The organism is Paludibaculum fermentans (assembly GCF_015277775.1).
In the GTDB taxonomy this organism is placed as follows: domain Bacteria; phylum Acidobacteriota; class Terriglobia; order Bryobacterales; family Bryobacteraceae; genus Paludibaculum; species Paludibaculum fermentans.
The window spans coordinates 7,688,388-7,803,730 of record NZ_CP063849.1; the positions used below are offsets into that span (position 1 = coordinate 7,688,388).

Consider the following 115,343-nt stretch of genomic DNA (forward strand, 5'->3'; position numbering starts at 1 on the left):
GTGGCCCGTTGGGGGCTGGGTGTCAAATACCCCACGCGCATAACCGCCGCCGGCGGGCACTTTATGTTCGACGACGATCAGGAGACTCCGAACACCTTAAACGCCACCTTCGAATTCAATGAGGGCGGCCACAAGAAACTGCTCGTCTTCGAAGTCCGCCACTGGATCAGCAACCACGAAGCCGGAATCGGGGAAGACGAGCCTGGCTCAACCAACACCGTGGGCGCCGTCTTCTATGGCAGTAAGGGCTATCTCTCCGTATGGGATGAGGACCACGGCCGCTACGAATCGCACCTGGGGAAAGAACGCACGCCCGGCCCCTCCGGTCGCGACCAGGGCGATAACTGGAGTAATTTCATCGACGCCGTGCGAAGCCGCAAGCAGTCCGACCTGAACGCACCCATCGAAGAAGGGGCCATCTCTACCACTCTCGTCCATCTGGCCAACATTTCTTATCGCGTCAACCGTTCCGTCACCTTCGACCCGCAGACCTGGACCTGCCCGGGCGATAAAGAAGCCACCGCCCTGTTCCGCCGCCAGTACCGGGCGCCTTTCATCGTGCCTGAACTGGTCTGAGTCCCTTCGAGCCGGAGCGTCGGTCGGGCCGCCGCTTAATTTGCCCCTTCCCACCCGTCTCTTAAGGTCCTAGACTCGGGGCAGGGAGGTACAGAATGTCATCAACTCTCCCGCTCGCCGCTCTCTTGCTCCTCTCGGCGGTCCGCCCGGCGGACGCCTCCTGCGTCGTCACCCTCGACGTGGATTCGGTGGTCCATCCGGTCACGGTCGATCTCATCGACCGTTCGCTGATCGAGGCCCGGAATCGGCATTGCTCCCTGCTGCTCCTCCGCCTGAACACACCCGGCGGCTATCTCGAGGCGACCCGTTCCATCACCGAACTCATCATCTCCTCGACTATTCCGGTGGCCGTCTATGTTTCGCCTGGTGGGGGCCGCGCCGCCTCCGCGGGCTTCCTCATTCTGCAGGCTGCCGACATCGCAGTGATGGCGCCAGGTACACACACCGGAGCCGCCCATCCCATCTCTCTGGTAGGGACACCCGATGAGGTCATGAAAAAGAAGCTTGAGAACGACACGGCGGCCGCCCTGCGCACGCTCACTGATCGGCGCGGCCGGAACTCCGCTCTGGCTCAGAAAGCAGTGCTCGAGTCCGTCTCGTTTACAGACCAGGAGGCACTGAGCGGCCACCTCATCGACTTCATTGCCCGCAATGACCGGGACCTTCTCACGCAACTCGCGACGCGCCCCATCCGGCGGTTCGATATGTCGACCCTCACGCTTGACCTGCACGATGCCGAATTGATCCCCTACCAGAGTTCCGTGCGCCAACGAATCCAACTGGCCCTCTCCGACCCGAACATCGCCCTGGCCCTCACCCTGCTGGGTGCTCTCTGCCTGTATATCGAGTTCAGTACCCCAGGGTTGTTCCTGCCCGGCGTGGCCGGCGCCCTCATGCTCCTCACGGGACTCTTCTCCCTTTCCGTGCTGCCGTTAAGTTGGTCCGGTGCGGCACTCCTGCTCCTCGCCGTTGCCTTCTTCGGTCTCGAATTGAAGTTCCCGACCCACGGAGTTCTCGGTGCTGGAGGAGCCGTGGCCATGGTCTTCGGCGCTCTGCTGCTGGTCGACAGCCCCCTGCCCGAACTGCGCGTTCACCTCTCCACCGCGCTTGCCCTGGTTCTTCCCTTTACCGCCATCACCGCGTTCCTCGTAGCCATTGCTGTGCGCGCCAGGTTGTCGGCGCCCGCCACGGGTCGCGAAACCTACCTCGGTGCTCGTGCGGTCACGCTCAGCCCCCTTCAGCCCGAGGGGCAGATTCTCTTCCATGGCGAAATCTGGCGAGCCCGTTCAACGGAACCGCTGCCCGCCGGCGCCTCCGTTCGCATCACTTCCATCGACGGCCTCACCCTGGACGTCGAAGCTCAACCACCTGGAGACTGACCGGTTCGATACATTTCCATCTCATTCACCTCGCTCCTCTTCCTCGTCTTCGCGCCAATTCACCGCACGTTCGACATCTCCCAGCGCAGCGATCTTGAAGAGACGCATCTCCACGAATTGCTGTCGGCGCGGGACAAACTCGGCGCCCCCCTTCAGGCCATCCTCGGCGGGAACACCACCTCCTGGGGCATCAAGGTTTCCATGGTAGAAGTGGAACACTAAGCACAAACTGCCGGCGCCCCGGCCCGCGCAGTCCGCTAGTCAAACAGCCGCTTCGTCTCTTTGGTCGTTGCGGATTCGGATCGCCTCCACAACCTCCGACACGAAGATCATTCCGTCGCCTGATCGGCCGGTCCACGCCGCCTGCCGGATGGCTGCCAGCACTTCCTGCAGTTCACGGTCGCCAACGACAACTTCGATCTTCAGCTTGGCTGTGGGCCAGGCCTCGCTTTCGGCGCCGCGGTACAGCAGTGCGGCCTCTTCCCGCGATCCTCGGCCTCGCACTTCGAGAACCGTCATCCCGCCCACGCCGGCGTCCTCGAGACCCTGTTTCACTTCGTCCAGCTTGAATGGTTGGATAACCGCCTCGATCTTCTTCAATCGCCCCTCCGCTGAAATGAAACTGCCCGATAGAACTCAATCCAAGTGTGCAGCCGCCCGGAAAGGCGGCCTGGCCCTTCCACGCAGGCATACCCAACGGCCATGTCCGGTCGTCGAGTGGAGTGAAGAACGGCTCCGGCCCAACCCCAGTACCCGGCCATCGCCCGCGCAATCCACTCGGAATTCCCAGTGTAGCGAACCACCCTGCTCGCTCATTCCTACTGGCTGCCGCGAATCGGAAACACTCGGCAGAGTCGCCGGAAGCCCTTCCTTGCGCTCATCGCCGGCAATTCTTGCTTTCTTCCCCCAGCCGGCCGACTGCGGCCGTGCCACCAGGTTTGGTATTCTGCGGGATCTTGCGACAAAAACTGAAAGAGACCATCCTCCCCCTGCTGCCGGAATCCTTTGCCCGCTGGTACCGGGCACCTCAGTGTCCCCCCGATGCACAGGAGCGTTTCGGCCATCTGACTCTGCTCGAAACGTTTACGACGATTTATCGCGAGCAGGTCTGGGGGCGTGCCCCCGGCCAGGACTTCTACTCCGGCACAGGATCTGAGGATGAATTCGCCATCCCCTACGCCGACGCCCTCCAACGCTTCCTTGAGCGGCACGGGATTCACACTGTGACGGACCTGGGCTGCGGCGACTTCCGCGTAGGGCGTCGCGTGTCCGCCCTCGTGGATCAGTATCACGGCGTCGATTGCGTCCCGGAACTCATTGCGCATCTCAGCGCAACCGAAGCCCGTCCGGGCGTCTCCTTCCATTGTCTGGACCTCACCACCTCTTCACTGCCCCCGGCCGGCGCGGCACTCATCCGGCAGGTCCTGCAACATCTGTCGAATCGGGAGATCGCCATGGTTCTCAGGCAGTGCGCGGACTACCCGTTCATCATCGTGACGGAGCACCTCCCCGTCGGCTATTGCCCTTGCCCCAATCTCGACCAGCTTCACGGCCCAAACCCCCGCCTGGTCGCCGGCTCCGGTGTCTATCTGGATCAGCCGCCCTTTTCCCTGAAATGCTCGGTACTCCTCGAGCTCCCTTGTTGCCACGATTCGGTCATCCGCACCATCGTGGTCGACAACCGGGCCGGAAACTAGCTCAGCACCGCCGGCGGAATCCGCATATCATCCCGCGAGAGGAGAGCCCGTCCCGCTCCCGGATCCGGCGCCCGCGGTCTGCTGTGGTACTACTCAATAATGCGGCACCTTCTCCTCGGGCTCGTAGTGTGTCTCGCTGTTCCGCTGCCTGGTCAAAACAACGGGCTCATCGATAGCCTCAATCGTCTCGATGCCGGCAATTTCGCGGAATCGGCCCGAATTTTGGAACAGGCTGGAGTTCGCGCCGGTTCCGATGCCCGCGCCCTCCTCACCTTGGGCGTGGCCTTGACCCTCTCCGGCCGCTTCGAGGAGGCGATCGAGCCGCTGCAGCGCGCCGTCCAGATCAAGCGCCTCGACGAGGCCACCCTCTGGCTCTACGCCTGCGAACGCATGTCCGGCATCGTCACCGAGGCACACGCCTACGGCATCCGCCGCCCTGGCATGCCGCTACGCCTGGAGGGCATGCTGCCGGCCGATCAGTCCTCCTGACCCTGCCTGGCTGAACGAATTCGGCAAGCTCAATCTCACCATCGGCCGCTACATCTCCGCCCGGCGCTACTCCACTCTTCTGCTCAACGATCAGCCCTCCAGCGCGCCGGCTCTGCTCCGCCGCGCCTGGTGCGCCGCCCGCATGGGCGATGCCGCCCGCACGTCGGCCGATCTCGATGCCGCGGCCCGATCCGACGCCGCCGCCACGGCGCAACTCCGCCCGCGCATTGAAGCCGACCTGGCCGCAAACCGCGTCACCGGCACCGCGGAAAGCCACCTGGCGGCACTGGAGACCGCGGTCCGGTCCGGCCAACCACTCAGCCAGCTCATCCCGCGCGCCAGGAATGTCCTCGCCGCCTTCACCGCGCAACGCCTGGTCTACGAAGAGAAATACACCTCAGATCGCGCCGCCTTCGAGGCCGCCCTGCGCTCGCAATCCGCCTCCGCCGATACCCGCGCTAACTATGCACGTTTCCTCGTCACCGAGGCCGATCTCAACCGCCGCGCCTACTCCGTCGAGCCTCGCCCTGTCATCGAGGCCCTGCGCATCGGCATGAACCCCGGCCGCGAACTGTCACGCGCGCTGGCTGTCGTCGATCAGGCACTGGCCGCCAACCCCAATCACATCCGCGCCCTGCTGATGAAGGCCATCATTCTCGATCGGCTCGGCCGCTTTGAGGAGGGCAAGCCGCTGGTCGAACGGGCCTTCCGCCTCGCCCCCACCAATCCGGAAGCCCTGCGCCTGCGCAGCGAGTATCTCTGGAGCGCCAACATCGACGCGCTCGACAAAGCCACGGCTCTTCGAACCCCCACCATCGAGGGCATCCGCACCTACGACGAAGGCGACACCCGCGTCACCGAGACCACCTATCGCAATCCGTCCGCTTACGACCAGGGCCGGGCTGCCGCTCTGGAGGGTGCTGCTCAGGAGTTGCGGGCTGGCGCCCGCGCCGCGCTGGAGGCCGCGATCCGCGCCTCCGCCGGTACACCAGAGGGCTTCGCCCTCCAGGCCGAGGCGCATTCCGTGAATAAGCGCTTCGACGAGGCCCGCGCCGTGCTTCAGCAGGGGCTGGCCCGCTTTCCTCATTCGCTGGCGCTGTACGAAGCACTCGTTCGCCTCGCCAAACGAACCCGCGATCTGGACCTGGAAGACGACGCGCAGTCCTCCGCCTTCAATCTCTTCGAATCCACAGCCGGCCCCAAGCTGCGCAAAGCTTGGCGCGCCATCCTCCGCTCCGATTGGGCGGCCATGGATGCAGCCCTCAACGACGCTGTCCGCCTCGATCCCACCGACGCCCGCATCCCCGCCTACCGTGCCGTCGCCCTGGAACGGCAGGGCCGCAAAGCGGACGCGTCCGTTGCCTGGTTCACCGCTCTCGCTCTCGAAGAAGCCCGCCTTTCCTACGACGAATCCTCCGTCTCCGCCGGAGTCTCCCGCTCGCCCACCTCTCTCGGACTGGTACTCGCTCTCCGCCACCGTGCCATCGGCGCGGCGAACGATCCGGCCGCCATCCTGGACCTGGCGAAAGGCGCGGCTCTGCACGCCCAGCGAATCAACATCGGGGACCGCTCCATGCTCGTCTGGCGCTACCTCCTCCCCGATCCAGCCATCGAGTCCACGCCCGGCCGCGATCATGCCGGCCTCTATCGCTGGGCGCCCAACGCGGCAACCGTGGCCGCCACCGCGCACGTCGCCTATGGGCGTGCCCTCGCCGCCTCCGGCGACGCAACAACGGCCCGCGCCGAATTCGAACAGGCTGCGCTCTGGGGTCAGCCTGCCGGTGTCGACATCGCTCGCTCCGCTGGCGCCTCTGCCCCTTCCGATCTCGAACGCGACTTCAATAACGGTGTCGCCACCGGAGCCATCGCCGAGGCCTATCTGGAAATGGCCCGGCTGGCCGTCGCGGATAAGGATATGCGCACCGCTCTCGACTACTACAACAAAGCCGTCAACGCCAAGCCCTCACCAGCCGTGAGACGGGAACTCGAACAGGTGCTCGAAAGCATCCGCAACCCTAATCAACCCAATCCGCAGGAGCGGCGCCGCGTCAGCCCGTTCGGCCGGAAAAAGAACCAGAACTGACGTCTCGCCCGCAAGATCAGATTCATTCCCGGCGTGGGCCGCCAGGCGCCCCCGAAACCTGCCGCCGCTGCCCTCATCCGTTTCGGAATATCCACGCCAAAAGACCACGCACGATTTGATACGCAAAACATCGCTATTGGCATTTCCGATAGACTTTCCCCATGTGGTGGAAGCAATTCATACTGATTTTGTGCGTGATCACGCCTTGTGCCGTCGCACAGACTGCCAATCTCCCGGCTATTCCGCTTCGCGAAACGGCCTCTGTCGCCAGGACCCCGCCCGATTGGCAGCGTTTGGCCGCACAAACAAAAAGCTCGCCGGCCCACGTCGTCGTCGAACTCGCATCGGCGGCCACTGCGTTGACGCGTGCGGCGCTGCGCGCCTCCGGCATCGAAATTCAGGATTGGATTGACGGTACCCGCTACTACGCTGCGCTCGACGCGCGCGGCGTCGCTGCAACGGCTGGAACCCGCCCGGCTCTCGACGGCATCGCCATCTACGACCTCACCCCGGCAGACAAGATCTCCAGCTACTTGAGCGGCCCCGCCAGTGCCAAATGGGCGAGCGCTGAATGGCAGGGCCGCCCCGCCGTCGACGTCGCCGTTCTTCTCTTTCCCGACGTATCGGTGGACGACGCGCTCAGCCAGGCGCGCAGCCAGGGTTGGGGCGTCCTCGGAGAGTCCGCCTGGCAGCACCGGATCACATTGCGCATCGCCCGGGACGAACTGAGTCAACTCGCCGCCCTCGATTTTGTCCGCCACATCCAGCCCACACCCCCCGCTCCAGTACAGTTCGACAACTTCTGGTCCGCGCAACTTATGGAAGCCGACAAAGTGAATACCGGCTCAGGCAGCGTGACCGGTAAAGGCGTAAAAGTCGGAATGTGGGACGGCGGCACCGTCGCCTCGCTGCCCGATTTCACCGGCAGGCTGAAATTCCTGGAACAGCCTTTCAGCGACGCACATGCCACGCATGTCGCCGGGACCCTCGCCGGCGACGGCTCAACCGAGCAGGCGCTCAGGGGCATCGCACCCGGCGCTCTCCTGTTCAGCGGCACATTTTATGGGGACGTCTTTGAGAAGATGCGGCTGGCCGTCGCATCCTCCGGCGTCCAGATCTCCCAGAACTCCTGGGGCGAAGCCATCTACGAGAGTCTTGGCAACTGCGAAATGTATGGAGAGTACACGCAGGAAGAACGGCTGGTCGATGCGCTGACGGTGAATCAGAACCTCAGTGTGGTCTTTGCCATGGGCAACCCTCGCGACTCCGGCGAGTGTGCCCTCTCCGCCCGCGCCGGCTACTACTCCGCAGGTATCCCCGCGTCCGCCAAAAACGCCATTGCCGTCGCGGCGGCCAGCCGCCAGTCCGACATCAGCACGTTCAGTGGTTTCGGGCCCACGCGCGACGGCCGCCTCAAGCCGGACGTGACCGCCCTGGGTGTCGATGTACGCAGCCTCGCTGTCGGTGGATCCCTGACGGCGAGCGGCACTTCCATGGCGGCCCCAGCCATCTCCGGCATGCTCGCCCTCCTGGTGGAGCGGCTCCAGGCCCGCCAGGGCGATTCCCAGCCCAAGGCCTCCCTGCTCAAGGCGATCCTCCTTAACAGTGCTCGCGACGTCGGGAACCCGGGTCCCGACTACGTCTTTGGCTACGGCATCCCCAATGCCCCTGCCGCCATCGCCGCCGTCGACGAGAATCGCTACCTCGTCAATAGGATCTCCAGCGGCAGCGCCAATCACACCATCACCGTGCCGGGCGGTGCGGGCACACTCAGGGTCATGCTGGTCTGGTCTGATGCCCCCGGTTCGCCGGAGTCCTCCACCAGTCTCGTGAACGACCTTGACCTCTCCCTCTCGCATGCTGGCGACCCCGTCGCACTGCCCCTGACCCTGAATCCCAGAAATCCAGCCGCCGATGCACAGCCCGCCGTGAACCGCCGGGATAACGTCGAGCAGGTGGTGATTCAGAATCCGCCCGCGGGCGATTTCACTGCCGTGGTGTCCGCCTTCCGCATGGGCGGAGCCGAGCAGGAATACGCGCTCACCTGGACCTTCGAGTCCGTGCCCGTTCCTCCCTGCACCATTACAATCGACAATTCCGTGCTCACTGCCGCGGAAACCGGCGGCACCCTGCCCGTGGTACTCACGCAATCCAATCAATGCCCTCCTGGTGAAATCGAGAACCCGTCAGGCTGGGTCCAGACCTCGGTTCCTGGCCCTCTACGCGGCAGTTCAGTCGTGAAGATGCGCCTCGATCCCAATCAGACCAGCGGGTCCCGCTCCACCATGTTGCGCCTGGCGGGGAAGGAACTGCGCATCAACCAGTCCGGTCCTTGTATCGTTGAGACTCTGCCTTCCTCGCTCGAGGTACGGAAATACCTGGGCATTATGGATTGCATTTACTACGGCAGCCACGCCAAGCTTTTCACCTTCGATGCGAAGGCCGGCCAGACCGTATCCATCCAGATGGAATCGGCTGACTTCGACACCTATCTCGAACTGCTAGGGCCCAATTTGAACGTCGTCGCCTACGATGATGACAGCATCGGCAAAACAGATTCGAGGATTCCCGGTCCCACCGGCAGGCTCACCCTGCCTTACTCCGGAACCTACACCATCGTTGCGACCTCTTACGCCCTGCACGAAGGAACCTTCGTCATGAAGGTCGAATTCGGAGGACCACAGGACCCTCCGCCTGCTGACGTTTTCCCCCGCCAGATCACCGGCTGTCCTTTCACCGCGCCAGGCCAGTTGACCGACTCCTCGTCCGCCGACGGCAGGCGCGGCGCCCTCTATCGTACCCAGGCCTATGCGCTCCAGGCCTTCGCCGGCCAGCGGCTCGACATCTCTGTCTCCGAGGCCGATTTCGACAGCTTCGTCTACCTCATCTCACCCACGGGCGGTATCCTGGCAACCAACGACGACGATGCGGCGGGCACTGGTTCCCGCATCACCGAAACACTTCCGCTGGGCGGTACGTGGCGTATTGAGGTGACCTCCTTTGCGCCGTTCATAACCGGGAACTATCAACTGCAGGTCATGGGCTGTCCGCCCGTCGCCAAGTGACGCCCAAGCGCCGAACGCATGGATATATCCGGTGGGGCAAACTTCAACCTGAATGAGTCCGGCGAGCATCCCGCCGGCCCGGCTCGACTGGGCAATTGTCAGATAGCTGCGCCGGTCATTTAGCGCAAATGGGAGGAGAACAGACATCGACCATATGTGGTCAGGTGACCCGGATTCGTCAGGAATGAAGTCAGGGCCGGCATCGCCGGGGGAGTGAACCAAGGGAATCGCTGCCTGGGTACTTTGATTCCGAAAGTCGTTGAATGGCGGATCGTCCGCTGCTGTTCCGAAACCATCCCGGCGCTCTCGAAACGCGCCTTCGATTCGGCTGCTCCGATCTGCCGTTTCCACCGCTCACCCGGCCATGGCAAGATCGTCGCTCAGAAACTCCACGCCTTCTCTCGCTGCCCGATCAGCCACGTCCTGGCAGTGGACACAGCGCGAGGCCCAGGGTACAACGGCCAGGCGTTTCGGATTGATCTCCTGGTCGCACTCAATGCAGATGCCGATGGTGCCGTCCTGCACCCGCCGGATGGCCGCCTTCACCTCCCGCAGCACCTTCGACTCCCGGTGCGCGTTCAGAATTGCCAGATCGCGCTCCGAGGCGTATTGGATCTCATCCATATGGTCCGCGCTCTTCTCGATGGCAATCCCATCACGCACCTTTAATTCATGAAGGAGTTCGGATTCTTTCTGCTCCAGGATGACCTTTAACTCGCTTGCTACGCTCTTTGTTTTTTTCATCGTCGTCTCCTTGCCGCCTCTCTGCTGTGCCTTCTCCAAGCACGCTCCGGTCCAATCCGGGTGTTCTGTGCCGGATTCTCCGCTTCTTCCTTCTCGGAGTTCCTCCCTCCGGCTCGAAGTTCGGCCCTCGGCATGCTCTATCCAGGCTTCGGCTACTCGCAGCCAGGCCGCCGGTCTCCGGCCGGCCATGAACGGGTTTCGCCCGTCTCAACTGGCGCGGCGTCCAGTGCCCTTAGGAGATAGGTGAAAGCGACTTTCTTTATCCTGCCCGCGGCCCTACTGATGCTGGCGGGCCCGGCTTGCCCACAGCAGGCCCCCCAGGCCGCTCGCCGCCCCCGCGTGGGCCTCGTGCTCGCCGGCGGTTCCGCGAACGGCCTTGTCCACGTGGGCGTCATCCGCTGGCTCGATGAACATCACATCCCGGTCGACTACATCGCCGGAACGAGCATGGGCGCCCTCATGGGCGCTCTCTACGCGACCGGCCGCAGCCCCCAGGAAATGACCGCCTTTGTCGATGCCATCGATTGGCCCGCCACTCTGCGCGTGAACACGCCTTTTCAGAGCCTCTCGTTCCGCCGCAAGGAAGACCGCCGGCAGTTCCCCACGGCCATCGAAGTCGGACTCAAGGGCGGCTTCAAACTGCCCATGGGCCTCTCCCCGGGCCATGGCGTCGGGTTGGTCATCAGCCGCGCCACTGCCCCCTACGAGCATTTGAAAAACTTCGATCAGCTACCCATCCCCTTGCGCTGCGTGGCGACTGACCTGGTCCGCGGCGAGGAGGTCGTCTTCTCCAACGGGTCACTCTTCGACGCTCTCCGCGCCACCATGTCGATCCCTGGCGTCTTCGCTCCGCTTCGCCTCGGCAATCAAGTGTTGGTCGACGGCGGCGTTTTGAATAACCTGCCCGTCGATGTGGTCCGGGCCATGGGCGCCGACGTGGTCATCGCCGTCGGCCTCGATACTTCCGAAACCGACGGCGGCTACGACAATCTCCTCTCCGCCGTGCGGCGGTCTCTCGGCATCATGGTTTCCGCCAACGAGAAGCGGAACATGAAGAACCTCGGCAAGGCTGACCTCATCCTCCTCCCGGACCTGTCAGGCTTCGTCGGCAGCAGCTACAGCGAAAGCACGGGCTTGGCCGATCGTGGCTATGAAGAGGCCGGCCGCAAGGCGCGCTTCCTCCAAACCCTCGCCGTGAACGAATCCGAGTGGGCCGCGCTCAAGGCCGATCGCGCCGGCCGCCGCCGGCCAGAGTGGATTCAACCGCAGTTCCTTGAGGTGCAAGGCATGGTAGGTATCAAAAACGAGCGCCTCCCAACCAGCCTCAGCGGAGAACTCGGCGTCCCGCTCACTCAGCCGAAACTGGAGGATCAGCTCACCGAGATCACCGGCCTCGGCCGCTACAAGTCGGCGGACTACGGCTTCCTGCAGCGGGATGGCCGTGAAGGGATTCAGGTCCGCGTCCACCCCAAAAACTACGGCCCCCCGTTCCTCAACACCGGCGTTTTCGTCTCCGGGTCGAACTCAGAGGGCCTCAAGCTTGGCATCGCGGGGCGCCTGACCATCATGGACCTGCTCATCCCCGATTCGGAATGGCGCACCGACTTCAGCCTGGGCACCGACAACCGGGTAGCCACCGAATACTATGCCCGCCTGAAGCAGACACGTCTCTTCCTGGCTCCGGGCGGGTTCCTGTCCCAGAGATCTCAGGAATTTTACAATCACGGCAGCACGTCGCTGTATTCGTACAAGGTCAGGGAGACCGGTGGGACGTTGGATCTCGGATACTCGCCCGGGCGTTTCTCGGAAATTCGCGTGGGCTACAAAGTCAGTTCCCTGCACACCTATGTCACCAGCGGAACCTCCGGTGCCCAGCCGCTCAGCGGCCAGGTCCGTGCGGCGCATGCCCGCTTTGCTTACGACCATGTGGACCACATCGTACCCACTCGCGGCATCTACTTCACCTTCGACGGGCAGTGGGCCGACCGCTGGCCCGGCGCGCGCAAGCAGTTTCCCATTCTCGAGTCGAGAATCGCCTACGCCCGGCAGTTCGGCGATTCGTATTCCATCGTCGAATCCGCTAGCGGAGGGACGACCGTCAGCAACATGCAGGGCTTCCCGCCCTTTACCTTGGGCGGACCAACCCGCCTCGCCGCCCTGGCTCACTACCAGCTCATCGGCAACCACTACTACTACAACGGCTTCTACGTGATGCGCTCGCTCGCTGACCAGAAAGTGCCGCTTCTGCGGGGTTTTCGCGCCATGCTGGGCTACGAAACAGGCAACGCGTTCAGCGCCGGTGATCCGCTGCGGCCATTCAACGACGGTGTCGTCGGGCTCATCCGCGAAACGCCCGTTGGGGTGGTCTTCCTCGGCGGCAGTGTGGGCGAGCGCGGAGAGAGAAAGATCTTCATCAGCATCGGCCGGTTCTTCTTCTAGCAGCGCTGGGCAGTCAGGGCAAACGCCCAGGTGGCTCAATGGGCCGGGCGAACCGGCAGCGGACGGCAGGAGGTGGGCAGCACGACAACCAATCAATCCAGCAGGATAGACGGGCAGAATTGCCTCCCTCTGCCGTGTCAACGCACGGACTCCTGCCGCCGTTGCCGTACTTTCGCCGCGCACGGGCTCCGAACCCCAGGGACGCCATGAGCCTCCGCGCCTGGGCCAGGATCCTCATCGCCGCATCGTTCTTCATCTCAGGGCTGGCGGAGACGCTCAGCGCCACCGGCTTTGTGATCGAGGTCTCGCCGAAGGCCAACTGGGACTCCGATGCCCATACCCTGGCCCTGGGCGGTGTCGTCCAAATGACTGCCGCCGCCATGCTCGTCCTGGGCCGCAAGACTCACTGGGCCCTGGCCGCCCTCATCGCCTATCTCACTCTCGGCAGCATCTTTTGCATTCTGCCCCGTTTCTTCACGCCCGACGCCGCTGGCAGTCCCATCGCCAGCCTGCTCAGCAATATGGCTGTCATCGGAGGCCTGCTCCACTGGCTCCACCTCGAGCGCGCTCCGCAAGAGAAGGAATGGGCTGGGCGATCCGGTATCTCCTCGCACGGCAAATCCAATTCTTCACCTTGGGATTGACGCGCCGGTCCTCGCCTCCGGCAATCCACTGCCCTGTCCGCGCATGGTCAAATGACCACTCCCGGTCAGTCGAAACGCCTCAACTCCTCCCGACTCGTTTCCAGGCCGCTGCACCTGCCTGCCCGGGCTGCGTGCCGGCAGCGGCAGCTCGGAAAAGCGTGTCAGTCTAAGTGTTTTCAGCAGGATCCCGCATCCCCCAGCCCACCCGGCCCGCCATGCGCTAATAGAAAGTAAAGCAACCGGTCGAACGCTTCGCCCTGCTCAATCGTCTGTAGGGCGGAACGAAATGAGCATGGTCACTTTAGCCATGCCGGTAACGGCAGCCAATCGATTGACAGGACCAACCCAACCCGGCCTTCCTGAGGACGCCCCGCTGGCTCAGCGCTGCCGCCTGCGCGAAGTCCCCGCCTTCGAGGAGCTCTTCCACCTTCACAGCCCGCGCCTGAAATCGGTCGCCTGGAACCTCCTGCGCCGCCGGCAGGATGCCGAGGACGCCGTCCAGGAAACCTTCCTGAAAGCCTACCGTCACATCGGGACCTTTCACGGAAATTGCACACTCGCCACCTGGCTCTGCCGCATTCTCATCAACACGTGCCGCGACATGGCCAGCCGCCATAGCCGCCGCTTCGAGCACTCTTCCGACGAGTTGGACGTGCACTCGTCTCACGGCGTCGATCCGACGCTCGCCCTGGTCCTCGAACAGGCGCTAAGCTGTCTCAGCCCCATCCTGCGCGAGGTCTTTCTCCTCGCCGAGAGCGAGGGCTTTTCTCATCCCGAAATCGCCTCGATTCTCGACATCGATGCGGGCACGTCGCGCAGCCGCCTCTGCGAGGCTCGCCGCCAACTCCGCCAGGCGCTTCTCTCCCGGCGGGAGGATCTATCACCCCATGCATGACATCGATTGCGCTCAATTCCAATCCGCTCTCGACAACGCCTCGCCCGAGGATCTCGTCCTGGCGCGCCGCCACGCCGGGCAATGCGACGCCTGCCGCCGCGAACTCGAAGCCTGGGACCAGGTCGCCCAATGGGCCGCGGGGCGCCACCGCGAGTGGGACGCCCCCCATCTCTGGCCTCGCGTCGAATCGGAACTCAGGCAGGAATCTGTCCGGTCGAAACTCCGCTTCTTCCCGTCGCCCCGCGTCTGGGCCGCCATCGCCGCCCTGCTGCTGGTCGCGCTCCCGGTGCTGTGGTACGTCCGGCGAGGTGCAGCCCAACCCGGGCTCAGCAAAGACTTCATCACGGCCCAGGCACTCCAGGACGTTGAAGCCTCCCGCTCGGCCTATGTCCAATCCATCGACAAGCTCAGCCAGTTGGCCCAGCCCGCCCTCAACAACGACAACCTGCAGGTGATGGCCGCTTATCGCGACAAACTCCAGCTCCTCGATCAGGCGATCGCCGAGACCCGCGCCGCCGCCGCCGGAAACCGTCTGAATGCCCAGGTCCAGAATCAGCTCGCCGCCCTGCTTCACGAGAAGCAGCGCACGCTCAAAGAGGTATTGAACTATGCCGGTCCGAAACAAAACAGCCTTTAGTGCCGCCGCTCTCGCCGCCTGCGCCCTGGTCTTCGGCGCCCAGCAGGAAGCTACGCGCGATATCAACAAGACCCTGGTGCTCAGGGCCGGACAGCGGCTTCGCGTCGAGAACAAATTCGGCCCGGTGAACGTCCGGGGAACCTCCCGCGGAGACGTCTCGGTTCGCGCCACCATCCGCGTCGCCGCCGAGGATCGCACGCAAGCCGAAGCCCTCATGAACGAGATCCGCGTTGAGGCTGAATCCACGGCCGACGGCGCCCGTGTCGCCACCATCTATCCCGACGACTCCGTGCGGGGTGGCCTCTTCCGCCGCATGCGCCGCAACAATATCTCTTACTCGGTGAGCTACGAGATCGAAATTCCGCAGTCGGCTTCCCTGGACGTCGCCAACGCGTTCGGTTCCATTGCGGCCTCCGGGCTAAACGCCGGCGTCCAGATCTCCGGAGCCAACGGCGCCGTGCGCCTCGACGACAGCGGCGGCGTGGCCACCATCGAAAACCGTTTTGGAGCCGTCGACGTCGGCCGCCACAAGGGGGATGTCACCATCCGCAACACAAACGGCGCGGTCACCGTCACCGACGCCGCCGGCCTAGTCAATGTGACGAATGGCTTCGGAGCCGTGCGCCTCACCCGCATCGGCAAGGGCACCACGGTGGTCAATAAGAACGGCGAAGTCATTCTCGACGATAGCGGTCCGGCCAATCTCTCCAACTCGTTCGCCCAGGTCACCGCCCGTCAGGTGAAGGGCGACCTCACGGTCAACTCCACCAACTCCGCCATCGATGCCAGTTCCATTGCGGGCGCCGCCAATCTGCGCACCTCCTTTGGAAAGATCACGCTCACCCATGTGGGCCGGCACGCCTACGTCGTCAACCAGAACGGGGAGATCGTCGTGGAAGATGCCGCCTCGGCTGACCTCACCACGACCTTCGCCCCCGTGGTGGTCCGCCAGGTGAAGGGTTTCCTCAAAGTCAGTTCCGGCAATGGCGCCGTCAACGCCTCGTCCATTGGCGGTTCCGCCGCGGTCCAAACCTCATTCGGCCCGGTCGATCTGCAGTCGGTGAATGGAGAGGTCACCGTCACCGACAACAACGGTTCGGTCACGGTGGACAACGCAGGCGGGAAGATCTCGGTCAAGAACTCCTTCGGCTCCGTCAACCTGAAAGGCGCCAGGGGGCCCGTCTCCGTCCAGTCCCAGAACGGAGCAGTCTCCGCCCAACTCTCCGGCCGCGGCTGCCAGCCCGCCGACATCCAGACCTCCTTCGCCCAGGTGCGCCTCACCCTGCCAGAAACGGCCAATTACGATGTCGTGGCGAGCACCAGCTTCGGTGGCATCCGCTCCGACTTCCCACTCACCATGCAGGGTGAGCTGAACCAGTCGTCGGTCCGCGGGAAACTAGGCCAGGGCGGCTGCAGCTTGCAGGTCACCAACCGCAACGGCGGCATCGAATTCCTGAAAGGCCGGTAAGTCCAGACCGGCACCGGGAGGCTCGCTCGCGGCCAACCCCGCTCGAGCCTCCGCCTGGGATAAAGTGCCGGTTGCGGAGTTCTGGCGTCCGCTCCGCCAGTGCGCTACCCTGCAAGGTGCCCTACCGCATCGATATCGCTGATCCGCCGGATGACGCGCTCGACCTCCTCATCGAGTTGGGGGCCCTGGATATCGAGCAGCTTGCCGGCGGCCTCGCCGCCATCCTCCCCGACTCCGTCCAGCCCGAGGCCGTCGCTCTCGCCTTGCGATCCGCGTCCATCACCGTCTCGCCCGCCCAGGGCCGCGACAACGACTCGGTCTGGCTCCTGCGCACCGCACCCCTCCGCGCGGGTGGAATCCTGGTGGTCCCGCCGGGCGTCGATGCTCCGGAAGGGTCCCTCCGCCTGGCGGACTCCGAGGCTTTCGGTACCGGCCATCACCCCACAACGGCTCTCTGCCTGGAGGTCCTGGCGGAGATCATCGCCGAGGACCACCCCTCGTCCGTTCTCGATGTCGGCACAGGCTCCGGGATCCTGGCACTGGCCGCCCTGCTGCTGGGAGTGGACAAGGCCACAGGCATCGATATCGAACCGGCCGCCCTCGAAGCGGCCGCCGCCAACGCCCGCCTGAATCACCTGGGCCGCCGGCTCCGCTTGATCCTGGGCGGGCCCGAAGCGGTCGAAGGCGCCTGGCCCCTGGTAGTGGCAAACGTCCTCACCGCGCCCCTCATTGAGATGGCTCCGATGCTGGTGCGCCGCCTGGGTCACCGCGGCCGCCTCATCCTGTCCGGCATCTCCACCACGCTGGAAGCCGAGGTCCGCCAGGCCTACCGCCATGTGGGCGTCAATTGCACCGCTTCGCAGACCCGCGACGGCTGGATAGTCCTCCTCGGGCAGGCGTCCTGGTAGCGGAGTCCAACTCCACGGCCGCGCTTCTGCCTCCCTCGTACGGACCCCGTGTCTCCTGTAGCTCTCCGCCGGAGGGCCGATCAGTTGGTGAAAATCGAGAAGCATGACGGAGCGGCTCGATCCCCGAATTCGCCTCGGATTTCGTTTGCATGGGGCACCACTAATTCATTGGATCGAAACCGGAACAGCCATCGCTCATAACTCCCCGCGTGGTACACTATCTTCTGATCTTGCCGGGGTGTTAGGGTAGCTTCCGCGGTAGTTGTAGCGCCTTCACCCACCCGCACTTCACTTTTTCGGAGGGGAAATGACTTCACAAATAAGACCTTACGGTCAGGCTCATCGGCTGCTTTCGCGTGCCCTGATTATGGCTTGCATCCTGGTCGGCGCCTTCGTGGCCACCGCCAATGCGGCAGTTCTGACGATTCAGCCGATCAAAATCTGCGACGATGGCGGACTGAATTGCGCGAACGACACGGAACAAACCTTCCTGGCTGAAACCAACAAGATCTGGGCTCAAGCCGGGCTCACCTTCAGCTATCTGCCCTTCACGACCACGAATTCGTCTACCTTCCTCAGCCTCGACAATCAGGGGGAGGTGGACTCTTTGTTTACCACCGCGCCGGGTGCTGCGGCAAACCCTCTCGTGATTAGCATGTGGTTTGTGGCGAACCATTTCGATGCGTTCGGCGAGGTAAATACGATCGGCGGTAACAAGATCGTCATCGATGAAGTGATCTTCGGCGTGAACCGGCTGGACACTATCGCCCACGAGGTTGGACACCTGCTTGGCCTCATGCACGATGATCCCGGTGTGGACGTGGACTTCCTGATGCGCAGCGGTTCCGATCGCGTCACGCCGAGCGTGATTGGCGACATCACGCCGGATGGCGCGGGACTGGACAAACTAACGGCCGCCCAGATCAAGACGGCTCTCGCCGATCCCAAGGTCAGCGCGGTGCCGGAACCAGCCACTTCTGCCCTGATTCTCTTTGGGCTTGGCGGCTTGGCGCTGGCGCGCCGCCGGAAGATGGCCCGTGTGTAGCAGGCGGAGCTTCCTTCTCGCGGGAGTGCCGGTGTCCAGTTGCTCTTTTGCTATGGATACCTCATCACAACAGGATGTGAAGGCGCTCCCGCCGGACTTCCGCAGCTTCTCGTCGCCGGCCGGCGCGTATGTTCTCGAACTGCGCGGGCCGCGCGGCTGGAGACCACCCCAGGCGCAAGCCGAGCTGTTCTCAGCCCGGCCAGGTGCCCGGCGGAGTGTCTGGACGAAACCACTGCCCCACCGCTATGGACCCGCTCAGGCGGTTGTCTCCGACGAAGGTCTCGTGCTGCTCCTGGATGAAGGTCTGCGGACACCTGGCCCTCTGGCCGTTGCTGTCCTCGCGCGGGACGGCAGCGAGACAGCTCGCTATTCGACTTCCGGGATCGCAAAGGCGGCCGGAGTCACTCTTCCAGCCCTGATCAAGTCGGCGCGAGTGGGCATCTGGATGTCGGCTCCGCCCGCAATGACGCCTGACGGAGCCGCTGTGGTTTTGGAGGCGGCTGGAGTCCAACTGAAAGTTGAGTTGCACTCAGGGCGTCTCAGCCGTTCCCGCAAGTAGTCCCGCCTTCGCGAGGCCCCCAGCCTGTCAGCCTGCCGGAGCGAAATCCACCGCCAGCTCCGGCCCGGCCCCAGCGCTCGCGCTCCGATCCCTTCTTCGCCCGTTCCTCCTTCAGGATCTGCCTCCCAATCTCCAGCCCCGTCATAGCTGGCGCGCTCCAGCCGGCGAGAATTCCGCGCACCCACCGGGTAGCCGTTCACCAGAAGCTCGACCAACGCGACCGGATGCCAGGCAGCCGTCCTACGACCATCCTCGCGCGTATCGGTGTCGAGGATGCGACTCAGTTCCAACGCCCTGTCGACATGGACAAAAGAGCGGCCAAGTCTCCACCGGGCAACCAATCTTGCCCGGAAAGAGGCAGGGCCACTTCGGATCATATTGCCTAAAGCACCTAAGTCGGCTGCAGTTCAGCGATAGACATGGCGAATCAAGTCTCGGCGGATCGGCAGCGCGGCGCGGTCCGGGCGAGAAAACGAAACTGCGCCGACGATCAATTCTAGGAGGACACTCATCTCAGTCGTCTAGCCGGACCGGGTTCAGGGCTGGCGGATCTATCGTGGCCAAGCGTGATCCCCGTCGGCCGTGTCAAGTCTGTTGGCTCCGGCAGGGCTCGAATTCCTGGCCCGAACAGCATCAAAGGCCATTCGGCTCGTGCTGTGGGTCGACCAGGTCCAGAAATACCTCCTATCCAGAACATAAAAGGTGGTTGAATCGAAATGATGAGACATCCTCTGACCCTTCAGGAAATCATCTGCTGGTATCGCTCGAAAAAGCTTGCTCTTGCTGGTTCAGATGTATCAATCGTAGACATCCGCGAGAGGACCGATGATATTCCAGCAGCGGCCGCCGACTTCAGAACTCCCAAGACCATGGGGCGCATAAACGGGTGGGTGACGGGTGAGTTCGATTTCGAGGCAGTACGAGTGCCAGATGGCGAGGATTTGTTTTGGCATCATGCCAGCGTCCAGCGGTTTGAGGCGCTTGAAGAAACTTACGACAAATTCCTTCAATGCATGTCCAATTCCGGCAAGGTCGCTGGCCCCTGACTTCGCCGGGCGTTCATCCGGTCAATGGCGACAGCAACTGGAACCGCGACGAACGCCGCCGATCTCCGAGAGGGCTCGCTATCGGATGTCATGTTCGAGATGCTTCAAAGTGTGCAGCGACCGTGACCTGGACTATGCAGTCCTCAGCGGAACAGTCTCTCACGCACTCTGGCATAAGCCTGCTATGCGCGGATTGATACTCGATGCCGATGGGGGCGCTGTTCCCAATCTGCTCCGGGCGCTTCGGAATTTCGGGATGCCCTACGTCCTGACCCGTCCCACCGCGAATCACCAAAACTAAGCCTCCAATTGAAGCGAAGCACCCGGGAACTCACCGAAAGTCGCCGGTTCCTCTCTCCAGTTCCGCTGTTCCGCCAGACGCCGAGCCTGGAACAGTGGCCCCAGCCCACCCGGAAGTTCCAACTCTGCGCCATATCCCACAAACAGGATACGGAAGTCGGTAATCAGCAGAGGGAAAACCCCATTGGGACGGGTGCACCCGTCCCCGACTTTCTAGTCATCGCACCTGCCGTGCTCAGCGGCGCGCCCAGTCCGAGTATCTTCACACGAAGCGCCCGGACGCGACCCGCGCTGACAAGTCCGGATCTTCCTGAGGCAGCCCTCAGACCCGCCAAGCCACTCACCTCGACCCCACTTCTCTCTCAATTTCCACATTAAGCATTGCTTCATCACCGCATCTGAAACTCTTTTTTATCTTTCTTTGCAACACCAGCCTCTCCAAAACAGCCCCTTTCCCCTTGACACCCCCCTTACCCTGGAATCGCGCCGGCCATTGTGCCGGCATTTTTTATGGAACAAGGAGTTTGACATCATGGCTACCGTTGCTCAGATCACCGCCAACCAGGCGAACGCGAAATATTCCACTGGACCCGTCACCATAGAAGGGAAGGCCCGCTCATCCCAAAACGCCCGCAGCCACGGCTTCACCGCCCAGCACCTCACCATCACGCCCGAAGACCGCGCCTCGTTCACCGCCCTCGAAGCCGCCCTCCGCCTCGACACCCGGCCCGCGAATTGCATCGAGGAGGAGATCTTCCACCGCATCCTCACCCACACCTGGAACCTGCGCCGCATCGAATCCTTCGAATGCCTGATCCTCGCCGAAACGGACCCATTGGCCGAAACCGACCCGCACGGCGCTCAGCTCGACCGCTACGCCCGCTACCGCCGCGACCTCGAACGCGGCCTCTACCGCGCCATCCGGGAGCTCAGCAAACTCCAAACCGAACGTGCCGCCCTCGCCCAGCAACACCCCGATGTCGTCAAGGGCGTCCGCGAGAACGTCCCCCTGGCCGAAGTGACCCGCCTCACCAGCAACACCGACGAACTCTTCTTCTACGAAGGTTATGGCCGGCCCCGCCGGGCGCTCGAACACCTCACCACCGGCGTCGACACCAATCATCCCGACAACCAGGACCCGCTGGCCGACCTCCAGCCCATTCGCGTTCCGCGAAACGAGGCCAACTCGGCCAGCGCAAACGGACTGCCTGCCAACTTCTACAACGTTTCGAAGCGCTGAAGACCACCCCTGCGCCAGGTCGGGCCATGTTGACGAAACGAATCCGCCGATTATCGACGAATCCGCCGAGCATTGACGAAACCACCGGGCATTGACGAATCCGCCGAGCCTCGACGAAACGAAGCCGTCAACAGATTCCGCCGAGGATCGCATCACCAGCCGGAGCCCCTCCGGCCCTGCTCTTTGACAATCTCACCTATAAGCTTCCGTTCAGGGGAGCCACACCGAGCACCATCGTGCCCGCCGTGTGCCAGGACCCAAGCCCCAGCCCCGGAGCAACAGCGACGGGCTCCCGTGCGGCCTCCGCGTCCAGCCCTCCGTGCCCCCGCGCGCCGCGTCCAGCCCCTATCCACCTCCCTAGTCCCGGAGCGGCAGCGACGGGCTCCCCCAAGGTCTCCCCGTGCCTGCCCCCAAGCCCACCCGGAAGCCATCGTCCACCCCGAAGAGTTGCGGCAACCCAACGAAACGAAGCCGCTCGCCCACCCCGAACCGGCGAGCCACCCCGTCGGGAGGGCGGACGCCCTCGTCCGCAGCCGGTCCCCTGACCGGCGCACCTCTCTCCTCGGAAGAAAGGGCCGCCGCGCCAACCCAGTCAGCCGATCGACGAAACGAAGCCGGCCGGCCCGGTTTCTCCGGCTAACGTAAAGCAGCGGCCAGCCGAGAGTCCCGCCCACCCGAACCGGCGAGCCACCCCGCCAGGAGGGCGGACGCCCTCGTCCGCAGCCGGTCCCCTGACCGGCCCACCTCTCCCTTCGCAAGAAGGGCCGCCGCGCCAACCCAGCCATCCGATCGACGAAACGAAGCCGCCGGCCCTGCTTCTCCGGCTAACGTAAAGTAGTGGGCAGTCGAGAGCCCCCGCCCACCCGAAGCATCGCGCCGCAGTCCACAAGCCACCAAGGACTCAGCCCAAACGAAGCCACTCGCCTTTCGGTCAGGGCTTTCCACCCCCGCCGCCCCTCCGGCGGAACAAACCCAGTACCCATACTGGACTGTGACCACTGTAAACAGCGCCTGGCGCCTGCCCCTGGAATCTCCCGCCGCTATTTAGGACTTCATCATCCAGAATAAGCAATGCACGGAGAATCAATAAGATGGCGTGTCACTGCGGCAGACTCGCCAGCCTGCCTCCTCACTGCAACCTCATCTGCAACCCATTTCCCCGGTCTCATCCAGCCCCGAAGGCTCCTAGTACCCCTAAACCTGTCAGGAACTTTTTTCCTCGCCGAGGTGTCTCTATATACAACGGCGCTGATGTGAACGGCGCTACAATGGCTCTGCGGAGGCACCCATGGAACCGGCTCCAAACATGCCAGAGCTCGGTAATGAAGTGGCTCCCCCGGAATGGCCGGGGTGGCCCGACGAGGGGTGTCTTCTCGAGAGTCTCCGGTCTGGCTCTGAATCGGCCTACGAGGCTCTTCTGGAACGCTTCCAGTTGCCGGTCTTTAATCTGGTTCAACGCTTGATCGACGACTCCAGCGAAGCGGGCGACGTCACTCAGGATGTATTCCTGAAAGTCTTTCGTAACGTCACTGCCTTCCGCGGCCAAAGTTCACTGAAGACCTGGATCTACCGCATTGCCGTCAACGAGGCGCACAATCGCCGCCGTTGGTTCGGCCGCCACAAGCGCGCCGAAGTAGGTCTCGAAGCCGAAGGTGATGGCCTGGGCTACCTCGATCACCTGAGCGATGCTGCTCGCTCACCTTACGATCTCGCCCTCAATGAGGAGTGGAGATCGGCGATCGAAAAAGCCTTGGAAGGCTTGAATCCTGTGTTCCGGTCGGCTGTTGTGCTACGGGACCTGGAGGATCTGAGCTACGAAGAGATTGCCGACGTCCTTGATGTCTCGCTCGGCACGGTGAAGTCCCGGATCCTGCGCGGTCGCGAGTCGCTCCGCAAGGCTCTGGTTGAACAGTTGGAACCGTCCAGGGGGTTGCACTTCACCCCTCAGACGGCCGCCGACTAAGAGGTCTGGATCGTTATGGACTGCCAACAAACAAGGTTGATGCTCTCCGCGCTCCAGGACGGCTGTGTGGTCGAATCTGAGCGGAGATTGCTGCTGGCGCACCTGAAACACTGCGCCGCCTGCTCCCTGCTCCAGGCGGAACTGGATATGGTGCGGCAATCGGTGCGCTCGGTGAAATCCCGGCCCATGCCGTCCCACGTCGCCCTGTCCCTGCGCGCCATGGCTTCCCGCGAAGCGTCTCGCCGCCGCCGCTATGTCGATCTCCGCACCTGGCTCCGCCACTTCGGAGAACACGCCGCCCTATCGATCAATAACCTTATGCGGCCCATCGCCCTGCCTGCCTTTGGTGGCCTGGCTTCGGCCGTCTTCCTGTTCTCCATGGTCATGACGAACTTCCAGGGCATCATCGTCAGCCACCCCAACGATGTGCCCATCGCCATCGCCACTGTGCCCTCCGTCCGCGCCACGCTTCTGGATATGTCCGAAGCCGAAATCACCGTCGATGTCTTCGTCGACGAACAGGGCCGCGTCATCGACTACTCGTTCCCTGATGGCTATGGCTCCGCCAACACCGCCTCTCTGCGCCGCAAACTCGAGAACTCGCTCCTGTTCACGGAATTCAATCCGGCCACCACGTTCGGCATGCCCACCTCCGGCTGGGTCCGCGTGAAGTTCAGTGGCCGCAGCCAGATCGACGTCAAGGGTTAGTCTCCACTCTTGGGCCGCCCTCTAGGTCAGCATTTTCTCTTTCAGCACTCGATCCTCGCCCGGATCGCCGAGGCCGCCTGCCCACAGCAGGTCGGCCTCTGCATTGAGATCGGTCCCGGTCCCGGTGGCCTCACCGAGTTCCTGCACCCTCGCGCCAAGCGTCTCATTGCCGTCGAACTCGACTCCGCCTTGGCGGCCAAACTCCGCGAACGCTACACCGAGAACCCGACTGTCGAAATCGTGCAGGGCGACGTCCTCTCCACGAACCTCTCCCAGTGGGGACCCGCCACCGTCTGCGGCAACCTGCCCTACTACATCACCTCCCCCATCATTGAGCAGGTCCTCGCCATGGGACCAGCCCTCGAACGCGCAGTCTTCCTCGTCCAGAAAGAAGTGGCCGACCGCCTGGCCGCCCCATCCGGCAATCGCGACTACGGCTACCTCTCCGTCGCCACCCAGCTTTTCTGTACAGTGGAACGCCTCTTCCTCGTGAAGCCCGCCTCCTTCCGGCCGCCGCCCAAAGTCGATAGCGCCGTCGTCCGCCTCACGCCCCGGACCTCTCTCCCCGTCGCCGACACCAAGGCCTTCCTGCGTTTCGCCTCCGCCTGCTTCCGGCAGAAACGAAAGACCTTACGCAATAATCTCTCGGCCCACTACCCCCCCGAGAAGCTCACCAACCTCCCCGAAGCCGGCCTCCGCGCCGAACAACTCAGCCTCCCCGAACTCATCCGCCTCTTCGGTGTCCTGAACCCCTAGGTGCACACTGGCGCATTTTGCATAGAGCTTGGCGCGTTCTGCATGCGGCAAATCACGCCTCCCCCTTTACCTTGAAATCATGCACGACGTCAGAGCTTATTCGGCAGTCCACTCAACCTCTCCTCTTGCCCCTACCTCCGTGGCTCGGCGCGAGCCCACGCCCACCGATATCGAAATCGAGATTCTCTATTGCGGAGTCTGCCACTCCGACCTCCACCAGGCCCGCAACGAATGGCACAACACCGTCTACCCCTGCGTCCCCGGCCACGAGATCGTCGGGCGCGTGAAGAGCGCCGGACCCGGCGTCACCAGGTTCAAGGCGGGTGACCTCGCCGCCGTCGGCTGCATGGTCGACTCCTGCGGCGTCTGCCCGGAATGCCGCGAGCACCTCGAACAGTTCTGCGAGAAGGGCGCCACCTGGACCTATAACGGCGCAGACAAGCACACGGGCGCCCAGACCTTCGGCGGCTACTCCGAGAGCATCGTCGTCGACGAGAACTTCGCCCTGCGTGTGCCGGCCAACCTGGATCTGGCCGGAGTCGCTCCATTGCTTTGCGCCGGCATCACCACCTACTCGCCGCTACGCCACTGGAAGGCGGGTCCCGGTAAGAAAGTCGGTGTCGTCGGCCTCGGCGGCCTCGGCCACATGGCCGTGAAGTTCGCCAGTGCGTTCGGAGCCCACGTCGTCCTGTTTACGACCTCCCCTAACAAGAAGGACGACGCCCTCCGCCTCGGCGCGCACGAGGTGGTCCTCTCCCGCAATCCCGAAGAAATGGCCGCTCACGCCGGCAGCTTCGACTTCATCCTCGATTGCGTCTCGGCCGACCACGACCTCAACGCCTACCTCCAGTTGCTGAAGCGCGACGGTACGCTGACCCTCGTCGGAGCGCCCGAAAAGCCGCTCCCCATTGCCAGCTTCAACCTCATCCTTGGCCGCCGCCGCCTCTCCGGTTCGCCCATCGGCAGCATCCCGGAGACGCAGGAGATGCTCGACTTCTGTGGCGAACACGGCATCACCTCCGACATCGAGATCATCCCCATCCAGAAGGTGAACGAAGCCTACGACCGCCTGCTCAAGCAGGATGTGAAGTACCGTTTCGTCATCGATATGGCTAGCCTAAAGAAGGAGACCGCAGCCTAAGCCATGGCCAAACGCTTTCGTGTGAGCTCGTTGCTCGCCGGCAAGTTGGAAGAGTTGGGAGTGCAGCCCGCCGCCATTCTGAGGCAGGCGGGCCTGCCCTCCGGGCTGTTCGACCACCCCAAGCCCGCCGTCAGTACGGAGGAGTTCTTTGCCCTTTGGCAGGCCATCGGCGAGGTCAGCCGGGATCCCGCCATCGGCGTCAAGATCGGCACCGAGCAGCGCATCGAGCGCTACGACCCCATCGCCATTGCCGCGCTGTATGCCCCCTCCTTCTCTGAAGCGCTGCACCGCATGGCCCGCTTCAAACAGCTCACCTGTCCGGAGGAGATCCGCATCATCAGCGGAGCCCGTGAGACCAGCGTCCAGTTCCTCTGGCTGCTGGCCACCATCCCCGAACCCTCGATCCTGGTCGACCTCTGCTTCGCCTGGGTCGTCACCATCGCCCGCCGCGGCACGGGAACACCCTTGTCCCCCACTCGCCTCCGGCTCACCCGGGCGCGCGACGATCAGGCGTTCCTGGCAGAGTACTTTGGCTGTCTCATCGAATACGAGGCCGGGGAGAACGCCATCTGCTTCCACAACGCGGACCTGGCCCGCCCCTTCCTCACTCACAACGCCGAGCTGTTCTCGATGATCGCGCCCCAACTGGAACAGGAACTGAATCAGCGCGATGCCGAGCTCAGCTTCCCTGACCGCGTTCGCGCCACCTTGAAGCAACAACTGGCCGGGCAGCGCCCCACCGTCCAGATCCTGGCCAGTGCCCTCAACATGAGCGTCCGCTCCCTGCAGCGCCGCCTCACCACCGACGGTTCGAGCTTCCAGCAGGTGCTCGAAGACGCGCGCCGCGAACTGGCCCGCCACTACCTGGTCCACTCTGCGCTGGAGCTGAATGAAACGGCCTATCTGCTCGGCTACGAGGACGCCAACTCCTTCGTGCGCGCCTTCCGCTGCTGGGAGGGGATTCCGCCCGCCCACTGGCGCGAGCAACAACGCGCCCAAGCGGATTCCATGCTACTGATATCATCGAATTAGTGGCCGCTCCCGAGAACGATCCGACAGCAAGATTTGCCGATATGCTCGCCGCCCTGGGCGCCGAGCCGCGGCTCCGCATCCTGCGCCTGCTGCTCACCGCGCATCCCGGTGGCCTCGTTGTCGGAGACATCCAGGCCGAGCTCGGCATCCCGCCGTCGACCCTCTCCCACCACCTGGAGAAGCTCAAGAACGAGGAACTGGTGAAGGTCCGCCGTGAGAGCACGTTCCTTCGTTACACCGCCAATACCGACGGGCTGAAGGAGATGCTCGACTTCCTGTACGCCGAGTGCTGCACGCGCAACAACGTCATCGACCCCAAAGACATCGCCCCGGCCTGCTGATCCCTCAGCGCGGGATCCAAAGAGGGGGAATAATGGACAGATGCAGAAGTTGGCCCTCTTCCTGATCGCATCCTCCACGGTCTTTGGCCAGACCTATCAACCCAACTGGGAATCCATCGACAAACGGCCCACCCCCGCCTGGTTCCAGGACGCCAAGTTCGGAATCTTCATCCACTGGGGCGTCTACTCCGTGCCCGCCTACGCTCCGGTGATTCCCGGCAAACTCGCCTATGCCGAGTGGTATTGGAACGCCATGACGAATGGCCAGAAGCCCGGCGCCAACGCCATCCAGTCGGGCACCTGGGCATACCACAAGAAGATGTATGGCGCGGATTATCCCTATCAGAACTTCGCTCCGCAGTTTCGCGCCGAGCTCTACGACCCCGACCATTGGGCCGACGTCTTCCAGCGCTCCGGCGCAAAGTATGTCGCGTTGACCTCCAAGCACCACGAAGGCTTCGCGCTCTGGCCCAGCAAGGAAGCCTCCGCCACCTGGGGCCGCCCCTGGAACGCCGTCGAGATCGGGCCCAAACGCGACGTGCTGGGCGACCTCACCGAAGCCGTGCGCCGCAAGGGCCTCAAGATGGGCTTCTACTATTCCCTCTACGAGTGGTACAACCCGCTCTGGCTCACCGACAAGCCGCGCTATATCCGCGAGCACATGTTCCCGCAGTTCAAGGACCTGGTGAACCGCTACCACCCCGCCATCATCTTCAGCGACGGCGAGTGGGACCTGCCTTCCTCTGAATGGCATACGCCGGAACTGATGGCCTGGCTCCTGAACGAATCGCCCGTCAAGGAAGACGTGGTCATCAATGACCGCTGGGGCAAGGACAGCCGCCACAAGCACGGCGGTTATTGGACCACCGAGTACACGCCCGGCATGAGCGGCATGGAGCATCCTTGGGAAGAGAGCCGCGGCATGGGCTTCTCCTATGGCTACAACCGCGCCGAGAACCTGTCGCACTACCACTCCGGCAAAGAGCTGGTCATCATGCTGGTCGACCTCGTCAGCCGCGGGGGCAACCTGCTGCTCGACATCGGCCCCGATGCCGATGGCACCATCCCCGTGGTGATGGAAGAACGCCTCATCCAGATCGGCGACTTCCTGCGCGTCAACGGCGATGCGATCTATGGCACCAAGCCCTGGACCACGTCGCGCCAGTGGAGCGCCGGCGAAGTGCCCAAGGTCGAGTACAACAAGGAGTACGAGACCGCTTACGACCTGTCGAAGCTGGTGGCCAAGCCTGCCGCGGGCAAGGCCTCCATCGATGCCTTCTTCACGGCCAAAGGCAACAACGTCTATGCCATCATGCCCCGCTGGCCCGGCCGCCGCTTCGTCCTGCAGTCGAAGGCCGCACTGAAGCCGAAGTCGGTGGAACTGCTCGGCGGCGGCGCCCTGAAGTGGCAGCCGACCCCTGCCGGCCTGGCCATCACCCTGCCGGATGTTCCGGAAGACCTGATGCAGCAGCCGGCCTGGGTGATCAAGGTCAGCCAGTAACCCAAATGACAAAACGCCTACCCTTGCTGTTGCTGGTGCCCGTCCTGGTCCTGGCTGCCGATGATCCTGTCGCGGCCCGCCTGGATGCCGTCTTCGCGCCGCTTGCCCAAGGCAGCGTGCCCGGTCTGGCGGTGCTGGTCCGCCAGGATGGCCGGACCCTGTTTCAGCGAGGGTATGGCGTCACCGATCTCCGCTCGGCCACGCCCATCGAGGCCGCGACCAACTTCCGCCTGGCGTCCTTCACCAAGCAGTTCACGGCCATGTCCGTGATGCTGCTGGTGAAGGACGGCAAGCTCCGCTACGACGATCCGCTCACCAAGGTCTTCCCGGACTTCCCGGCCTACGGCAAGACGATCACCATCCGCCATCTGCTCACGCACACCTCCGGATTGCCGGATTACGAAGACGTGATGGAAGCTGGCGCCCAGCGGTGGACGCCGCAGGACCAGATCCGGGATGAAGAGGTTCTGAAGCTGCTCAAGGCTCAAACCAAGCCCAGGTTTGCGGCCGGAACCAGTTGGTCGTACAGCAACTCCGGCTACGTTGTCCTTGGGCTGGTAGTCGCCAAGGTGTCAGGCATGCCGTTCGGCGAGTTCCTCCAGCAGCGCATCTTCAAGCCGCTTCACATGGATCAGACCCTCGCCTATGTCGCCGGCCGCAACAATGTGGTCCACCGCGCCTACGGCCACGCGAAGCAGAAGGACGTCTTCGTCGAACGCGACCAGAGCTCCACGTCCGCCACGCTCGGTGATGGCGGCATCTACTCGAACCTGTCGGACCTTGCCAAGTGGGACGACGCACTCTCCCGCAACACCCTGCTGGGCGCGTCGGCCATGAAGGAGGCTTTGACGCCCGCCAAGCTCTCCGATGGCTCGCCCACCCGTTGGCCCGCCCAGAAGAACGAAGACAACCTCAACCCGGGCAAGCCGGTCTCCTACGGCTTCGGCTGGTTCCTGGATCCCTACAAAGACCAGCCGCGCACTTGGCATACCGGCAGCACCACCGGATTCCGGACGGTGATCCAGCGCTTTCACCAGCACAAGCTGACGGTCATCGTGCTCTGCAACCGGACCGACCTCGACGCCGCGCAGCTCTCCCTGCAGGCCGCCGACACGGTGCTGGGCGCGCATTAAGCCCGTCCGTTCCCGAAGCCTCACCCGCGGCTGCCGCATCCAAAAGGACAATGGAATATCGACAGCTAGGCCATTCCGGCCTCAAAGTTCCAGCCCTGAGTTTCGGAGCGGGCACCTTCGGCGGTACCAACGACTTCTTCAAGGCCTGGGGCGACACGGGCGTTCCCGAAGCCAAGCGCATCGTGGATCTCTGCCTCGACGCGGGCGTCAACCTCTTCGATACCGCGGATGTCTATTCCGACGGGCACTCGGAGGAGATCCTGGGCAAGGCTCTCGAGGGCAAGCGGAACCAGGTCCTCATCTCGACCAAGGCGACCTTCGCGATGGGCAAGGGGCCGAACGACCTGGGCTCTTCCCGCCATCATCTGACTGAGTCGCTGGAGGGCAGTCTGCGTCGCCTCGGTACCGACTACGTGGACATCTATCACATGCATGCCTTCGACGCCACGGCGCCGGTGGAAGAGACTCTGGCCACGCTCGACGGCTTCGTCAGGAGCGGCAAGGTGCGCTACATCGCCTGCTCGAACTTCTCGGGCTGGCACCTGATGAAGTCGCTCTCGGTCTCTGAGCGCTATGGCTGGTCGCGCTATGTCGGCCACCAGGTCTACTACTCGCTGATCGGCCGCGACTACGAATGGGAGCTGATGCCGCTGGCACTGGACCAGAAGGTCTCCGCGCTGGTGTGGAGCCCGCTGGGCTGGGGCCGCTTGACCGGCAAGATCCGGCGCGGCCAGCCGCTGCCTGAAGTGAGCCGCCTGCATGCGACCGCCGAGCAGGGGCCGCCGGTCCCCTACGATCACGTCTACAACGTGGTGGATGCGCTGGACGAAGTGGCGAAGGAGACGGGCAAGACCGTCGCGCAAATCGCGCTGAACTGGCTGCTGCAGCGGCCCTCGGTGGCCACCGTCATCATCGGCGCCCGCAACGAGGATCAGCTCAAACAGAACCTGGCCGCCGCCGGCTGGAACCTGACACCGCAGCAGGTAGAGAAGCTGGACAAGGCCAGCCAGACGCAGAAGACCTATCCCTACTGGCACCAGGTCCAATTCGCCTCACGTAACCCGCTGCCCGTGCCGCAGTACTGATCTCGACCCGAGGGCGGGCTGCCCGGCTCGCCCTCTCTGATACACTCAAGGTGCGCTGACCAACTGGCAGCGACCACCGAACGATGACGCCCTCCGGGGCGCATGTAAGTCCGGGGACTTGATCGAATCCGACAGGTACCAAGGCGATGCTGAGACAATCTATTCCTTCCTTCGCGTCGAGCCCGCGTCCACCTGTCCCCTGGGGGCAGTGAACGATGCAGGCTGGACACTTTCTCAACGCAAAACAGGAACAGCGGCGGCTCTCGATGGTGACGTGCTACGACTACACGTTCGCCCGGCTGCTGGCGCGCAGTTCCATTGACGGCATCCTGGTGGGCGATAGCGCCGCCATGGTGATGCACGGCCACCCCTCCACCATCGCGGCCCGGGTGGAGATGATGAAGCTCCATACGGAGGCGGTCGCCCGAGGCGCAGGCGATAAGCTGATCGTGGCGGACATGCCCTTTCTGTCCTACCGCATGGGCTGGACCTCGGCTCTGGACGCGGCTCATGTTCTGATGAGCGCGGGCGCCCAGGCCGTGAAGCTTGAGGGCGTCGATGGGCACGAGGACGTCGTGCAGCGCCTGGTGGAGAGCGGGATCCCGGTGATGGGCCATCTCGGCCTGCAGCCCCAATCCATCCACGCGTTCGGCGGCTATAAGGTGCAGGGACGAGGCGATGAAGCCGCCCAGAAGATCCTGCGGCAGGCCGTGGCGCTGGAGCAACTGGGTGCGTTCTCGATCGTGCTGGAGTGCATCCCGGCTCCGCTTGCGTCCGAGGTGACGGCGGCGCTGAGGATTCCCACCATCGGTATCGGCGCGGGCGCGGGCTGCGATGGGCAGATCCTGGTCCTCCAAGACCTGTTGGGCATGAACACCGACTTCCACCCGCGCTTTGTGCGGCACTTCCTGGAAGGCGCGAACGCCATCGTGGACGCGCTGGATGGCTATGACCAGGCAGTGAAGAGCGGATCTTTTCCCGCCGTCGAGGAGAGTTACACATGAAGACCTGGACGACTGTGCCTGAGTGGCAGGCCCGCCGGACGGAACTGCACGGCACCCTCGGCGTGGTGCCGACCATGGGCGCGCTGCATGCCGGCCATGGCACGCTGGTGCAGCGCTGCCGCTGCGAGAACGACGTCGTGGTGGTGAGCATCTTCGTCAACCCCACACAGTTCAACAACCCGCGCGACCTGGAGCGCTACCCGCGCACCGTCGAGCAGGACCTGCGGCTGCTGGAGTCCCTGGGCGCCGACGAGGTGCTGATGCCGGGTCCGGGCGAACTGTACCCCGACGGGTACCTCCTCAGGATCGAAGGCGGCTCAGCAGGGGAGGGCATGGAAGGCGCGCATCGCCCCGGCCACTTCCAGGGCGTGATGACCATCGTCCTGAAGCTGCTGAACCTGGTGCGGGCCGACCGCGCCTACTTCGGCGAGAAGGACTACCAGCAGCTCCAGGTCATCCGGGAGATGGTGCGGGACTGCTTCGTCCCCACCGAGGTCGTCCCCTGTGAGACCGTGCGCGCCGGGTCCGGCCTGGCACTCAGCTCGCGCAACGCCTTGTTGTCGGAGGAAGGCCGGCACAGGGCGGCGAGCGTCTACCGTTCATTGACCACGGCGGCGACCGCGGAAGAAGCCCGGCGCATCTTGGAAGCCGATGGCTTCGCGGTGGACTACGTGGAAGAACGCTGGGGCCGGCGGTTCGCGGCCGCCATGCTGGAGGGCGTCCGGCTGATCGACAACGTCCCCGTGCGGGAGGAGAAGTAAGATGCTGCTCTGCGTGGACGTGGGCAATACTCAGATCTTCGCGGGCGTGTACGACGGCGACGAACTGAAGGTGACGTTCCGGCGGACCTCCAACATCCGGTCGTCCTCCGATGAGTTCGGCCTGTTCTTCCGCAGCATGCTGCGCGAGAACGGCATCGATCCGGCGCAGGTGGAGATGGCGGCGGTATGCGCCGTGGTGCCGGACATCGTGCACTCGCTGCGCAACTGCTTCCGCAAGTACTTCCATCTGGAGCCGTTCGTGCTGGGCCCGGGCGTCAGGACGGGGCTCAAGATCCGCTACCGCAATCCGCTGGAGGTGGGCGCGGATAAGATCGCTAACTCCATCGGCGCGTTGCTGCGCTTCCCGGGCCGCAATCTTTTGATCGTCGACTTCGGCACGGCCACCACGCTCTGCGCCGTGAGCAAGGAGAAGGAGTACCTGGGCGGCATCATCACTCCGGGCATCTACACGTCGATGGAGATGCTGGAGTCGAAGACGGCGCGGTTGCCGGCGGTGGAGATCGTGCGGCCGGCGGAGGTGCTGGGGCGGTCGACCGTAGAGAGCATCCAGGCCGGGCTCTTTTACGGTACGGCGGCCACCGTGAAGTTCCTGGCCGAGGCCGTGACGGCGAACTACTTCGCACAGGAGCGGCCGCTGGTGATCTCGACCGGCGGCTTCGGAGCACTGTTCAAGGGCGAAGGCTTGTTCGACGCCACCGTGCCGGAACTGTCACTGCTGGGCTTGAAGAGAGCGGTCGAACTGTCGAAAGGACAGGGTTGAGATGCTGCGAAAGCTATTGAAGTCGAAGCTGCACCGGGCCACCTTGACTGGCGCGGAGCTGCACTACGAAGGCAGCCTGGGCGTGGACGAAGATCTTCTGAAAGCGGCCGGGCTGCAGCCGAACGAGGCGGTTCACGTGTGGAATGTGAACAACGGATCCCGGCTTCAGACGTATGTCGTGCCGGCTCCGGCGGGCTCCGGAGCGGTGTGTCTGTACGGCTCGGTGGCCCGGAAAGGGCAGGCCGGGGATGTGGTGATCATCGCGGCCTTTGGCTGGATGGACGAAGAGGAAGCCCGGGTCCACCGGCCTCAGGTTGTGCTGCTGGGCGAAGGGAACCAGGTGAAGGCCGTGCGCTGAGGCCGAACGGAGCGTTGGGAAATGCGGCTATAATTGGCCATTCCCATGAAGATTCGAGCTTGCCTTTCCGTCGTTCTGCTCATCGCTTCGGCAGCCAGTTTGATGTCCTGGCAACCCAAAGCGGACCCGCGGCTGGCCGGTGCGTTCCGGGGACCGGAGAAGGAGGGGTGGATCCCCGTCCGTCTCCAGGGGACTCCGTCCGAGATCGGGTTCCAGCATGGCTACCTGCTCTCCGCCGAGATTGATGACGCGCTGAAGGTAACGAAGCTCTCCCTGACCCACGACTCGGGCCACGACTGGAACTTCTACCGCACGGCGGCGGAGAAGGTTTTCTGGCCGCACATCGAGACCGAGTACCGGCAGGAACTACAGGGCATTGCCGATGGCCTGAAGGCCAAGGGCGTGAAGGCGGACCTCTACGATGTGGTGGTGCTGAACGCCAACATCGAGATGAGTTACTACACGGGCGTGCTGGATAAGAAGAAGGAGTCAAACGCTCCGGACCGCTGCAGCGCGTTTGTGGCGACGGGCTCGATGACTAAAGACGGCAAGATCGTCATCGGCCACAACAACTGGTCGGGCTACCTGGAAGGCGCGCGCTGGAACATCATGTTCGACATCCGGCCATCGCAGGGCCACCGGATCCTGATGGATGGGTTCCCGGGCTTCATCCACAGCGGCGACGACTTCGGCATCAACTCGGCCGGCATCGTGATCACCGAGACCACCATCACCCAGTTCCACGGCTTCGATACCAATGGGATTCCCGAGTTTGTGCGCGGCCGCAAGGCCATGCAGTATTCCACGAGCATCGACGACTTCAACCGCATCATGCGCGAAGGCAACAACGGCGGCTACGCCAACACGTGGCTGGTGGCGGATCTGAATAAGAACGAGATCGGGCGGCTGGAACTTGGGCTCAAGCACGTGACGCTGGACCGCAAGAAGGACGGCTACTTCGTGGGGGCGAACTTCCCCATCGATCCGGCGCTGACGGCCGAGGAGACCGACTTCCCGGCGCAGAACCAGTCTGTCAGCGCGAACGCCCGGCGTACACGCTGGGAAGAGCTGATGGCCGAGTACAAGGGCAAGGTGGACGTGGCGAGCGGGAAGTCGTTCCTGTCGGATCACTATGACGCGTATGCCAAGCAGGCCAACTCGCCGAGCGAGCGGACGCTGTGCGGGCACGTCGACCTGTCGGCACGCGGCCTGAAGCCCTGGCAGGAAGAACACGGTCCGGCCGGCGCGGTGCAGGCCAAGATCACCGACGCCACGCTGGCGCGGCAGATGACGATGGAAGCGGCGATGGGCCACCCCTGCGGCGTCGGCTTCAAGGCGGCTGACCACCTGAAGAAGAACCCCGAGTTCGCCTGGATGAAGCCGCTGTTGAAAGACCTGCCGTCCCATCCCTGGGCGCGCTTCCAGGCCGCCCGCTAAAGCTTCGCGAGTTCCAGCGTGTAGCCGCCCTGCCGTTCGCAGGCGGGGTTGAGCAGGTAGGACGCGACCAGCCAGTAGAGTGCGATGACGGGGATCAGCATGAACGCCCCGTCGACCGCGCAGACCACCATGTAGACCGTCAGGGAGATGAGCGCCGCGCGGCGCAGCGGACCCAGCGCGTTCAGGCCTTCAGCGGTGAGGCACGCGATCACGGGGGCGCAAAGCCAGCCGGCGAACGCCATCAGGCCGGCCAGGCCGAAGTTCTGCAGGAAGCTGGTGTAGGTGAGTTCGCCGATGCCCAGGAAGGGCATGTCGGGACCGAAGAGGGTGAACTCCACGTCGGGCAGCGCCTGCAGGCGTCCGCCCAGGTTCTGGTCGAAGAGGAAGCCTGTGCCGGTGCTGAGGACGAAGATGCCGGCGCCCCCCAGGGTCACAGCGGTCAGAAGGTGGATGGGCGACCGCAGCAGCATCGAAACGGGGCGGCGGCGGAAGATGGGTTCCCACAGGACCAGCCAGATCAGCATGCCGGCCCAGACGGTGCGCGAAAGCGTCAGGAAGAGGGCCGCCAAGTAGATCAGGCGCAGTGCCCGGGCGGGCTTCAGCGCCCAGAACAAGGGGCCCAGAATCAGCATGCAGATGCCGAAGATGTTGCCGTTGTTGTAGGTGGAGACCAGCTTGACCAGGTTGGTTCTTTGGTTGTGCTTCTCCCAGATGCGGCCGACGTCATCGGAGTTGACGGTGATATAGGGCACCTCGATCGCCGAGCCGAAGAAGTTCCGGGAGACGAACTCGACCAATCCGAACAGGGTCACCAGGGCGATGCAGAGCAGGAGCAGGCGCTGGGTTCGGCGGTGCACCAAGGCAGGGCCCAGGGCGCGGAAGCAAACCAGGAAGACGAAGGGCAGGACGCAGACGTTGGTGATGAGGGCGAGCGCAAAGCCCTGCTCGTAATAGCCCCAGCGCGTCACCTTGAGGATGGTCATGACGGAGAGGGGGATCGTCATGAGAATGCAGACCACGGTGGGGCGGTTCCAGGTGGAAGTGCGGACACTGGCCGCTAGGCAGGGAACGGCGGCCAGGCCCAGGGCGAGATAGCTGAAGGTGATGGGGATGCGCTCGAACTTGATGCCGCCCTTGGGCATGGCCACCAGCAGAAACAGGATGATCGCCGTGGTGAGCATCGCCGCCCGTGATGGCGCGGGCCAGCGTGGGATGGCGTAGTAGATGCGGGGCGGCCGGCAACGGCCGGTGGGATGCACGGCAGGCGAAGTGGAAGCATGCATGGGCGCCCGAATCTCTCCATTTCGGTAGTGCCGGAATGGTGTAAATCTTCTCAGCGAAGTGGCGTCCCGTTCCTGAACGGTGCCGTTGCGCTAGCGGACACTCACGAGGCCGCGCGAACCAATGAATTCCACGAGATACGCTGGCCAGAGGCGTGCGCAAAGGCGCGCAGGGAGGCTTCCAAATGGGAAAGTCGGAGCGCGTGCGAGAAGTGCTGACCGGCCCGTTGACGCCCGGTGAGCTGGACCGGAGGGCCGCCGAGGGGTGGCACCCGGTGGCGGTGGAGTGGGAGCGGTTGGTGGATCCGGCCGCGGACTGGAGGCCGCCGGTGCAGGAGGTGCCCTACGGCCTGCGGGTCGCCGCCGATAACAAACATCTGGAAGAACACCCGGAGGAGGTCGAGATCATGCTCGGCATCCTGGAAGGGATCGTGGAGGACCGGCCGATGTCACGCATCGCGGATGAGCTGAACCGGCGCGGGTTCCGCATGCGGACGGACGAGGCGTGGACGCAGTCGGGCGTATTTGAACTTCTGCCGCGGCTGATCGACTTCAGCCCGCGCTTGTTCAAGCGCGAGGAGTGGATCGAGCGGCGGCGCAAGCTGCGGCACGCCGCCGTTTAGTGTGTCTAGGCCGTGCGGCGGCCGTGTTCCAGGTAGGCGAGTACCGAGGTAAGCGCCAGTTGGTATTCCAGGGGCCGCAGTTCGCGCGGCCACAGGCGTTTGATGAGGTCGTCCGCAACGTCCGCGCCATCGCTTTGGAACTGGGCGATGTCGCGGCTGCGGGCGGCGTGGTGTTCGCGCGTGCGGGCCGTCCAATCGCGAAGCTCAGAGAACGGGGCGCCGTGCGCCGGCAGCACCTTTTGCACTTCCAGTTCGTCGAGGCGGTTCAGGCTGGCGAGGTATTGGCCGAGGTGGTCCTGGACCGAGCCGTCGGTCTCCGGCAGCCAGCCGACGTGGGGGGTGATGTCTTCGATCACGTGGTCGCTGGAGAACAGGTAGCCGAACTCCTGCGAGTAGAGGCAGCAGAGGCCGGGCGCGTGTCCGGGCGTCCAGATGACCTGCAGCGGGCCCAGCCAGCTTTCCAGCGCCTCGCCGTCTTCCAGGTAAGCATCGGGGCTGAGGGCGGGGAAGGTCCGCAGCAGGCGGTCGTAGCTGGAAAGGACAGCGGGCCGGAAGGAGTCGGGCGTGCCGGCCTGCTTCATCGCCTCTTCCAGGAGTTCCTGGGGGCGGCGGGTGCCGGTGAGCTGCATCAGAAGCTCGGCGTCTGCGCGGTGCATCCAGACGGTGGCTCCGCTGGCGTCGCGCAGCCGGGCGGCCAGGCCGCAGTGATCCGGGTGGAGGTGGGTGACGACGATCTGGCGAAGCTGATTGGGGGCGACTCCGGCGTCGTTCATGGCCGCGGTGAGGGTGTTCCAGCACTCGGGCGTATCCATGCCGGTGTCGATCAGCATCCAGCCATCGGGGCAGGGCAGCAGATAGACATTCACATGGGGCGGGCCGAAGGGCAGGGGCAGCGGGATGCGCCAGATGCCGCCGTCGAGCAATTCAGATGGAAGTGACAGTTTAGAGCGCCTCCGCTGCGTGATAACTGCTGCGAACCAGTGGTCCGGATTCGATGTGCGAAAAGCCCAGGTCCCGTCCGGCCTGCTTGTATTCGGCGAACTCCGCCGGGGTGACATAGCGTAACACGGGCAGGTGCTGGGGGGTAGGGCGCAAATACTGGCCGATGGTGGCGAAGTCGACGTGATGGGTCCGCAGGTCGCGCAGGGTGCTCACCACCTCCTCGTTGGTTTCGCCCAGGCCGACCATCAGGCCGGATTTCGTAGGGATCTCCGGCCGCAGGGCTTTGGCCCAGGCCAGCATCTCGAGCGAGCGTTCATAGCGGGCGCCGATGCGCACCTGCTGGTAGAGCCGGGGCACGGTCTCGATGTTGTGGTTGAGAACGTCCGGGGCGGCGTCCATGACGATCGCCATGGCGTCCTTGTTGCCCTGGAAGTCGGGCACCAGCACTTCCACCTTGCAGCCTGGGATGCGTTGGCGGATGGCGCGGATGGTGAGGGCGAAGAGATCGGCGCCGCCGTCCTTGCGGTCGTCGCGATTGACGCTGGTGATGACGGCGTATTTCAGGCCGAGGATCTCGCAAGCCTCGGCGACGCGCTCCGGCTCGCCGTAGTCGACGTCAAGCGGTTGGCCCTTCTGGACGGCGCAGAAGCCGCAGCGCCGGGTGCAGAAGTTGCCCAGAATCATGAACGTGGCGGTGCGGTGGTTCCAGCACTCGCCAATGTTGGGGCAGGCCGCGCTATCGCACACGGTGTGGAGCTTGAGGCGATCCACCAAACCCTTCAAATCGCGGTAGTTGTCCCCCACGGGCGCCGGCGCTTTGAGCCATTGCGGCCGCTTGGGTTTAGTCTCGATGGAAACCAGCACAGTTAGTTTGATGATATCGCGGGCCATGCACGATGCAATGAAGGCCTGCCGCAACGCAAACGGCACGGTCATCGTATCCTCAAAGTAGATCAATCAAAAGCAACGGAGCGCGCATGAGCTTAGTGGAGGGGTCCCTCGACCTCGGATTCGGCGTGGTCTTTGAAGAGCTTTACGGGCGGGATGGACTGGGCAAGCTGGACGAACGCTTTACGCAGTATCTGCGGAGTGGCGACGGCGAATTGTGCACCCGGTTTGAGGGGGCGCGGGTCAATCCGGCGTCCCTGACGCCCAAGGAACAATCGGCTCTCATTCTGGCCCTCGCCCCGCATCTGGAAGATTTTCTCGGTGAGTTGTTCGGCATCGGGCCGGAGCTGCAGGCATTGCGGCAGAGGCATCACCGCCTGGCGCCGATGCTGGCGCTGAAGCGGCAGTTTGTCGTCAAAAAAGCGATCTCGGGCGTCACGGCGGAGATGGCGGAAGAGATTGACGGTCCCGCGCTTGTAGCTCAACTGGCGGTGCTGTTTGGCGAGCCGGTGACGGACGATTCGTACACGAGGCACGTGAGCGCATGGCTCGCGGCTGAGGAACAACATCTATCCGAACTGGTGCTGGCCGGACAATACGCAGCGTGGGCGGCCCTGTCGGCGGAGGGCCGGAAGCAGCATTACAAGGGCGTGCTGTTCCGCACTCCGCACAAGCTGGTGATGGAGCACCTCGTCGATGTCGAAATCGAGGAGAAGGACGGCGTTCCGCGATTCCGGTTGCCGGATGACGAACTGCGCCACCGCGAGGGGTTTGCGCTGACCGACGCCGGCATGGACCTGCCGCGCGCGGTGGGCCAGGCGCACTACTGCATCAAGTGCCACAACCAGGGGAAAGACAGCTGTTCGACCGGGCTGCGCGAGAAGTCGGGCGAGTTCAAGAAGACCGTCTTTGGAGTGACCCTGGCGGGCTGCCCGCTGGAAGAGAAGATCTCCGAGATGAATGTGCTGAAGGAGCAGGGCTGCCCCATCGGTGCGCTGGCGACGGTGACGATCGACAATCCGCTGACGGCGGCTACCGGGCACCGCATCTGCAACGACTGCATGAAGTCGTGCATTTACCAGAAGCAGGAGCCGGTGGACATCCCGCAGGTGGAGACCCGGACGTTGAAGGACGTCCTTGAACTGCCGTGGGGCTTCGAGATCTACAGCCTGCTGACGCGCTGGAATCCGTTGAACTTCGACCGGCCGCTGCCGCGGGCGGCGACAGGGTACAAGGTGCTGGTGGTCGGGCTGGGTCCGGCCGGCTTCGGCCTGGCTCACCACCTGATGAACGACGGCCACAGCGTGGTTGCGGTGGACGGGCTGAAGATCGAGCCGTTGCCCGCGCCTGTGAGCGGCGTCGACGCCTTGGGGCAGAGGCATCGGTTCCACCCGATCCGCGACATCCACGAGCTGTATGAAGGCCTGGGCGAGCGCGCGATGGCCGGGTTTGGCGGCGTGGCGGAATATGGCATCACGGTCCGCTGGGACAAGAACTTCCTCAAAATTGTCCGGCTGCTGCTGGAGCGGCGGGCGGAGTTCAGCATGTTCGGCGGGGTGCGCTTCGGCGGGACGCTGACCATCGAGAGCGCGTTCGCGATGGGCTTCGACCACATCGCGCTGTGCATGGGCGCGGGCAAGCCAACGGTGATCCCGATGAAGAACGGGTTGGCGCGCGGCGTGCGCCAGGCGTCGGATTTCCTGATGGCGCTGCAGTTAACCGGAGCGGCCAAGCGGGACTCCGTGGCGAACCTGCAGGTGCAGTTGCCGGTGGTGGTGATCGGCGGCGGGTTGACGGCTGTCGATACCGCGACGGAGTCGTTGGCGTACTACCCGGTGCAGGTGGAGAAGTTCCTGCAGCGGTACGAGACGCTGGTGGTGGAGCGCGGCGAGGCTGCGGTTCGCGCCGGCTGGAACGAGGAAGAGAAGATTACCGGCGAGGAGTTCCTGGAGCATGCGCGAGCGCTGCGCCGGGAGCGGGCGCTGGCCGGGCAGGAGGGCCGCGAGCCGAACTTCATTCCCCTGTTGAATGAGTGGGGCGGTGTGACCATCGCCTACCGGCGGCGTCTGATTGATGCGCCCAGCTACACGCTGAACCACGAAGAGGTCGCGCTGGCCCTGCAGGAAGGCATCCGCTTCGCTGAGTTGCTGACGCCGACTGAGGTGGAGGTGGACCGGTTCGGACACTGCTCCGCGCTGCGCCTCAAGCGCGACGGGCAGACGGTGGTGCTGCCGGCCAAAACGATCCTGGTGGCGGCGGGCACGCAGCCCAATACCGTGCTGGGCCGTGAGGATCCGGAGAATGTGACGATCCAGGGCCGGAACTTCCAGGCTGTGGATGAGGAAGGTCACCCGGTGAAGCCGGAGATCGTTTCCAAACCGGCCGTATCGCGTGTACTGACATCGATCCGGGCCGACGGGCGGGCCATCAGCTTCTTCGGCGACCTGCATCCGTCGTATGCGGGCAACGTGGTGAAGGCCATGGGCGGCGCCAAACAGGGCTATCCCGTGGTGACGAAGATCCTGTCGCGCCGAGTGTCCACCGGGCCCACGCCCGAGGAGCTGTTTGCCAAGCTGAACGACGAACTGCGAGCCACGGTGGACGAAGTGATCCGGCTGACGCCGAACATTGTCGAGGTAGTGGTGCGGGCGCCCCTGGCGGCGCGCGCGTTCCTGCCGGGGCAGTTCTACCGCTTGCAGAACTACGAGTCCCTGGCGGCGCGGGTGGAAGGCACCACGCTGGGGATGGAAGGGCTGGCGTTGACCGGCGCTTCGGTGGACGTCGAGAAGGGGTTGTTGTCGACGATCGTGCTGGAGATGGGCGGGTCGTCGGATCTGTGCGCCCTGTTGAAGCCGGGCGAACCGGTGATCCTGATGGGCCCGACGGGCACTCCGACGGAGACTCCGGAACACGAGACGGCGCTGCTGGTGGGCGGCGGATTGGGCAACGCGGTGCTGTTCTCGATTGGCCAGGCGCTGCGGCACAAGGGCTCGCGGGTGGTCTATTTCGCCGGCTACAAGAAGCTGGCGGATCGCTACAAGGTGGAAGAGATCGAGCAGGCGGCGGACGTGATTGTGTGGTGCTGCGACGAGGCTCCGGGCTTCGCTCCGAACCGGCCGGGTGACCACACCTTCGTGGGCAACATCGTCGAGGCGATGCTGGCCTACGCGCGCGGGTCGCTGGGCGAGGCGCAGATCCCGCTGACCGAAGTGGACCGCGTGGTGGCCATCGGGTCCGATGGCATGATGCGCGCGGTGGCGGAGTCGAGGCATGGCGTACTGGCTCCGTACCTGAAGAAGGAGCACCATGCGATCGGCAGTATCAACTCCCCCATGCAGTGCATGATGAAGGAGATCTGCGCGCAATGCCTGCAGCAGCACAAGAACCCGCTCACGGGTGAAGAGACCGTGGTGTTCTCGTGTTTCAACCAGGACCAGTCGCTGGACCTGGTCGATTTCGGCAACCTGCGGGCGCGGCTGGCACAGAACGGCGTGCAGGAGAAACTGACCCGCCAATGGATCGACCGGAGCCTGGTGGCGGGCGGGTATAGGGAGATATCCCGTTACAAGCCTGTGGTTTAGACAAACAAGAGTAAATCGGTAGACAAACACCACTTTCTCATTGACACGCGCGGGCGGCGCGGCCTATCATGCCAGTGATAGCTTCAGTATTCAGACTCGCTCGTCTCTGTTGACCAGCACCGCCCGCGCGATGGCTCCTCCGCGATAAGCAGCCCTTAAGTCGCCGGAAAACCAAAAAGGGAGCCTATGTCCACACGCAGTTTTCCAGTCAAAGCCCGAAGTGTATTCACTCTTCTGGGACGGGCCGCTCTGGCCATTTCCCTCTCTCTCCTGTTTGCCCACATTGCGCGGGCCCAATCGGCCAGCGGGCTGACCGGCGTTGTGCTGGACCCCAGCGCGCTGCGGCTGGCGAACGTAAAGGTCACCGTCCAAGCACTGGACACGGGCGATACGCGCTCGCTGCTGACGAATGCGGAGGGCGAGTACAACGTGGCGCCGCTGCAGCCGGGCCGCTATGAGGTTTCGGCGGAACTGCCGGGGTTCCAGCGCTACAGCCAGAAGGGCATCACGCTGGAACTGGGCCGCGTGGCGCGCATCGACATCACGCTACAGGTTGGGCACGTCAGCGAGTCGGTCGATGTCGTGGCGGAGAACCAGCTCATCGAGTCCGAGACGGCGACGGTGGGGCAGTTCATCGAGAACAAGACCGTCCGCGACATGCCCATCAACGGGCGGCGGGTGGGCGATCTGCTCAAGCTGATGGGCAATGCGGTGTATATCTCGGGCGATGTGATCAGGCCGCGTGTGACGGTGGCGGGCAGCCGCGGCGATCAGCAGCAGTGGCTGCTGGATGGTGTAAACGCCTCGAACGTGGCTCTGGAGATTCCACAGGCGCTGTTCAATCCGCCGGTGGAGTCGGTGCAGGAGGTGCGGGTCCAGCAGAACAACTACTCAGCCGAGTTTGGGAACACGGCGGGTGGTGTGGTGAGCGTCATCACGCGCTCAGGCACGAACCAGTTCCACGGCAGCGCCTATGAGTTCTTCCGCAACGATGCCATGGACGCCAGGAACTTCTTCTCGGCGCAGAAGGCTCCGCTGCGGTACAACATCTTCGGGTTGACGGCGGGCGGGCCGATCATCAAGAACAAGACCTTCTTCTTCAGTTCGAACGAGTGGCAGATCCAGCGCATTGGCCTGACTCGTGTTTACACGGTGCCGACAGCGGCGCAGAAGGCCGGGGACTTCTCGCAGACGCTGACGGCGGCGGGCGCGCTGGTGCCGATCTACGATCCGGCGACGACCCGCGCGGATCCGGCCAATCCGGCGCGGACGATTCGCGATCCGTTTGTGGGCAACATCATTCCGTCGAACCGGCTGGACCCGGTGGGCGCGAAGATTGCGGGCTACTACCCGGCTGCGACGCGGGCGGCGGCGAATCTGGCGGGGGCGAACAATTTCGCGCGGAACGGGTCGACGAACCTGAATCTGACGACGTGGACGACGAAGGTGGATCACCTTCTCAACGACAATTCGCGGCTGGGGTTCCGGATGGTGCTGCACAACTTCCCGACGGATACGGCGGCGACATTCGACAACCCGGCGGCGGATCCGGACGGGTCGATCACGACGCGCCGGGCGTACAGCTTCCTGGGGACGTACACGCGGAATTTCGGCAGCCGGGCGGTGAACGATCTCCGGTTCAACTACCAGCCGCGGCGGTTCCGGCAGGACACGCTGAGCATTGGCGGCAACTGGCCGGCGCAGTTGGGCCTGAAGGGCGTGACGGGATCGGCGTTCCCGCAGGTAACGGCGTCCGGCTATGTGACTCTGGGGGCGGGCACGCAGCAGCGCATCCAGACTCCGATCCGGGATACGGACATCGTGGATGTATACAGCCTGCTGCTGGGCAAGCACTCGATCAAGATTGGCGGCGAGGCGCGGTTCGGCCAGAACCAGGACGACCTCAACAGCCTGACTTCGGGTTCGATCGGGTTCGGTCCGCAACTGACGGCTCTTTCGGGCACGACCAGCGGCGGCAACGCGATTGCGAGCCTGCTGCTGGGCACGGCTCTTTCGGGCAAGATCCAGGACACCGACATTCTGAACCGGCACGCGGCTTACTACGCGGCTTTCGTCCAGGACGACTGGAAGGTGACGCGCAGTTTCACATTGAACGTGGGCGTGCGCTGGGAGACGCACACGCCGCGAGTGGATGCGAATAACCGCCAGAACTCGTTCGACACGACGAAGATCAATCCGGTCTCGGGGACGCCGGGTGTGGTGACCTTCGCGGGACGGGACGGTCTGGGATCGAAGGTCTACAACTCGGATTACGTGAACTTCGGGCCGCGCATCGGGTTTGCCTGGAAGCCGTCCGAGCGGCGGAGCCTGGTGGTGCGCTCCGGATATGGAGTGTACTTCGGACCTCCCGTGCCCGGGTCGAATACAGCCAGTGCCGGGTTTGAGACCAGCGGTGACTACAGTTCGCCGGACAGCGGCAACACGGCTGCGTTCCTGCTGAGCAACGGTTTCCCGGCGACGGTGCCGCAGGTGCTGAACAGCGGATTCGGGGCGGTGCCGGTGGGCTCGGCCGTACGGCTGGCTCCGGTGTATATCGGGCAGGACCGGCAACTGGGCTACTCGCAGCAGTGGAATTTCTCGGTGCAGCAGGAGCTGCGCGGGAACATCGTGGCGGAGGTGTCGTACCTGGGCAACGTGGGGCACAAGCTGCCGGCTCCGGACACGAGCATCAACCAGGTGCGGCCGGAGTTGCTGCTGGGCGCGGGTTCGGCGCAGACACGGCGGCCGTTCCCGCAGTTCGGCAACGTCACACTGCTGACGCCGATGTGGGGCAACTCCACTTATCACGGGCTGAATGTGAAGGTGGAGAAGCGCTTCTCCAATGGGCTGAACTTCCTGACGAACTACACCTGGTCGAAGTTCATCGACGATGTGGCGTCGAGCTTTGAAGTGGGCGCGGTGCCCTCGGGCTACCAGGACTTGTACAACCGGCGGGCGGATAAGTCGCTGTCGGGGAACGATGTGCGGAACCGGCTGGCGGTGAGTTCGGTGTATGAACTGCCGTGGGGCCGCGGCCGGAAGCTGCTGAACCAGGGCCTGTTGTCGAATCTGGTGGGTGGCTGGAACCTGGGTGCGATCCTGATTGCGCAGGCGGGCAGCCCGTTTGGCCTGGTGACGCAGACGAACACGAGCAACGCGTTCAATCCGGGACCGCAGCGGGTGAACGTCCTGAAGGATCCCTCGTTGCCGGCGGACCAGCGGACGGTGGCGCGTTGGTTCGATACGACGGCGGTGGCGGCTCCGGCGGCTAACACCTTCGGGAACTCGTCACGGGCTTTGCTGACAGGCCCGGGGCTGCTGAACCTGGACGTCTCGCTGCTGAAGAACTTCCGGTTCAAGGAGACCGGCAACGTGCAGTTCCGGGCGGAGTCGCTGAACGTGGCGAATCACACAAACTTCCAGGCGCCCGGGCGGTCGCTGGGGGCGGCGAACTTCGGTGCGATCAGTTCGGCGCTGCCGGCGCGCGTGATGCAGTTGGGATTGAAGGTGGAGTTCTAGATGCCGATGGAACGCCGTCAATTCCTGAGACAACTGGCGGGGGCGGCCGCGGTTCTGCCGACTGCCGCTTTCCAGGCGAGGAAGAAGCCGCTGAACTTCGTGTTCATCCTGGCTGACGACCTGGGCTGGACCGACCTGTCGTCGTTCGGGAGCCAGTTCTACGAGACGCCGAACATCGACCGTCTCGCCCAGCAGGGTACGCGTTTCACCAACGCGTATGCCGCCTGTCCGGTCTGCTCGCCCACCCGGGCGAGCATCATGACCGGGAAATATCCGGCGCGGCTGGGCATCACGAACTACCTGCCGGGCAAGCACCCGACGCCCTATTCAAAGCTGATCGGCGTGGATTGCGTGCAGCAGTTGCCGTTGGAGGAGAAGACGATTGCCGAGGTGCTGAAGCCGGCCGGTTACCGCACCGGGCAGTTTGGCAAGTGGCATCTGGGTGGTGAGGGCTTTGGGCCGGACCGCCAGGGGTTCGACACGACCTTTGCCGCGCAGGGTGGGGTGGGCAGCTACTTCTACCCGGGCTGGCGGGGCAAGAGCCCGGTGATCGAGGGCAAGCAGGGCGAGTACATCACAGACCGGCTGGGAGACGAGGCGGCCGCCTTCATCCAGGCGAACCGGGCGAATCCGTTCTTCGTGTACCTGCCGCATTTTGCTCCGCATGTGCCGCTGGAGTCGAAGAAAGAGTACATCCGGAAGTACAGCGCCAAGATCCGCAGCGGCGCGCGGCATTACGATCCCGTGTACGCGGGCATGATCCAGAGCCTGGACGACAGCGTAGGCCGGGTGGTGAAGGCGGTGGAGGAGAACGGCCTGGCGGACAACACGATTGTCGTCTTCAACTCGGACAACGGCGGGTTGAGTGCCCCGGAGTGGCTGTTGAAGCCGACGACGTCGAACTGGCCCCTGCGGGAAGGGAAGGGCCACGTGTATGAGGGCGGCATTCGCGTACCGCTGATTATCCGGGGTCCGGGTGTGCGGAAGGGCGCGGTGGACGATACGCCGATTTCGAGTGTCGACTACCTGCCGACGTTCGCCGAGTTAGCCGGTGTGCCGGCGCCTGAAGGTGTGGACGGGCGGAGTTTCGCCGCGCTGTTGCCGGCGGCGCGCCGTCTGCCGCCGAGGCCGCTGTACTGGCACTATCCGCACTACAGCAACCAACTGGGACGGCCCGCCAGCGCGGTGCGGCTGGGCGAGTATAAGCTGATCCGGTTCCACGAAGACAATCACGTGGAGCTTTACCGCGTGACCGCGGATATCGGGGAGCAGGCGGATCTCGCCGAGACCCAGAAGGCCAAGGTGCAGGAGCTGACACGGCTGCTGGACGCGTGGCTGAAAGAGGTGGATGCGAAGTTTCCAACGCCGAATCCGAACTACGATCCGGTGCGGGAGGCGGAAGGCTATTGGTGGAAGCAGCCGGGCGCCTACGAACGGTTCGGCAAGTAATGGGAGACGCGGGGCGGTTCCGGTGGGATCCGCCCCGCGGTCGTTTTGGGGTTACTCGTAGCGGAGAGCTTCCACGGGGTTGATGCGGGTGGCGCGGCGGGCCGGCAGGTAGCCGGCGGCCATGGCCGCAATCGCCAGGGCGAGGACGGCCAGCAGGACCACAATGGGGTCGTTCGCCTTCACGCCAAACAACTGGCTTTCCGCGAGCCGGGCCAGGCCGAGGGCGCAGGGCACTCCGAAGACCGTGCCAATGGCGAGAACGATGGTGACTTCGTGCAGGACCAGGGAGCGGATGCGGCTGGAACCGGCGCCGAGCGCCATGCGGATGCCGATTTCCCGTGTACGGCGGGCGACGTTGAACGCCATCACGCCGTAGAGGCCGAGCATGGCCAGCAGCGTGGCCAGGATCGCGAAAGATGAGGCGAGCTGCATGACGAGCTTGTCGGAGCGGATATTGCGCTGCACCTGGTCGTCGAGCGTGCGCAGGCTCTCGATGGGCAGATCGGGATCCAGGCCCGAAATGACGCGGCGGATCTGCGCGGAGACCTGATCCGTGGGCAGGGGCGAGCGGACGTAGAAGGACAAGCTGCCGGGTTCCTTATCCTGCCGGTAGGGGATGTAGTAGAGGCGCGGCACCTTCTGGCGCACACCGGAGTACTTCGAGTCTTTCACCACGCCGACGATTTCGATGTTGAGGGGATCCTTGCCTCCGCTGCCCAGCTTGAAGCGGCGGCCGATGGGGCTGGCGTCCTTGAAGAAGTGGCGCGCCCAGGTCTCATTGACGATGGCCACCTGGGGACCGGCCAGAGTGTCGCTGTCGGTGAATTCCCGGCCGCTTACCAGGGCCACGCCCATCTTGCCGAAAAAGCCGGGGCCGACGGCGTTGAACATCGAGTGGGTGTTGTCGTCCACTTCCTTGCCAAATCCTTCGACGGTGATGTTGTTGCCCCAGTTGCTGCCCGAGATGAGCGGGACCATGGAGGCGGCCACGTTGGCGACGCCGGGGATGGCGGCGACTTCCTGCTCCACGCGCTCAAAGAGCTGGCGGCAGCGGTCGGGCTTGTAGCCGTTGAGGTCGGGCGACAGGCGGAAGGTGACGACATTTTCCGTCTTGATGCCCAGATTCTCGTGCATCAGGTTGACCATGCTCTTCAGGAAGAGGCCCATGGGGATGAGCAGGAGCAGGGAGATGGCGACCTGCGCCGTAACCAGGCCCTTGCGGACACGCACGCCGCCGCGGCTGGCTGAGGTGTTGTTGGAGTCTTCCTTCAGCACGCCGGAGACGGAATTGCGGGCGGCGGACCAGGCGGGGTAGAGGCCGAAGAGGACGCCGGTCAGCAGCGCGACGACGACGGAGAAAAGCAGGACCTTCGGGTCGAGGTGGGCGGTGATGGAATACGAATTCGTCTCCGGATCGTTGATGCCGCTGATGAGGGCGTCGAGAACCCAGCTTCCCAGGATGATGCCGACCACGCCTCCGGCCGCGGAGAGCAGCATGGCTTCGGTGAGGAGCTGGCCCATGATCTGCATCTTTCCCGCACCCAGGGCCGAGCGGATGGACAGCTCGCGATTGCGCTGGGCCGCGCGGGCCAACAGGAGGTTGGCGGCATTGGCGGCGGCGATGAGCAGCACCAGCGCCGTGCAGATGATGAGCACCAGGAGCGGGGTCTTCATGAACTCGCGGGTTTCGCTCTGGCCCAGGGCGCCGGGCTCCAGTTTCATGCGGGCGGCGCGATAGCGCTTCCGGAAGTCCTCGTTCCGGCCCGGATCCGCCTTGAGGTGCTCGTCGATGAGGGCGCTGAAGGTGCCGTTGAGTGCACTTTGAGCCTGTTCGCGGGAGGTGCCTGGGGCGAGGCGGGCGAAGGAGTAGATCCAGAAGTCGGTCCACTTGTCGCGGCCGTCCCAGCCGGGGGTCATGGCGGGCTTGAAGACGAGGGGGACGTAGACATCGGGCTCATCCCCGAGGGTCACACCGGTGAACCCTTTGGGGGCGACGCCGACGATGGTGAAGACCTGACCGTTGACGCGCATCGGCTGGTTGAGGACGTCGGCTCGGGAGCCGAGTCGGTCCTGCCAGTAGCCATAGCTGAGCACGGCGACGGGCTGGCCGGCCCCTTTGTCGTCGTCATACGAGATCATGCGGCCCATCAGCGGCTGGACGTTCAGGGTGGGGAAGAAGCCGCCGGAGACCACTTCGACGCCGCCGTCGAGGGTTTTGCCCTGGAAAGCGATATTCGCGCCCAGCAGGCGGTAGCCGGCGATGTCCTTCAAGCCGTTGTGGTTGCGTTCGAAGCCGCGGAACATCGGGTAGCTGAAGATATAGTCCATGCCGCCCGAGTTGTTGGTGGAGTTGCGGCCGCCCTTGAAGTCGCCGGGCGAGGTGAGGACCACGAGTTCCTGCGGCTTATCCACCGGCAGCGACCGGAGCAGGATCTGGTGCAGCAGCGAGAAGATCGCCGTGTTGGCGCCGATGCCCAGGGCAAGAGAGAGGACGACGACCAGACTGACCACTGGGGTCCTGGCTAATGCACGGAGGGAGTAGCGAATGCCGTTCATGATCGTGTATACGAATGGCACGGTGGATGCCAGACGGTAAGTGATTGAGTTTTAATAACTGTCTCCTGCCGAAGCAGGAAGAGAGTGTCCGGATGGTGCTTAGGGCCGTCCCAGAAACGGACACCCGGCTATTCGATTTTCCGCAGGGTGCGGAGCTCGACGTGAAGATAGCGAATGGAGTCGTCGGGGGCGGGCACGAAGACGAAATCGCTGAGCGGGCCTTCCGTGGTGAAATGGCCGCCGGGGGCAGGCTTGGCGGGGTATTGCTTGCCTTGAAAGATGAGCACGAGCCGGCCGGCGTCGCGGGTGATGGTGATGCGCCAGCCGCCTCCGGCGTATGTGCCGGTGTAGCTCTTCAGGGTTTCTTCCGGGATAGTGGTGGGCGCCGGCGGCTGTGATTCCTCCGGACCAAGGGGCAGGACAAGCTCCATGGCCTTCTGGACAACGGGGGCTAGCGTGGAGCCGCTGCGATTGGTGACCACGATGATGCCGGATCGCTGTTCGGGGGCCATGACGATGAACGACCCGAAGCCGACGCGGGCGCCGCCATGGGAGAGGGTGAAAACGCCGCGATCGTTGGATGCGACGAGGCCGTAGGTGTAGTGGTCGGTGCTGCCCGGGATGGCGGCATGGGGCTGCGACATGGCGGAGACGACTCCGGCGGCCAGGGCCTGTTTCCCGTCCAGTTTCCCTTTCTGCAGGAAGGCCAGGACGAAGCGCGAAAGTTCATGGGCGCTGGAGAAGAGGCTGCCGCCGGGCCACGTGGATGAATCGTCGGCAAAGGGGCGAATGACGCGCGGAGCCTGTTTGGCGCTGCCCTCGTGCTGCTGGGCGAAGGGGTAAGTCATGGCGGCCAGCGGACGGAAGGTGGTGCGCGTCATCCCCAGGGGCCGAAAGACGCGCTCCGCCACGGCGTCGGCGAAGGGCTGGCCGGTGACCGATTCCAGCACGAGTCCGGCGATCCAGTAACCGAGGCTGGAGTAGGAGTAAACGGCGCCGGGATCGAGCTCGACGATCTCGGGCGGCAAGGCGCGGATGGCGTCGCCGAGGGCGGAGTCGTCGTGGCGGCCGTGGCCGGAACCGCGGTCGCCCAGTCCGGCCGTGTGGGAGAGGAGTTGACGCAAGGTGAGCGCGCCTATCTTCGGCGGCAGGGACTGGACGTAGGTCGAGATGCGCTTGTCGAGGTCGACGCGGCCTTCTTCCACCAGGGTGAGGACTGCGGCGGCCGTGAACATCTTGGTGGTGGAGCCGATACGGAAGAGAGTCTCCGGGGTGACCCGGCCCTGGGTTTCGACGTCGGTGACGCCAAACGCCTTCTCGTAAACCACTTGCCCATGATGGATCACGGTGATCACCGCGCCTGGTGTGCCGGATTCCCTGAGGGCGCGCTGGGCGAGTTCATCCAGGACGGTGAAATCAGGATTCTGGGCAAGGCCGGGCAGCGCGCAGGCGAGCGAGAGCAGCGGGAGAAGGCGCATGAGTTCCCTATCACAGACAGAGACGGCATGTCCGGCGGAACGTCACCCGGATTGCCGAAACTGGAAGCATGATGCCCGCACCTATCAAGCCATTGATTGCCATGTCCGTATTGGACCAGGTGGACGTCCGAGTAGGGACGATTCTCGCGATTGGGGAGGTGCCGGGTTCGGATAAGCTCATGCAGTTGCAAGTCTCGTTTGGCGACCACCAGCGTACGATTGTGGCCGGCATCCGCGGCGAACGCGAGACGCCGGAGGAGCTTGTGGGCCGGCAGTGCCTGTTTGTGGTGAATCTGGAGCCGAGGAAGATGCGGGGGATAGTGAGCGAGGGGATGCTGTTCGATATCGGGTTCGGCGACGGGCTGCGGCCGGTGCTGGCCGTGCCGGAAGCCCCCGTGCCGGACGGAACGAGGGCGTCGTAGCGAACCGGCTCCGGCGCACCCCCGCGCGGGGTCACGTTGCGCACGGGGGTTAAGGAGAAGGGCCGCGCCGGACTACGGGGCCGCGGAGGCGTTCGCCAAGCCGGGCGTGGGGGAGGCCAGTATTGCCCACGCCTGCGAGTCGGACAGTACGCGGCCGTAGGAGATGTCGGAGGTCTGCTTGCCGAAGGTGACGGTGTCGATGGCCGTCACCCCATCGGCGGCGAAGAGGCCCAGTTCTTCGCCGTCGGCGCTGAGTTTGAAGGCGGCGTGGAGGGCCCCGAGAGCCGCCTGGTCGTCCGCCCAGAACACCAGGTAGCCGCCCGCCGGAATGATAACGCCCTCGGGGATCTTGAATTTCGTGGGGTTGGCGAGGTTGTCGGTCAGATACAGTCCGCTGAGATTCACTTCGGAATCGCCCGGGTTGAAGAGCTCGAACCAGTCGTCGTAGGCGCCGGCATGATCGGCATTGGCGAGCGTCGCCTTGTTGTCGGCCATGATCTCGTTGATGTAGAGGACGAACGAGCCGGTGGTGGGCTCAGTTGTGCCGGCGGCGGGGTTGTCCGCGCCGGGGGTCGGCTGGTTGGTGGGCTCCCAATTCAGGCCGGTATCGCCGATGCGGATGTAGGAGTGCCCGGCGGCCAGTTCCGGATAGTCGACGCTGTCGATGATGGTGCTGCCCGACGAGCTGTCGGTGGTGTAGTACAGATACAGCGTTCCGCCCGCGGCCTGCAGGGCGAAGGGCGCATGCGTATCGCCTTGCGACGTGTCGCCATCCAGCCAGAGAATCAGGTGCTGGCCATCGGCCAGTTTGCCCGCGGGCAGGGCCCACTTTGTGGGATGCGCCGGGGAGTCGCTCAGGTAAAGACCGCTGAGGTCGACCGTGCCGGGCCCCAAATTGTGGATTTCCACCCAAGGCCTATAGTTGCCGGCGGCGTCCTTGACAGTGGACGTGTTGACGGTCATCACCTCGTTGATCCGCAGGTCGGCGGGACGGGCATAGGTATCAAGCACGGGCCGCAGGTAGGCGACGCGCCGGGTGACGAAATCGGTGAGGCCCACTACGGATGTCTGGCCGGTGCTGACGGATTTGCTCAGGGCGTTCTCGAAATCAGTATTCGTGTAGAACTTGTTTGGGTCGGAGTAGACGTCAGGCCGGATGATATCGGCCAGTTCCCGGATGCGTGCCTGCATGGAGGCGGTGTCGAAGCCATCGCGCAGCATGCGGGCGAGCTGGCGCAGATAGATGCGTTTGTAGGTGGCGTCGGCCCAGAGCCTGGTCATCAGCGGCCGGGCGTTGCTGCCGCCCATGCCGCCCCCTCCTGGCCCGGAGGTAGTAGTCGGCAGCCAGAAGGGGTCGAGCGTGGGCGGATTCGAGATGCGCGGTGAGCCGTCACCGGTGGTGCCGAACGACTCATTCAGGTCCCAATGGACGTGAATGAACTGCCCGGTGTCCTGACGGTGGTAGAGCATGAACTCCGAGGCTGAGCCGGCATAGGAGTCGAGGTTCACAAACAGGATATTGAGCGCGATGCCGTACAGCATGTTGTTGACATCGCAGATGGGTTCGAGTTTGGCGGGTAGTTCCGCCGTGGGGGTGTTGTTGAGAATGTCCAGGAATTCGATGAGATCGGAGTAGTCGTTGGCCTCCTCGTTGGTTTTGAGCTCGTAGAGCGATTGATAGCTGGCGGGGTTGGCGCCGAGATAGGAGAGCGTGGCGTTCGACTCTCCGGCCTCGTAGAGATTGCCGTCTTCGTCGTCGCCGAAGCGGCTCTGCATCATGGTCTTGTCCGGCTCTTCGACGGCGATGTAGAGGCCCCAGTACTCGTCGTTGACGTAGACGCGGGTATGGACGGCGCGCATGGCCGGGATATAGCGGGCCGCGAAATCGAGGAAGAGTTTCTCGCGCAGGAAGTCGGGCTGCAGGTCGCCATTGTTCAGATTGAGTTTCCTGAGGCCCAGGAATCTGGCCTCGGAATCGTACTCGTTGAAGTCGAGTTTGAAGGACTTTTTGACGCTGGACGAGCGGCGGAAGGAGGCGTTGCCCTTGAACCGAGCTCCGATGCTGGGGATGACGGTATCGCCGTACTGAAACCGTGCAGGGAAGTAGGGATCCGCCGCATTGGTGGAATGGCCTTTGTAGAGGGTGTTGTACCAGTCGGGATCGTCGAAATAGAGCCGGATTTCCTTAACCTGGCTGGAGTCGAAGAAGGCCGCCGCCTGGTCTGCCGAGAGGGTCTGTATTCCGGACAGAAGCAGAAACGTTACGAGAATGGTGGAACGCATCGCAAAGTACTTCTGTCGATAGAACGCGGCCATCGGAGGATGGGTTGCCGGGGGGATTGTAAAGGTAGGTAAAGGGCGGGACGCAGTTTGCTAATCCGCCTGCGTGTGGGGCTCTGCGTCTGCAACGACTGCGGACATTCCTGGGCATCCTGGAGCACGCGTCCGCGCGCTCCAGGATGCAAGGGTAGGCTACTTCTTCTTCAGGTCGACTTCGCCCAGCAGTTCGAGCGTCGGATTGAACTCGACCGATTCGGGGACCTCGGGCAACGCCGCCTTCAACTGCGCGCCGGGCGCAACCATGCGGAGCCGGCCGACGCGCGTGCCGGACTTGAGCTTCAGGGCTACCGGCAGATCCAGCCGGAAGCCCGCCGGTACACCGCTGATCTGAGGATCGACAACGAGCACCGCCTTGCCTTCTTCCTGAGTGACGCTGTACTGGCCCTTCACTTTCGGGACGGCCGAGGAGTAGACCCACTGGTTAAAGAAGTAGGACATGTCCTCGCCCGCGTGCTTCGAGACCAGCGCCGCAAAGTCTGCCGTGGAGGCCGGCTTGTCGGAGTAGGCGGTCACGAATTCTCGCATCAGGTTGAGGAACCGTGCGTCGCTGCCGGTGTTGTAGTCGTGCAGGAACATCCGGATCATGTGGAGTACGTATGCCCCTTTGGTGTAGATGAGTTGGCCGGCTCCGGGGCAGTCGGTGCCGCCCAGGCGGTAGCCGAGTGAAAGAGGGCCCGCGTCGTTGGGGGAAATGGCCGTGCCGACAGGCACCAGGATGTGTTCCTGCTGGTGTTTCAGGTACTGCATGAAGGGCTTCATGCCTTTGGTGGCCTGGATGTACAGAGCCGATGAGTAATCGGCAAATCCCTCTGAGAGCCACTGGTCGCGATAGTCGTTCCAGACGACTGCGTGTCCCCACCACTGGTGGGCGATCTCGTGAGGACCGACTTCTTCCAGGAAGGAGCGCATGCCGCCACGGTCGAGCTTTAGCTGATTGCGCGCCGTACCGTCCAGGAAGGAGGTGTACGGCAGGAAGAGCAGGCCTGGCCAGGACTGCCCGAAGAATCCATCGGGCTGCTGGGTGACGCGGAGGAACTTGTCGGGCAACGCTCCGAAGAGGCGCGTGTAGAGGTTCAGCGATTGAAGAGCTTCCGCCGCCGCTTTGGCCGACATGCCTGTCGTGTTCAGGGCGCCCGGGGAGATGCCGATCTGTGCGGCTATCGCGGGACTGCTTTCCAGCAAAATACGTAACTCCGCCAGTTCGTCGCCGAGGCCTGAGTTGGCGTAGACACTCACCTGGAAGCCATTGGCCTCCATCGACTTTGTGGAGAACTTGCCATAGTTGAAACCGGCCACTGTGGCGGGCCGCTGGCTATCCCACTCAGTGACTTCCTCTTTGCCCTCGATGGCGCGGCGTACTTCCTTGCCCGTCCCGACCAGCGAGAAGTTCTTGGGAATGCGGAATTTCGTGTGGAAGATGGCGCGATCGTTGAAGGACTCGCCCGCGGTGGCGGGGCGGGGGAACCAGGAGGAGCGGGCCCCCACGTAGAAATTGCCTTCGCCCGCCTTCTGGATGACGTCCTTGCCAGCGTAGGTGAACGTCCATTGGTAGGTCTTGCCGGCTTCCAGAGGCGCCGGCGCGATCACCCAGAGCGACCCATCGCGCTTCTCACTCTCCTGGATGAAGCCCAGGGCTACGCCTGCCTGATCCTTGACCTCCTTGACGCGCAGGGGGGGCGCCAGATTTATGTGGAGCAATTGGTCTCCGCTGAGCTTGGCTTCAAAAGTGGTGACGGCCGTCGCCGCCAGGCTGGCGTTGCCGGCGATGACCGTATCCACATCGATCTGCTTCGAATCGACGACCGTTTTCGGGAGAGCCGTTATCCCCGCGTTGCTGCCCAGGTCGGTGAGCGGGAATGAGTTCCAGATCTCACTCGAGTCCCCGCTTCTCACGCGAAGCAGCGAAACCTCCTCCATGTCGGCCGGGGCAAATTCATACAGCAGATATCCGAACTGTTTCGTCTTCACCAGTGCGAGGCAGTACGCACTGGCGGGCCGGGTGAGGTAGCGCAGGACATTCGCCTCCGCATTGAAGTGGAGTTGCTCGCGAAAGACTTCCCGGGCCGATTTGAGGGTGGAACCGAAACCGTCCGTGCTGCCGGCCGCGGCCTTCCCCTGTTTGAGTACTTCGGCCTCGGTCGCGTCGGAAAACAACAGCAGTAATTCCGTGAATGTGTCCTCGAGCTCCTCCGACTTATGCGAACGGCGGCGCGTCTCTGCCCGCTCCGAGGGCGTGGCCGCGGCAAACCGGAAGGTGCCCTGACCCTGAAAAATCGCACCATAAGTGCGGCCGGCCATGGGCGGTAAAAAGGCCAGTTTGCCGGAGTTGAGCGTAATTGTGGCCGCCGGCCGGCGCAGTTCGAGCTTCTCGCAGGTGACAACCCGGCTGGGGTCCGGCGCGGCCTCGCGTGCTGCACGGTAATCCGTGAGCAGGGCGGCCGGATCGGAGGCGATGAGCAGGGCGGGGGCTAGAAGAATGTTGAGGACGACTGCCAAAAGACGCATACAGCCAGGGCGGACGAGCGGTGGAATACTGCGCCGAGCGGCCGGGACTGGGACCTTTCTTCGCGGCCACCGTGTGGCAGGCCGCTGATACTATCCTTCATAGCGGGCAAGAATGTGAAGAATTAGTCTATCTCGCTGGCAGTATATCACTACAAATGTTGGCGTTCGGAATAGATAAATAAGAATTCATTTATCGTCTGCAGCAGGTCGGCCGCAGCGAGCCTTGGGTCGGAGGGGTGCTGGTGGAAGCAGCGCCGCCATCGACCGCTTGCCGCGCTTGTGGCCATGACCGCGTGACCCGCGGCCGCCGCCGTCCGTTGGGCCAGTCAGGGATTGGTCTTGTTGCCCAGCCCGTTGAAAAGCTACAATTCGTGGTGTCAGAGTTAGACCATCGGCATTGCCAGGGGCACAAGGAGAAGGATTCATGAAGGGTGACGCAAAGGTTATCGAGTATCTGCAGGAAGTCCTGACGGCCGAATTGACGGCCATCAACCAGTACTTTCTCCACGCTGAGATGATGGAAAACTGGGGGTATGAGCGGTTGGCCAAGATCACCCGCAAGGAATCCATCGAGGAGATGGTGCATGCCGAGAAGCTGCTGCACCGCATGCTCTACCTGGATGCCTCGCCGAATATGAGCGAGCTGTTCCCGCTGCGGATCGGCCAGACCGTGAAAGAGCAGATCGAGAACGATCTGGCGGTGGAGTACGACGCCGTTCCGCGGCTGAACAAGGCCATCAATGCGGCCGTGGCTGCCGGCGACAACGGCTCCCGTGATCTCTTCGAGTCGATCCTGAAGGACGAGGAGCATCACGTCGACTATCTGGAAGCGCAGCTCCATATGATCAAGGAAATGGGCTATGAGAACTACCTCGCCCAGAACATGAAGGAACACGAGTAAGTCTTCCGGAACCGGATCGTGAGACTGGCGGCGGGTGCCCGAATCAGGGTGGCCCGCCGTTTCGCATTGGGAGGGGCTTATGACGAAAAAGATTGTCGTGGCGGGCCTGGATGCGTTCCGCCGGAGTTTGCGCGATGCGATGACCCAGCTCGACCTGGATGCTTTCCGCACGAAACCCTGGTTCCGCGGCCACTCCGACGTCGCTTACAAGCTCCTGCCCGGCCTGTTTCGCAATGACGCCAACCCGCCGGAGGAGTGGAACATGTTTGCCTACTTCCTCAACGACGGGTCGTCCCTGTTGGACCGGGGCATCAACTCGTGGGAAGCACTCGCCTTCATGCAACACCACGGGCTGCCTACGCGGCTGCTCGACTGGTCGGGTTCCCTGCAGACCGCGCTCTTCTTCGCAACCGCGCATCAATTCCGGCGCGATGAGGTGCCGTCCAGCCCCTGCGTCTGGGTCATGAATCCTTACCAGTTGAATCAGATCTCGGCCAGGTCCAAACAGCACTACGTGATCTACGACGAGACCGACCGCATCTCCTTCGACTACCTGGACTCGATCCGCACCGGCCAATGGCCTCGCAAAATGCCGGTGGCGATTGCCGCGCCCTGGCGGAACCGGCGCGTGATGGCCCAGCAGGGCAGCTTTACCGCGCACGGCAGCGATCCCCGGCCCATCGAGAGCATTCCGGCCCTAAAAGGCTGCATCCGGCGCGTGGATATCGATCCGGCCCTGGTGCCCGCCATTCGGGAAGACCTCGCTATCCAGGGGTTCAATCACTTCCAGGCATTCCCTGACCTGGACGGCCTGGCCCAGCGCCTGCGCTACCAGTTGATGCTGCGCTGACGGCGATCAGAGCGCGCGCCGCCGGACAGCTACAATGGAAAGACCCTCAACATGATGAAGACTCGCGTGCAGTGCCACTCTGCCCATCTGACCGCGCTTTTTGTGGCGGTTTCGGTTTTATTCGCCCTACCCGCGCGGGCTGAAGTCCGCAAGCCGACAGGGGCGGCCGCGCTCGAGAAACAGTTGGAAGGACTGCGCGTGGTCGGCAGCGTCCTCATGATCGCCGCCCATCCTGACGACGAGAATACGGCTCTGCTGGCCTATTGCGCCCAGGGCCGGAAGTATCGCACCGCCTACCTCTCGCTGACGCGAGGCGAAGGCGGGCAGAATCTCATCGGCAGCGAGCAGGGCGACCTGCTCGGCGTCATCCGCACCCAGGAACTGCTGGCCGCCCGCCGCGTGGATGGAGCCGAGCAGTTCTTCTCCCGTGCCATCGATTTCGGCTTCTCGAAGACAGCCAAAGAGACCCTGGAGAAGTGGGGCCGCGAGCAGGTCCTCTCCGACGTGGTCTGGGTGATCCGCCGCTACCGCCCTGACGTCATCTTCCTGAGGTTTTCCGGCACGCCGCGCGACGGCCACGGCCATCACCAGTCATCCTCCATCCTGGGCAAGGAAGCCTTCAAACTCGCCGCCGATCCCACGGCCTTTCCGGAGCAGTTGAAATACGTCCAGCCCTGGCAGGCCAAGCGCATCATGTGGAACGGCTTCAGCTTCAACCGCCAACAGGAGCAGGAGATGGACAAGATGCCGGACCGGCTGATGGTCGACACCGGCGAATTTGATCCTGTGCTTGGTCTCTCCTATGGTGAGCTCGCCGGCATCAGCCGCAGCCAGCATCGCAGCCAGGGCATGGGCTCGCCCGAGCGCAAAGGCGCCGCCCCGAACTATCTCTTCCTGTATGGCGGGGACCCGGCCAAGCAGGATTTCATGGACGGGGTAGACACCTCCTGGAACCGGCTGCCCGGCGGGGCCGCGGTGCAGAAAGCCCTCGACGAGGCCTTGGCCGCCTATTCGATGGAGTCGCCCGAGAAGGTTATCGCCCCGCTGTTGAAGGCCCGCAAACTGATCGCCGCCATCGATCAACCGGACGCCCGCCGGAAGCTCTCTGATCTCGACGAGGCGCTCGCCATGGCGGCCGGTCTCTGGCTGGAAGTGAGCGCCGCGAAGGCGGAGGCGACACCCGGCAGTTCCGTGACCCTGAATCTCACAGCGGTCAGCCGCGGCCACGCCAAGGTCGAACTGGAGGGCGTGAAGGCGGGTGACGCAGTTTCCTTCGCCGGCGCCGCGCTGGCGTACAACCAGCCGCACACCGCCAAGGCCGACTGGCAGGTGCCCGAAACCGCGCCGCTGACTCAGCCGCTTCAGCTGCGGAAGCAGCGCACCGGCAACCTCTACACGATCGCCGATCAACGCAAGATCGGCTTGGCGGAAGACGAGCCGGTGCTCACCGCGAAGTTCCGCGTGAAGATTGAAGGCGAGTCGATCGAACTCAGCCGGCCGGTGGAGAACCGCTACGTTGACCGTGTACGCGGCGAGCTGGCGCGCCCGCTCATCATCGTGCCGCCGGTTTCGCTGAAGCTCTCCGAGACCGCACTGCTGTTCGCCGAGCGCAAGGCGCGGCCGGTGACGGTGGAAGTCGTGGCCCGTCATCCCAACCAGTCGGGCTCAGTGTCGCTGCAGGCCCCAGCCGGCTGGCAGGTGGAGCCGGCCGAGAACCCGTTCCAACTGGCCGAGGCGGGCCAGATGGTCACCGTGACGTTCCAGGTGACGCCGCCTGCCGCCACCGCCCGCGCGGAGATTCGCGCCAGCGCCCGCATCGGCAACCTGGCCATTGCGAACGGTATGACGCAGTTGACCTACGATCACATTCCCATCCAGACAATTTTTCCGGCGGCTAAGACCCCGGTGGTGCGTGTGGATGCGAAGGTCAGCGCCAAGCGGGTGGGTTATGTGATGGGTGCAGGCGACGAGGTTCCGGCCGCGCTGAAGGAACTCGGCTGCGAGGTCACGTTTCTGGAGGCCGGCGACCTGGCTCACGGCGATCTCAGCCGTTTCGACGCAATTGTGACCGGCGTACGGGCCTGGAATGTGCGCGAGGATCTCCGCACCAGCCACGAGCGGCTGCGGCAGTACATGGAGGCCGGCGGCACCGTTGTCGTGCAGTACAACATCCTGGATGGCACTTTCCTCAGCACGGAGCAGGGCACTGTGAAGAACATGGGTCCGTTCCCCATCAAGCTGGGCCGCGATCGCACGACGGTGGAAGAGGCGCCCGTGCAGTTCCTCAAGCCCGACGATCGCCTGCTGCAGATCCCGAACACCATTACTCCGGCCGATTTCGACGGCTGGGTGCAGGAACGCGCCCTCTACTTCCCCTCCGAATGGGATCCCAAGTATACTCCGCTGCTGGAGACTCACGATCCCGGCGAGGCCGTGCAAAAGGGCGGCCTGCTGTATGCCCGGGTGGGCAAGGGCGCCTACGTCTTCACCTGCTACTCCTGGTTCCGGCAACTGCCGGCTGGTGTGCCGGGCGCCTATCGAATCTTCGCGAATCTGGTCAGCGCCGGCCGCTGAGCCGCCTGGGGAGCGTGGAAGCATGAATGACGAACGGCCTCCGTTCTTCAAGACCTGGGGGCGGCTCTACACCGCCGTGATCGTCTTTCTAGTCGTCGTCATCGCACTGTTCGATCAGTTCACGCGGAGATTCAACCGGTGAGGCCGCTCGATTGGCTGGTGATGGTCTGCGCGCTGGCGGGTGTCGTTCTTTACGGCCTCTACCGCTCACGCGGCAGCAATACGACGTCCGGTTACCTGTTGGCCAACAAGACGATGCCCTGGTACGCCATGGCTTTGTCGATCATGGCTACGCAGGCCAGTGCGATCACCTTCATCTCGACCACGGGGCAGAGCTACGTGGACGGCATGCGCTTCGTCCAGTTCTACTTCGGCCTGCCCGTGGCGATGATCCTGGTGGCGGCCGTGGCCGTGCCCCGCTTCCTCAACAGCGGCGTCTACACGGCTTACGAGTACCTGGAGCGCCGCTTTGACTCGAAGACCCGGACCCTGGTGAGCGCGGTATTCCTGGCCCAGCGCGGCCTGGGCGTCGGTGTGGCCCTCTCCGCCCCTTCCGTGGTCCTCACCGCGATCCTGGGCTGGCCCGACCAGTGGACCGCCCTCATCGTCGGCGTCGTGGTCATTGCCTATACGGTGACGGGTGGAATCACCGCCATCACCTGGGCCGATTTCATCCAGATGCTGATCATGAGCGTCGGCCTCGTGGTCGCCCTCACGGCCGCCATCGCCCTGCTGCCTTCGAATGTCAGCTTCGGGGATGCCGTGGCCGTAGCCGGCGCGGCCAGCCGCCTGAACCCGGTCGTCTGGAAGTTCGATCCCAGCGACCGCTACAACGTCTGGAGCGGCCTCATCGGCGGCATGTTCCTGATGCTGGCCTACTTCGGCTGCGATCAGAGCCAGGTGCAGCGCTACCTTACGGGCAAGAGCGTCTCGCAGAGCCGCCTCAGCCTGCTGTTCAACGCCGTCGTCAAGATTCCGATGCAGTTCTTCATCCTTTTCATCGGAGCCATGGTCTTCGTCTTCTTTACCTTCGAGAAGCCGCCCATCCTGTTCAACAAGGTGGCGCTCGCCCGGGTGGAACAGAAGGCGGAGTTCCCGCAGATCCAGGGCGCTTACGATCGCGCCTTCGACCACCGCAAGGCGGCCGCCCAGGACATCGTGAATGCCCGCCGGGCCAGCGATCCCGAGGCGGAGACGCGGGGCGTGGAGCGCTTCAAGACGGCGCAGAAGGAGCTGGACGGAACCCGCAAAGAGGCCGCGCACCTCGCCGCGGACGGCAACGGCACGGTCATCGACACCAACTACATCTTCCTGACCTTTGTGACGAAGTATCTGCCCGCGGGACTGGTGGGCTTGCTGCTGGCCGCGATCTTCGGGGCCGCCATGTCGGTGAGTTCGGCCGAGATCAACTCTCTCGCCACGGTCTCAGTGATCGACGTCTACAAGCGCCACTGGAAGTCGAACGGCGACGACCACCACTACCTGCGCGCCTCGCAATGGGCGACCGCCTTCTGGGGTGTGTATGCCGTGATCACGGCTCAGTTCGCGAAGAACCTGGGCTCCCTGGTGGAGGCCGTGAATCTGCTGGGGTCGTTCTTCTATGGCGGGCTGTTGGGTGTCTTCGCCCTGGCGTTCTTCTTCCCGCGAGTGAAGGGCACGGCGGCGTTCCTGGGTGTGCTGGGCGGGGAGGTCGCGATCTTCGCCACCTGGAAGTTCACCAATGTGGCCTTCCTCTGGTACAACGTGGTGGGCTGCGTCGGGGTTGTCGGCCTGGGCTTGCTCTTCTCTCTATTTGTGAAGGAAGACACGAAGGGCCAGGCATAGGCCCGGCCCTTTCGTGAAACGCTCGAACTAGACTTCGATGGAACTGACCTGGACGCGCGAACGGCGTCCTTCCACTACCACGATGCCCGACTCGGTGACGTGATACTTCTGCTTGTCGGCCTCGAGATCGTAGCCGATCACCGTATCCTCCGCCAGATGGACGTTCTTGTCGAGAATCGCCTTGCGCACCTTGCAGCGGCGCCCGATGTCGCAGTTGTCGAAGACGATGGAGTCTTCCACCGTCGACCCGGTGTGAATCCGCACTCCGCGGCCAATGATCGAATTCCGCACCATGCCGCCGGAGAAGATGGAACCGGCCGAGACGATGGAGTCCACCGCGCTGCCGCGGCGTCCCTCTTCGTCGAACGTGAACTTGGGCGGCGGATCGTCGTAGCTGGCCGTACGCAGCGGCCACTGGCGGTTGTAGAGATTCAAGGCCGGGGTCACCATGCGCAGATCCATGGTGGCTTCGTAATAGGCGTCGATGTTGCCGACGTCGCGCCAGTACACCGGAGCGCCGATGGGGTCCCCGGGAATCCGGTTCGTCTGGAAATCGTAGGCGAAGACATCCCCGCGGCTGACCCAGCGGGGCAGGATGTCGCGGCCGAAATCGTGCGAGGTCTTCTCCATCTTGCTGTCTTCGTATAGGAACTTCAGCAGCGGACCGGTGGAGAAGATGTAGTTGCCCATCGAGGCCAGAACCATGTCCGGGTTGCCGGGCATCGTGGGCGCGTCTGGATTCTTCTCGTGGAAGGCGATCACCCGGCCGTCGCCCGCGACCTCGATGACTCCGAACTCGGAGGCGAATTCCTTGGGCACCGGGATCGCTGCGACCGTGGCCTGGGCCCGCTTCTGTTCATGGAATTCGATCATCTCGCGGATGTTCATTCTGTAGATGTGATCCGCGCCGAACACGGCCACGACATGCGGGTCCGATTGTTCGATCAGGTTCACATTCTGGAAGATCGCGTCCGCCGTGCCGCGGTACCAGGTCTCACCCGGCGAGCGCATCTGCGCCGGGACAGGAATAATGTACCGGTCCTTCAGGATTCCGGAGAACTCCCATCCGTCTCGCAGGTGCTGCAGCAGCGACTGGCTCTTGAATTGAATCAAGACGTAGATCGAATGTATGCCGGAGTTAACCAGATTCGAGAGGACGAAATCGATGATGCGGTATTGGCCGCCGAAGGGTACGGCGGGCTTCGCTCGCTCCTTGGTGAGCGGGTAAAGGCGGGTCCCTTTACCGCCGGCGAGTACGAAAGACAATACTCGAAGCTGCATGCGGCATCTCTCCTTGTGCGTGCATGATACCACCGGAATGTTTTCGGACGCTGGCAGCTCCGCAACAATCTTGCAGGCGGTCCCCAGGCGTGCGTTTACTTGGCTTTGTCCTGGATGGACTGGATGTACGCGATCAGGTTTCGAACCCGCCGGGCGGTGCGCGCATCGCTGGTGCCGGCCACGGAGAGTGAGGGGCCCCAGACGGGCATTTGCCGGCCGCCATGCGCGGTGATCGTGTCGGCGCCGCCCAGGATCTTCTCCAGGCGTGCGCCCGGAAATACTCCATTGCCGCGCCGGGCGAGTTGGGTGAGATCCGTGGGTTTCATCCGCATGGCCGCCGCCGCCGGACCATCGCCTTTGCCCTGCAGGCCATGGCAGGAGGCGCAATAAGACTTGAAGAGCCCGTTACCCGATTCCGGGCCGGACTCCGGCGCGACGGGTTTGACCGTGCGCGGCGGGTCGGCGAAAGTACTGCTGGCCGCAACGACCGCTAGGAATGCGAACGCTTTGATGTGACGGAACATATGCCTTCCCCGCCGTCAGAGTAGTACTCCGCCGCCCCGGCAGCAAGGGTCCAGGCTAACCAATGTTCACTTGCCCGATGCGTATGGGTGTGTTATCAATGAAGGCAGATTGATCCGCAATTACTGCCCGTAAATCGGGTGTCAAGCTAGCTTTTGCCAGGAGAACCGCCTTGGAGTCCCCCAATCGCCGACTGATTCGTCCGCCTTTAGCTGAACCGAAAGAGAGGGCATCGAGCAGTGCGCGTTCTTCCGCCCTCCAGAAGAAACAGGCTCCCCCCGACACCACCAACGCCGAGAACTTCTATTACGTCAAACAGATGCAGTCGAAGACCCCCGTGGTCATCGTGCTGCAGGACGGGGAAGAGCTGAATGGCGTGCTCGAGTGGTATGACAAGAACTGCCTCAAGCTGACGCGGGACGAGGGGCCGAATCTGCTCGTCTATAAGTCGTACATCAAGTACATCTATAAGCAGGAAGGGTAATCCCCTTCCTGCCGGTCCGCCGCTGAACGAGCCTACCCCCGCCCGCCTTCGTTCTCCTTCTCCCGCTCCTTCTCCCTCTCCAGGATCCTTGCGCGCAGTTCCAGCCGTTGCTTCCGCCGTTCGCCCGCCTGCTCCCAGCGGTGAATCTCTACCTCTGTCTCAGGAATAGCCTGCGGGATTACCCGTGGCTTACCTTCCGGTGAAAGGCCCACGAACGTCAAATAGGACGAATTTGTATGGCGGATCTCGCCCGTCGTCAGATCTTCCACCAGGACCTTGACGCCTACCTCCATCGAGGTCTTGAAGACGCGGTTCACACTGGCTCGGAGCGTCAGCAACTGCCCGATCTGGATGGGAAACAGAAAAGTCATGTAATCGACCGAGGCGGTCACCACGGGACCCCGGGCGTGGCGCATGGCCGCAGTGGCGGCCGCCAGGTCCACGAGATGCATGATACGCCCGCCCAGCAGGTTGCCCAGCGGATTGGCGTAGATCGGTAAAGCGAACTCGGACAGTTCGCTGGCGGACTCACGAATGGGACGGCCTTCCATGAAAGAAAGGTAGCATGGGAGGTATGTCCAGACTCGAAGCAGTTCGCGCCCTGGTGGCCCAGGACCCTACCAACAGCCGGATCCGGTTCATGCTGTGCATGGAATACCTGGGCGCCTCCGACTGGCAGCAGGCTGTCAGTGAATTGAAGGAACTGCTCGCACGCGATGCCAATTACGTGGCCGCCTACTACCAGGCCGGACGCGCCAGCGAAGAGTTGGGCGAGGAAGACGCTGCCCGCGCGTTCTATCGCGACGGCATCGATGCGGCCCGCCGTACCGGTGACGCCCACGCCCTGAGTGAACTGCAGGCCGCCCTCGACATCCTAGGCTGAGGCGCGCCGCCGCCGGTACTCTTCAGCGAGCATGCTGTAGAGCCGCATATCCACAAACTCGCCGTGCAGTTTGGCCGAATGCCGCAGGATCCCTTCAAACTGGAAGCCCAGGCGTTCCGGCACCGCGGCGGAGCGATGGTTCCCGGTGGCGCAGCGGATCTCGACTCGTTCCATGCCCAGGGTCTCGAAGGCGAGCCGCAGCATCGCCTCGCAGGCCCGCGAGATCAGCCCCTTGCCTTCCATCGCCTTGGCCACCCAGTAGCCGATCTGGAGATTCCCGTTGGCCAGGCTGATGTCGTGCATGCCGATGATGCCCACCAGCCCCGAGGCGCCCGTCCACAAGCTATACGCCACCGTCACCGCCGCCGCCCTCTTGGCCTCCATCTCTTTCAGGAAATGCAGGGAATCGGCGGGTGAGCGGGAGAAGTCCACCCAGGGCAGCCAGACGCGCAGGTGCTCGCGGTTGGCATCGACGGCCGCGTAGAGCGTCTCCGCCAGGCTCGTATCCAGCGCCTGCAGGACAAGGTCCGGGCCGAGCTCGATCCTCGTTTCGGGATGCTTGGGGAAGGTGGCGGCCGCCATCCTCCCAGCCTAGCCGATCGTCGCGCGCGGCCGCAGTTTACAAAAATATCGCAGAACATCCGGGGCCGCCGTTCGTTCCAATGCTAAGGGAGAAATCCGATGAGTGAATTATGGCGTGGCTTGCGGTTGAGCGTGCGGTCGTTGCGGCGCACCCCCGCGTTTTCGGTGATTGCGATCCTGACTTTGGCGCTCGGCATCGGCGGCACCACGGCCATGTTCTCCATCGTGAATGGAGTCCTGCTCCAGCCGCTGTCCTATCGGGATCCCGGCCAGTTGGTGGTGATCCGCGAGAGCATCAAGGAGCTCGCCCACCTCTACCCGGCCCTGCCCGCCAACGCTCTCCATCTCGAAGCCTGGCGCGACCGCTGTGCGGCGATCCAGGGCGCCGCCATCATGCGCGGCACCACCCTGAACCTCACAGGCAACGGGGAACCGCTGCAACTGACCGTCCTGTCCGTCTCTCCCTCCATCCTGCAGGTGCTGGGCGTCCAGCCTGCGTTGGGCCGCGGCTTCCTGCCGGAGGAGGAGAACAAGGGCCGCAATCGCGTGGTGGTCCTGACCGACTCGTTCTGGCGGCGCATCGGCGCGGATCCGGCACTGGTGGGCCGCACGCTGACGCTGGACGGGCTGCCGCATACGGTTGTTGGCGTCCTGCCCGCCTCATTTCGATTCCCGACGGCGGCCAAATGGGGCCCGCTCGAAGGACTTCCGCCCGGCCTCGACCTGCTGCGGCCGGAGTCGCTCAACCGCGCCGACATTTCGCCCATGGCTGAGTTCAACTATGCTGCCTTCGCCCGCCTGAAGCCCGGCGCCTCCATCCATCAGGCCGTTGACCAGATCAACGCGGTGCAGGCCCAGATCGTGCACGACTCCGGAGAGAAACTGACGCTGTCGGCGTTGGTCGACCCGTTGCAGGAGATCGTTGTCGGCGAATCCCGGCGCGGCCTGCTGTTGCTGCTGGGCGCCGTGGGGGCTGTCCTGTTGATCGTCTGCGTAAACCTGGCGAACCTGATGCTCGTGCGCGGAGCCGGACGGGGGCGGGAAGTGGCCATTCGACTGGCGATGGGTGCCGACCGTGCCGGCCTGGTTCGCATGGCATTGCGGGAAAGCCTGCTGCTGGCGATCCCCGGTGGCCTGCTGGGCCTTGGCCTGGCTTGGGGCGCCGTTCGCCTGCTCGTCAGCCGCTCGGCCCTGGAACTGCCGCGCATCGACGAGATCTCGGTGGACTGGCGTACCGCCCTGTTCGCCATCGCCGTCAGCCTGGTCACCGCGGCCGCTTTCGGCATGCTGCCCGCCTGGCGCCTGGGGTCAGTGGATCCGCAGGAGTCGTTGAAGGCCGGCAGCCACACCACCACCGAGAGCCGCGCCAGCGCTCGTGTGCGGAGTCTCCTGGTGGGCACACAGGCTGCCCTCGGTGCGACTCTGCTCGTCTTTGCCGGTTTGCTCAGCACCAGCCTCCTGCACCTCCTGAATGTGGACAAAGGTTTCCGCACGGAACGCGTTCTCGCCTCGGAGGTCGTGCTGCCCACCTCCCGTTATGAGGGACAGCCCGACCGCACCCGTTTCTACGACAAGCTGCTGGCGCAGGTACACGCGCTGCCTGGAGTGGAGTCGGCTGCCCTCGTCAGCCATATGCCGTTGCGCGGCCAGGTTTGGATCAATCCGCTTTCGATCGAGGGCGACACGCGGCCCATGCTGCAGCGGCCCATGGCCAACATCCGCTTCATCAGCCCCGGCTACTTCCAGACCATGCGCATGCAGCTGCTGAACGGCCGCGACTTTGCCGAGGCGGACCGTGAACGCAAGGTCATCATTCTCTCCGAAGCAGCGGCCAAGCTCCTTTGGCCCGGCCTGAATCCTCTCGGCCGCACCCTGCGGTTTGGCGGACCGGATTCGCCCGTCGCCGAAGTGGTGGGCGTCGTCAAGGACAATCGCTCTGTCGAACTGGACCAGGGACCGGTCCTGATGGCCTACCTGCCGCACTGGCAGCAATCCCGTACTCGCGCCGTGCTCATGATTCGCACGGCCGCCGACCCGTTGCAGATGGCGGGTGTCATCCGCCGCGCCGTGCACGAGGCGGATGCGGAGGTGCCCGTGGCTCAGCTCCTGACCATGGATACGGTTGTGGATCAGGCCGTGGCGCGGCGGCGATTCCAGGCTGCGCTGGCCCTGGGCTTTGCGGTGTTCGCGCTACTGCTGGCCGGCCTGGGCGTCTATGGCGTGGTCTCCTACTGGGTGGCCCGCCGGCGTACGGAGCTGGGGATTCGCGCCGCCCTGGGGGCGCAACGAGCTGAGCTGTTCCGCCTTGTGCTGGGACGTGGCCTGGCGCCGGTGTGCGCGGGTCTCGCTGTCGGCCTGGTTATCGCGCTGCTGGGGGGCCGGATCGTGGAGAGCCTGCTCTTTGAAGTGAAGGCGACGGACCCCTGGGTCTATGGGCTGGTCGCCGCGGCGCTGGGTGGCCTGTGCACGTTGGCTTGCGGGATTCCCGCCATGCGGGCCGCGGGTACGCAGGCCGTGCAGGTACTACGCGACGAATAGGCCGTCTACTTCGGCCGGCCCTTCAACTCGACCACCAGAACCTCTGACTCGCGGGCGGCCAGTTTCTTGTCCAGCCGGAAGTGGCCCGGTTCCTGGATCAGAAAGTCACCGTCCTCGAAGCTCGAGTTCCGTTTGTGGCCCTTCTCGTCGCGCACCCGCCATTTCTGCCGTCCAAAGAAGATCAGCACCGCGGGTCTCGTCAGGGTCAGCTTGAGATTGGACTTCTCGACGGCGGCGAACTTGCCGCGCGTCACCCGGAAATCCAGATTGTCCTGCTCGACCGCGAAATGGGAATCCTGCAGCGGCGGCCCGGGTACCACATTCGGATCCGGCTGAAGCTTCGACTCGATGCGCATCGAACGGCTGGGCGCGCTGCTCAACCTCTTGGTGCTGTGGGCCATCTCCGCGCCGCCGGGTGAATACCGTGCCGTTCGTGCGTCGCGATGACTTTCGCGTGTCGTGCCGTTGGCGTTGGTGGTGATGGAATGGACTTCTGTGAAGGCCACCTGCATCATGGGGAGCCCGGGATGCGTATGCATCGCCGTGACTGCCGCCGGATCCGCCTCAACGCGGATCAAACGCACAAATTGGTTCTCCAGTACGAGCTTGTAGCGCTCGGGAGCCGCCACGAGGGCGTCCTGATATTGAGCATCTGCCGCTGGACACACTGCCAGCATGGCTCCATACAACAAGCCAACTCGTACGGCTCTGCCGCGAATACCCAATCCAATCCCCATCACTTGTGTCCGCGATTCTACCACGTGGGTGGGGTACAACCAGACTCCATACGGTGAAACTCCACGGGGGCGCGGGCTTCCGTAGTAGACTCGCCCCTATATGTTCTCTAAGGTGTTGCGCCGAACACATATGTACCTGGCGCTGTTTCTGACTCCGTGGGTGCTCATGTACACGGCCTCCACCTTCGTCATGAACCATCGGGCATGGTTCAAGGAACTCTACGCTGGGCCGCCGAAACCGGCGGTGTTGGAGCGCGAAATGACCTACGAGGGGTCGTTTCCCGAGGGCTCGACAGCTAAGCAGATGGCCCGTCAGATCCTGCAAAGCCTCAACCTGGAGGGGGCGTATAACGCCAACCGCCGCATGAAGGACGACGCGGTGGTCATCCAGCGGCTGGATCCGATCACGCCGCGCCGCCTCACGTTTGAGCCCGCGAGCCGGAAACTGACGATTGAGAAAGTGCCCTGGGAGTCGCGGGGGTTCCTGGAGCGCATGCACCGCCGCCGCGGCTATCAGTTCGACTCGTTGGCCGACGATGCCTGGGCCGTTTCGGTCGATTTCTTCGTTGTAGTCATGATCTTCTGGGTGCTCTCCGGCCTCTGGATGTGGTGGGAGATGAAACTCGCCCGCCGCCTGGGCGCCCTCTTCGCACTGGGCGGTGCCGCCTTGTTCGTTCTGTTCCTGGTGGCGATATGAGATTCAGCCACCTGAACCGCCGTACCCATCTCTATCTCGCCATGGCGCTGCTGCCCTGGTTCCTGATGTACGGCATCAGTTCGTTCTCCTTCAACCACGGCGAGTTTTTCGAAGAGCGGGACAAGGCCCTCGGCCTGCCGCTGTGGAATCAGCGTTTTGAACGGACCTACGCCATCCAGGTGCCGGAAAGCGGCGACCTGCGCGCCGTCGGCGCCCGCATCATGAAGGACAACGGGCTGACCGGCTCCTTCGGCGTCTACCGGCAAAGCCCGGAACAGTTGAACGTCTATATCTACACCTCGCTCCGCTCGACGCAGGTGAAGTATTACATCCGCGAACAGCGCCTGGTCGCCGAGGATCGCCGCTTCCGCTTCGATCACTTCCTCACCGGGCTGCACGCGCGCGGCGGCTTCGAACAGGAGGGATTCCTCAACCAGTTGTGGGGCGTGTTGGTGGACGTGGTCTGCCTGGGCTTCCTGCTGTGGGTGGTGACCGGGCTCTACATGTGGTGGAAGCTGACGCCGACGCGGAGGTGGGGGTGGGTGGCCCTGGTGGGAGGGTTCGTATCGTTCACAGTATTCTTATGGAAGCTCTGACGGCCCGTCCTGCCGCGGGGCTGGTACCAGTCGTGGCTTTGGGGCTCGCCCTGGCTGCGTTCCTCGGTTTACGCATCTACCTGGGGTAAAGAAGTTTGGATGCTCTTGCCCTGCTTCCGGCGGTGAGGGGCCGGGTGCTCCTGCGGTGGACCCGATGCTGGCGTTGGAGTTTCCTTGCCGGGCATCAACCGTGGGCGAACTGACCCCGGGCGTACTCTCTTCCAGCTCTGCGCTCCTCGCCGAGGAGTCAGGCGGTTTCACCACGTCAATGGTCTGGGACAAAATCTCAGGTGTTCATCCGCCAGAATGGCCCATCTCTGGAGGAGCTTCGCATGGACGCACGCATCGTTGACGATTGGGATTCGATTGACGGGGCCAGACCTGCTCCCGTAATCGCAGATCCCGTATTACACTGAGTCCATCCTGGCCGCCGCATGACCAGCACTGCCCTCTGGGAGGCTTCCTGTGCATCTCAACGACTGGACCTATGCCCTGCGAGCCCTCCGGCGCAATCCCCGATTCACCCTCGCCGCCATTCTGACCCTCACCCTCGGCATCGGCGCCAATACCGCCATCTTCAGTTTCATCAATACGGTCTACCTGCGCCCGCTGCCTTACCCGCAGCCCGATCGCCTGATGACCATCTCCGAAACGGCGCCCCAGGGGAAATCGAAGAATCCGGTCACCAGCGCCTCCCCTGCTGCCTACCTCGGCTGGCGCGCGAATTCCTCCCTGTTCGACGCCGTGGGCGCCTGGGGTTGGGACGTCGTCACCCTCACCGGCGGACCCTGGCCGGAACGCGTCCAGGTGCAGCGCATCGGCGGGGGCTACCTCAACGCCCTGGGCATCCAGCCTATGCTCGGCCGGGCGTTTCTGCCGGAAGAGGAGCAGGGAGGATCCTGCCCGGTCCTGGTCAGCAGCCGATTCTGGCGGAATTGGCTGGGCGGCGATCCGGCGGTGATCGGCAAGTCTGTGTTTTCAGACGGGCAGCCTTGCCGTGTCGTGGGCGTCATGCCCGATGGATTCCTGCCGCCGGTCTCGGTCAGTGACCGCGTGGATGTCTGGATGCCGCTGCGGCTCGATGCCGCGCGCGCCACCAGCCGTACCGAACACTCCCTCATGGTCATCGCCCGTCTGGCGCCGGGCAGGACCCCCGGGGCGGCGCAGCAGGTGCTCGACGCCGAAGCCCGGCAAACCGCCGACGCCATCCCCGCCATGAAAGGCTGGGGCATTCAGCTACTCCCCCTCAAGGACCAGGTCTCCGGGAAACCCAACAAGGCGCTCTTCTCCCTGATGGGCGCGGTCGGGTTCCTGCTGCTCATTGCCTGCCTCAATGTGGCGACCCTGCTCACCGCCCGGGCCGCCGGACAGCGCCGTGAGATCGCCATCCGGGCCGCCCTGGGCGCCGGCCGCGCCCGGCTCATCGCTCACCTTTTGGCCCAATCGCTTCTGTTGGCTCTTCTCGGGGGCCTGGGCGGACTGTTGCTGGCCTACTGGAGCCTCGACGCCATGGTCGCTCTCGCTCACAACGTCCTGCCGCGGCTCAACGAAGCCCGCCTCGACTGGCGCGTCCTCGCCTTCAGCGCCGCGGTCTCCGTCGTCACCGGACTCCTCTTCGGCCTGGCCCCGGCTTTCACCCTGTCGCGCGCCAGCCTGCGCGAATCCATCAGCAGCCGCGGCCGCCGGATTCTCGGCAACGCCCAGATCGCCGCCGAGATCGCCCTCGCCTTCGTGCTGCTCATCGGAGCCGGACTGCTGCTCCGCAGCTTCCAGGCGATCCTGGCCGTAGACCTCGGTTTCCGCACAGAACATGTCCTCTCTGCGAACTTCGCCCTGCCGCCCTCGCACTATTCCAGTCCCAGGCAGTACGCCGGATTCCTCACCGATGTCCTGGAACGCGTCCGCGCGACGCCCGGCGTGCTGGCGGCGACGGTCACCAAAGGCATCCCCATGCGCGGCTCCGCCGGAGGCACGCTTGAGGTGTTTGGACGCACTGAGGAGCCCGGCGAGCGCCTCGACATTGCCATCCGCTGTTCGGATGCCGCCTACCTTTCGACCCTCGGCATCTCCCTGGCGCGCGGACGCAACTTCGCCCCCAACGACACGGAAGGCTCGGCGCCCGTGGTTCTCGTGAACGAGAAACTGTTCCGGCAACTCTTCCCTGGCGAGAATCCTCTTGGGAAGCAGATCCGCGCCGCCAGCAAAGACAACAGCCTGCCGTGGCTGACGATCGTCGGCATCGTGAAGGATACCCGCCACATCGGCCCGCTGCGGGAAGGCATGCTGGAGATGTACGTGCCTTATCAGCAGTTTCGCTCGACCACGATCCAGCCGGGAGCCCTGGTCGTCCGCACGGCCGGCAACCCGGAGCACCTGCTGCCCGCCCTCCAGCGCGCCGTCGCGTCGGTGGACAAGGATCAGCCGCTCGTCGCTGTCAGCCTGCTCGACGAGAATCTCGCCGAGTTCATCGCCCCGCAGCGCTTTGACACCACCCTGATGACCATCTTCGCCGTCATCGGGCTGGCCCTCGCCGCCAGCGGGATCTTCGGGGTGATGTCCTATCGGGTGGCGCAGCGCACCCGCGAGTTTGGAGTGCGGCTGGCGGTTGGCGCCAGCGGGCAGGATCTACTCAGGATGATTCTGGGGGAGGCCCTTGCCACCGCCGTGCTGGGTCTCGCCATCGGGTGGGCGGCCGCCTCGGCCTTGACCCGCTACCTCGCGTCCCTGCTGTTCGGGGTCAAGCCCAGCGATCCGCTCACCCTGATCGCCGTGGCCGCGGTCGCCCTGGCCGCGGTGGTCATGGCGGGCTACTGGCCGGCACGCCGCGCGTCGCGGCTCGATCCCATGGCCGCGCTCCGCACGGACTAGCCTCGGGGCCGCACGTATATCGAGCCAGGTCAAGTGCTTAGGGCGGGGCTGCCCATCGCAAAAGAAAAGATCCCGGGCGGGCGCATTACCCGCTCAGGATCTCTTCTGTGACTGTGCGCCGTGGCGCGGTTTAGAACGGAACGTCGTCGTCCGAGATGCCGCCGAAATCCGGCTCGCTGGCGGGTGCAGCCGCCGGAGCGGTGCGCGGCCTCGGCTGGGAAACCGGTCCGCGTTGCGCCGGAGCGTCGCTCCAGGAATCGCCGCCGCTGGGCCCTTCTCCACGGCCGCCCAGCAGGAAGATCTCTTCCGCCACGACTTCCGTCGAGTACTTCTTGACCCCGTCCTTATCCTCGTAGCTCCGCGTCTGCAGGCGGCCTTCCACGTAGATCTGTTTGCCCTTGGTCAGGTACTGTGCCAAGTTCTCCTGGCGCCACGCCACCACGTTATGCCAGTCGGTCTCGTCTTTCCATTCACCCGTCTGATTGTCTTTCACCCGGCGGTTCGTAGCCAGGGTGAAACGCGACATCGACACTCCACTCGTGGTGAAGCGGGTCTCCGCGTCCTTGCCCAGATGGCCAATCAGAATCACCTTATTTACACTGCGGCTAGCCATACTCACGCAGGGTACCACAACAAAACCGCCTAATCCGCTGTGGCGAAGAGAATTGAGCGGTTGAACTCTGAAGCCAAACGCGTCATCATTCGATCTATATCTTATGGTTCGCGGGACCTGCCGCCCGGGCGTGCCGGTGGTCTTTCGGGCTTAGAATCTAATAGGGGACGGCGGGGCCATGCGCATTACGCAAAGTGGCTGTCGAACACGGCTCGCCCTTGGGGCGATAGGAGTCTTTCTGTGGTTGCCTTCCGGTCTGCACGCGCAGGCAGTGATGAAGGGAGCCAACGGCGGACCAAGCCTGGTCGGCAGCGACATGGCGGTGCTGGAAGCACGCGAGACGCGCAAGGATCTCCCCTGCATCGTGACCCCCGCGAAACCGGTTCTCGGTTTCGACCTGAAGTTCCATTCAGGCTTCGATATCTCCGTTCCACTGAAGGAACTCTCCGGCTCGGAAAACCTGTTAACCATCCTCTTCCGTGTCACGTCCAACGAGAAGAAGGAAGAGCCCGTGTACTTCTCACAGAAGATTCGGGTGCCGTCCGTGGATGCGGACGCCAAAGGGGACGCTTACTTGCAGGGAACCTTCGACATCGGAGAAGGGAAATACCAGGTCGACTGGCTGATGCGCGACCGTTCGGAACGCGTGTGCGCCAGTTTCTGGGAGTCCGAGGCCGCTCTGCCGGTCAAGGACAAGGCCCTCTCCATGAGCATGGCCGCCAATGAGATAGCGGCCAGCGACAAGGAAGAGTTCCTCGATGAACCGCCTGTCGACCGCTCGGGCGCCGAAGCTCTTGTTTCGGTCAAGGTGCTGGTCAACTTTGCGCCCCAGAACTCTACCGCTTCCACGCTCCAGCCGGCCGATACCACTGCTCTGGTATCGATTTTGCGCAGCATCCAGCGCGATCCGCATATCGCCAAGTTTTCGATTGTCGCCTTCAATTTACAGGAACAGCGAGTGCTGTACCGTCAGGACTCGACCGATCACATCGACTTCCCTGCCATCGGCGAGGCGTTGAAAGGTCTGCAACTGGGCCGGGTCAACCTGGCGAAGCTGCAGCAAAAAAACAGCGAAACCGAGTTTCTGGGCGATCTCATCCGGACTGAGTTCAAGAATGAAGGGTCATCCCCGGATGCCCTGATTTTTGCTGGCCCCAAAGTGATGCTGGCCGAAAACGTCCCCGCCGACACCTTGAAAGTCGTGGATCCGGCTTACCCCGTGTTCTACATGAACTACAACCTGTATCCGCATCTGACGCCCTGGCGCGACAGCATCGGCCAGGCCATCAGGTATTTCAAGGGTACGGAATTCACCATCAGCCGTCCGCGCGACCTCTGGTTCGCGGTCACTGAAATGGTGGGGAAGATAGTAAAATTCAAAGCAGGGAAGAGTGCTCATACCGCGTCGTCGTCCAGGGGTCTCAATGAGGCAGCTTTACATTAAATCGTGGAAACGGGTTTGGCCCGTTGTCCTGGCCGCGTTGGCAGTGCAGTCGGCGTTCGCCCTGCAGTTGCCGCCTAAGGCCATGGAGCCCAAGAAGTTGGCTCCGTACGTCACTTCCCCCCAGCCCATCGTCGAAAAGATGCTGGAGCTCGCCCGGCTGAAGAACGGCGAGACCCTCTTCGACCTCGGCTGCGGGGATGGCCGCATTCTCTTCTCCGCCGCCCGCACCTTCGGAGCCAAGGCGGTCGGCGTCGAACTCTCGCCCACGCTCGTGAGAAAGGTCCAGCAGTCCGCTGATTCCCAGGGGCTGCAGGATCAGGTCAAAGTCATCGAGGGTGACATGATGAGCGTCGATGTGGCCTCCGCCAACGTCGTCTCGCTTTACCTCATGACCGATGCCAACGAACAACTGCGCCCCAAGCTCGAAAAGGAGCTCAGGCCCGGGTCCCGAGTCGTTTCCCTGGAGTTCAAAATCAAGGGCTGGAAGCCCTCGAAGGTGGAAAAAGTAGAGGTGCACCGCCACCCCTACACCATCTATCTGTACGACCTCCCACAGAAGTGACCGCCGCTCGCGCTATCCTCCATTCATGAGCTTTCGTTCCGCGCTGCTGCTCCTTCTCGTAGGAGGATTTTCCGGCAGCGCCCTCAGCGGCCAGGCCGCACTCAAGCCCGGCCGCAAGTACACCACGGTGGAGCGCCTCGCTCCTGAGCGTCTGGCTGCCGTCCACGCCGCCCGCACGCAATTCGCCGCGGCTCGCAAGCCCGGCCCGCCCGTCGGTGTCTATCAGGATTTCCCCGCCGTCCTCCACGTCCATGCCGAGGATGCGCCCCACACTCTTGGGAAGCGCGCCGAAGTGCTGGCTGCCGCGAAACAGACCGGCATCCGCGTCGTGATGTTCAGCGACCACAACGGACCCAAACCCGATACCTGGCGCGGCCTCCGCGACGGTGTCCTGTTCCTGGCCGGAGCTGAAAACGGCGGCAAGCACGAACTCGTCTATCCCACGCCCGCTCCCGGAGTCCGGTTCCACTCCCACCCCGAAGGCGAACTCACTGCCTCGCCCGACGGCTGGGACGGCATGGAGATCTACAACCGCCACGCCGACGCCGAGGACGACACCGACTTCATCGCCTACCTGAAAGCAGCCCTCGCCGTGCCCGCCAAGGTGCAGGAACTGTCCGCCCTCTTCCGCCAGTACCCCGACGAGGCCTTCGCCTCCGGCTGCGACTACTGGCCCGAGATCTTCGCCCGCTGGGACAGCATCAGCGCCACCCGCCCCTTCACCGGCATCGCCGCCAACGACGCCCACCAGAATCAAGTATTCGCGGGCGGCAAGCTCGTCCTCGATCCCTACCCCGTCGCCTTCCGCAACACGGTCACTCACATCCTGGCGAGGGAACTCTCCGAAGCGTCCGTGATCGACTCCCTACGCGCCGGCCGCGCCTACGTTTCGCACGACTGGCTCTGCGACCCCGCCGGCTTCTCCTTCACCGCCGCCAACAACCTGGGCCTCTTTGAGATGGGCGACACCGTCCCGCTCGCCAGCACCACCCGCCTCACCGCCCGCTCCCCCATTCCCGCCAACTGGAAGTTCTTCCAGGACGGGAAGGTGGTCTCCGAGCAGCAGGGCACTCAGGTATCATTCACCGTGCCCGGCCGCGGCTCCTACCGCGCCGAAGCCTGGCTGGAGGTCGACGGCGAACAGCGCCCCTGGATCTACACCAATGCGATCCGCGCCGATAAGCCCGACTCCACCAAGATCGGCCTGCCCGGCATGGCCCTCGATGCGGGTGTCATCGTTGAGAAGGACATCCAGTACACTACCGGAGCGCCCGAGGACGCCGCCAAGCTCCAACTCGACATCTATAAGAAGAGCGACCTGCCCGCCAATGCGCCCGTCCTCTTCTTTGTCCACGGCGGCGCCTGGAAATCCGGCGATCGCAAACAGTACCCCTTCTTCGGCAATCTCTTCGCCAAGGCCGGCTACGTCGTCGTCGTCCCCAGCTACCGCCTCTCGCCCAAATACAAGCACCCCACTCACATTGAGGACATTGCCGCCGCCTTCGCCTGGACCGTGAAAAACGTCGCAGCCCATGGTGGCGATCCCGCGAAGATCCTCGCGGCCGGCCACTCCGCCGGCGGCCACCTGGTGGCGCTGCTGGCGACCAACCCCAAATACCTGGCCCCCCACAATCTGGATGCGAAGAGCATCCTCGGCGTGCTCGCCCTCAGCGGTGTCTATGACGTCACCGGCCTGGAAGGCTCCGCCTCGTCCAACGCCTTCGTCGGTGATGCCGAACTTCTGAAAGGCGCTTCCCCGGTCAAACAGATCCAGGCCGGCCTCCCGCCCTTCCTGGTCACCTATTGCCAGTGGGACTACGCCACCTTGCCCCAGCAGGCGATCGAGTTCGACAAAGCCCTGAAATCGGCCGGTCTCCGGTCGCAACTGGTCTATATTCCCGGCGAAAGCCACATTACCGAAATGACAAACATCACCAAACCCACGGATGCTTTGGCGCAAACCATGAAAGAGTTCATGGGAGGCCTGCAATGAGCGCCACGGCCGAGTTTGACGTAGTCGGCGTCGGCCTCAACGCCACCGACACCATGCTCGTCATCCCGCACTTCCCCTCCTACGGCGGCAAAGTGCCCTTCCTCACTGAGGTGCTCAGCCCCGGCGGCCAGGTGGCCAGCGCAATGGTGTGCTGCTCCGCGCTGGGTCTCCGCACCAAATACATCGGCACCATCGGCGATGATCAGCGCGGCGACATCCAGTGGCAGAGCCTCCAGGGCTCCGGCGTCAACCTGGACCACGTCCAGCGCCGCACCAACTGCCCAAACCAGTCCGCTTACATCCTCATCGATCAGACCACCGGAGAGCGCACCGTCTTCTGGAGCCGCTCCGACTGTCTCAAGATCGATCCCGAGGAGATCACCCCGGAGCAGATCACCTGCGCCCGCCTGCTCCACATCGACGGACACGATACCCCCGCCGTCGCCCACGCTGCCCGCATCGCGCGCCAGCACGGCATCCCCGTCACAGTCGACGTCGACACCATCTACAAGGGCTTCGAACACGTCCTGCCCAACGTCGACTACCTCATCACCTCCAGCGAATTCCCGGAACGCTGGACCGGCGAAGCCGACCCCATGAAGGCCCTCATCCTGCTGCAGGACACTTACGGCATGAAGGTCGCCGCCATGACGCTCGGAGCCCACGGAGCCCTGGCCCGCGTCGGCGGCCGCTTCGTCTACTCCCCCGCCTTCGTGGTGAACTGCCTCGACACCACCGGCGCCGGGGACGTCTTCCACGGAGCCTTCTGCTACTCTGTGGTGAAAGGCTTCGAAATTGGCGAAGCCCTCGAATTTGCCAACGCAATGGCTGCTTTGAACTGTACCGCCATGGGCGCTCGCGGCGGCATCTCGCCGGAATCCGAGGCCCGCGCCCTCATCGCCCGCGGAGAGCGCCGCACCAAGTCCGAGTTCAAAGCCTACCGGACCTGAGCGCATGATCCCGATTCACGATTCGCAGCGCAGTTTCTCGAAGCCGGTGATGACCACCCTCATCATCGGCCTCAACGCGCTCGCGTTTCTGTTCGAGCTCTCCTTCGACCCGTTCACCCGCAACGACCTCATTGCCGCCTTCGGCTTCGTCCCGGAGCACTTCCACTGGTTCACCCTCTTCACGTCCATGTTCCTGCACAGCGGCTGGATGCACCTGCTGGGCAACATGCTCTTCCTCTGGGTCTTTGGCGACAACATCGAGGACATCCTCGGCCGCGGCAATTTTCTCGTCTTCTACCTGCTCTGCGGCGTTGCCGCCGCCATGGGCCAGTACCTCATCAATCCCGATTCGCGCGTGCCCATGATCGGGGCCAGCGGCGCCATAGCCGGCATCATGGGCGCCTATATGATGAAGTTCCCTCACGCCCGCATCACCATGGTGGGCTGGTTCATCATCATCTTCTCCTTTGATCTGCCTGCCTACGCCGTGCTGCTCTATTGGTTTGCCCTCCAGTTCTTCAGCGGCTTCGGCTCCATCTCCGATATCCAGTCGCGCAGCGGCGGCACCGCCTTCTTCGCCCACATCGGCGGCTTCATCGCGGGCATGGCCCTCATCCACCTCTTCAAAACACGCGACCTCTACCGCCAGCGTCGCGACCTGCTCTGGTAAATGTTTTATCCACCCTTACTCGACCTTGACGACGCGCCCGCCCTCGACGTGCTGGCCCTCGCCGCCCATCCCGATGACATCGAACAGACCTGCGGCGGCGCCCTGCTCAAAATGGCCGAGATGGGCTACGTCACCGGAGCCCTCGACCTCACCGCCGGCGACATGGGCACCCGCGGTACGCCCGAACTCCGCATGGAAGAGGCCCGCAAAGCCGCAACCATCCTGCGCCTCGGCTTCCGCGAAAACCTCCAGATGCCCGACGCCCGCCTCGAGAACAGCATCCCCCTGCGCATGACCCTCATGGGCGTCATCCGCCGCCTCAAACCCAAGGTGCTCATCCTCCCTTATTGGGAAGCCCGCCACCCCGATCACTACGTCGCCTCCATCCTCGGCTTCGAGGCCGCCTTCCTCTCCGGCATCCGCAAAATGGACGACCTCGCCGAACCGCACCGCCCCTTCAAAGTCGTCTACGCCTCCAGCTACGCCACCGTGAATCCGTCCTTCGTCGTGGACATCACGCCCTACTTCGAGCGCCGCATGGAATCCCTCTTCGCCTACGAATCCCAGTACGGCGAAACCGCCGAAGGCGCCGGCCTCTTCCCCAAAAAGGCCGAGATTCACGACCGCCTGCGGTCCATCGCCCGCTACTACGGCAACCTGATCGGCGCCAAATACGGCGAGCCCTATGTCGTCAAGGAAACCATGAAGGTGGATGACATGGTCACCATGGGCGTACGATCGTTCTGATCACTTTCAGGAGCGCGTGTCCATGCCATCCCGGCGAGAATTTCTATCGGCGGCCTTAGCCGCCCAGGTACCCATCCGCAAGGTGCCCGACCCCGTCATCCAGATCAAAGGCGAAAAGTTCCACTTCAACGACCAGCCCACCTACGCCGGCTGCGTCTGGAAGGGCCACCCCATTGAGGGCCTGTTGCTGAACTCGCGCATGGTCCAGGGCATCTACGACGACGAGAACCCGCAAACCGTCGCCCGTTGGGCTTACCCCGACACCGGCAAGTGGGACCCCAACCGCAACACCCAGGAGTTCCTCGACAGCCTGTCGTCCTGGCGCAAACACGGTCTGCGCGCCATCACCCTCAACCTCCAGGGCGGCAGTCCCCAGGGCTACTCCAAGGAACAGCCGTGGCGCAACAGCGCCATCGCCCTCGACGGCTCCCTCAAGCCTGCCTACATGAAGCGGCTGCAGCTCATCCTCGACAAGGCCAAGCTCTGGCACATGGGTGTGATCCTCGGCATCTTCTACTTCGGCCAGGACGAATACCTCGCCAACGACGATGCCGTCCGCAAGGCCGTCCGCGAAACGCTGCTCTTCCTCCAGAACGGCCGCCACTGGCACGTCATGGTCGAGATTGCCAACGAGTGCGACGGCAAAGGCTACCAGCAGCCGCTCATCCAGGCTCCGCGCATCCACGAACTCATCGCCCTCGCCAAATCGATCAACACCGGCGGCCAGCGCAACTACGTCAGCGCCAGCTTCAACGGCGGCGCCATCCCCCATGCCAACGTCGTCAGGGAGTCCGACTTCCTCCTCCTGCACGGCAACGGCGTCAGCGATCCCAAACGCATTACGCAGATGGTGGAGCAGACCCGCCAGGTGGACGGCTATCGTCCCATGCCCATCCTCTTCAATGAGGACGACCACTTCGACTTCGACAAAGCCGAGAACAACTTCGCCGCCGCGGTCGCCGCCGGAGCCTCGTGGGGCTACTTCGACCCTGGCGAAAGCAACTACAAGGACGGCTTCCAGTGCCCGCCCGTGAACTGGGGCATCAACACCGACCGCAAGAAGGCCTTCTTCCAACTCGTGGCCGAAATGACCGGGTCGCGGGTCTGAGCTGGTACCCGGGCCCGTCCCTGGCGCATCATAAAAGAGAATGCCCCAAGGAACCATCGTCCGTGCCGCTGCCGGCCAGGCCCAGTTCTCACCGGAAAAAATGGGCAAGGTCTCGCTGGCTGCGGCCGACCACTTGTACGCCGGGCTGAACTGCCTGCTCCCCGGCCAGCAGCACCAGGCCCACACCCACGCCGACCAGGACAAGATGTACGTGGTCCTTGACGGCGCTGGGGAAGTTCAACTCGGCGAAGAACTTTCGGCCGTCGCCGCGGGCGACCTCATCCTCGCGCCCGCCGGTGTGCTCCACGGAATCCGCAACACCGGCGTCGACCCGCTTGTCGTCCTGGTCGTCTTCAGCCCGCCGCCCACCCGCAAATGATGCGCCTGGCCCTGCTCCTGCTGCTCGCCGCCGCGGCTTTCGGCCAGGATGCCGATGTCCAGACCCCGGCCACCAAAGCCCTCGCGGCCGAGCTCACGCGCATCGAGCAGGAGTCCGGCGGCCAACTCGGACTCGCCGCCATCTGCCCCGAAACGAACCTGCGCATCGGCTGGCGCGCTACGGACCGCTTCCCCCTGGCCGAGCTCTACCACCTGCCCGTCGCCCTGCGCGTCATTGGCCTGATGGAGGCCGGGCTCCTCCCCTTCCGCAAAATGGTCAAGGTGGAACCCGAGAATTACGTCCCCGGCCACAGCCCCATCCGCGAACGTTATCCCGAAGGCGCCGTTCTCACTATTGGCCAGCTCCTGCGCTATGCCATTGCGGAAAACGACGCCACCGCCGCGGCCTTCCTGCTCTCTCTCTCAGGCGGAACACCGCCCCTCAAAACCACCCTGGAACGTCTGGTGAAAGACGGCATCCGCATCGATCGCACCGCCAAGGAAACCCGTGACGATTTCGACAAACGCGGACCCGTGGCGTTGGCCATGGATCCGCGCGACTCCGCCACGCCGGAGGCCTACACAGCGCTGCTCACCATGGTGCACCGCCGCCAGCTTCTCAAACCGAAGCCGTCCGAGCTCCTGCTCACCTGGATGACGGAGGCCAGCCAGTGTCCAAACCGCCTCAAGGCCCTGCTCCCCGCGGACGTGCAGGTGTGGCACCTCCCCGGCACCGGAGGCACGAAGGACAAACTGAATCTCTGCACCAGCGACGCCGGCGGCATCGTCCTGCCCGGAGACCAGGGCCACATCCTGCTCAGCGTCTTCCTGAAGCTCTCGCCGCAGGACGAAGCCGCTCGCGAAAAGACCCTGGCTGAGGCCGCCCGGGCCGTCTATCGTTTCTTCACCACCCCGCAGTAGCGCCAACCCCGGCCGCAACCCGAACTGCCCCTCCAGCCCCCTGTGCGGCGGACCTCAATCCTCTTAGAGCTTCCGCCCCACCTCATCGCCCTGCCGCCAAAGTCGCGCGCCCTGGCCTCGGATTCATGGCGAGCTGCGTCCCGAGAAATCAGGAAGCCATTTGTGAGAAGTCGCAAATCATGAAAACTCATGCTTTGCTCTCAATGAGTAGGTGATTGTTTTCAGAGGTTTACGGCGACACTGCCGTGGCCCCCAGCTTGCACTCTATGAGGTGTCACGACGATGACACCAAGGAAACGGAGCTTACACAGACCATGCAGCGGATCACAGCAATCAATCACGCCGATGCCACGGGCAAGGCGAAACAACTTCTCGATGGCGTCCAGGCCAAATTGGGCATTACACCCAATCTGATGAAGACGCTCGCCACGTCGCCCTCCGCCCTCGAAGGCTACCTGCACTTCGGGGCTGCGCTCGCCACCGGCGTCCTGAATGCGAAGTTCCGCGAGCAGATCGCCATTGCCGTCGCCCAGGCGAACTCCTGCGAGTACTGCCTTTCGGCGCACTCCGCCATCGGCGGGATGGTCGGCTTGACTCCGGAAGAGATTGCGGCCAGCCGCGACGCGCATGCCGCCGACGCCAGGCGCGACGCCGGACTACGGTTCGCCCAGGCCATCGTCGTGCAGCGCGGCGAAGTGTCGGACGCCGCACTTGCCAGTGTCCGGCAGGCCGGCTACACCGACGCCGAGATCACGGAAGTGGTCGCCAACGTCGCCATCAACATCTTCACCAACTACTTCAATCATGTAGCCCGCACGGAAGTGGATTTCCCGCTCGTGCCCGTAGCCATGGCCGGCCACCAGTCCGCCTAGCGGAATGCCCCAGGAGACAACACGATGAACACCAGGATTCTGACCTCGATTCTCGGCGGCCTCGCCCTCCTCGCCTCCGCCTCGGCGGGCGTCCCCACCAGCTATAAGACGGCCAAAGTGGATGGACTCACCATCGCTTACCGCGAGGCCGGTGATCCGGACAGCCCCAAATTGGTCCTGCTGCACGGCTTTCCCGCCTCGTCGCATCAGTACCGTGACCTGATCCCCGCGCTGGCGGCTCGCTTCCACGTCATAGCGCCCGACTATCCAGGTTTTGGCAACAGCGATATGCCGGATCCCGCGGTCTATGCGTACTCGTTCGACAAGCTGTCCGAAGTGGTGGAAATGTTTCTCAAGGACCGCGGCTTCGATCACTACGGGCTCTTCGTGCAGGACTACGGCGGACCGGTCGGGTTCCGCATCGTGACGCGCCACCCGGAAGCTCTCGACTGGCTGATCATCCAGAACACCAACGCCTACGAGATCGGCTTCACCAAGGCCTGGGATGGATTCCGGGGCGCCTTGTGGAAAGACCGCAGCCCGCAGACCGAGAAGCCTTTGGCCGCCTTCCTGGAACATGACGCGATCAAAGGCATCTATCTGTTCGGCGCGAAGAACCCGGAACTCATCAGCCCGGATAACTGGGAGTCGGACTCCGCCTTCCTGCAACGCCCGAATGCCCGCCGGGTGCAGTTGGACCTCTTCTACGACTACCGCAAGAACGTCGAACTCTATCCCAAATGGCAGGCGTTCCTGAGGGAGCATCAACCCAAAACAATCATCTTCTGGGGACAGAACGATATCTTCTTCACGCCAGAGGGCGGCGAGGCCTTTCTCAAGGATCTGCCCGCCGCCGAGATGCACCGCTTGGCCTCCGGCCACTTTGCGGTGGAGGACTCCCTGAACGAGATTGCCGGAGGAATGACCCGCTTCTACAACGAGAAGGTCGCCGGCCTGCAAGGCAAGATGAGCCAGGGCATGGACAAAGCCAGGGACAAGGCGATGCACAACGGCATGCGCTAAGGTGACTTATGCGAAATCGCCGGGATCCGGTCCAGGATCCCGGCGGCGTGATCGGAAGTTCGCGAATCCTGCGAGTATATGCGCATCCAATAGAGGAACCGGTCCGGCGAGGCCCTTGCCGGCAGCCGGCACTGTGAAGTCAGGATTTACAAATGAGTGTCCACCCCATGAGAATCCTTGCGGTATCAGGCAGCCTCCGCGCCAACTCCTCGAACAAGGAGTTGCTCCGGGCGGCGGTCACGCTGTGTCCCACCGGGATCGACATGCTCGTCTACGAGGGGCTCGGCGCCTTGCCCCACTTCAATCCTGATCACGACGGCGAGAATGTGGAGCCGGCCGTCACCGCTTGGCGGTCCAGTCTGAGGAATTGCGATGGCGTTGTGTTCTCCGTGCCCGAATACGCCCACGGAGTGCCCGGTTCCCTGAAGAACGCACTGGATTGGGTAGTGGGCGGCACCGAGTTTGTGGGCAAGCCGGTTACCCTCTTCAATGCTTCACCCCGCGGGACCTATGCCCAGGCTTCGCTGCTGGAAACGCTCACGGTCATGTCCGCGAAGGTGGTGCCGGAAGCCTCCATCACCTTGAACCCTTCCAGCAAGCCGTTCTCTGCGGACGAGATCGTGGCGAATCCCGGGCTGTCCGCCCAGTTGCGCTCGGCCCTCGAGTCCTTCGCGGCGGCCATCCGGGCGTCGAAGGACGCACGGTAACAGGAAACAGCGGCCGGAACCCGCCACGGCATCTCATTCTCATCCTGTTCTCCTGGTCTTTTCTGGCTTCCACCCGATGGGACACTGGACGGTATGACTACGAGAAGCGGGCCCCGCCCCAAGGCTGGATTCCTCAAACAACACGGACTCAGCCTCACCGCGATCGCGATTCTCCTTCTGTGGTTCGTCCTGTATCTCATCAACGACCCCAAGACACATCGCGGTTCGTACTTCGGGAACGCCATAGCCGACTGGACCGGTGTGGTAGTGACCGTAATTGCGACGAAGTACTTCTACGAGGTCGGGTCCGCCGAGAGCAAACAGCCGGACCGCCGCTTCCGCGGCCGTGTCCTCGAGACGCTTCGGGATCATTCGCTGTCCATCTTTCTCGGGCTCACCGGCGTGGGCTGGACCGCCCTCTACCTGAAGATGGATTCCGAAGGGAAGTGGGGCCAGGTAGTCGGCAACATCGTGTCGGAGTGGACCCAACTCCTGGGGCTGGTTCTCCTCACGAAACGCTTGATCGAAGCGAAATCAAAGGAGAGCAAAGCGAGCAGCGAGAACAACGAGTAGGAGCCGCCTCGGCGAGACTCGGCGCCGCCCGCTCGGATGAGTTTACAGCGCCGCGAGACGCTGCCCCGCATCAGAGTAAAAGGGCTTCCATCTCCTTGTGCGCGTTGAGCCTCCAGGAAACGGCCAAATCCTCACGACTGCAAAATGAGCCCCGAAGCTGCTAATCTGAACCGAAGTGTACGCTCGACAGTGTCTTGTACACATGTCTCCAGCTTGTTAACTAGCGAGTGTGCCTTGATCCGTTCGCCTCACGATCGCACCGGGTGAGCCGCTGATCCGCACTCCTGCTCCGGGCGGGTCACTTCGGATGGCGGCCCGTGGCGCCGGCAAAGGCAGTGTCAACCCCGGGTCCGGAACAGTGGCCGGCCTGCCGAACCACATCTTTGAAAGGGAAGCGAAGACAATGACGATGAAACTGGCGAGAGCGGCACTGCTTCTGACCTCGGCCATCTCGGCTTGGGCCCAGGTCAATGTGGGCGAACAGAAGCCCGAACCCACCCTGCCGTTCAAGCTGACCACCACGGCCAACTTTGAACTGCCTTGGCGCATAGCCTTCCTGCCGGACGGCCGCATGCTGGTCACCGAAAAGATCGGGCCCATCTGGCTGGTCTCCGCCCAGGGCGAAAAGATCGCGGCCCTCAGCGGGACGCCGCCCGTCTATTGGCAGGGCCAAAACGGCATGCTGGGCGTCTTCGTCTCGCCGACTTACGCCGCCGACCAGCGCATCTACATCACCTACATCGAGCCGGGTGATTACGGCGGAGGCCAGGCGCTGGCCCGCGCCAAGTTGAATCTGGGACGCGTCCCCCGCCTCGAGAACTTCGAAGTGATCTGGCGCCAGATGCCTCGCGGCAAGGGCGGCCAGGCGGGTGGCCAGATCGCCTTCTCCGCCGATGGTCAGTACATCTACATGACGGTGGGCGACCGCCAGCGCATGACGCCGGCACAGGACCCGAACCAGCCCGTCGGAAAGATCCTGCGCCTGACGCTGGATGGCAAGCCAGCCCCGGGCAACCCTAACTTCGGCAAGACCGGCGCAGCGACCATCCCGTTGATCGATCCGCCGCGTAACACCGAACTGGCCAAGACCGCGCAGCCGGTCAGCGCCTACACCTTCCCCGGACCCAACCAGACGCCGGCCGAAACCTGGGCCAGCGGCTTCCGCGCCCCCTACGGCCTCGCCTTCTCGCCCACCGGTGAATTGTGGGAGGTCGAACATGGCCCCCGCGGCGGCGACGAACTGAACCTGATCGAGAAGGGCAAGAACTACGGCTGGCCCCTCGTCTCCTACGGCAAGAACTACGACGAGGTGCCGATTCCGAATCCCGACACCCGGCCCGACTTGGCGAAGCCCGTGCTCTACTGGGTGCCGGTGATCGCGCCCGGCAACCTGATGTTCTACCACGGCAAGCAGACCTTCCCACAGTGGGACGGCAGCGGCTTCGTCAGCGGCCTGGCGACGATGTCGATCACGCGCATCCTCTTTGACGGCAAGGGCGGAGCCAAGACCGCCGAGCGCTGGGAAGTAGGCAAACGCATCCGCGATGTGGAGCAGGCGCCCGATGGTTCGCTGTGGATGCTGGAAGACGCCAATCCCGGTGCGCTGATTCACGTGACACCCAAGTGATCCGGTCGCCCTGGAAAGTTGTTGGCCTCTTGCTGCTGGCCGTGGGACTCTACGGCCAGCAGCAGCCCATTGCATATAGTCACAAGACGCACTTGGCGTTGGGGCTGAAGTGCAACAACTGCCACAAAAACGCCGACCCCGGCGAGGCGATGGGCTTTCCGGCCGAATCGTTCTGCATGAGTTGCCACCGGACGGTGAAGACCGGCAGTCCGGACATTCAGAAGTTGGCCGCCGCGGCCAAGGCAAAGGAACCCCTCCCCTGGGTCCGTGTCTACCGGCTCCCGACCTATGTCTACTTCAGCCACCGCGTGCACACGACCGCCGGAACCACCTGCGAAACCTGCCACGGCCCTGTGCCCCAGCGCGACGTGATCAAGAAGGAAGTGACGCACGACATGCGTTCCTGCATAGCGTGCCACACCGAGAAGAAGGCCCGCCAGGACTGCACGGCCTGCCACGAGGAGCGGCAGTAGGGAGCAAGCTCCTCTTCATTCGAGCGTGGCTCGGAGCGGAGCACTCTGCAGTCTTCCACTGGATGCGCGAACGGATAAATTGGCCGGCCGTGCTTGGCGAGTTCTTCATGCGATACCGGGGCTTGTCGAAGACAGAAATCCTCCCCGCCCACCAGTTGAGACGAGGGCCATCTGTTCGTCACTTGATCCTGTCCACGCCGGAAATGGCACAGTATCAATGACATAGGCTCGCACCTCGTCCTCCCCGGAATCGAAATCAGGTCTCGACTGTCCTGATGCCAGGCGGCATGAATGTCGATGGGACTCACCATGGCCGCGCAGGGCCGCCGCCATAATCCGCACAGAATGCCCTGCCTTGGCCCAGGCGCCCTTGCATCAGGGCGGCCGCGACAACCTCCCGTTGCGTCACTCTGCGATTCGCAGCCATTCGCCCGCTGGGTCACTGCCCAACATGACCCGCGTGGCAAACGGCACGTCGGGCGTGTCGCTCTGCAAACCGCCGCAAAGGCACCCATTCTCGACAGCAACGAAAGGCCCGCCAGGTTTGCCAAGGAGAGCTTCGAGCAGTTGCACGAGCGTCGGGACTTCAGGTGCTGAGAACGGCACCGACTGCGTGAATCGCCCAGGTCTTGCAGGACTTCGGAAAGTGGAGCTCTGGATATTGCGATACTACATCGCTGCAGAAAGAGGCAAATGAGACAGGCCGGGACGCCCCCGATTCCAGGCGAAGCGCGCCTCACCGTTCGATCTCCAATGCGTCCCTCTGATCGACTCACCGCACGCCCGCGTCTCGGACCTGCTGGACCCCCAGAGCCCCCGCGCCTAAGCGTTGTAGTGGGCTACCACCCGCGCCACTCTCCCGTCCGCGTTGAGCTCCATCAGTTCACCGGTGCGCGTTCCCTTCTGGTTCGTGTAGTACAGCACCACACTCTGAATGCCCCACAGCACGTCCTCAAGCTGAAAGTGGAGCGCCGGGTAGGCTTCCAGTCCTCGCTGGAAGTAAGCTCGCAGGTTGGCCCGGCCCACCACCTTGCCGTCGGGCGTGCCCAGCAATTGGGCAGCTACCGGAGAAGTCAGCACCACGGCGTCGTCGTAGTGCGCCAGGATCCGCTCCAGATCGTGGGCGTTCCAGGCCGCCACCCAGTCGTTCGCCAAGGCCCAGGCGTCCTCGCGCGTCATTGCCCGGCTCCGGTGGGTTCGAGGTACATTCTGCGATTCTACAGCGCCCCCCTCAGCCCGGCAAACGCGACGTCAGGTGGTCCGGGCGCCGGGATGAACCGGCATCCAGCAGGGAATGCAGGCGGCCCACAGGAGATCATTGGCGAACCACTTGCCTTGAGTCTTGCGGTGAGCGTTGTGAGGCGTGTGCCGGGTATTCTCGCGTTCTGGGAAGTCCAGTCCTGATCTTCCAGACGAAGCCCTGCGCCGCGCAAATCCTACTGCCCTGACCCCACTTCTCCCCTCAATTCTCACATTGAGGTTTCGTCATCACCGCATCCGTAACTCTTTTTTCTGTTTATTTTCAACACGACCCTCTCAAAAACGGTCCTTTTTCTCTTGACGCACCCCTTACTCTGGAATCGCGCCGGCACCCACGCCGGCCATTTTTATTTACAAGGAGATTCGCATCATGGCTACCGCAGCTCAGATCAACGCCAACCAGGCTAACGCCAGGAAGTCCACCGGACCCGTCACCATCGAGGGCAAAGCCCGCTCATCCCAGAACGCCCGCAGCCACGGCTTCACCGCCCAGCACCTCACCATCACGCCCGAAGACCGCGCCGCCTTCACGGCACTCGAGGCGTCCCTCCGCCTCGACACCCGGCCAGCGAACTGCATCGAGGAGGAGATCTTTCACCGCATCCTCACCCACACCTGGAACCTGCGCCGCATCGAATCCTTCGAGTGCCTGATCCTTGCCGAAACGGACCCATTGGCCGAAACCAACGCCCACGACGGCCAACTGGAACGCTATGCCCGCTATCGCCGCGACCTCGAGCGCGGCCTTTACCGCGCCATCAAGGAACTCAGCAAGCTCCAAACCGAACGCGCCGCCCTCGCCCAACAACACCCCGACGTCGTCAAAGCCGTCCGCGAAAACGTTCCCCTGGCCGAAGTCACCCGTCTGACCAGCAACACCGATGAGCTCTTCTTCTACGAAGGCTATGGCCGGCCTCGCCGCGCCCTCGAACACCTCACCACTGGCATCGACACCAATCATCCCGACAACCAGGACCAGATCGCCGACCTCCAGTCGCTCCGCATTCCGCGAAACGAAACCAACCCGATCCGCGAAGACGGACTGCCCAATCTGAACTACAAATTTTCGGGCCTCTAATCATCGCGTCCTGGCAAAGCCGCCGCGCGTCAACGAAACGAAGCCACGGACGGCCCCCTCCGCCGTTCGCGCCCCAAGCCGGAGTTCCCTCTGCTACGGATCATTGACAATTGAATCCAGAATTCGTCCTGGGCGCGGACCGGCCCTCCACGTCCACGAGACCACTGTTGGGCCTCGTCCCGGGAGAGCCGATCCATTTAGCAGGATGCCGGACTACCGGCCGCGCCGCGCCAGGCCGCTCACGTCGCGCACCGCTCCACGTGCCGCGCTGGTCGTCATCGCGGCATAGGCCTGCAGTGCGGCCGAAACCGTGCGTTGCCGCGTGGCCGGCTTCCACGCCTCCGGCCCCTTCGCTTCCATGGCCGCCCGGCGCCGGCTCAGTTCCGCCTCATCGACGGCCAGCCGGATCGACCGCTGGGGAATATCGATCTCGATCCGGTCGTTCTCCTGCACCAGCGCCAGCAGGCCGCCTTCCGCTGATTCCGGCGACACATGCCCGATCGACAGACCCGAAGTCCCGCCCGAGAAACGGCCGTCCGTAATCAGCGCGCACTTCTTCCCCAGGCCCTTCGACTTCAAATAGCTCGTCGGATACAGCATCTCCTGCATGCCGGGCCCCCCCCTGGGGCCTTCATACCGGATCACGACCACATCGCCGGCTCCAACCCGGTCGCTGAGAATGCCCTCCACCGCATCGTCCTGGCTCTCGAAAATGCGCGCCGGGCCGGAAAACACCAGGTTGGACGCATCCACTCCGGCCGTCTTCACGATACAGCCGTCCTCGGCCAGGTTGCCGTAGAGCACGGCCAGCCCGCCATCCTGGCTGAAGGCGTGTTCGACGTCGCGCACGGCGCCCTCTTCGCGATCCAGGTCCAGTTGGTCATACCGCGCTTCCTGGCTGAACGCGCGCGTGGTGCGGACCCCGCCTGGCGCAGCGCGGTAGAACTGCTCCACCTCCGCGGTCTGGTTGCGGCGGACGTCCCAGCTCTCGATGGCATCGCCCAGCGTGGGCGCATGCACGGTGTAGGTGCTCCGTTGGATCAGCCCGTGCCGGTCGAGCTCCCCGAGAATGGCGACAATACCCCCGGCGCGATGCACATCCTCCACGTGAACCTTCGCCGACGACGGAGCCACTTTGCACAGATGGGGCACGCGGCGCGACAGTCGGTCGATATCCGCCATCGTGAACGGCACACCCGCTTCCTGGGCCGCGGCCAGCAGGTGCAGCACCGTATTCGTGGAGCCGCCCATCGCGATGTCGAGAGTCATCGCATTCTCAAACGCGTGCATCGAAGCGATTTCGCGCGGCAGCACGGAGAGGTCGTCCCGTTCGTAGTAGCGCCGTGCCAGTTCCACAATCGTGCTGCCCGCCTGGCGGAACAGCCTCTCGCGGTCTGCGTGGGTGGCGACCAGCGTCCCATTCCCCGGCAGCGCCAGCCCGAGCGACTCCATCAGGCAGTTCATCGAATTCGCCGTGAACATGCCCGAACAGGAACCGCACGTCGGGCACGCCGAGCGCTCCATATCCATCGTCGTCTCGTCGCTGACGGCCGGGTCCGCCGCGGCCACCATCGCATCGATCAGGTCGATCGACCGCACCAGGTCGCCCTGGCGCACCTTGCCCGCCTCCATCGGCCCGCCCGAAACGAAAATCGACGGGATGTTCAGCCGCAGCGAGGCCATCAGCATGCCCGGCGTGATCTTGTCGCAATTCGAGATGCAGACCAGCGCGTCGGCACAGTGGGCGTTGACCATGTACTCGACGCTGTCGGCGATCAGCTCCCGGGACGGCAGGCTGTACAGCATGCCGCTGTGGCCCATGGCGATACCGTCGTCCACGGCGATGGTATTGAACTCTTTCGCCACACCGCCCGCCCGTTCGATCTCGCCGGCTACCAGCAGCCCGAGCTCCCTGAGGTGAACGTGACCCGGAACAAACTCAGTGAAGGAATTCGCGATGGCGATAATCGGCTTGCCGAAATCGCCGTCCTTCATTCCGGTTGCGCGCCAGAGGCTGCGAGCGCCGGCCATATTCCGGCCGTGCGTGGTGGTTCTTGATCGATAAGCAGGCATTCTCTTTCACTTTACGCGCTCAGGCCCTCTCCGGGCGAGGACGGCCGCTTCCGCCAACCTCGGCCCGGGAACGCAAACCCGCCGGCGGCAACGATCTCCGCGCCGCACCTTGCCCGGCTACCTGACGAAAGGAAGCCACTCCGGCTCGGCCCAACACGCTCGGAGGCCCCGTCCGCCGGCGGCGGCGAGTCCGTCATGATGAGCCCTGGGCCGCCGGACAGCACAAGAGATGTCTCCTCGGATGGAGGCAACTGGCCGTCTTCCTTGTGTTTGCAGCATGACAATGAACGATGCCAGGGGTCAGAGGCACCTGTCTGCTAGAATGGCAATCCTTCGGACATGCCAGACAGAGATCTCACGCTACTTCTGCGCGAATGGGGCGGCGGTAGCCAATCGGCCGGGGAAGTGCTTTTCCCGCTGATCTACCAGGAGCTGCGTCAACTGGCTCGCTACCATAGCAACGCCGGCCGCCGGAACACCGTGGAACCCACGGCCCTGGTCCACGAGGCGTTTCTGGCCCTGCTCAAGGACACCAAAACCGATTGGCGCGACCGCACCCAGTTCTATGCCTTCGCGGGCGTCGTGATGCGCCGCCTTGTCGTCGACGCCGCGCGGCGCAGGAAGGCCGCCAAAAGGGGCGGTGACGCGGAGCGCATCGAGTTCGACGATTCGCTGGAGGTGCGGGCCGGAGGGATGGACTTCGAGGCATTGGACGAGGCGCTCACCCGGCTGGCTGCCCTCGACGAACAACAGGCGCGCATCGTGGAGCTTCGCTTCTTCGCCGGACTCACGGTGGAGGAGACGGCCGAGCATCTCGGCGTGTCCCCCCGCACCGTGAACCGGGAATGGGGTATGGCGAAGGTCTGGCTGGCCGATCAACTGCGCGCCGAACGCTGAGCCTTGCGCACGGACCGGGCGCGCCAGGCGCCGGCGGCGCCGGCCAACACCATCAGGCTCCAGGTCGAAGGCTCGGGCACCGAGGACGGAGACGCGGTCTGCAGATTCGGTCCAAGCCAGCCCTGGTTGATCCCGCCGCTGACGGCATCCGGCATGGCGAACGCGCCTGCGCCGGAGCGCGCACGGGCTGCCTCCCAACTGGCGCCGCTCATGAACGTCGTGGCCGAATTGCCCCGGAAGGGGTCCGTCGCGCCGCTCTGGTTGTAGAAGCCGAGAACATACGAGCCCGCGGTCAGGTCAAACGGCGTCGCGACATTGCTGAACAACCAGCGGCCGGCGGTGGAAGCGGAGGCGACCACCTTGCTGGAGTTGTCGACCGTAGCCGAGCCCAGCAGGCTGCCCCCCAGCGTGAACACACCCACGGAATGAGCGCCGGCCAGGCCGTCGGCACCCTCATCCCACAATCCCAGCGAACCCACCGTGATCGTCTGTGTGAGGCTGAAACGGAGACCCCAATTCCCGTTGAACCCCGCGAAGGGCGAGCCGCTACCCGATGAGTTGATGTCGTACAACATGGCCCCAAAGCCCGAGGAGGCGCCCATCGTCAACATCGCCAAAACCAGCAGCGGCCTGACCCAGCAAGGCGCCGTCCGCGGCCGGGCGGCGCGATATTCGATATTGCTCAATTGCATCTTTGACCTTTACTTTCGGTTCTCTAGATAGAGGATTAAACTCAGCCCGGACTGCACCGGCCCGGGTGGTTCATCAGGACTCTCGAAATCCGCAGAAAAACTACGCCAAAAAAGATACAACGCCAGTGACCGTCGTTATGTGCGTACTGGTACTGAACTTACGGGAATAGCTGGGGAGCGCAAATGGTTCCCGAAGAGGTTCTTCGGCAATAGCTGGAAACCTCGCCGGCTGCTAAAATACTTCCATTCGTTTTTCCCTTCATGCCGTTCGACGGGATCAATTCACAGCGCTGGAAGAGTATTCGAGACCTGGCTGGCCGGTTGTTGGACGAGTCCGAAGGGGCCTGGGACGACATCCTGGCTGAGCAGTGCGGTGCCGATGAGGAACTGCGCCAGTCCGTACTGCATCTCGCCCGGAACTACTCGGAGTCCGGCGACCTCTTCGGCGCCGAACCCGTGCTGGGACGGCGCGCCGGACCGCAGCCTCCCGAACGCATCGGCCCCTACCGCATCGCCCGGGAGATCGGCAGCGGCGGCATGGGCAGCGTCTACCTCGCCTATCGCGACGACCAGTCGTATTACAAGCAAGTCGCCATCAAGCTGATCCCGCGCCTCGGCGGCAGAAGCCGGCAGCGGCTCTTCCAGCGCGAGCGGCAGATCCTGGCCCTGCTGGAGCACCCGCACATCACCCGTCTGCTCGACGGCGGCGAGGCCGGCGACGGCAGCCAGTATCTGGTGATGGAGTATGTCGACGGCATCCCGCTGACCGAGTACACGGCCGGCCGCCCGGCCAGGGAGATCCTGACGGTATTCCTGGACGTCTGCGCGGCGATCCAGTATGCGCACCAGAACATGGTGGTGCACAGGGACCTCAAACCTTCCAACATCCTGGTGACCCGCGAGGGCCAGGTGAAGGTGCTCGACTTCGGTATCGCCAGATTGCTGGAACAGGGGCCAAGCCTCGATGCCGGCCAGGGCGGCATCACACAGGCCGTGATGACCCCCGCCTACGCGAGCCCCGAGCAGTTGGCGGGCCAGCCGGCCAATACCCTCAGCGACATCTACTCGCTGGGCGTGGTGCTGCACCGGTTGCTGACAGGGCAGCTGCCGCAGGGCGCCAGGCCCGCGCCAAGCCGTTGGCGGCCCACCCTGCGCGGCGATCTGGACAGCATCGTTCTGAAGATGCTGGAGGTGAATCCGGCCCACCGCTACACTTCGGTGGAGCAGTTGGCTCGCGATATCGAACGGCATCTGCGGCGCCAGCCCGTCGAGGCGCGCCAGGGCGCGGCCTGGTACCGCGCCTGGCGCTTTGTCCAGCGGCGCTGCTGGGCGGTGGCGGCCGCGGTCATGCTGCTGGCCGTACTGGGCGCGGGCGTCGCCGCGACTCTCTCCCAGAAGCGTCTGGCGGAGCGGCGGTTTGAGCAGATCAAAGGCTACGCCCGCTCCACCATGTTCGAGTATCAGGAGCGTTTGAGCGACATGCCCGGCTCCACCGCCCTGCGGGCCAAAATGGCCAGCGATGCCGTCCAGTACCTCGACCAGATCGCCGCCGGCGCGGACGGCGACGATGGCGTGCGGCGGGAAACCGCCCTGGCTTACCGCAGGGTGGGTGAGGTCCAAGGCTACGGGCGGGTGGCCAACCTGGGGGATCAGAGCAACGCTGTCGTGAACCTGGGCAAGTCGGCGGCTATCCTCGAAGACCTGCTGGCCCGCAATCCCCGGGACCCTGGCCTGCGGGTAGAGCTGTCCGTTTCCCTGGAACGCATTGCGAATGCCCTCTCGCTCTCGGGCCGGAACGGGCAGGCGCGCGTGCAGGCGGAACGCGCGATCGCGCTGCTCAGCGGGATGGATCCGGGCGGCGCCGCACAGGCCGAGTCGGCGGCGTGGCGCGCGCTGTCCGAGATCGAGGAACGCTGTGGCCGCGACCATCGGTCCATTGAAGCCGCACACCGTGCCGTCGAGCGGGTCGGGCAGGCGCCTGGCCGCCAGGGGAAGGGCTGGCGAGAAGCGCGGGCGCTGGCCCTGGGGCGGCTGGCCCGCGCGATTACATGGGGCCGGGGTCCGGATGCGGAGGCTCTGGAATCGGCACAACAGGCGGTGGCGTTGTATCCCGGCGGCCTGCCGGCCTGCGGGCGGGACAGAGCCTGCCGGTTGGGCTACCTGTTGGCGCGGGAACAGGTCGGCATGGTGCACAACTTCGCGGGCCGCGCCCAGGAGGCGATCCCCCTCTACCGGCGCCTGGAACTGGAGACTGCCGCCCTGATTCGCGGCGACCCGCACGACCGCCAGTTGCTGCGCATCCTGAAATCCGCCCAGATGGCGCAGGGGACGTGCTATCAGTCGCTGGAGAGGACCGAGGCGTCGCTGAAGAAGCTGCGCGATTCCATTCGTACAGCCGAGCGCATTGTGGAGACCGACTCCGCTCATCCCGAGGCGGCGTGCTCCGCCGTCCAATCCCATGCGAAGTATGCTGAGGTGCTGGTCCAGGGCACCGGGCGTATCGCCGAGGCACGGGAGCATCTCAGGACGGCGCTACGGCTGTCGGATGCGAGTTCGTCGGACAGTTTGACTTGCCTTGACTACCGCAAGGTCACGGTCATCAACCTGGCACGGGTGGCCGAGCGCTCGGGTGACTGGGCAGCGGGGATGGAATGGCGCCGGGAGACGGTTCGCACCGCGGCCCGCTATGTGGCCCTGACGCCCGGTGAGCCGCTCGGGCTGGTGATCGAAGCGGGCGCCAACTTTGAGCTGGGTCTGGGCGGACTCAACGCCGCGCAACATGGCGACGCGCTGGCGCGGCTGCGGGAGGCGCGGCAGGCGCTCGAGCACGCCAGAAGCATCTATCAGAAGCTGCAGGCGCTGGGGTGGCCGCTGAAGAACCAGTACCGTGGCTGGCCGGAACGGACGGCGGCCTTGCTGTCGGCGGTGGAAGGACACCTGCGGAGCCTGGGGCTTTCGTGACGCGAACCGCGGGCCGCCATGTGCCGGCTACGTCCCTTGTCTGCCCTCAGTCCTCGAAGTAAAACTCGCCGCCGGCGATGATCTCCGCCGGACCCACCATGCGCAGTACGTCGCCCTCCGCCCGGAACTCCAGCGGACCGGCCAGCGTCTTCACCGTCACCGGACTCTCCACCAGGCCCCGGGCCATCGCCGCCGACACGGCCCCCGTTGACCCCGTCCCACTCGACATCGTGAATCCCGCTCCGCGCTCATAGAACCGCACGTCCAGCGTGTGCCGGTCTTCCACCTTCACAAAGCTCACGTTCGTGCGCTTCGGAAACTGCGGGTGCCATTCGATCTCCGCTCCCAGCGCCTTCCAGTCGAAATCGAAGTCATCGACAAACAGCGCGCATTGCGGATTGCCCACCCACAGGATCGTGCATTCGCGCACGCCGTCCTTACAGGGCAGGGCGAACTTCAGGTGGCCTTCCTCGATCACCGCCGTGCCCATGTTCATCTCGAAAATGAACTTCAGCCCGTCCCGCTCCAGCAGTCGCAGTTCCTTGCGGCCGGCGCCGGTCTCAATGAGGACCTCCTCGCCCACCAGGCCCGCATCCACCAGGAACGCTGCCGCGCAACGCGTGCCATTGCCCGAAATCTCCGCCGCGCTCCCGTCGGAGTTCAGCAGCCGGATCGCCGCCGGACGCCCATTCGAAGGAGGCGATACCAGCATCCAGCCATCGGCACCGATGCCGGCATTTCGATCGCAGATCGCGATCGAGGCCGCCACATGCCGCTCCGCCGCCGGAGCCTCGTGCGACCACGTCAGCAAAAAGTCGTTACGCGCTCCATGCGCCTTCGCAAAGGGAATTTTCGTCATTGGATGTGCCGCCAGATCTCGATCACCGGAGAATCCTTCGCAGTGAAGATTCTCACACACTCATACCGCCGCGGACCACGCCGCAACTTGTTCACTGCCTGCGAAACCCGGTCGCCCGAGATCGCGATCACCCACTCGTCCCACATGAAGAAGTCCGGCCGCGCCACCGCCGCCTGCCACATCGGGCCATCGCCCTCGTGCAGCGACTCCCTGATCGGGATGCCCGCCTCGCGCAGGATCCCCGTCGGATCGCCGAAGCTCATGAAGATACCTGTACCCCGCTTGTACCGAGGCTTCAGATACTCCACCGCCTCCTGCGTCCACGCCCGCCGTCCGGCCGAATTCGCCTGCGACTCCCGCCAGCAGATCCAGGTCTCCTTGCGCGGATAGCCCACCCATGGCGCCACCGCCACGCCGATCAGGATCACCGCCGCAAACCCGCGCGCCTTCACCGGCAGCAACGCCACCAGCCCAGCCAGCCCGAGACACGCCAGGGGCAGCAGGTTCAGCCCATACCGCGTGTTGTAGTAGCTGTTCGGCCACAGGTGCGGCACGAAGATCGGTGTCCCCGACGAATACAGGCTCAGCACATAGAACGCCGGAGTCAGCGCCAGCAGCAGCACCGCCCACCAGCCGCGCTTGATCAGCGCCGCCGCCAGGCCTGCCACGCCCACCCACGCCAGCGGCCGGCCGACACACAGCTCCGCCGCCGCCCGGTAATACTCCCACGCCTTGGGCCAGTCGTGGTCGCCGGGATACTTGTCCATGCCCTTGTCCAGGGCCCGCTGATAGATCGCCTTGGCCGACCACGGCCCGTTGTAGAACTCCAGCGGATTCGTATACAGGATCCGGTTGTGCAACAGCCAGTACACCGGCCCCGCGCCCGCCGCCAGGCAGAAGATGAGCGCGCTCAGCCAGCGCCTCTGGCCGCCCGCGATCAGTACATACAGCGCCACGAAGGGCAGCAGGACCCAGGCTTCATAGCGGGTCAACGTTCCGCAGCAGGCCATCAGCCCGGCCAGCAGCGCGTCCACCCACGACTGGCTGTCGTGGAAGCGCGCGCAGAAGTACAGCAACCCCGTGGCGCAGCACAACGACAGTGGCTCCGTCATCGGAGTCGCCTGCAGGTACATCAGGTTCGGATTCAGGGCGAACGCCGCCACCGCCGTAACGGCCGCCGCGGTGGAATCGAAGATGCGCCGCACGGCCAGGAACAGGAACAGCCCGGCCAGCGTGAAGCAGAAGCCCGAGACGATGGCCCCGCCCAACCCACTGCGCCACAGCGAGTCCACCGCCACCAGCGGCATCATCAGCACATGCGGCAGCGGCAGCCAGACCGTGCCGATCTGTTCGTAGCCGGCCGCCCGCGAATCCAGGATCCGCCGGGCAATGTTCAGGTGCGCTTCCGCATCGCCGTACCACAGGGTCCACCCCTGCGACTGGACGTACCACACCGCCACCGCGCTCCACATCGACAGGAGGGCCCATACCGCCAGGCCGCTCCACGCTGAGTGCGAGCCGCTCCGCGCCGCCTTAGAACGCGGTGAACTGGCGGAACTCTTCGAAGCGCGCTTCGATGTCATCTCTGGTCAGTGTCCGGAAGCGGTCCACGCCAAACTCTTCGCAGCAGAAGCTGCCCATCACCGAGCCATACACCACGGCCTTGGCCAGGTCCTGGTGCGAGGCGGTCTCGGCGTTCACGCCGCGCGAGGCCAGGTAGCCGATGAAGCCGCCCGCGAAGCAGTCGCCCGCGCCCGTCGGATCCTTCAACCCGTGCAGCAGGTAGCCCGGCACGCTGAAGAAGCCGTGCTCATGGAACAGCGTCGCGCCATACTCGCCGCGCTTGATCACCAGCAGCTTCGGGCCCAGCGCCCGCACCGCGGCCGCGGCTTTCTTGAGGTTGCTCTCGCCCGACAGCAGCTTCGCCTCGCTGTCGTTGATCAGCAGGAAATTCCAGCCCTTCAACGTCTCCAGCAGCTCGCCGCGGAAGTCGTTGATCCAGAAATTCATCGTGTCGCCGCCCACCAGGCTCAGGCTGGTCATCTGGTCGCGCACGGTCTTCTGCAGCGCCGGCTGGATGTTGCCCAGCATCAGGTAAGGCTGCTGCTTCTGGCTCGCCGAGAGCTTCGGGTCGAACGTGGCGAACACGTTCAGGTCGGTGGTGAGCGTCTCGCGATCGTTCATATCGGCCGAATAGACGCCCGCCCAGAAGAAGCTCTTGCCGGCCACGCGCTCCAGGCCGTCCAGCCCGATTCCGTGCGCTGCCAGCAGGTCAGTATCTTCCTGGGCGAAATCGTCGCCCACCACGGCGACAATCTCAGTCTTCGTGAAATAGCTCGCTGAAAGTGCGATATAAGTGCAGGCGCCGCCCAGCATACGGTCGACCTTGCCCGCGGGGGTAGTGACTCCGTCATAGGCGACGGATCCAACAACAACAAGAGACATTCCCTCAATTGTAGCCGTACCCCGGGGTCCGCCCAACGCCCGAAGGTACAATGGAAGCAGTAATCATGGAGACATTCCGGCGCTGGGTGCCGCTGATCACGGTCATCTGTTCCTGCCTTTTTCTGCAACGCCTGGTTGCCCTCCGCCTGATGGCCGCCCGTCCGGCCCAGGCGAATCCCAATCTTCGCCGTTTCATCAAGGCAACCCTGATCGTCACTTCCTTATGGCTGGCAGCCGGCCTGCCCATACTCATGGAAGTCCACTTCCGCTGGATGCCGGCTGACCTCGTGGGCTTCCTGCTGGCCGCCTCCCTCTTCTGGATCTGCCTCATCGTCTCGGCCGCCATCTGGTCCGGCTGCCTGCAGCATGCCGAAACCTTCCATCCGGACCGCCGCCGTTTTCTCGCCCTGGGTGCACCCGTCGCCGCCGCGCCCCTGGCCATCGCCGGCTACGGAGCCTATCTCGCCCGCACCTCCATGGTTCAGGAACAGGTGGACCTCCACTTGCCCAACCTCCACCCGGACCTCAACGGCCTCCGCATCGTCCAGCTCACCGACATCCACTTCGGACCCTTCTTTGGTCCCGCCGAACTGCGCCGCGCCATCGGCATGGCGAATGAGTACAAACCCCATCTCATCTTCCTCACCGGCGACCTCGTCACCCGCCGCGGCGACAACATGGAAGGCTGCCTCCAACTCCTGCGCGGCCTCAAGGCAGAGGCCGGCATCTATGGCTGCCATGGCAATCACGAGATCTACGCCGAGGCCCTCGACTACGCCACCACGCAGGGCGCCCGCTACGGCTTCCACTTCCTGCGCCAGCGCGCCGCGCTGCTTCGCTTCGGCCAGGCCCGGCTCAATCTCGCCGGCTTCGACTACCAGCCGCTCCACTCGCCCTACCTGACAGGAGCCGAATCCCTCATCGTGCCCGGCGCCGCCAACCTCCTCCTGCAACACAATCCTGACACCTTCCCTCGCGCCGCCCAGGCCGGTTTCGATGTCACACTATCCGGTCATACACATGGCGGACAGATTAACGTCGAAATCCTGCACGAGAACCTCAGTGCGGCAAGATTCTTCACTCCTTTTGTGCGCGGGCTTTACGAGCGGGACCGAAAACTGGTATACGTGAGCTCGGGTCTTGGCACGGTTGCCATGCCCGTACGTCTGGGAGTTCCGCCGGAAGTCAGTCTGCTTCGCCTGTGCGCCACCTGATTCTCAGTGACATTCATTCGAACCTCGAGGCGCTTCACGCTGTCCTGAGGAACGCGGAAGGTGCGTACGACACCATCGTCTGCTGCGGCGACCTCGTCGGCTATAACGCCGCGCCCATTGAAGTCATTGACTGGGCCCGCAAAACGCTCTCCGCCGTGGTGCGCGGCAACCACGACACCGTCTGCTGCGGCATCGAGGATCCCCTCATGTTCAACTCGGTGGCTCGCGAAGCCGCCCTCTGGACCCTCGACGAGCTGCCGCCCGCCAGCCGTGCCTGGCTCGCCGAATTGCCCGCCGGCCCGCTCACCTTCGACGGCTTTGAAATCGCCCACGGCTCGCCCGGAGGCGAGGACGATTACCTCATCGACACGGTGGACGTCAGCGGGCTCGACCAGATCATGATGCGCAAGATCTGTTTCTTCGGCCACACCCACCTGCAGGGCGGCTGGAGCTGGCAGCGCGGCGGCATCCAGCGCCTGACGAAACCCGCCCTCAGCGAAGACGAGCGCATCATCGATCTCGACCCCGACTTCCTCTACCTGATCAACCCCGGCTCGGTGGGCCAGCCGCGGGATGGCGACCCGAGAGCCGCGTACGCCATCTGGGATTCCGGGAATTCGCTCCTCCGCTACCGCCGCGTGAAGTACGACATCCGCGCCGCGCAGAACCGCATCCACGAAGCCGGCCTGCCTGAGTACCTGGCCGACCGCCTGGCCGCCGGCCGCTAAGGTTGGCGCAGGCGTCTTCTAGGCCCCGCAATCCCATGCAGCCATAATGACCGCAAGACCCGCCACGGCCGCGGTTTCCGCCCGCAGGATCTGGCGGCCCAGGGAAACACTCGTCCAACCGGCTGCGGCCGCCGCCGCCCGTTCCCGATCGTCCCAACCGCCTTCCGGCCCGCACAACAAGCCGATGGTGTCGGTTTGCGCGCGCTGGGCCGGCAGGGCCTTCAGGATCGGTAAGGGGCCCTGCTGCTCTTCCATCCAATACTTGTGATCCAGGACTCGCGGCAGCGCCTGTTCCAGGCGGCAGGGGACGTCGAGTTCCGGGAGCTTCAACCGGCGGGCCTGCTGGCCGGATTCGTAGAGGATCTTGCGCCAGCGCTCCATCCGCTTGGGCGCCGCCTGATCCAGGCCCTTGTCCGTGCGCAGGGCGTAGATGGGCGTGATGCGTTCGACTCCAAGCTCGGTGGCCTTCTCGAGGATCCACTCGAAGTGATCGAACTTGATCAGGGCGGGGAAGAGATGCAGGGCCGCGGGCGGGGTGACTGCTTCCACCGGCGAAAGCAGGTTGAATTGGACTGTGTCCTTGCCGAAGTCAGCGATCTCGGCCAACCAGATACTTTCGAAATTGGAGATCTCGTAGCGCTGGCCGCGCTCGGCTCGCAGCACCTTGCGGACGTGCTGCGCGGCCTCACCGCGCAGGGTCGCCTGCTCCCCCCGGACCTCCTGCACATAGAACATTCGACGCGCCATTTCCTACCAGAGTACCCGTTTGTTAGACTGCGGAGGCAATGATCGCTCACCTGCGCGGCATCCTGATTGAGAAGCATCCGAACCAGGCCATTGTGGAGGCCGGCGGGGTGGGCTACGACGTGCAGATCTCCGTTTCCACCTACAGCGCGCTGCCGGAGGTCGGGGCCGAGGTGAAGCTCCGGATCTTCACCAACGTGCGGGAAGACGCGATCCAGCTCTTCGGGTTTCGCGAGGCGATGGAGAAGTCGCTGTTCGAGAAGCTGATCAGCGTGTCCGGGATCGGTCCCAAGCTGGCGATTACGACGCTGAGCGGCGTGGCGGCTCCTGACCTGGTGCGGATCATCCGCGCCGGGGAAGTGGCGATGCTGACGCGGGTGCCGGGCATTGGGAAGAAGACAGCCGAGCGCATCGTGTTGGAACTACGGGACAAGATGGAAGGGCTGGGCGCGGCTCCAGCGGCCACGGCGAAGGGGCCGGCGGCGGTGATCCTGAGCAGCGAGCAGTCGGATGTGGTGAGCGCCCTGGTCAACCTGGGCTGCCAGCAGCCGGCGGCCGAAGCAGCGGTCAGGAAAGCGGCGGCGGAACCGGGGATCAGCGGCTTCGAGCCATTGTTCCGGCGCTCGATGGAACTGTTACGTTAACCTGATAGTTTGCCTGCCATGCCGGATTCCAGCCAGTCGCGCCGAATTGTATCGCCTGCCGCCACGGACGAAGAGATCCAATTCGAGGCCAGCCTGCGCCCCAAGCGGCTGGACGATTTCACCGGCCAGGCCAAGGTCAAAGAGCTGCTAAGTGTCACGATCGAAGCGGCCAGGCGGCGCGGCGAGGCGATGGACCACGTGCTGCTGATCGGGCCTCCCGGTTTGGGTAAGACCACGCTGGCCAACATCGTTTCCCAGGAGTTGGATGTCCCCTTCGATCTGACGTCAGGTCCGATGCTGCAGAAGAAGCTCGACCTGACGGGCATCCTGTCGAACATCCGCAACCGGCAGGTCTTCTTCATCGACGAAATCCACCGGCTGCTGCCGGATATCGAGGAAGTGCTGTATTCGGCCCTGGAGGATTTCCGGGTGGATATCGTGATCGGGCAGGGACCGGGGGCGAGGACGCACTCACTGCCGATCGCCCATTTCACAGGGGTGGGGGCGACGACTCGGCAGGGCCTGTTGAGCGCTCCGCTGCGCGGGCGGTTTGGCCTGATCCTGTACCTGAAGCACTACGACGTGCCCGAGATGCAGAAGATCGTGCATCGCACGGCGAGCCTGTTGGGGACTCCGATTGACACGGATGCGGCGGAAGAGGTGGCGCGCCGGAGCCGTGGCACTCCGCGTATTGCGAACCGGCTGCTGCGGCGGGTCCGGGACTATGCGCAGGTGCGGGCCGAGGGGCATGTCGACCTGAAGGTGGCGCGGATGGCGCTGGACCTGTTGGAAGTCGACCGGTTCGGGCTGGACGAGATCGATAAGAAGATCATGCTGACCGTGCTGGAGAAGTACGGCGGCGGTCCGGTGGGGCTGAGCACGATTGCCGCCTCGACGGACGAGGAGCCGGACACGATCGAAGAAGTGTACGAGCCCTACCTGATGCAGTTGGGGTTCCTGGACCGGACGCCGCGCGGGCGCATGGCCACGGAACGGGCCTTCGAGTACTTCAATGTGCCGCGGCGGCCGATGGGCTGGGGCATGGGTCCGAATCAACCGAAGCTTTTCTAATGACAGAATTCAAACATCTGGTGCTGGTTCCGGGCCATGCGGTATGGAACCTGCGCGAGGACCCGGCGCTCGACTCCTCGTGGTATCTGAAGCCTTACCAGAACAACGAGCCGAAGTACTTTCTCGAGCACATCAAAGCGGGCGTGGAAGCCGCGGCGCAGGACCCGGAAGCGATTCTGGTGTTCTCGGGCGGGGCGACGGATCCGGAGGCGGGTCCGATCACCGAGGCGCTGGGGTACTGGCTGATCGCCGACTGGTATGAGTGGTGGGGGCATGGCGAGGTGCGGGCGCGGGCCGTGTTGGAGGAGTTCGCGCTGGACTCATTCCTGAATGTGCTGTGCGGGCTGTACCGGTTCCAGGAACTGCAGGGCGAGTGGCCGTCGAAGATCACGGTGTGCGGCTGGGGCTTCAAGCGCCACCGGATTGCCGATTTGCACCGCAAGGCGCTGGGCTGGACGAAGCCGTTTCACTATGTCGAGGTGAACGATCCGCCGAACCTGGCCGAGGTGCGGCAGCGGGAAGCGGCGACGTGCCGGGAGTTTGAGGCGAGTCCGTGGGGCGAAGAGGGTCCGATCGCCGAGAAGCGGAAGATGCGCGATTACTACGTGCGCGTGCCGGGCTACGACATGAGCGATCAGAGCTGGCGGTGACGGGGCGCCCGGCCGTCTACCAGAGGGCCGGCAGCATCGACAGCGTGGACGCCACGATTCGTTCACCCTCTACCATTGGTTTTGCGCACAACCGTCCGTCCGGGCAGGGCATCACCTGGTACAGGGGCAGATCGCGGCTCTTCACGGCGTAGTCTCCACGCCCGGCGTAGGCCGTGTCGACGGGGTCATGCATGACGATCCGGTTCGGCGCCTTGGCCTGCACCTGGAAGGCGAGGGACCCGGGTTCGTAGTTCTGATAGCTATAACAGTGCCCAATGCACGGGCGTTCCAGCGGGTGGCTCCAGAGGATGGTCCGGCTGGTCCAATCGTGCAGGGAGCACACCACGCGAGTCCCCTGGGGCAGCGGCCTGACGGCGGCGGCCACCTGATCCTCCCACCAGTTCAGTGCCCTGGTATCCACATAGAGGAAGGAGAACTGCAGTACGGCCACAGCCGCCAAACCGATCTTCTGCCATTTCAAAGGCGGAACCTGGCTGAGCATCACGCAGATGAGTACGGCGAACGGCAGGGTCATGCGTTCCGTAATGAAGGAAAGCGCCATCCGGTAGCCGCCCAACTCCACCCGGGTGGGCGCAACCAGGATGGCGATCGACATGACCGCGCACAACTGCACCAGCACGTTGCCGAGGAACTTCTTCATCGGCCAGGTGTAGAGCAACCTCAGCAGGAGGAAGCCCCACAGCATTCCCAGGACGGTTGCGGGTGCAATGTACTTGGGGCCGAACACCCAGACCTGGTCAATGGCGGACATCTCCAGAATCTGGTGGAACGTGGAAAGGGTCTTGTACCGCAGGTCGATCAACACGCGGCCGGCCAGGACCGCCACGATCGCAGCAGCGGGCAGCCAGAGTGCATACCTTTCGGGCAGCCGCCGCGCGATCCAGACATAGGCGAGCACGCCGCAGCACCAGGCGACGGGAATGGCGTGGGCTACATAGGCGACGGCCAGCAGCGCCGCGGCGGCGGCGAGCTTTGGCGGCTTGGGGTTCCACGCCAGCGCCAGCGCCCAGAAGGCGAGCCCGCTGGAAAGATAGAAATTGAAGAGGCCGTTGTGAAACGCCCAGCCATAGGCCAGCATGGCCACGCAGGGCAGGAATGTCCATTCGCTGCTTCCGCTCGCACTTCGAATCCAAGCCACCGCGCCCCAGAAGAGAATCAGCACGGCCAACGGCACACTGAGATGCTCCGCCAGGCTCGAGCCGCCCATTAGTGTGAGCTGCAGCAGGATCCGATCGAACAGCACGTTGGTGGTGGGGCTGGCCAGTTCCAGTCCGTCCGCCCGGCCCGCCAGGATCTCCGTGCCCAGCCACGCGTTGTACAGGTGACTGGACAAGTCGCCGGCCTGAATCCTGTTGTGCCAGAAACAGGGGATCAGCAAGGCAAGGGAGATCAGGACCACTTGAAGTCGTTTGCGAAGCACCTGTCCATATTAGCCAGTTTGGCCGCGGCCGACGGCCCGGCGTGAGGCCGGCTTCCCGGCACCGTTGACTCCTTCCGCCCCATCTCCGATACTCATCAGCAGCGGGCCCACCAGCCCGCTTCACTTTTTTGGAGGAAGCCGAATGAAGAAGCAGGAGGGTGGCAGGATCGACAGTTTCGTGGACAGGATGATCGTCCCGCCCGGCCGGAAGAGGCTGTCCGTCACCAAGGATTTCGATGCTGCCTGGAAGCCGAAATCCATGGACAAGAAGCAGGCAACGGCTGCCCTGGAGGAGGGTATCCGGCTGCTGGTCGAGTTCCAGGACAAACTCTATGCGCAGGATAACTATGCGTTGCTGGTCATCTTCCAGGCCATGGATGCCGCCGGCAAGGACGGCGTCATCAAGCATGTGATGAGCGGCCTGAATCCGCAAGGCTGCCAGGTGTACAGCTTCAAAGCGCCGTCCACTGAGGAACTGGATCACGACTACCTCTGGCGCTGCTACAAGGCCCTGCCCGAGCGCGGCCGCATCGGCATCTTCAATCGCTCGTACTACGAGGAGGTGCTCATCACCAAGGTGCATCCCTCCATCATCGAGAGCCAGAAGCTTCCGCCTCACCTCAAGGACAAGAAGATCTTCCAGCGCCGCTACCGCGAGATCAACAACTTCGAAGAGTACCTGCACAACAACGGCATCGTGGTCCTTAAGTTCTTCCTGAACGTCTCACGCGACGAGCAGAAGAAACGCTTCCTCGAGCGCATCGACCGCGAAGAGAAGAACTGGAAGTTCTCCGCCGCCGACGCCAAGGAGCGCGGCCACTGGGATGAGTACATGCAGGCCTACGAAGACTGCCTGGTTGCCACCAGCACCAAAGAAGCGCCGTGGTATGTCATTCCGGCTGACAACAAATGGGTCTCCCGGCTCGCCGTGGCGCGCATCATCTACCAGACCCTGAAGGGCCTGAAGCTGCACTACCCCACGGTGTCGGAGCCCCAGAAGCAGGCGCTGGCCGAAGCCAAACGCATGCTGGAGGGCGAAAACTAGCGCGCTACCTCAGCCGGTCGTTCATCTTCTTCAGCTCTTTCACGTCGAACTTGGGCTTGCGGTCGTAGGTCATCAGGCCGTTGATCTCCTGCTCCACATCGGTGATCTGCGTGTAGCAGATGCCGATGATCGGGCTCTGGGCGATGGCGTCGAACTGCCCGCTCAGACGGTTCAGCGCGGCTTCCGGCGTCTTCTCGACGCCCGAGTAGCCCCATGCCTCGTCCGGCACCTTGGAGCCTGGAAGGATGTACGCAATTCCGCCAAACTCGCTCAGGTATAGGGGCGACCCGTTGTACACATTGCCCGGAGCCAGGTAATTCACCCCATGCGGCGGCAGCGCCGCACCTGGCTTCACCTCCACCTTCGCCCAGCGAGCCTTCAAGTCACCATAGTTCGCCGTATAGTCGTGCACCGCGAACAGGTCTGTCGCCTCCGTGTGCTGCCAGCCTTCGTTGTCGATCACCAGCCGCGAGGGATCCATCGATTTCGTCATGTGGTACAGCGCCCGCAGGTGGCTCTGCTGCCGCGGGTCCGTCACATCCGGAACACCCCAACTCTCGTTCAGCGGCGCCCAGATGATGACGGACGGGTGGTTGATGTCCCGCTCCACCGCTTCCAGCCACTCCTTCTGGAACCGCTGCACGTACTGCTCATCGAACAGGTACGCGTTGGCCATTTCGTCCGACACCAGGAAGCCCATCTTGTCGGCCCAATACAGAAAGCGCGGATCCTCCAGCTTCTGGTGCTTGCGTGCCCCGTTGAAACCCATCTCCTTGGTCATCCGGATGTCGTACTGGATCGCCTCGTCGGACGGCGGCGTCAACAGGCTCTCCGGCCAGTAGCCCTGGTCGAGGACGAATTTCAGGTACACCGGCCGCCCGTTGAGGGTCACCTTGCCGTTCTCGAGGGCGACTTTGCGGAAACCGAAGTAGCTCTGTACCGTGTCGACCACCGTGTCGCCCTTCTTCAACTGCAGCGTCACGTCATAGAGGTTCGGCCGCTCCACTGACCACAATCGCGGGCTCCGCACAAAGGCGCCCGCCGCCGCATACTTCCCGTCGGAAGCTGCGCCCGTGCCCGTGGCCACCACGGTTTCTCCGTTCTTTATCGTGTAGGACAGGGTCAAGCCCGGCTCAGGGTTCGCGATCCGCGTCTGGAAATCCACTGCGCCTGAGATGGACGCATCGGTCTTTAGCGAGTCAATCCGGCTGGCCCCCGTAGCCTCCAGCCACACGCTCTGCCAGATGCCGGAGGTCCGCGTATAGAAAATGCTGCGCGACTTTGGCTCCCAATACTGTTTGCCGCGTGGGATGGACCGGTCTGTAGGAGGATCCCAGGCGCGCACCGTAACTGTATTGGCGCCCGCCTTCAACAGCGGCGTGATCTCGAATTTGAACGGTGTGTTTCCGCCTTCGTGCGAGCCCGCGCTGCGCCCGTTCACCCACACTTCAGCCTGGTAGTCCACGGCGCCGAAGTTGAGCAGGACACTGCGCCCCTTCCACTCGCCGGGCACCGTGAAACTGCGCTGATACCAGACCACGGGGTGAAACGACGTGTCGCCGATCCCGCTCCGGCTGCTCTCAAAGCAGAAGGGAACCACAATCGACCTGGAGAATTTCCTGCCTGCCACGGCCCAGTCTTCCTGCAAGCCTTTGCCGGCGTCGTCGAACTCGAACGACCAGGTTCCGTTCAGGCTCTGCCAGGCGCCGCGCATAAACTGGGGTTGGGGATGTTCGGGCCGGGGGACCTGCTGAGCAAAAGCAAACGAGACGATAGAGACTAGTACTAGAGCCAAACGCATCCCATGATTCTATTTCTAATCGTGTTCCTGTGCCTGCCGCTTGCCGCTCAGGATGCCCCCAAGCGCAGCGTCGCCTTTACCTACGACGATCTGCCTAACGGTGGAGCACAGTTGCCGCTCGACCAGCTTACGGCCATGACCACGAAACTGGTCGACAGCTTGAGGCAGGCTAAAATCCCAGCCATCGGCTTCGTCAACGAAAGCAAGCTCGACGTGGAAGGCGAACGCCCCCAACGCATTGCCCTCCTGCAGCAATGGCTCAACGCCGGCTTCCCGTTGGGCAACCACACCTACTCCCACCCCGACATCAACAAAGTGCCCATGCTCAGTTACCAGGAGGACATCCTCAAAGGCGAGCAGGTGATCAGCGGGCTGATGAAGGAGCACGGCCAGACGCTTTCCTGGTTCCGCCACCCGTTCACCCACACCGGGAATACCGAGCAGGCCCGGGAGACCCTCGAAGGCTTCCTGCAGCGCAAGGGCTACCGCATCGCGCCCTTCACCGTCGAGACTTCCGACTACATGTTCGCGCTGATCTATCGCAATGCCCTGGAGAAGGGCGACCAGGCGGCCGCCACCCGCATCCGGACCGCTTATGTGGACTACACGGAGCGTATGTTTGGCTGGTTCGAGCGCCTCTCCCAGGACACGCTCGGCTACGAGCTGCCGCAGATCCTCCTCATCCACGCCAACCAACTGAATGCCGATGCACTGCCGGGCCTGACCGCCATGCTGGGCCGCCGGGGCTACTCCTTCGTCAGCCTGGAGAAGGCAATGAAGGATGAAGCCTACCGCCGGCGCGACGGGTATGTCGGCGACAGCGGTCCCTCGTGGCTGCACCGCTGGGCCATCGCGGCCAACAAGCCCAGCCGCCTGCGCGACGAGCCCGATCCTCCATCCTGGGTCGTCGAACTCTACCGGGAGCAGTCCAAGTGATCGCGCCCCCTCGTCACTCTCCACTTCATGCGTTCCGGCGGGAAGCCGCTATCCCCGGATGAGCCTGTCGTCCCATCCCGCGAAGACCGCCGCCTGGCTGACGCTCATCCTGAGCGTGGTCTATCTGGTGGCCGCACTGGTGCTCGTGCCGACCTTCAGTGCGACTCCTCAGCGCATCGCCATGAATGCCTCCCTGGCGGACAACATCGCGCCCCCGTCCCTCAGCCCTTCCTATCTGCTGTGGGGCGTCTGGCAGCGCTTTGACACGCTCTGGTACCGCCGTGTCGCCGAGCAGGGCTACGACATGCCGGCATCGACCGTGTTCTACCCCGCTTATCCCGCTGCGATCCGCGTCCTTGCCTGCGTGGGAATCCCCACCGATCTCGGCGCCGTGCTCGCCGCCCGCATCGCCACGTTCTTCCTGCTGTGGGGGCTGATCCAACTGCTGAAGCTGGATTTGGGCGATACCGAGGTGAAGCGCGCCCTCGCGCTGCTCCTGGTCTGGCCCATGAGCTTTGTCCTTTTCGGGGGCTATGCCGAGCCGCTGCTCATGTGCTTTACCATCTGGTCGATCTGGTTTGCGCGCAACGACCGGTGGTGGCTGGCCGCGCTCTTTGGCCTGCTTGCCTGCCTGTCGCGGGCCGTCGGGATGGTCGTCGTGGCGCCGCTGGTCTGGATCGCCTGGCGCCAGCGTCCTTTGCGGTATGCCCCGTTGCTGCTGGCCCTCAGCGGGCCGGTCCTCTTCCCCGTTTGGCTGCGTTGGAGTGGCCTGGGGCTGTCCGCCGCCGCGTATCCAAAATACTGGCACACCACCATGGCCTGGCCCTGGACGACGCTCGCGGATGCCTTCAGCTTCTCCGGCGGTGAGATCGCCTGGTTTGTGGGCATGAATGCCGCCGCGATGCTGCTCGCCTTCGGCGTGTCGCTGGTCCGGCCCATTCGCTGGGAATACTTCTGGTACGCGCTGGGGACGCTGTGCTTCATACTCACGGCAAACTCGAGGCCGCCGCTCCATAGCTATGTCCGCTACGCCTTGCCCGTCTTTCCCGCCTTCGCTTCCGCGGGCCGGTTGCTGCGCCTGCCTGCGCTGATGACCCTCGTTTGGGGCGTACTCGTGCTGGCCAACGCTCTGCTGCTGTATGCCTTCTGGGACTGGTTCTTCCTGGTCTGACCGGCGCGTCTACCGCGCCAGCACCACCAGTGAAGCCCGCGAGAACGAGAACTTCTGCCCAGCTTGATCCACCAGGTTGAGCTGCGCCGTGTACTCTCCGGGCGCCAGGCTGGTAAGCGGAATCTCCAGCAGTACGCCCGCCGTATTCATGCGGTTCGCCCGCAGGGCCGTCACCTGCACCGGCTGCGACTGCATCACCAGCTTCTTCTCCTGGTAGATCGTCACCGCCGCCGTCACGGCCGGTTTGTTGGCCGGTTCCGGAGCTGCCGGATCGTACATCTCCGCGTAGACATACATGCTCTGGCCTTTGCGAAAGACATGCGTGACGCTGGGCAGCAGCTTCTGGTTGTTGTCCACCAGCGGATGCGTATCCTGCTTCTTGAGCTTCTTGTCGGCCAGGCCCACGGCCTCGGTCACCGGGATACGCTGGCCGCTCCAGACCACACTCGACATCTTCATCCCGGTCTTGACGGAGGACAGATCAGGAATCTGGAACTTCGTCTCGAACGTGCCCATCTTGCCCGTCTGGTTCTCCCGCACCAGCATCTTGATGGTGTAGTCGCCCGGCAGCAGGGTGAAGCCCGTGTCGTACATCAGGCTGCGATTCGCGAGCTGCCCGGCGTTCTGGTCGCGCAACTGAATCTTGATCGCGTCGCGAACGTTGCCCATGATCGAGCCCTTGGCGTTCGTGATCTGCCCGATGAAGTCGAAAGTGGTCGTCTCCGCGCTGCCCTGTTTCTTCAGGGGAATCGCCGAGCCGGGAATCTTCACCGCCACCGGCACGAAGTAGCGTTCTTTCCCGATGCGGAACCAGTTCACTTCCAAAGCCAGGCGCAACTCCGTGACAGGATCGCCCAGCAACAGCGCATCGGAGAGCTGCTTCTCCTTGTCGTAGGTGCCGAAGCTCTTGAACTCCTTTTCGGCGAAGTAGCCCTTCCGGTAATCCAGCTTGGCCTGCTGGCGCATGGCGGAGGTCTGGGCAATCTTGACATCGACGCGCCGGAACTGGCCGTCGCGCCGTTCGTCGCTCGAGTAGTAGCCCAGGATGTAATAGCTCTGCAGGTCTTCCTGTGCCTGCTGGATGCCCATCACGAGTTCATTGTTGTCGAGTAGTGCCTTGCCGCCCGTATCGGAGGCCAGCATGGTGAGCGTGTCCTGCGAGTCGTACATCGACTGCCGCTGGCTGCTCTGGGTCTGGCCGGTATACAAGCCGGTGCCGCGCGCGCCGCCGCCACTGGAAGCCGAGCCGCCGGGAGGGTCCGCCGTCAATCCGCGCACATCAATCGGATAGAAGCTGACATTCGCGCGGACCGCCGAGTTCACCGTCGCCCGCAACTGCGCCTGGTTGTCGTCGCCCGTCCGGCTGATCCCGCTGGAGAAGTAAACGATCGCCTTCTTCTCCGGCAGGGCCCCCAGCGTCCGGGCCAGGTCGTCCAGCGCGGCCAGCTTCCTGTCGGTGTTGAAGATGTTGAATTCCGTGTCGTCGGCCGTATAGGCGGCCGTATCGTCGCTGTTGTCGACGTTCGTGGCGCCCACCGCGGCCAGTTCGCTCATCGAGCCGGTCTGGAACCGCTTGATCACCCGCATCAGGTCGTCCTTGTCGTCGGTGAACTCCTGCTCCACCTTCAACTTGGATCCAAAGCTGACGATCTCGACCAGATCGGCCGGGGTCATCTGCTCGCGCAGGAACTTCTCAGCGGCCGCCTTGGCGCGCACCTGGTCGGCCTCGGGCAACGAACTCCAGTCAAAGAACAGCACCAACAGGCGGCGGTCGCGGTAGCGTTGGCTGCCCGTCGGGGCCGCTGCGGGCGCCGCCGCTTTCGCGGCGGGTGTCTCGGGCCGCGCCTCCACCACGGTTTGCGCCTCGCGCGGCGGACCGCTCAATTCCTGGAAATCGAAAACGCTGATGGTCTGGGGCTTGCCGTTCTCCGTGACGACGAAGTCCTCGCGCTTCATGTTCTTCAGCGGCTTGCCGTCCTTGTCGCGGACAAAGACGGTCACAATCACCAGGTTGGACGAGGTCCGGAAGACCGGGGTCTCGTCCTGTTTCTGCGCAAGAAGCGCGGTGCAGGTGAGCAGGCTGATCAGTATGCGCTTCATGGCTAGAACCGGAGCCTCACTGTGAACTGTACGCTGCGCATTCCGCCTGCCGCCGTGGCCAGGCCATAGTTGGCTGCGTTCACCGTCGTTCCATAACTGGTGATGTTGACGTGGTTGAACAGATTTGTCGTCTCAAGGCGGCCTTCCAGCCGGTGGCGCGAGTTCTCACCCACCTGCCACGACCGGCCGAATGAGGCGTTCAGGTTGAACGATCCCGGTCCTGGAATGGTGTTCCTGGCGGCGTTGCCATACCGGTCACCCGGCGGTGTTGTGAAAGCAGCCGTATTGAAGTACCCCGTACCTGAGTCGATGGCAGCGCCCGTGGCGTCCGCTCGCGCGCTGCCCGTGGCGCCGCTGCCGCCCGCGTCGGCGACCGACCCCGAGACCTTCGCCGTCAGCGGACTGCCCGAACTCACCGCGACGTTGGAGCTGAGGGTCCAATCCTTCAGGACGTTCGATAGCAGATTGCGCTGCTTCATCCACATCCCGTTCGGTCCGAAGGGAGACGAGGCCTGCAGGTTGAAGGAGAGCTGATGCCGCTTGTCGAAGGCAGACAGCCCACGCTCGGCCCCCAGGTTGTTCTCGTCCTGCACCGTTGTGCTGCCCGAACCGCCAATCGTCGAGGCGTTGTCGATCGACTTCGAGAACGTGTACATGGCCGTCCACGCGATGCTGTGCCGCATTCTGCGCACCACGCGCAGTTGGCCCGAGTGGAAGATGGAATTGCCTTCCGGGCT

General features: G+C 63.9%; 97 protein-coding genes (2 of these 97 cut by a window edge). 71 read left to right on the forward strand and 26 right to left on the reverse strand.

Annotation, left to right across the window (positions count from 1 at the left end; all coding sequences use genetic code 11):
* Both IRI77_RS30475 and IRI77_RS30480 read left to right on the forward strand, forming a co-directional pair.
* Positions 1-576, forward strand: the 3' end of a protein-coding gene (locus IRI77_RS30475; RefSeq protein WP_194448727.1) for a Gfo/Idh/MocA family protein. 726 nt of this gene lie to the left of the window's left edge; only the last 576 of its 1,302 coding nucleotides appear in the window; its start codon lies beyond the left edge, outside the window; its stop codon occupies positions 574-576.
* Positions 577-671: 95 nt separating this feature from the next.
* Complete coding sequence (locus IRI77_RS30480) at positions 672-1,955, forward strand: NfeD family protein (RefSeq protein ID WP_194448728.1); 1,284 nt, start codon at positions 672-674, stop codon at positions 1,953-1,955.
* A 261-nt stretch (positions 1,956-2,216) separates the two neighbouring features.
* Here IRI77_RS30480 and IRI77_RS30485 read toward each other — a convergent pair whose 3' ends face one another.
* Positions 2,217-2,555, reverse strand: coding sequence for a P-II family nitrogen regulator (locus tag IRI77_RS30485; protein ID WP_194448729.1), 339 nt, complete (start codon positions 2,553-2,555; stop codon positions 2,217-2,219).
* Positions 2,556-2,911: 356 nt separating this feature from the next.
* On the opposite strand from IRI77_RS30485, the gene IRI77_RS30490 reads away from it, so the two are divergent.
* The 4 genes from IRI77_RS30490 (at position 2,912) to IRI77_RS30505 (ending at position 9,289) form a co-directional block, all read left to right on the forward strand.
* Complete coding sequence (locus IRI77_RS30490) at positions 2,912-3,652, forward strand: class I SAM-dependent methyltransferase (protein WP_194448730.1); 741 nt, start codon at positions 2,912-2,914, stop codon at positions 3,650-3,652.
* A 99-nt stretch (positions 3,653-3,751) separates the two neighbouring features.
* The gene (locus tag IRI77_RS30495; RefSeq protein WP_194448731.1) at positions 3,752-4,141 is read left to right on the forward strand and encodes a tetratricopeptide repeat protein; all 390 of its coding nucleotides are present in this window, start codon (positions 3,752-3,754) and stop codon (positions 4,139-4,141) included.
* 142 nt (positions 4,142-4,283) lie between these two features.
* Complete coding sequence (locus tag IRI77_RS30500; protein WP_194448732.1) at positions 4,284-6,224, forward strand: tetratricopeptide repeat protein; 1,941 nt, start codon at positions 4,284-4,286, stop codon at positions 6,222-6,224.
* Positions 6,225-6,517: 293 nt separating this feature from the next.
* Complete coding sequence (locus tag IRI77_RS30505) at positions 6,518-9,289, forward strand: S8 family serine peptidase (protein ID WP_194448733.1); 2,772 nt, start codon at positions 6,518-6,520, stop codon at positions 9,287-9,289.
* Between the two features lie 354 nt (positions 9,290-9,643).
* Here the strand turns inward: IRI77_RS30505 and IRI77_RS30510 are convergent, their stop codons facing one another.
* Positions 9,644-10,033, reverse strand: coding sequence for a TraR/DksA family transcriptional regulator (locus tag IRI77_RS30510; protein ID WP_194448734.1), 390 nt, complete (start codon positions 10,031-10,033; stop codon positions 9,644-9,646).
* Between the two features lie 243 nt (positions 10,034-10,276).
* On the opposite strand from IRI77_RS30510, the gene IRI77_RS30515 reads away from it, so the two are divergent.
* The 24 genes from IRI77_RS30515 (at position 10,277) to IRI77_RS30630 (ending at position 35,215) form a co-directional block, all read left to right on the forward strand.
* Positions 10,277-12,472: a patatin-like phospholipase family protein gene (locus tag IRI77_RS30515; RefSeq protein ID WP_194448735.1), complete on the forward strand. Its 2,196-nt coding sequence runs from the start codon at positions 10,277-10,279 to the stop codon at positions 12,470-12,472.
* Positions 12,473-12,606: 134 nt separating this feature from the next.
* Positions 12,607-13,116 carry a hypothetical protein gene (locus tag IRI77_RS30520; protein WP_194448736.1) on the forward strand — a complete coding sequence of 170 codons (510 nt, stop codon included), beginning with the start codon at positions 12,607-12,609 and terminating at the stop codon, positions 13,114-13,116.
* 292 nt (positions 13,117-13,408) lie between these two features.
* The gene (locus IRI77_RS30525) at positions 13,409-14,011 is read left to right on the forward strand and encodes an RNA polymerase sigma factor (protein WP_194448737.1); all 603 of its coding nucleotides are present in this window, start codon (positions 13,409-13,411) and stop codon (positions 14,009-14,011) included.
* Positions 14,004-14,648, forward strand: a complete 645-nt coding sequence (locus tag IRI77_RS30530) for a hypothetical protein (RefSeq protein WP_194448738.1) — start codon at positions 14,004-14,006, stop codon at positions 14,646-14,648. The genes IRI77_RS30525 and IRI77_RS30530 overlap by 8 nt, the downstream gene beginning before the upstream one ends.
* Positions 14,620-16,116, forward strand: coding sequence for a DUF4097 family beta strand repeat-containing protein (locus IRI77_RS30535; RefSeq protein ID WP_194448739.1), 1,497 nt, complete (start codon positions 14,620-14,622; stop codon positions 16,114-16,116). Before IRI77_RS30530 ends, IRI77_RS30535 begins: the two co-directional genes overlap by 29 nt.
* 71 nt (positions 16,117-16,187) lie before the next feature.
* Positions 16,188-17,024 carry a 50S ribosomal protein L11 methyltransferase gene (locus tag IRI77_RS30540; protein WP_194448740.1) on the forward strand — a complete coding sequence of 279 codons (837 nt, stop codon included), beginning with the start codon at positions 16,188-16,190 and terminating at the stop codon, positions 17,022-17,024.
* Between the two features lie 367 nt (positions 17,025-17,391).
* Positions 17,392-18,069 carry a PEP-CTERM sorting domain-containing protein gene (locus IRI77_RS30545; protein ID WP_194448741.1) on the forward strand — a complete coding sequence of 226 codons (678 nt, stop codon included), beginning with the start codon at positions 17,392-17,394 and terminating at the stop codon, positions 18,067-18,069.
* Positions 18,070-18,121: 52 nt separating this feature from the next.
* Entirely contained in the window at positions 18,122-18,628 is a 507-nt protein-coding gene (locus tag IRI77_RS30550) for a hypothetical protein (RefSeq protein ID WP_194448742.1), read from the forward strand.
* A 716-nt stretch (positions 18,629-19,344) separates the two neighbouring features.
* Positions 19,345-19,674 (forward strand): immunity protein TriTu family protein, encoded by a 330-nt coding sequence (locus tag IRI77_RS30555; RefSeq protein ID WP_194448743.1) that lies wholly within the window; start codon positions 19,345-19,347, stop codon positions 19,672-19,674.
* A gap of 832 nt (positions 19,675-20,506) precedes the next feature.
* Complete coding sequence (locus IRI77_RS30560) at positions 20,507-21,214, forward strand: hypothetical protein (protein WP_194448744.1); 708 nt, start codon at positions 20,507-20,509, stop codon at positions 21,212-21,214.
* Positions 21,215-22,520: 1,306 nt separating this feature from the next.
* Positions 22,521-23,177, forward strand: a complete 657-nt coding sequence (locus tag IRI77_RS30565; protein ID WP_194448745.1) for an RNA polymerase sigma factor — start codon at positions 22,521-22,523, stop codon at positions 23,175-23,177.
* 15 nt (positions 23,178-23,192) lie between these two features.
* The gene (locus IRI77_RS30570) at positions 23,193-23,885 is read left to right on the forward strand and encodes an anti-sigma factor family protein (protein WP_228486402.1); all 693 of its coding nucleotides are present in this window, start codon (positions 23,193-23,195) and stop codon (positions 23,883-23,885) included.
* 9 nt (positions 23,886-23,894) lie between these two features.
* Positions 23,895-24,641 (forward strand): 16S rRNA (adenine(1518)-N(6)/adenine(1519)-N(6))-dimethyltransferase RsmA, encoded by a 747-nt coding sequence (gene rsmA / locus IRI77_RS30575; RefSeq protein ID WP_194448747.1) that lies wholly within the window; start codon positions 23,895-23,897, stop codon positions 24,639-24,641.
* A gap of 79 nt (positions 24,642-24,720) precedes the next feature.
* The gene (locus tag IRI77_RS30580; RefSeq protein WP_194448748.1) at positions 24,721-25,782 is read left to right on the forward strand and encodes an NAD(P)-dependent alcohol dehydrogenase; all 1,062 of its coding nucleotides are present in this window, start codon (positions 24,721-24,723) and stop codon (positions 25,780-25,782) included.
* A gap of 3 nt (positions 25,783-25,785) precedes the next feature.
* Positions 25,786-26,814, forward strand: a complete 1,029-nt coding sequence (locus IRI77_RS30585) for an AraC family transcriptional regulator (protein ID WP_194448749.1) — start codon at positions 25,786-25,788, stop codon at positions 26,812-26,814.
* Between the two features lie 41 nt (positions 26,815-26,855).
* Positions 26,856-27,155: an ArsR/SmtB family transcription factor gene (locus IRI77_RS30590; RefSeq protein ID WP_194448750.1), complete on the forward strand. Its 300-nt coding sequence runs from the start codon at positions 26,856-26,858 to the stop codon at positions 27,153-27,155.
* Between the two features lie 40 nt (positions 27,156-27,195).
* Positions 27,196-28,656, forward strand: a complete 1,461-nt coding sequence (locus tag IRI77_RS30595; protein WP_194448751.1) for an alpha-L-fucosidase — start codon at positions 27,196-27,198, stop codon at positions 28,654-28,656.
* 5 nt (positions 28,657-28,661) lie between these two features.
* The gene (locus IRI77_RS30600) at positions 28,662-29,789 is read left to right on the forward strand and encodes a serine hydrolase domain-containing protein (protein WP_194448752.1); all 1,128 of its coding nucleotides are present in this window, start codon (positions 28,662-28,664) and stop codon (positions 29,787-29,789) included.
* Between the two features lie 50 nt (positions 29,790-29,839).
* Positions 29,840-30,874, forward strand: a complete 1,035-nt coding sequence (locus IRI77_RS30605) for an aldo/keto reductase (RefSeq protein WP_194448753.1) — start codon at positions 29,840-29,842, stop codon at positions 30,872-30,874.
* Positions 30,875-31,089: 215 nt separating this feature from the next.
* Complete coding sequence (gene panB / locus IRI77_RS30610) at positions 31,090-31,878, forward strand: 3-methyl-2-oxobutanoate hydroxymethyltransferase (RefSeq protein WP_194448754.1); 789 nt, start codon at positions 31,090-31,092, stop codon at positions 31,876-31,878.
* Positions 31,875-32,639, forward strand: coding sequence for a pantoate--beta-alanine ligase (gene panC, locus IRI77_RS30615; RefSeq protein ID WP_194448755.1), 765 nt, complete (start codon positions 31,875-31,877; stop codon positions 32,637-32,639). The genes panB and panC overlap by 4 nt, the downstream gene beginning before the upstream one ends.
* 1 nt (position 32,640) lies before the next feature.
* Positions 32,641-33,420 (forward strand): type III pantothenate kinase, encoded by a 780-nt coding sequence (locus tag IRI77_RS30620; protein ID WP_194448756.1) that lies wholly within the window; start codon positions 32,641-32,643, stop codon positions 33,418-33,420.
* Between the two features lies 1 nt (position 33,421).
* Positions 33,422-33,778 carry an aspartate 1-decarboxylase gene (gene panD, locus IRI77_RS30625; protein ID WP_194448757.1) on the forward strand — a complete coding sequence of 119 codons (357 nt, stop codon included), beginning with the start codon at positions 33,422-33,424 and terminating at the stop codon, positions 33,776-33,778.
* 45 nt (positions 33,779-33,823) lie between these two features.
* On the forward strand, positions 33,824-35,215 hold the full coding sequence (locus IRI77_RS30630; RefSeq protein WP_194448758.1) for a C45 family autoproteolytic acyltransferase/hydolase: 1,392 nt from the start codon (positions 33,824-33,826) through the stop codon (positions 35,213-35,215).
* On the opposite strand, the gene IRI77_RS30635 is transcribed toward IRI77_RS30630, so the two are convergent.
* Positions 35,212-36,498 (reverse strand): hypothetical protein, encoded by a 1,287-nt coding sequence (locus tag IRI77_RS30635; protein ID WP_194448759.1) that lies wholly within the window; start codon positions 36,496-36,498, stop codon positions 35,212-35,214. The genes IRI77_RS30630 and IRI77_RS30635 overlap by 4 nt on opposite strands.
* Positions 36,499-36,680: 182 nt before the next feature.
* Here IRI77_RS30635 and IRI77_RS30640 point away from each other — a divergent pair, with 182 nt between their 5' ends.
* Complete coding sequence (locus tag IRI77_RS30640; RefSeq protein ID WP_194448760.1) at positions 36,681-37,118, forward strand: hypothetical protein; 438 nt, start codon at positions 36,681-36,683, stop codon at positions 37,116-37,118.
* Positions 37,119-37,123: 5 nt separating this feature from the next.
* Here the strand turns inward: IRI77_RS30640 and IRI77_RS30645 are convergent, their stop codons facing one another.
* Positions 37,124-38,041: an MBL fold metallo-hydrolase gene (locus tag IRI77_RS30645; RefSeq protein WP_194448761.1), complete on the reverse strand. Its 918-nt coding sequence runs from the start codon at positions 38,039-38,041 to the stop codon at positions 37,124-37,126.
* Positions 38,042-38,060: 19 nt separating this feature from the next.
* Positions 38,061-38,951 carry a lipoyl synthase gene (gene lipA, locus IRI77_RS30650; RefSeq protein WP_194453854.1) on the reverse strand — a complete coding sequence of 297 codons (891 nt, stop codon included), beginning with the start codon at positions 38,949-38,951 and terminating at the stop codon, positions 38,061-38,063.
* A gap of 86 nt (positions 38,952-39,037) precedes the next feature.
* Between lipA and IRI77_RS30655 the strand changes: the two genes are divergently transcribed.
* The 3 genes from IRI77_RS30655 (at position 39,038) to IRI77_RS30665 (ending at position 47,497) form a co-directional block, all read left to right on the forward strand.
* A complete protein-coding gene (locus tag IRI77_RS30655; RefSeq protein WP_194448762.1) occupies positions 39,038-42,529 on the forward strand; it encodes an FAD-dependent oxidoreductase in 3,492 nt (1,163 codons plus the stop codon).
* 186 nt (positions 42,530-42,715) lie between these two features.
* Positions 42,716-46,048 carry an outer membrane beta-barrel protein gene (locus IRI77_RS30660; protein WP_194448763.1) on the forward strand — a complete coding sequence of 1,111 codons (3,333 nt, stop codon included), beginning with the start codon at positions 42,716-42,718 and terminating at the stop codon, positions 46,046-46,048.
* Positions 46,049-47,497 carry a sulfatase gene (locus tag IRI77_RS30665; RefSeq protein ID WP_228486404.1) on the forward strand — a complete coding sequence of 483 codons (1,449 nt, stop codon included), beginning with the start codon at positions 46,049-46,051 and terminating at the stop codon, positions 47,495-47,497. It begins immediately after the preceding gene.
* A gap of 51 nt (positions 47,498-47,548) precedes the next feature.
* Here IRI77_RS30665 and IRI77_RS30670 read toward each other — a convergent pair whose 3' ends face one another.
* Together IRI77_RS30670 and IRI77_RS30675 are read right to left on the reverse strand one after the other, a co-directional pair.
* Entirely contained in the window at positions 47,549-50,074 is a 2,526-nt protein-coding gene (locus tag IRI77_RS30670) for an ABC transporter permease (protein ID WP_194448764.1), read from the reverse strand.
* Between the two features lie 107 nt (positions 50,075-50,181).
* Positions 50,182-51,531 carry a serine hydrolase gene (locus IRI77_RS30675; RefSeq protein WP_194448765.1) on the reverse strand — a complete coding sequence of 450 codons (1,350 nt, stop codon included), beginning with the start codon at positions 51,529-51,531 and terminating at the stop codon, positions 50,182-50,184.
* Between the two features lie 71 nt (positions 51,532-51,602).
* Between IRI77_RS30675 and IRI77_RS30680 the strand changes: the two genes are divergently transcribed.
* Positions 51,603-51,953 (forward strand): tRNA-binding protein, encoded by a 351-nt coding sequence (locus IRI77_RS30680; RefSeq protein ID WP_194453856.1) that lies wholly within the window; start codon positions 51,603-51,605, stop codon positions 51,951-51,953.
* A gap of 72 nt (positions 51,954-52,025) precedes the next feature.
* Here the strand turns inward: IRI77_RS30680 and IRI77_RS30685 are convergent, their stop codons facing one another.
* Both IRI77_RS30685 and IRI77_RS30690 read right to left on the reverse strand, forming a co-directional pair.
* Complete coding sequence (locus IRI77_RS30685; RefSeq protein ID WP_194448766.1) at positions 52,026-54,236, reverse strand: CotH kinase family protein; 2,211 nt, start codon at positions 54,234-54,236, stop codon at positions 52,026-52,028.
* Between the two features lie 189 nt (positions 54,237-54,425).
* Positions 54,426-56,798, reverse strand: coding sequence for a M1 family aminopeptidase (locus IRI77_RS30690; RefSeq protein WP_194448767.1), 2,373 nt, complete (start codon positions 56,796-56,798; stop codon positions 54,426-54,428).
* 424 nt (positions 56,799-57,222) lie between these two features.
* On the opposite strand from IRI77_RS30690, the gene bfr reads away from it, so the two are divergent.
* From bfr to IRI77_RS30710, 4 genes are all read left to right on the forward strand, one after another.
* Positions 57,223-57,699: a bacterioferritin gene (gene bfr / locus IRI77_RS30695; protein WP_194448768.1), complete on the forward strand. Its 477-nt coding sequence runs from the start codon at positions 57,223-57,225 to the stop codon at positions 57,697-57,699.
* Positions 57,700-57,778: 79 nt separating this feature from the next.
* Complete coding sequence (locus IRI77_RS30700; protein WP_194448769.1) at positions 57,779-58,549, forward strand: FRG domain-containing protein; 771 nt, start codon at positions 57,779-57,781, stop codon at positions 58,547-58,549.
* A 51-nt stretch (positions 58,550-58,600) separates the two neighbouring features.
* Positions 58,601-61,123 carry a PIG-L family deacetylase gene (locus IRI77_RS30705; protein WP_194448770.1) on the forward strand — a complete coding sequence of 841 codons (2,523 nt, stop codon included), beginning with the start codon at positions 58,601-58,603 and terminating at the stop codon, positions 61,121-61,123.
* Between the two features lie 138 nt (positions 61,124-61,261).
* Complete coding sequence (locus IRI77_RS30710; protein ID WP_194448771.1) at positions 61,262-62,947, forward strand: sodium:solute symporter; 1,686 nt, start codon at positions 61,262-61,264, stop codon at positions 62,945-62,947.
* A gap of 27 nt (positions 62,948-62,974) precedes the next feature.
* Here IRI77_RS30710 and glgC read toward each other — a convergent pair whose 3' ends face one another.
* Together glgC and IRI77_RS30720 are read right to left on the reverse strand one after the other, a co-directional pair.
* Complete coding sequence (gene glgC, locus IRI77_RS30715) at positions 62,975-64,228, reverse strand: glucose-1-phosphate adenylyltransferase (RefSeq protein WP_194448772.1); 1,254 nt, start codon at positions 64,226-64,228, stop codon at positions 62,975-62,977.
* A gap of 95 nt (positions 64,229-64,323) precedes the next feature.
* The gene (locus tag IRI77_RS30720) at positions 64,324-64,752 is read right to left on the reverse strand and encodes a c-type cytochrome (protein ID WP_194448773.1); all 429 of its coding nucleotides are present in this window, start codon (positions 64,750-64,752) and stop codon (positions 64,324-64,326) included.
* A gap of 170 nt (positions 64,753-64,922) precedes the next feature.
* Between IRI77_RS30720 and IRI77_RS30725 the strand changes: the two genes are divergently transcribed.
* Positions 64,923-65,234, forward strand: a complete 312-nt coding sequence (locus tag IRI77_RS30725) for an Hfq-like protein (protein WP_194448774.1) — start codon at positions 64,923-64,925, stop codon at positions 65,232-65,234.
* A 32-nt stretch (positions 65,235-65,266) separates the two neighbouring features.
* Here the strand turns inward: IRI77_RS30725 and IRI77_RS30730 are convergent, their stop codons facing one another.
* Entirely contained in the window at positions 65,267-65,785 is a 519-nt protein-coding gene (locus tag IRI77_RS30730) for an acyl-CoA thioesterase (RefSeq protein WP_194448775.1), read from the reverse strand.
* Between the two features lie 23 nt (positions 65,786-65,808).
* On the opposite strand from IRI77_RS30730, the gene IRI77_RS30735 reads away from it, so the two are divergent.
* Positions 65,809-66,117: a tetratricopeptide repeat protein gene (locus tag IRI77_RS30735; RefSeq protein ID WP_194448776.1), complete on the forward strand. Its 309-nt coding sequence runs from the start codon at positions 65,809-65,811 to the stop codon at positions 66,115-66,117.
* Here the strand turns inward: IRI77_RS30735 and IRI77_RS30740 are convergent.
* Positions 66,109-66,699 carry a GNAT family N-acetyltransferase gene (locus tag IRI77_RS30740; RefSeq protein WP_194448777.1) on the reverse strand — a complete coding sequence of 197 codons (591 nt, stop codon included), beginning with the start codon at positions 66,697-66,699 and terminating at the stop codon, positions 66,109-66,111. The two genes, IRI77_RS30735 and IRI77_RS30740, sit on opposite strands and share 9 nt — an antisense overlap.
* 99 nt (positions 66,700-66,798) lie before the next feature.
* Here IRI77_RS30740 and IRI77_RS30745 point away from each other — a divergent pair, with 99 nt between their 5' ends.
* Entirely contained in the window at positions 66,799-69,237 is a 2,439-nt protein-coding gene (locus IRI77_RS30745; RefSeq protein ID WP_194448778.1) for an ABC transporter permease, read from the forward strand.
* Positions 69,238-69,242: 5 nt separating this feature from the next.
* Here IRI77_RS30745 and IRI77_RS30750 read toward each other — a convergent pair whose 3' ends face one another.
* Positions 69,243-69,914, reverse strand: a complete 672-nt coding sequence (locus IRI77_RS30750) for a hypothetical protein (RefSeq protein ID WP_194448779.1) — start codon at positions 69,912-69,914, stop codon at positions 69,243-69,245.
* A 160-nt stretch (positions 69,915-70,074) separates the two neighbouring features.
* Here IRI77_RS30750 and IRI77_RS30755 point away from each other — a divergent pair, with 160 nt between their 5' ends.
* The 3 genes from IRI77_RS30755 to IRI77_RS30765 all read left to right on the forward strand — a co-directional run bounded on the left by IRI77_RS30755 (position 70,075) and on the right by IRI77_RS30765 (position 74,135).
* Positions 70,075-70,671 (forward strand): PepSY-associated TM helix domain-containing protein, encoded by a 597-nt coding sequence (locus IRI77_RS30755; RefSeq protein ID WP_194448780.1) that lies wholly within the window; start codon positions 70,075-70,077, stop codon positions 70,669-70,671.
* On the forward strand, positions 70,668-71,267 hold the full coding sequence (locus tag IRI77_RS30760) for a hypothetical protein (protein ID WP_194448781.1): 600 nt from the start codon (positions 70,668-70,670) through the stop codon (positions 71,265-71,267). Before IRI77_RS30755 ends, IRI77_RS30760 begins: the two co-directional genes overlap by 4 nt.
* Positions 71,268-71,732: 465 nt before the next feature.
* Positions 71,733-74,135, forward strand: a complete 2,403-nt coding sequence (locus tag IRI77_RS30765) for an ABC transporter permease (RefSeq protein ID WP_194448782.1) — start codon at positions 71,733-71,735, stop codon at positions 74,133-74,135.
* Between the two features lie 130 nt (positions 74,136-74,265).
* Here IRI77_RS30765 and IRI77_RS30770 read toward each other — a convergent pair whose 3' ends face one another.
* Complete coding sequence (locus tag IRI77_RS30770; RefSeq protein ID WP_194448783.1) at positions 74,266-74,748, reverse strand: single-stranded DNA-binding protein; 483 nt, start codon at positions 74,746-74,748, stop codon at positions 74,266-74,268.
* 316 nt (positions 74,749-75,064) lie between these two features.
* On the opposite strand from IRI77_RS30770, the gene IRI77_RS30775 reads away from it, so the two are divergent.
* The 15 genes from IRI77_RS30775 to IRI77_RS30845 all read left to right on the forward strand — a co-directional run bounded on the left by IRI77_RS30775 (position 75,065) and on the right by IRI77_RS30845 (position 88,796).
* The gene (locus tag IRI77_RS30775) at positions 75,065-76,192 is read left to right on the forward strand and encodes an acetyltransferase (protein WP_194448784.1); all 1,128 of its coding nucleotides are present in this window, start codon (positions 75,065-75,067) and stop codon (positions 76,190-76,192) included.
* Positions 76,173-76,754 carry a class I SAM-dependent methyltransferase gene (locus IRI77_RS30780; RefSeq protein ID WP_194448785.1) on the forward strand — a complete coding sequence of 194 codons (582 nt, stop codon included), beginning with the start codon at positions 76,173-76,175 and terminating at the stop codon, positions 76,752-76,754. The genes IRI77_RS30775 and IRI77_RS30780 overlap by 20 nt, the downstream gene beginning before the upstream one ends.
* A gap of 25 nt (positions 76,755-76,779) precedes the next feature.
* The gene (locus IRI77_RS30785; protein WP_194448786.1) at positions 76,780-78,747 is read left to right on the forward strand and encodes an alpha/beta hydrolase fold domain-containing protein; all 1,968 of its coding nucleotides are present in this window, start codon (positions 76,780-76,782) and stop codon (positions 78,745-78,747) included.
* The gene (locus IRI77_RS30790; RefSeq protein ID WP_194448787.1) at positions 78,744-79,697 is read left to right on the forward strand and encodes a carbohydrate kinase family protein; all 954 of its coding nucleotides are present in this window, start codon (positions 78,744-78,746) and stop codon (positions 79,695-79,697) included. The genes IRI77_RS30785 and IRI77_RS30790 overlap by 4 nt, the downstream gene beginning before the upstream one ends.
* A gap of 4 nt (positions 79,698-79,701) precedes the next feature.
* Positions 79,702-80,367: a rhomboid family intramembrane serine protease gene (locus tag IRI77_RS30795; protein ID WP_194448788.1), complete on the forward strand. Its 666-nt coding sequence runs from the start codon at positions 79,702-79,704 to the stop codon at positions 80,365-80,367.
* A complete protein-coding gene (gene bshB1, locus IRI77_RS30800) occupies positions 80,368-81,114 on the forward strand; it encodes a bacillithiol biosynthesis deacetylase BshB1 (protein WP_194448789.1) in 747 nt (248 codons plus the stop codon). It begins immediately after the preceding gene.
* Positions 81,115-81,136: 22 nt separating this feature from the next.
* Positions 81,137-82,222, forward strand: coding sequence for a hypothetical protein (locus IRI77_RS30805; RefSeq protein ID WP_228486406.1), 1,086 nt, complete (start codon positions 81,137-81,139; stop codon positions 82,220-82,222).
* A 40-nt stretch (positions 82,223-82,262) separates the two neighbouring features.
* A complete protein-coding gene (locus tag IRI77_RS30810) occupies positions 82,263-82,601 on the forward strand; it encodes a dimethylsulfonioproprionate lyase family protein (RefSeq protein WP_194448790.1) in 339 nt (112 codons plus the stop codon).
* A complete protein-coding gene (locus tag IRI77_RS30815) occupies positions 82,598-83,521 on the forward strand; it encodes a serine hydrolase (RefSeq protein ID WP_194448791.1) in 924 nt (307 codons plus the stop codon). The genes IRI77_RS30810 and IRI77_RS30815 overlap by 4 nt, the downstream gene beginning before the upstream one ends.
* A gap of 314 nt (positions 83,522-83,835) precedes the next feature.
* Positions 83,836-84,393: a carboxymuconolactone decarboxylase family protein gene (locus tag IRI77_RS30820; RefSeq protein ID WP_194448792.1), complete on the forward strand. Its 558-nt coding sequence runs from the start codon at positions 83,836-83,838 to the stop codon at positions 84,391-84,393.
* A 24-nt stretch (positions 84,394-84,417) separates the two neighbouring features.
* The gene (locus IRI77_RS30825) at positions 84,418-85,416 is read left to right on the forward strand and encodes an alpha/beta fold hydrolase (protein WP_194448793.1); all 999 of its coding nucleotides are present in this window, start codon (positions 84,418-84,420) and stop codon (positions 85,414-85,416) included.
* A 167-nt stretch (positions 85,417-85,583) separates the two neighbouring features.
* Positions 85,584-86,123 (forward strand): NADPH-dependent FMN reductase, encoded by a 540-nt coding sequence (locus IRI77_RS30830; RefSeq protein WP_194448794.1) that lies wholly within the window; start codon positions 85,584-85,586, stop codon positions 86,121-86,123.
* 93 nt (positions 86,124-86,216) lie between these two features.
* Positions 86,217-86,696, forward strand: coding sequence for a hypothetical protein (locus IRI77_RS30835; protein ID WP_194448795.1), 480 nt, complete (start codon positions 86,217-86,219; stop codon positions 86,694-86,696).
* A 409-nt stretch (positions 86,697-87,105) separates the two neighbouring features.
* Positions 87,106-88,323: a PQQ-dependent sugar dehydrogenase gene (locus IRI77_RS30840; protein WP_194448796.1), complete on the forward strand. Its 1,218-nt coding sequence runs from the start codon at positions 87,106-87,108 to the stop codon at positions 88,321-88,323.
* Positions 88,324-88,352: 29 nt separating this feature from the next.
* Positions 88,353-88,796: a cytochrome c3 family protein gene (locus IRI77_RS30845; protein ID WP_194448797.1), complete on the forward strand. Its 444-nt coding sequence runs from the start codon at positions 88,353-88,355 to the stop codon at positions 88,794-88,796.
* 822 nt (positions 88,797-89,618) lie between these two features.
* Here IRI77_RS30845 and IRI77_RS30850 read toward each other — a convergent pair.
* Complete coding sequence (locus tag IRI77_RS30850) at positions 89,619-89,975, reverse strand: nuclear transport factor 2 family protein (RefSeq protein WP_194448798.1); 357 nt, start codon at positions 89,973-89,975, stop codon at positions 89,619-89,621.
* A 451-nt stretch (positions 89,976-90,426) separates the two neighbouring features.
* Here IRI77_RS30850 and IRI77_RS30855 point away from each other — a divergent pair, with 451 nt between their 5' ends.
* Positions 90,427-91,134, forward strand: a complete 708-nt coding sequence (locus IRI77_RS30855; protein WP_194448799.1) for a hypothetical protein — start codon at positions 90,427-90,429, stop codon at positions 91,132-91,134.
* A gap of 213 nt (positions 91,135-91,347) precedes the next feature.
* Here IRI77_RS30855 and ilvD read toward each other — a convergent pair whose 3' ends face one another.
* Positions 91,348-93,207, reverse strand: a complete 1,860-nt coding sequence (gene ilvD, locus IRI77_RS30860) for a dihydroxy-acid dehydratase (protein ID WP_194448800.1) — start codon at positions 93,205-93,207, stop codon at positions 91,348-91,350.
* A gap of 339 nt (positions 93,208-93,546) precedes the next feature.
* Between ilvD and IRI77_RS30865 the strand changes: the two genes are divergently transcribed.
* Positions 93,547-94,104, forward strand: a complete 558-nt coding sequence (locus IRI77_RS30865; protein ID WP_194448801.1) for an ECF-type sigma factor — start codon at positions 93,547-93,549, stop codon at positions 94,102-94,104.
* Here IRI77_RS30865 and IRI77_RS30870 read toward each other — a convergent pair.
* Complete coding sequence (locus tag IRI77_RS30870) at positions 94,083-94,796, reverse strand: PEP-CTERM sorting domain-containing protein (protein WP_194448802.1); 714 nt, start codon at positions 94,794-94,796, stop codon at positions 94,083-94,085. The genes IRI77_RS30865 and IRI77_RS30870 overlap by 22 nt on opposite strands.
* A gap of 261 nt (positions 94,797-95,057) precedes the next feature.
* On the opposite strand from IRI77_RS30870, the gene IRI77_RS30875 reads away from it, so the two are divergent.
* A complete protein-coding gene (locus IRI77_RS30875; RefSeq protein WP_194448803.1) occupies positions 95,058-97,757 on the forward strand; it encodes a serine/threonine-protein kinase in 2,700 nt (899 codons plus the stop codon).
* 46 nt (positions 97,758-97,803) lie between these two features.
* On the opposite strand, the gene dapF is transcribed toward IRI77_RS30875, so the two are convergent.
* The 3 genes from dapF to IRI77_RS30890 are packed head-to-tail and all read right to left on the reverse strand — an operon-like array spanning position 97,804 to position 101,061.
* Positions 97,804-98,616, reverse strand: a complete 813-nt coding sequence (gene dapF, locus IRI77_RS30880) for a diaminopimelate epimerase (RefSeq protein WP_194448804.1) — start codon at positions 98,614-98,616, stop codon at positions 97,804-97,806.
* Positions 98,613-100,199 (reverse strand): glycosyltransferase family 39 protein, encoded by a 1,587-nt coding sequence (locus tag IRI77_RS30885; RefSeq protein ID WP_194448805.1) that lies wholly within the window; start codon positions 100,197-100,199, stop codon positions 98,613-98,615. The genes dapF and IRI77_RS30885 overlap by 4 nt, the downstream gene beginning before the upstream one ends.
* Complete coding sequence (locus IRI77_RS30890) at positions 100,150-101,061, reverse strand: PfkB family carbohydrate kinase (protein ID WP_194448806.1); 912 nt, start codon at positions 101,059-101,061, stop codon at positions 100,150-100,152. The genes IRI77_RS30885 and IRI77_RS30890 overlap by 50 nt, the downstream gene beginning before the upstream one ends.
* A 65-nt stretch (positions 101,062-101,126) precedes the next feature.
* Between IRI77_RS30890 and IRI77_RS30895 the strand changes: the two genes are divergently transcribed.
* Together IRI77_RS30895 and IRI77_RS30900 are read left to right on the forward strand one after the other, a co-directional pair.
* A complete protein-coding gene (locus IRI77_RS30895) occupies positions 101,127-102,275 on the forward strand; it encodes a metallophosphoesterase (RefSeq protein ID WP_194448807.1) in 1,149 nt (382 codons plus the stop codon).
* Positions 102,263-103,003: a metallophosphoesterase family protein gene (locus IRI77_RS30900; protein WP_194448808.1), complete on the forward strand. Its 741-nt coding sequence runs from the start codon at positions 102,263-102,265 to the stop codon at positions 103,001-103,003. The genes IRI77_RS30895 and IRI77_RS30900 overlap by 13 nt, the downstream gene beginning before the upstream one ends.
* A gap of 18 nt (positions 103,004-103,021) precedes the next feature.
* Here IRI77_RS30900 and IRI77_RS30905 read toward each other — a convergent pair whose 3' ends face one another.
* On the reverse strand, positions 103,022-103,738 hold the full coding sequence (locus IRI77_RS30905; RefSeq protein ID WP_194448809.1) for an RsmE family RNA methyltransferase: 717 nt from the start codon (positions 103,736-103,738) through the stop codon (positions 103,022-103,024).
* 50 nt (positions 103,739-103,788) lie between these two features.
* Here IRI77_RS30905 and ruvA point away from each other — a divergent pair, with 50 nt between their 5' ends.
* Genes ruvA through IRI77_RS30920 form a run of 3 tightly spaced genes read left to right on the forward strand, consistent with a single transcriptional unit; the run spans position 103,789 to position 106,112 of the window.
* Complete coding sequence (gene ruvA, locus IRI77_RS30910) at positions 103,789-104,391, forward strand: Holliday junction branch migration protein RuvA (RefSeq protein WP_194448810.1); 603 nt, start codon at positions 103,789-103,791, stop codon at positions 104,389-104,391.
* 18 nt (positions 104,392-104,409) lie between these two features.
* Positions 104,410-105,462 carry a Holliday junction branch migration DNA helicase RuvB gene (gene ruvB, locus IRI77_RS30915; protein ID WP_194448811.1) on the forward strand — a complete coding sequence of 351 codons (1,053 nt, stop codon included), beginning with the start codon at positions 104,410-104,412 and terminating at the stop codon, positions 105,460-105,462.
* The gene (locus IRI77_RS30920; RefSeq protein WP_194448812.1) at positions 105,462-106,112 is read left to right on the forward strand and encodes a hypothetical protein; all 651 of its coding nucleotides are present in this window, start codon (positions 105,462-105,464) and stop codon (positions 106,110-106,112) included. The genes ruvB and IRI77_RS30920 overlap by 1 nt, the downstream gene beginning before the upstream one ends.
* A gap of 16 nt (positions 106,113-106,128) precedes the next feature.
* Here the strand turns inward: IRI77_RS30920 and IRI77_RS30925 are convergent, their stop codons facing one another.
* Positions 106,129-107,466: a hypothetical protein gene (locus tag IRI77_RS30925; RefSeq protein ID WP_194448813.1), complete on the reverse strand. Its 1,338-nt coding sequence runs from the start codon at positions 107,464-107,466 to the stop codon at positions 106,129-106,131.
* A gap of 229 nt (positions 107,467-107,695) precedes the next feature.
* Here IRI77_RS30925 and IRI77_RS30930 point away from each other — a divergent pair, with 229 nt between their 5' ends.
* Positions 107,696-108,598, forward strand: a complete 903-nt coding sequence (locus IRI77_RS30930; RefSeq protein ID WP_194448814.1) for a polyphosphate kinase 2 family protein — start codon at positions 107,696-107,698, stop codon at positions 108,596-108,598.
* A 4-nt stretch (positions 108,599-108,602) separates the two neighbouring features.
* Here the strand turns inward: IRI77_RS30930 and IRI77_RS30935 are convergent, their stop codons facing one another.
* The gene (locus IRI77_RS30935) at positions 108,603-110,399 is read right to left on the reverse strand and encodes a glycoside hydrolase family 2 protein (protein ID WP_194448815.1); all 1,797 of its coding nucleotides are present in this window, start codon (positions 110,397-110,399) and stop codon (positions 108,603-108,605) included.
* A 3-nt stretch (positions 110,400-110,402) separates the two neighbouring features.
* Between IRI77_RS30935 and IRI77_RS30940 the strand changes: the two genes are divergently transcribed.
* Complete coding sequence (locus IRI77_RS30940) at positions 110,403-111,335, forward strand: polysaccharide deacetylase family protein (RefSeq protein ID WP_194448816.1); 933 nt, start codon at positions 110,403-110,405, stop codon at positions 111,333-111,335.
* Positions 111,336-111,393: 58 nt separating this feature from the next.
* Positions 111,394-112,506 (forward strand): hypothetical protein, encoded by a 1,113-nt coding sequence (locus IRI77_RS30945; protein WP_194448817.1) that lies wholly within the window; start codon positions 111,394-111,396, stop codon positions 112,504-112,506.
* A 9-nt stretch (positions 112,507-112,515) separates the two neighbouring features.
* On the opposite strand, the gene IRI77_RS30950 is transcribed toward IRI77_RS30945, so the two are convergent.
* Both IRI77_RS30950 and IRI77_RS30955 read right to left on the reverse strand, forming a co-directional pair.
* Positions 112,516-114,606, reverse strand: a complete 2,091-nt coding sequence (locus tag IRI77_RS30950; protein ID WP_194448818.1) for a VWA domain-containing protein — start codon at positions 114,604-114,606, stop codon at positions 112,516-112,518.
* A gap of 2 nt (positions 114,607-114,608) precedes the next feature.
* Positions 114,609-115,343: the 3' portion of an outer membrane beta-barrel protein gene (locus IRI77_RS30955; RefSeq protein WP_194448819.1), read on the reverse strand. 2,646 nt of this gene lie beyond the right edge of the window; the window shows 735 of its 3,381 coding nt (coding positions 2,647-3,381); its start codon lies beyond the right edge, outside the window — the gene reads right to left on this strand; the stop codon is at positions 114,609-114,611.

Excerpts from the sequence above, each read along its gene's own strand:
- IRI77_RS30950 (WP_194448818.1), bottom strand. The coding sequence starts at position 114,606 with ATGAAGCGCATACTGATCAGCCTGCTCACCTGCACCGCGCTTCTTGCG.
- IRI77_RS30810 (WP_194448790.1), top strand. The coding sequence starts at position 82,263 with ATGCCCCAAGGAACCATCGTCCGTGCCGCTGCCGGCCAGGCCCAGTTC.
- IRI77_RS30750 (WP_194448779.1), bottom strand. The coding sequence starts at position 69,914 with ATGCTGGCAGTGTGTCCAGCGGCAGATGCTCAATATCAGGACGCCCTC.
- IRI77_RS30905 (WP_194448809.1), bottom strand. The coding sequence starts at position 103,738 with ATGTTCTATGTGCAGGAGGTCCGGGGGGAGCAGGCGACCCTGCGCGGT.
- IRI77_RS30780 (WP_194448785.1), top strand. The coding sequence starts at position 76,173 with ATGAGGCAGCTTTACATTAAATCGTGGAAACGGGTTTGGCCCGTTGTC.
- IRI77_RS30480 (WP_194448728.1), top strand. The coding sequence starts at position 672 with ATGTCATCAACTCTCCCGCTCGCCGCTCTCTTGCTCCTCTCGGCGGTC.
- IRI77_RS30655 (WP_194448762.1), top strand. The coding sequence starts at position 39,038 with ATGAGCTTAGTGGAGGGGTCCCTCGACCTCGGATTCGGCGTGGTCTTT.
- IRI77_RS30920 (WP_194448812.1), top strand. The coding sequence starts at position 105,462 with ATGACAGAATTCAAACATCTGGTGCTGGTTCCGGGCCATGCGGTATGG.
- IRI77_RS30500 (WP_194448732.1), top strand. The coding sequence starts at position 4,284 with ATGGGCGATGCCGCCCGCACGTCGGCCGATCTCGATGCCGCGGCCCGA.
- IRI77_RS30935 (WP_194448815.1), bottom strand. The coding sequence starts at position 110,399 with ATGCGTTTGGCTCTAGTACTAGTCTCTATCGTCTCGTTTGCTTTTGCT.
- IRI77_RS30855 (WP_194448799.1), top strand. The coding sequence starts at position 90,427 with ATGGCTACCGCAGCTCAGATCAACGCCAACCAGGCTAACGCCAGGAAG.
- dapF (WP_194448804.1), bottom strand. The coding sequence starts at position 98,616 with ATGACGAAAATTCCCTTTGCGAAGGCGCATGGAGCGCGTAACGACTTT.
- IRI77_RS30660 (WP_194448763.1), top strand. The coding sequence starts at position 42,716 with ATGTCCACACGCAGTTTTCCAGTCAAAGCCCGAAGTGTATTCACTCTT.
- IRI77_RS30730 (WP_194448775.1), bottom strand. The coding sequence starts at position 65,785 with ATGGAAGGCCGTCCCATTCGTGAGTCCGCCAGCGAACTGTCCGAGTTC.
- IRI77_RS30530 (WP_194448738.1), top strand. The coding sequence starts at position 14,004 with ATGCATGACATCGATTGCGCTCAATTCCAATCCGCTCTCGACAACGCC.
- IRI77_RS30795 (WP_194448788.1), top strand. The coding sequence starts at position 79,702 with ATGATCCCGATTCACGATTCGCAGCGCAGTTTCTCGAAGCCGGTGATG.
- IRI77_RS30560 (WP_194448744.1), top strand. The coding sequence starts at position 20,507 with ATGGCTACCGTTGCTCAGATCACCGCCAACCAGGCGAACGCGAAATAT.
- IRI77_RS30590 (WP_194448750.1), top strand. The coding sequence starts at position 26,856 with ATGCTCGCCGCCCTGGGCGCCGAGCCGCGGCTCCGCATCCTGCGCCTG.
- panD (WP_194448757.1), top strand. The coding sequence starts at position 33,422 with ATGCTGCGAAAGCTATTGAAGTCGAAGCTGCACCGGGCCACCTTGACT.
- ilvD (WP_194448800.1), bottom strand. The coding sequence starts at position 93,207 with ATGCCTGCTTATCGATCAAGAACCACCACGCACGGCCGGAATATGGCC.
- IRI77_RS30665 (WP_228486404.1), top strand. The coding sequence starts at position 46,049 with ATGCCGATGGAACGCCGTCAATTCCTGAGACAACTGGCGGGGGCGGCC.
- IRI77_RS30820 (WP_194448792.1), top strand. The coding sequence starts at position 83,836 with ATGCAGCGGATCACAGCAATCAATCACGCCGATGCCACGGGCAAGGCG.
- IRI77_RS30755 (WP_194448780.1), top strand. The coding sequence starts at position 70,075 with ATGTTCTCTAAGGTGTTGCGCCGAACACATATGTACCTGGCGCTGTTT.
- IRI77_RS30945 (WP_194448817.1), top strand. The coding sequence starts at position 111,394 with ATGAGCCTGTCGTCCCATCCCGCGAAGACCGCCGCCTGGCTGACGCTC.
- IRI77_RS30525 (WP_194448737.1), top strand. The coding sequence starts at position 13,409 with ATGGTCACTTTAGCCATGCCGGTAACGGCAGCCAATCGATTGACAGGA.
- IRI77_RS30675 (WP_194448765.1), bottom strand. The coding sequence starts at position 51,531 with ATGCGCCTTCTCCCGCTGCTCTCGCTCGCCTGCGCGCTGCCCGGCCTT.
- IRI77_RS30930 (WP_194448814.1), top strand. The coding sequence starts at position 107,696 with ATGAAGAAGCAGGAGGGTGGCAGGATCGACAGTTTCGTGGACAGGATG.
- IRI77_RS30760 (WP_194448781.1), top strand. The coding sequence starts at position 70,668 with ATGAGATTCAGCCACCTGAACCGCCGTACCCATCTCTATCTCGCCATG.
- IRI77_RS30850 (WP_194448798.1), bottom strand. The coding sequence starts at position 89,975 with ATGACGCGCGAGGACGCCTGGGCCTTGGCGAACGACTGGGTGGCGGCC.
- IRI77_RS30690 (WP_194448767.1), bottom strand. The coding sequence starts at position 56,798 with ATGCGTCTTTTGGCAGTCGTCCTCAACATTCTTCTAGCCCCCGCCCTG.
- IRI77_RS30875 (WP_194448803.1), top strand. The coding sequence starts at position 95,058 with ATGCCGTTCGACGGGATCAATTCACAGCGCTGGAAGAGTATTCGAGAC.
- IRI77_RS30545 (WP_194448741.1), top strand. The coding sequence starts at position 17,392 with ATGGCTTGCATCCTGGTCGGCGCCTTCGTGGCCACCGCCAATGCGGCA.
- IRI77_RS30745 (WP_194448778.1), top strand. The coding sequence starts at position 66,799 with ATGAGTGAATTATGGCGTGGCTTGCGGTTGAGCGTGCGGTCGTTGCGG.
- IRI77_RS30870 (WP_194448802.1), bottom strand. The coding sequence starts at position 94,796 with ATGCAATTGAGCAATATCGAATATCGCGCCGCCCGGCCGCGGACGGCG.
- IRI77_RS30620 (WP_194448756.1), top strand. The coding sequence starts at position 32,641 with ATGCTGCTCTGCGTGGACGTGGGCAATACTCAGATCTTCGCGGGCGTG.
- IRI77_RS30775 (WP_194448784.1), top strand. The coding sequence starts at position 75,065 with ATGGCGGTGCTGGAAGCACGCGAGACGCGCAAGGATCTCCCCTGCATC.
- IRI77_RS30495 (WP_194448731.1), top strand. The coding sequence starts at position 3,752 with ATGCGGCACCTTCTCCTCGGGCTCGTAGTGTGTCTCGCTGTTCCGCTG.
- IRI77_RS30595 (WP_194448751.1), top strand. The coding sequence starts at position 27,196 with ATGCAGAAGTTGGCCCTCTTCCTGATCGCATCCTCCACGGTCTTTGGC.
- IRI77_RS30685 (WP_194448766.1), bottom strand. The coding sequence starts at position 54,236 with ATGCGTTCCACCATTCTCGTAACGTTTCTGCTTCTGTCCGGAATACAG.
- IRI77_RS30605 (WP_194448753.1), top strand. The coding sequence starts at position 29,840 with ATGGAATATCGACAGCTAGGCCATTCCGGCCTCAAAGTTCCAGCCCTG.
- IRI77_RS30600 (WP_194448752.1), top strand. The coding sequence starts at position 28,662 with ATGACAAAACGCCTACCCTTGCTGTTGCTGGTGCCCGTCCTGGTCCTG.
- ruvB (WP_194448811.1), top strand. The coding sequence starts at position 104,410 with ATGCCGGATTCCAGCCAGTCGCGCCGAATTGTATCGCCTGCCGCCACG.
- IRI77_RS30700 (WP_194448769.1), top strand. The coding sequence starts at position 57,779 with ATGACGAAAAAGATTGTCGTGGCGGGCCTGGATGCGTTCCGCCGGAGT.
- IRI77_RS30550 (WP_194448742.1), top strand. The coding sequence starts at position 18,122 with ATGGATACCTCATCACAACAGGATGTGAAGGCGCTCCCGCCGGACTTC.
- IRI77_RS30865 (WP_194448801.1), top strand. The coding sequence starts at position 93,547 with ATGCCAGACAGAGATCTCACGCTACTTCTGCGCGAATGGGGCGGCGGT.
- IRI77_RS30825 (WP_194448793.1), top strand. The coding sequence starts at position 84,418 with ATGAACACCAGGATTCTGACCTCGATTCTCGGCGGCCTCGCCCTCCTC.
- bfr (WP_194448768.1), top strand. The coding sequence starts at position 57,223 with ATGAAGGGTGACGCAAAGGTTATCGAGTATCTGCAGGAAGTCCTGACG.
- bshB1 (WP_194448789.1), top strand. The coding sequence starts at position 80,368 with ATGTTTTATCCACCCTTACTCGACCTTGACGACGCGCCCGCCCTCGAC.
- IRI77_RS30570 (WP_228486402.1), top strand. The coding sequence starts at position 23,193 with ATGGACTGCCAACAAACAAGGTTGATGCTCTCCGCGCTCCAGGACGGC.
- IRI77_RS30790 (WP_194448787.1), top strand. The coding sequence starts at position 78,744 with ATGAGCGCCACGGCCGAGTTTGACGTAGTCGGCGTCGGCCTCAACGCC.
- IRI77_RS30770 (WP_194448783.1), bottom strand. The coding sequence starts at position 74,748 with ATGGCTAGCCGCAGTGTAAATAAGGTGATTCTGATTGGCCATCTGGGC.
- IRI77_RS30555 (WP_194448743.1), top strand. The coding sequence starts at position 19,345 with ATGATGAGACATCCTCTGACCCTTCAGGAAATCATCTGCTGGTATCGC.
- IRI77_RS30835 (WP_194448795.1), top strand. The coding sequence starts at position 86,217 with ATGACTACGAGAAGCGGGCCCCGCCCCAAGGCTGGATTCCTCAAACAA.
- IRI77_RS30890 (WP_194448806.1), bottom strand. The coding sequence starts at position 101,061 with ATGTCTCTTGTTGTTGTTGGATCCGTCGCCTATGACGGAGTCACTACC.
- panB (WP_194448754.1), top strand. The coding sequence starts at position 31,090 with ATGCAGGCTGGACACTTTCTCAACGCAAAACAGGAACAGCGGCGGCTC.
- IRI77_RS30815 (WP_194448791.1), top strand. The coding sequence starts at position 82,598 with ATGATGCGCCTGGCCCTGCTCCTGCTGCTCGCCGCCGCGGCTTTCGGC.
- IRI77_RS30830 (WP_194448794.1), top strand. The coding sequence starts at position 85,584 with ATGAGAATCCTTGCGGTATCAGGCAGCCTCCGCGCCAACTCCTCGAAC.
- ruvA (WP_194448810.1), top strand. The coding sequence starts at position 103,789 with ATGATCGCTCACCTGCGCGGCATCCTGATTGAGAAGCATCCGAACCAG.
- IRI77_RS30940 (WP_194448816.1), top strand. The coding sequence starts at position 110,403 with ATGATTCTATTTCTAATCGTGTTCCTGTGCCTGCCGCTTGCCGCTCAG.
- panC (WP_194448755.1), top strand. The coding sequence starts at position 31,875 with ATGAAGACCTGGACGACTGTGCCTGAGTGGCAGGCCCGCCGGACGGAA.
- IRI77_RS30720 (WP_194448773.1), bottom strand. The coding sequence starts at position 64,752 with ATGTTCCGTCACATCAAAGCGTTCGCATTCCTAGCGGTCGTTGCGGCC.
- IRI77_RS30785 (WP_194448786.1), top strand. The coding sequence starts at position 76,780 with ATGAGCTTTCGTTCCGCGCTGCTGCTCCTTCTCGTAGGAGGATTTTCC.
- IRI77_RS30630 (WP_194448758.1), top strand. The coding sequence starts at position 33,824 with ATGAAGATTCGAGCTTGCCTTTCCGTCGTTCTGCTCATCGCTTCGGCA.
- lipA (WP_194453854.1), bottom strand. The coding sequence starts at position 38,951 with ATGGCCCGCGATATCATCAAACTAACTGTGCTGGTTTCCATCGAGACT.
- IRI77_RS30805 (WP_228486406.1), top strand. The coding sequence starts at position 81,137 with ATGCCATCCCGGCGAGAATTTCTATCGGCGGCCTTAGCCGCCCAGGTA.
- IRI77_RS30580 (WP_194448748.1), top strand. The coding sequence starts at position 24,721 with ATGCACGACGTCAGAGCTTATTCGGCAGTCCACTCAACCTCTCCTCTT.
- IRI77_RS30840 (WP_194448796.1), top strand. The coding sequence starts at position 87,106 with ATGAAACTGGCGAGAGCGGCACTGCTTCTGACCTCGGCCATCTCGGCT.
- IRI77_RS30510 (WP_194448734.1), bottom strand. The coding sequence starts at position 10,033 with ATGAAAAAAACAAAGAGCGTAGCAAGCGAGTTAAAGGTCATCCTGGAG.
- glgC (WP_194448772.1), bottom strand. The coding sequence starts at position 64,228 with ATGCAGCTTCGAGTATTGTCTTTCGTACTCGCCGGCGGTAAAGGGACC.
- IRI77_RS30895 (WP_194448807.1), top strand. The coding sequence starts at position 101,127 with ATGGAGACATTCCGGCGCTGGGTGCCGCTGATCACGGTCATCTGTTCC.
- IRI77_RS30565 (WP_194448745.1), top strand. The coding sequence starts at position 22,521 with ATGCCAGAGCTCGGTAATGAAGTGGCTCCCCCGGAATGGCCGGGGTGG.
- IRI77_RS30735 (WP_194448776.1), top strand. The coding sequence starts at position 65,809 with ATGTCCAGACTCGAAGCAGTTCGCGCCCTGGTGGCCCAGGACCCTACC.
- IRI77_RS30680 (WP_194453856.1), top strand. The coding sequence starts at position 51,603 with ATGCCCGCACCTATCAAGCCATTGATTGCCATGTCCGTATTGGACCAG.
- IRI77_RS30640 (WP_194448760.1), top strand. The coding sequence starts at position 36,681 with ATGGGAAAGTCGGAGCGCGTGCGAGAAGTGCTGACCGGCCCGTTGACG.
- IRI77_RS30705 (WP_194448770.1), top strand. The coding sequence starts at position 58,601 with ATGATGAAGACTCGCGTGCAGTGCCACTCTGCCCATCTGACCGCGCTT.
- IRI77_RS30635 (WP_194448759.1), bottom strand. The coding sequence starts at position 36,498 with ATGCATGCTTCCACTTCGCCTGCCGTGCATCCCACCGGCCGTTGCCGG.
- IRI77_RS30885 (WP_194448805.1), bottom strand. The coding sequence starts at position 100,199 with ATGACATCGAAGCGCGCTTCGAAGAGTTCCGCCAGTTCACCGCGTTCT.
- IRI77_RS30740 (WP_194448777.1), bottom strand. The coding sequence starts at position 66,699 with ATGGCGGCCGCCACCTTCCCCAAGCATCCCGAAACGAGGATCGAGCTC.
- IRI77_RS30585 (WP_194448749.1), top strand. The coding sequence starts at position 25,786 with ATGGCCAAACGCTTTCGTGTGAGCTCGTTGCTCGCCGGCAAGTTGGAA.
- IRI77_RS30535 (WP_194448739.1), top strand. The coding sequence starts at position 14,620 with ATGCCGGTCCGAAACAAAACAGCCTTTAGTGCCGCCGCTCTCGCCGCC.